The organism is Aquipseudomonas alcaligenes, from assembly GCF_003205495.1.
In the GTDB taxonomy this organism is placed as follows: Bacteria; Pseudomonadota; Gammaproteobacteria; order Pseudomonadales; family Pseudomonadaceae; genus Aquipseudomonas; species Aquipseudomonas alcaligenes_B.
In genome coordinates this window covers 1-112447 of record NZ_QJRX01000009.1, presented here as the reverse complement: position 1 = coordinate 112447, position 112447 = coordinate 1, and the positions used below count along the sequence as shown (strand labels likewise).

The 112447-nt window shown below is 66.4% G+C and carries 105 protein-coding genes, 4 tRNA genes and 2 pseudogenes (1 of these 111 cut by a window edge); 63 read left to right on the top strand and 48 right to left on the bottom strand.

Going from position 1 to position 112447, the window contains the following annotated elements; all coding sequences use genetic code 11:
- Both DMO17_RS16995 and DMO17_RS16990 read left to right on the top strand, forming a co-directional pair.
- Positions 1-771, top strand: the 3' portion of a protein-coding gene (locus DMO17_RS16995) for an FUSC family protein (RefSeq protein ID WP_110683662.1). 288 nt of this gene lie to the left of the window's left edge; 771 of the gene's 1059 nt are visible here — the last part of the coding sequence; the start codon falls outside the window, past its left edge; it ends in the stop codon at positions 769-771.
- A gap of 78 nt (positions 772-849) precedes the next feature.
- Complete coding sequence (locus DMO17_RS16990; protein WP_110683661.1) at positions 850-3807, top strand: HD domain-containing phosphohydrolase; 2958 nt, start codon at positions 850-852, stop codon at positions 3805-3807.
- 40 nt (positions 3808-3847) lie between these two features.
- Here DMO17_RS16990 and DMO17_RS16985 read toward each other — a convergent pair whose 3' ends face one another.
- The gene (locus DMO17_RS16985; protein WP_110683660.1) at positions 3848-4450 is read right to left on the bottom strand and encodes a glutathione S-transferase family protein; all 603 of its coding nucleotides are present in this window, start codon (positions 4448-4450) and stop codon (positions 3848-3850) included.
- A complete protein-coding gene (locus DMO17_RS16980; RefSeq protein WP_110683659.1) occupies positions 4450-5616 on the bottom strand; it encodes an aminotransferase-like domain-containing protein in 1167 nt (388 codons plus the stop codon). The genes DMO17_RS16985 and DMO17_RS16980 overlap by 1 nt, the downstream gene beginning before the upstream one ends.
- Before the next feature lie 82 nt (positions 5617-5698).
- Between DMO17_RS16980 and DMO17_RS16975 the strand changes: the two genes are divergently transcribed.
- The gene (locus DMO17_RS16975; RefSeq protein WP_110683658.1) at positions 5699-6151 is read left to right on the top strand and encodes a MarR family winged helix-turn-helix transcriptional regulator; all 453 of its coding nucleotides are present in this window, start codon (positions 5699-5701) and stop codon (positions 6149-6151) included.
- A gap of 3 nt (positions 6152-6154) precedes the next feature.
- On the opposite strand, the gene DMO17_RS16970 is transcribed toward DMO17_RS16975, so the two are convergent.
- The gene (locus tag DMO17_RS16970; RefSeq protein WP_110683657.1) at positions 6155-6796 is read right to left on the bottom strand and encodes a hypothetical protein; all 642 of its coding nucleotides are present in this window, start codon (positions 6794-6796) and stop codon (positions 6155-6157) included.
- A gap of 138 nt (positions 6797-6934) precedes the next feature.
- Between DMO17_RS16970 and DMO17_RS16965 the strand changes: the two genes are divergently transcribed.
- Together DMO17_RS16965 and DMO17_RS16960 are read left to right on the top strand one after the other, a co-directional pair.
- The gene (locus DMO17_RS16965; RefSeq protein WP_110683656.1) at positions 6935-7549 is read left to right on the top strand and encodes a LysE family translocator; all 615 of its coding nucleotides are present in this window, start codon (positions 6935-6937) and stop codon (positions 7547-7549) included.
- Positions 7549-8748, top strand: a complete 1200-nt coding sequence (locus DMO17_RS16960; RefSeq protein ID WP_375538026.1) for a benzoate/H(+) symporter BenE family transporter — start codon at positions 7549-7551, stop codon at positions 8746-8748. Before DMO17_RS16965 ends, DMO17_RS16960 begins: the two co-directional genes overlap by 1 nt.
- A 57-nt stretch (positions 8749-8805) precedes the next feature.
- Here DMO17_RS16960 and DMO17_RS16955 read toward each other — a convergent pair whose 3' ends face one another.
- The 4 genes from DMO17_RS16955 to DMO17_RS16940 form a co-directional block, all read right to left on the bottom strand.
- Positions 8806-9702: a bile acid:sodium symporter family protein gene (locus tag DMO17_RS16955; RefSeq protein WP_110683655.1), complete on the bottom strand. Its 897-nt coding sequence runs from the start codon at positions 9700-9702 to the stop codon at positions 8806-8808.
- Between the two features lie 283 nt (positions 9703-9985).
- Positions 9986-10747 carry an SDR family oxidoreductase gene (locus tag DMO17_RS16950; RefSeq protein ID WP_110683654.1) on the bottom strand — a complete coding sequence of 254 codons (762 nt, stop codon included), beginning with the start codon at positions 10745-10747 and terminating at the stop codon, positions 9986-9988.
- Between the two features lie 142 nt (positions 10748-10889).
- On the bottom strand, positions 10890-11579 hold the full coding sequence (gene pyrF, locus DMO17_RS16945) for an orotidine-5'-phosphate decarboxylase (protein WP_110683653.1): 690 nt from the start codon (positions 11577-11579) through the stop codon (positions 10890-10892).
- A gap of 58 nt (positions 11580-11637) precedes the next feature.
- The gene (locus tag DMO17_RS16940; protein WP_110683652.1) at positions 11638-12381 is read right to left on the bottom strand and encodes a ZIP family metal transporter; all 744 of its coding nucleotides are present in this window, start codon (positions 12379-12381) and stop codon (positions 11638-11640) included.
- A 120-nt stretch (positions 12382-12501) separates the two neighbouring features.
- Here DMO17_RS16940 and DMO17_RS16935 point away from each other — a divergent pair, with 120 nt between their 5' ends.
- The 7 genes and pseudogenes from DMO17_RS16935 (at position 12502) to cobA (ending at position 21989) form a co-directional block, all read left to right on the top strand.
- On the top strand, positions 12502-12888 hold the full coding sequence (locus tag DMO17_RS16935) for a thioesterase family protein (protein WP_258371569.1): 387 nt from the start codon (positions 12502-12504) through the stop codon (positions 12886-12888).
- A gap of 77 nt (positions 12889-12965) precedes the next feature.
- Positions 12966-13439, top strand: coding sequence for a cytochrome C (locus DMO17_RS16930; protein ID WP_110683651.1), 474 nt, complete (start codon positions 12966-12968; stop codon positions 13437-13439).
- A gap of 416 nt (positions 13440-13855) precedes the next feature.
- On the top strand, positions 13856-15067 hold the full coding sequence (locus DMO17_RS16925; protein WP_110683650.1) for a NarK family nitrate/nitrite MFS transporter: 1212 nt from the start codon (positions 13856-13858) through the stop codon (positions 15065-15067).
- Between the two features lie 200 nt (positions 15068-15267).
- Positions 15268-16941, top strand: coding sequence for a bifunctional protein-serine/threonine kinase/phosphatase (locus DMO17_RS16920; RefSeq protein WP_110683649.1), 1674 nt, complete (start codon positions 15268-15270; stop codon positions 16939-16941).
- Between the two features lie 332 nt (positions 16942-17273).
- Positions 17274-18515, top strand: a pseudogene (locus DMO17_RS16915) (NAD(P)/FAD-dependent oxidoreductase); the annotation flags it as partial.
- 1 nt (position 18516) lies between these two features.
- Positions 18517-21240, top strand: a complete 2724-nt coding sequence (locus DMO17_RS16910) for a nitrate reductase (protein ID WP_258371568.1) — start codon at positions 18517-18519, stop codon at positions 21238-21240.
- Positions 21241-21251: 11 nt separating this feature from the next.
- Entirely contained in the window at positions 21252-21989 is a 738-nt protein-coding gene (gene cobA / locus DMO17_RS16905) for a uroporphyrinogen-III C-methyltransferase (RefSeq protein WP_110683647.1), read from the top strand.
- Between the two features lie 69 nt (positions 21990-22058).
- Here cobA and DMO17_RS16900 read toward each other — a convergent pair whose 3' ends face one another.
- The 5 genes from DMO17_RS16900 to DMO17_RS16880 all read right to left on the bottom strand — a co-directional run bounded on the left by DMO17_RS16900 (position 22059) and on the right by DMO17_RS16880 (position 26396).
- On the bottom strand, positions 22059-22661 hold the full coding sequence (locus DMO17_RS16900; protein WP_110683646.1) for a class I SAM-dependent methyltransferase: 603 nt from the start codon (positions 22659-22661) through the stop codon (positions 22059-22061).
- Positions 22662-22766: 105 nt separating this feature from the next.
- Positions 22767-24431 (bottom strand): AMP-binding protein, encoded by a 1665-nt coding sequence (locus tag DMO17_RS16895; RefSeq protein ID WP_110683645.1) that lies wholly within the window; start codon positions 24429-24431, stop codon positions 22767-22769.
- 129 nt (positions 24432-24560) lie between these two features.
- Complete coding sequence (sixA, locus tag DMO17_RS16890) at positions 24561-25016, bottom strand: phosphohistidine phosphatase SixA (RefSeq protein ID WP_110683644.1); 456 nt, start codon at positions 25014-25016, stop codon at positions 24561-24563.
- The gene (locus DMO17_RS16885; protein ID WP_110683643.1) at positions 25013-25360 is read right to left on the bottom strand and encodes a DUF4389 domain-containing protein; all 348 of its coding nucleotides are present in this window, start codon (positions 25358-25360) and stop codon (positions 25013-25015) included. Before DMO17_RS16885 ends, sixA begins: the two co-directional genes overlap by 4 nt.
- Positions 25361-25373: 13 nt before the next feature.
- Complete coding sequence (locus DMO17_RS16880; protein ID WP_110683642.1) at positions 25374-26396, bottom strand: NAD(P)H-dependent glycerol-3-phosphate dehydrogenase; 1023 nt, start codon at positions 26394-26396, stop codon at positions 25374-25376.
- 257 nt (positions 26397-26653) lie between these two features.
- On the opposite strand from DMO17_RS16880, the gene DMO17_RS16875 reads away from it, so the two are divergent.
- The 3 genes from DMO17_RS16875 (at position 26654) to fabB (ending at position 30438) form a co-directional block, all read left to right on the top strand.
- Positions 26654-28546: an ATP-binding protein gene (locus tag DMO17_RS16875; protein ID WP_110683641.1), complete on the top strand. Its 1893-nt coding sequence runs from the start codon at positions 26654-26656 to the stop codon at positions 28544-28546.
- 148 nt (positions 28547-28694) lie between these two features.
- Positions 28695-29210, top strand: coding sequence for a 3-hydroxyacyl-[acyl-carrier-protein] dehydratase FabA (gene fabA / locus DMO17_RS16870; RefSeq protein WP_110683640.1), 516 nt, complete (start codon positions 28695-28697; stop codon positions 29208-29210).
- Between the two features lie 13 nt (positions 29211-29223).
- Entirely contained in the window at positions 29224-30438 is a 1215-nt protein-coding gene (fabB, locus tag DMO17_RS16865; RefSeq protein WP_110683639.1) for a beta-ketoacyl-ACP synthase I, read from the top strand.
- A gap of 55 nt (positions 30439-30493) precedes the next feature.
- On the opposite strand, the gene DMO17_RS16860 is transcribed toward fabB, so the two are convergent.
- The 3 genes from DMO17_RS16860 to DMO17_RS16850 all read right to left on the bottom strand — a co-directional run bounded on the left by DMO17_RS16860 (position 30494) and on the right by DMO17_RS16850 (position 33864).
- Positions 30494-32119 (bottom strand): methyl-accepting chemotaxis protein, encoded by a 1626-nt coding sequence (locus DMO17_RS16860; RefSeq protein WP_110683638.1) that lies wholly within the window; start codon positions 32117-32119, stop codon positions 30494-30496.
- Positions 32120-32315: 196 nt separating this feature from the next.
- Positions 32316-32777, bottom strand: coding sequence for a DUF3859 domain-containing protein (locus tag DMO17_RS16855; protein WP_110683637.1), 462 nt, complete (start codon positions 32775-32777; stop codon positions 32316-32318).
- Between the two features lie 64 nt (positions 32778-32841).
- Positions 32842-33864: an amidohydrolase family protein gene (locus DMO17_RS16850; RefSeq protein ID WP_110683636.1), complete on the bottom strand. Its 1023-nt coding sequence runs from the start codon at positions 33862-33864 to the stop codon at positions 32842-32844.
- A gap of 117 nt (positions 33865-33981) precedes the next feature.
- Between DMO17_RS16850 and DMO17_RS16845 the strand changes: the two genes are divergently transcribed.
- The 4 genes from DMO17_RS16845 to DMO17_RS16830 all read left to right on the top strand — a co-directional run bounded on the left by DMO17_RS16845 (position 33982) and on the right by DMO17_RS16830 (position 37671).
- Positions 33982-34839, top strand: a complete 858-nt coding sequence (locus tag DMO17_RS16845) for a substrate-binding periplasmic protein (protein WP_110683635.1) — start codon at positions 33982-33984, stop codon at positions 34837-34839.
- Between the two features lie 127 nt (positions 34840-34966).
- The gene (locus DMO17_RS20250) at positions 34967-36361 is read left to right on the top strand and encodes a methyl-accepting chemotaxis protein (RefSeq protein WP_110683634.1); all 1395 of its coding nucleotides are present in this window, start codon (positions 34967-34969) and stop codon (positions 36359-36361) included.
- Between the two features lie 52 nt (positions 36362-36413).
- Positions 36414-36809, top strand: coding sequence for an OsmC family protein (locus tag DMO17_RS16835; RefSeq protein ID WP_110683633.1), 396 nt, complete (start codon positions 36414-36416; stop codon positions 36807-36809).
- A 1-nt stretch (position 36810) separates the two neighbouring features.
- Complete coding sequence (locus tag DMO17_RS16830) at positions 36811-37671, top strand: pirin family protein (RefSeq protein ID WP_110683632.1); 861 nt, start codon at positions 36811-36813, stop codon at positions 37669-37671.
- 17 nt (positions 37672-37688) lie between these two features.
- Here the strand turns inward: DMO17_RS16830 and DMO17_RS16825 are convergent, their stop codons facing one another.
- The 7 genes from DMO17_RS16825 to DMO17_RS16795 form a co-directional block, all read right to left on the bottom strand.
- Positions 37689-38174, bottom strand: coding sequence for a hypothetical protein (locus tag DMO17_RS16825; RefSeq protein ID WP_110683631.1), 486 nt, complete (start codon positions 38172-38174; stop codon positions 37689-37691).
- A gap of 35 nt (positions 38175-38209) precedes the next feature.
- Entirely contained in the window at positions 38210-39208 is a 999-nt protein-coding gene (locus DMO17_RS16820) for an HD-GYP domain-containing protein (protein ID WP_110683630.1), read from the bottom strand.
- The gene (locus DMO17_RS16815) at positions 39205-42879 is read right to left on the bottom strand and encodes a PAS domain S-box protein (protein ID WP_110683629.1); all 3675 of its coding nucleotides are present in this window, start codon (positions 42877-42879) and stop codon (positions 39205-39207) included. Before DMO17_RS16815 ends, DMO17_RS16820 begins: the two co-directional genes overlap by 4 nt.
- Positions 42880-43051: 172 nt before the next feature.
- Complete coding sequence (gene htpG / locus DMO17_RS16810) at positions 43052-44956, bottom strand: molecular chaperone HtpG (protein ID WP_110683762.1); 1905 nt, start codon at positions 44954-44956, stop codon at positions 43052-43054.
- 95 nt (positions 44957-45051) lie between these two features.
- Positions 45052-46305, bottom strand: a complete 1254-nt coding sequence (locus DMO17_RS16805; RefSeq protein WP_110683628.1) for an MFS transporter — start codon at positions 46303-46305, stop codon at positions 45052-45054.
- Between the two features lie 44 nt (positions 46306-46349).
- On the bottom strand, positions 46350-46796 hold the full coding sequence (locus tag DMO17_RS16800; RefSeq protein ID WP_110683627.1) for a PaaI family thioesterase: 447 nt from the start codon (positions 46794-46796) through the stop codon (positions 46350-46352).
- Positions 46796-47269 (bottom strand): PaaI family thioesterase, encoded by a 474-nt coding sequence (locus tag DMO17_RS16795; RefSeq protein ID WP_110683626.1) that lies wholly within the window; start codon positions 47267-47269, stop codon positions 46796-46798. Before DMO17_RS16795 ends, DMO17_RS16800 begins: the two co-directional genes overlap by 1 nt.
- Before the next feature lie 178 nt (positions 47270-47447).
- Between DMO17_RS16795 and DMO17_RS16790 the strand changes: the two genes are divergently transcribed.
- Complete coding sequence (locus DMO17_RS16790) at positions 47448-47738, top strand: hypothetical protein (RefSeq protein ID WP_110683625.1); 291 nt, start codon at positions 47448-47450, stop codon at positions 47736-47738.
- Positions 47739-47773: 35 nt separating this feature from the next.
- Here DMO17_RS16790 and DMO17_RS16785 read toward each other — a convergent pair whose 3' ends face one another.
- The 9 genes from DMO17_RS16785 to DMO17_RS16745 form a co-directional block, all read right to left on the bottom strand.
- Positions 47774-48169, bottom strand: coding sequence for an MAPEG family protein (locus DMO17_RS16785; protein WP_110683624.1), 396 nt, complete (start codon positions 48167-48169; stop codon positions 47774-47776).
- The gene (locus tag DMO17_RS16780) at positions 48166-48897 is read right to left on the bottom strand and encodes a DUF599 domain-containing protein (protein ID WP_110683623.1); all 732 of its coding nucleotides are present in this window, start codon (positions 48895-48897) and stop codon (positions 48166-48168) included. Before DMO17_RS16780 ends, DMO17_RS16785 begins: the two co-directional genes overlap by 4 nt.
- Before the next feature lie 61 nt (positions 48898-48958).
- A tRNA-Leu gene (locus DMO17_RS16775) sits at positions 48959-49045 on the bottom strand.
- 104 nt (positions 49046-49149) lie between these two features.
- Positions 49150-49223: transfer RNA gene (locus DMO17_RS16770), tRNA-Cys, on the bottom strand.
- Between the two features lie 43 nt (positions 49224-49266).
- Positions 49267-49342, bottom strand: a tRNA-Gly gene (locus tag DMO17_RS16765).
- A 66-nt stretch (positions 49343-49408) separates the two neighbouring features.
- Entirely contained in the window at positions 49409-49969 is a 561-nt protein-coding gene (gene pgsA, locus DMO17_RS16760; protein ID WP_110683622.1) for a CDP-diacylglycerol--glycerol-3-phosphate 3-phosphatidyltransferase, read from the bottom strand.
- A 33-nt stretch (positions 49970-50002) separates the two neighbouring features.
- Positions 50003-51829, bottom strand: a complete 1827-nt coding sequence (gene uvrC / locus DMO17_RS16755) for an excinuclease ABC subunit UvrC (protein WP_110683621.1) — start codon at positions 51827-51829, stop codon at positions 50003-50005.
- Positions 51830-51897: 68 nt separating this feature from the next.
- Entirely contained in the window at positions 51898-52542 is a 645-nt protein-coding gene (gacA, locus tag DMO17_RS16750) for a response regulator transcription factor GacA (protein WP_110683620.1), read from the bottom strand.
- A gap of 120 nt (positions 52543-52662) precedes the next feature.
- A tRNA-Ser gene (locus DMO17_RS16745) sits at positions 52663-52750 on the bottom strand.
- Positions 52751-52872: 122 nt separating this feature from the next.
- Between DMO17_RS16745 and DMO17_RS16740 the strand changes: the two genes are divergently transcribed.
- The 6 genes from DMO17_RS16740 to DMO17_RS16715 all read left to right on the top strand — a co-directional run bounded on the left by DMO17_RS16740 (position 52873) and on the right by DMO17_RS16715 (position 55985).
- A complete protein-coding gene (locus tag DMO17_RS16740; protein WP_110683619.1) occupies positions 52873-53541 on the top strand; it encodes a Bax inhibitor-1/YccA family protein in 669 nt (222 codons plus the stop codon).
- A 90-nt stretch (positions 53542-53631) separates the two neighbouring features.
- Positions 53632-54024 carry a sulfurtransferase complex subunit TusD gene (gene tusD, locus DMO17_RS16735; RefSeq protein WP_110683618.1) on the top strand — a complete coding sequence of 131 codons (393 nt, stop codon included), beginning with the start codon at positions 53632-53634 and terminating at the stop codon, positions 54022-54024.
- Entirely contained in the window at positions 54024-54383 is a 360-nt protein-coding gene (tusC, locus tag DMO17_RS16730) for a sulfurtransferase complex subunit TusC (RefSeq protein ID WP_110683617.1), read from the top strand. Before tusD ends, tusC begins: the two co-directional genes overlap by 1 nt.
- Positions 54383-54682 carry a sulfurtransferase complex subunit TusB gene (tusB, locus tag DMO17_RS16725; protein WP_110683616.1) on the top strand — a complete coding sequence of 100 codons (300 nt, stop codon included), beginning with the start codon at positions 54383-54385 and terminating at the stop codon, positions 54680-54682. The genes tusC and tusB overlap by 1 nt, the downstream gene beginning before the upstream one ends.
- The gene (locus DMO17_RS16720; RefSeq protein ID WP_110683615.1) at positions 54679-55014 is read left to right on the top strand and encodes a TusE/DsrC/DsvC family sulfur relay protein; all 336 of its coding nucleotides are present in this window, start codon (positions 54679-54681) and stop codon (positions 55012-55014) included. Before tusB ends, DMO17_RS16720 begins: the two co-directional genes overlap by 4 nt.
- Positions 55011-55985 (top strand): glycosyl transferase family protein, encoded by a 975-nt coding sequence (locus DMO17_RS16715; RefSeq protein WP_110683614.1) that lies wholly within the window; start codon positions 55011-55013, stop codon positions 55983-55985. The genes DMO17_RS16720 and DMO17_RS16715 overlap by 4 nt, the downstream gene beginning before the upstream one ends.
- A gap of 3 nt (positions 55986-55988) precedes the next feature.
- On the opposite strand, the gene cysG is transcribed toward DMO17_RS16715, so the two are convergent.
- The 6 genes from cysG to ftsK form a co-directional block, all read right to left on the bottom strand.
- Complete coding sequence (cysG, locus tag DMO17_RS16710) at positions 55989-57365, bottom strand: siroheme synthase CysG (protein ID WP_110683613.1); 1377 nt, start codon at positions 57363-57365, stop codon at positions 55989-55991.
- A 71-nt stretch (positions 57366-57436) separates the two neighbouring features.
- Positions 57437-58717, bottom strand: a complete 1281-nt coding sequence (gene serS / locus DMO17_RS16705; protein WP_110683612.1) for a serine--tRNA ligase — start codon at positions 58715-58717, stop codon at positions 57437-57439.
- A gap of 151 nt (positions 58718-58868) precedes the next feature.
- Entirely contained in the window at positions 58869-59240 is a 372-nt protein-coding gene (crcB, locus tag DMO17_RS16700; RefSeq protein ID WP_110683611.1) for a fluoride efflux transporter CrcB, read from the bottom strand.
- Entirely contained in the window at positions 59237-60559 is a 1323-nt protein-coding gene (locus DMO17_RS16695; RefSeq protein ID WP_110683610.1) for a replication-associated recombination protein A, read from the bottom strand. Before DMO17_RS16695 ends, crcB begins: the two co-directional genes overlap by 4 nt.
- A gap of 17 nt (positions 60560-60576) precedes the next feature.
- Positions 60577-61203 carry an outer membrane lipoprotein periplasmic chaperone LolA gene (gene lolA, locus DMO17_RS16690; RefSeq protein ID WP_110683609.1) on the bottom strand — a complete coding sequence of 209 codons (627 nt, stop codon included), beginning with the start codon at positions 61201-61203 and terminating at the stop codon, positions 60577-60579.
- A gap of 15 nt (positions 61204-61218) precedes the next feature.
- Positions 61219-63624: a DNA translocase FtsK gene (gene ftsK, locus DMO17_RS16685; RefSeq protein WP_394335640.1), complete on the bottom strand. Its 2406-nt coding sequence runs from the start codon at positions 63622-63624 to the stop codon at positions 61219-61221.
- A gap of 211 nt (positions 63625-63835) precedes the next feature.
- Here ftsK and trxB point away from each other — a divergent pair, with 211 nt between their 5' ends.
- The 4 genes from trxB to infA all read left to right on the top strand — a co-directional run bounded on the left by trxB (position 63836) and on the right by infA (position 66618).
- Positions 63836-64783 (top strand): thioredoxin-disulfide reductase, encoded by a 948-nt coding sequence (gene trxB / locus DMO17_RS16680; protein ID WP_110683607.1) that lies wholly within the window; start codon positions 63836-63838, stop codon positions 64781-64783.
- Positions 64784-64821: 38 nt separating this feature from the next.
- Positions 64822-65502 carry a leucyl/phenylalanyl-tRNA--protein transferase gene (gene aat, locus DMO17_RS16675; protein WP_110683606.1) on the top strand — a complete coding sequence of 227 codons (681 nt, stop codon included), beginning with the start codon at positions 64822-64824 and terminating at the stop codon, positions 65500-65502.
- A 67-nt stretch (positions 65503-65569) separates the two neighbouring features.
- Entirely contained in the window at positions 65570-66277 is a 708-nt protein-coding gene (locus DMO17_RS16670) for an arginyltransferase (protein ID WP_110683605.1), read from the top strand.
- A 122-nt stretch (positions 66278-66399) separates the two neighbouring features.
- A complete protein-coding gene (infA, locus tag DMO17_RS16665; RefSeq protein ID WP_002553999.1) occupies positions 66400-66618 on the top strand; it encodes a translation initiation factor IF-1 in 219 nt (72 codons plus the stop codon).
- Between the two features lie 67 nt (positions 66619-66685).
- Here the strand turns inward: infA and clpA are convergent, their stop codons facing one another.
- Complete coding sequence (clpA, locus tag DMO17_RS16660) at positions 66686-68956, bottom strand: ATP-dependent Clp protease ATP-binding subunit ClpA (RefSeq protein WP_110683604.1); 2271 nt, start codon at positions 68954-68956, stop codon at positions 66686-66688.
- 30 nt (positions 68957-68986) lie between these two features.
- Entirely contained in the window at positions 68987-69349 is a 363-nt protein-coding gene (gene clpS, locus DMO17_RS16655; RefSeq protein ID WP_110683603.1) for an ATP-dependent Clp protease adapter ClpS, read from the bottom strand.
- Between the two features lie 230 nt (positions 69350-69579).
- On the opposite strand from clpS, the gene cspD reads away from it, so the two are divergent.
- A complete protein-coding gene (gene cspD, locus DMO17_RS16650; protein ID WP_110683602.1) occupies positions 69580-69843 on the top strand; it encodes a cold shock domain-containing protein CspD in 264 nt (87 codons plus the stop codon).
- 60 nt (positions 69844-69903) lie between these two features.
- Here cspD and icd read toward each other — a convergent pair whose 3' ends face one another.
- Positions 69904-71160 carry an NADP-dependent isocitrate dehydrogenase gene (icd, locus tag DMO17_RS16645; protein ID WP_110683601.1) on the bottom strand — a complete coding sequence of 419 codons (1257 nt, stop codon included), beginning with the start codon at positions 71158-71160 and terminating at the stop codon, positions 69904-69906.
- Positions 71161-71475: 315 nt separating this feature from the next.
- Between icd and DMO17_RS16640 the strand changes: the two genes are divergently transcribed.
- The 23 genes from DMO17_RS16640 to nuoN all read left to right on the top strand — a co-directional run bounded on the left by DMO17_RS16640 (position 71476) and on the right by nuoN (position 96583).
- Entirely contained in the window at positions 71476-71937 is a 462-nt protein-coding gene (locus tag DMO17_RS16640) for an NUDIX hydrolase (protein WP_110683600.1), read from the top strand.
- A gap of 66 nt (positions 71938-72003) precedes the next feature.
- Complete coding sequence (mnmA, locus tag DMO17_RS16635; RefSeq protein ID WP_110683599.1) at positions 72004-73122, top strand: tRNA 2-thiouridine(34) synthase MnmA; 1119 nt, start codon at positions 72004-72006, stop codon at positions 73120-73122.
- On the top strand, positions 73119-73739 hold the full coding sequence (gene hflD, locus DMO17_RS16630) for a high frequency lysogenization protein HflD (RefSeq protein ID WP_110683598.1): 621 nt from the start codon (positions 73119-73121) through the stop codon (positions 73737-73739). Before mnmA ends, hflD begins: the two co-directional genes overlap by 4 nt.
- A gap of 1 nt (position 73740) precedes the next feature.
- Positions 73741-74610: a DMT family transporter gene (locus DMO17_RS16625; protein ID WP_110683597.1), complete on the top strand. Its 870-nt coding sequence runs from the start codon at positions 73741-73743 to the stop codon at positions 74608-74610.
- Between the two features lie 76 nt (positions 74611-74686).
- Positions 74687-76057 carry an adenylosuccinate lyase gene (gene purB / locus DMO17_RS16620; RefSeq protein ID WP_110683596.1) on the top strand — a complete coding sequence of 457 codons (1371 nt, stop codon included), beginning with the start codon at positions 74687-74689 and terminating at the stop codon, positions 76055-76057.
- Between the two features lie 78 nt (positions 76058-76135).
- Complete coding sequence (locus DMO17_RS16615) at positions 76136-77302, top strand: ribosomal protein uL16 3-hydroxylase (RefSeq protein WP_110683595.1); 1167 nt, start codon at positions 76136-76138, stop codon at positions 77300-77302.
- On the top strand, positions 77295-77720 hold the full coding sequence (locus tag DMO17_RS16610; RefSeq protein ID WP_110683594.1) for a GNAT family N-acetyltransferase: 426 nt from the start codon (positions 77295-77297) through the stop codon (positions 77718-77720). Before DMO17_RS16615 ends, DMO17_RS16610 begins: the two co-directional genes overlap by 8 nt.
- Positions 77721-77729: 9 nt before the next feature.
- Positions 77730-78362, top strand: coding sequence for a DUF7931 domain-containing protein (locus DMO17_RS16605; RefSeq protein WP_110683593.1), 633 nt, complete (start codon positions 77730-77732; stop codon positions 78360-78362).
- On the top strand, positions 78359-79168 hold the full coding sequence (locus DMO17_RS16600; RefSeq protein ID WP_110683592.1) for a secretin N-terminal domain-containing protein: 810 nt from the start codon (positions 78359-78361) through the stop codon (positions 79166-79168). The genes DMO17_RS16605 and DMO17_RS16600 overlap by 4 nt, the downstream gene beginning before the upstream one ends.
- 480 nt (positions 79169-79648) lie before the next feature.
- Positions 79649-81244 (top strand): isocitrate lyase, encoded by a 1596-nt coding sequence (locus tag DMO17_RS16595; protein WP_110683591.1) that lies wholly within the window; start codon positions 79649-79651, stop codon positions 81242-81244.
- Between the two features lie 497 nt (positions 81245-81741).
- Entirely contained in the window at positions 81742-82155 is a 414-nt protein-coding gene (locus DMO17_RS16590) for an NADH-quinone oxidoreductase subunit A (protein WP_110683590.1), read from the top strand.
- Between the two features lie 10 nt (positions 82156-82165).
- Positions 82166-82843, top strand: coding sequence for a NuoB/complex I 20 kDa subunit family protein (locus DMO17_RS16585; protein ID WP_110683589.1), 678 nt, complete (start codon positions 82166-82168; stop codon positions 82841-82843).
- A gap of 55 nt (positions 82844-82898) precedes the next feature.
- Entirely contained in the window at positions 82899-84680 is a 1782-nt protein-coding gene (nuoC, locus tag DMO17_RS16580; protein ID WP_110683588.1) for an NADH-quinone oxidoreductase subunit C/D, read from the top strand.
- Between the two features lie 4 nt (positions 84681-84684).
- Positions 84685-85185, top strand: coding sequence for an NADH-quinone oxidoreductase subunit NuoE (nuoE, locus tag DMO17_RS16575; protein ID WP_110683587.1), 501 nt, complete (start codon positions 84685-84687; stop codon positions 85183-85185).
- Positions 85182-86531, top strand: a complete 1350-nt coding sequence (nuoF, locus tag DMO17_RS16570; RefSeq protein WP_110683586.1) for an NADH-quinone oxidoreductase subunit NuoF — start codon at positions 85182-85184, stop codon at positions 86529-86531. Before nuoE ends, nuoF begins: the two co-directional genes overlap by 4 nt.
- Before the next feature lie 78 nt (positions 86532-86609).
- On the top strand, positions 86610-89333 hold the full coding sequence (gene nuoG / locus DMO17_RS16565; protein ID WP_110683585.1) for an NADH-quinone oxidoreductase subunit NuoG: 2724 nt from the start codon (positions 86610-86612) through the stop codon (positions 89331-89333).
- Complete coding sequence (nuoH, locus tag DMO17_RS16560) at positions 89330-90322, top strand: NADH-quinone oxidoreductase subunit NuoH (RefSeq protein ID WP_110683584.1); 993 nt, start codon at positions 89330-89332, stop codon at positions 90320-90322. The genes nuoG and nuoH overlap by 4 nt, the downstream gene beginning before the upstream one ends.
- A gap of 12 nt (positions 90323-90334) precedes the next feature.
- On the top strand, positions 90335-90883 hold the full coding sequence (gene nuoI / locus DMO17_RS16555; protein ID WP_110683583.1) for an NADH-quinone oxidoreductase subunit NuoI: 549 nt from the start codon (positions 90335-90337) through the stop codon (positions 90881-90883).
- 10 nt (positions 90884-90893) lie between these two features.
- Complete coding sequence (nuoJ, locus tag DMO17_RS16550; RefSeq protein WP_110683582.1) at positions 90894-91403, top strand: NADH-quinone oxidoreductase subunit J; 510 nt, start codon at positions 90894-90896, stop codon at positions 91401-91403.
- The gene (nuoK, locus tag DMO17_RS16545) at positions 91400-91708 is read left to right on the top strand and encodes an NADH-quinone oxidoreductase subunit NuoK (protein ID WP_061904554.1); all 309 of its coding nucleotides are present in this window, start codon (positions 91400-91402) and stop codon (positions 91706-91708) included. The genes nuoJ and nuoK overlap by 4 nt, the downstream gene beginning before the upstream one ends.
- Positions 91705-93552 (top strand): NADH-quinone oxidoreductase subunit L, encoded by a 1848-nt coding sequence (gene nuoL / locus DMO17_RS16540; protein WP_110683581.1) that lies wholly within the window; start codon positions 91705-91707, stop codon positions 93550-93552. Before nuoK ends, nuoL begins: the two co-directional genes overlap by 4 nt.
- Before the next feature lie 13 nt (positions 93553-93565).
- Entirely contained in the window at positions 93566-95095 is a 1530-nt protein-coding gene (nuoM, locus tag DMO17_RS16535; protein WP_110683580.1) for an NADH-quinone oxidoreductase subunit M, read from the top strand.
- Between the two features lie 9 nt (positions 95096-95104).
- Entirely contained in the window at positions 95105-96583 is a 1479-nt protein-coding gene (gene nuoN, locus DMO17_RS16530) for an NADH-quinone oxidoreductase subunit NuoN (protein WP_110683579.1), read from the top strand.
- A gap of 232 nt (positions 96584-96815) precedes the next feature.
- On the opposite strand, the gene DMO17_RS20245 is transcribed toward nuoN, so the two are convergent.
- Both DMO17_RS20245 and DMO17_RS16520 read right to left on the bottom strand, forming a co-directional pair.
- A complete protein-coding gene (locus DMO17_RS20245; RefSeq protein ID WP_110683578.1) occupies positions 96816-98498 on the bottom strand; it encodes a methyl-accepting chemotaxis protein in 1683 nt (560 codons plus the stop codon).
- 125 nt (positions 98499-98623) lie between these two features.
- Positions 98624-99943 (bottom strand): Na+/H+ antiporter family protein, encoded by a 1320-nt coding sequence (locus DMO17_RS16520; protein WP_110683577.1) that lies wholly within the window; start codon positions 99941-99943, stop codon positions 98624-98626.
- A gap of 244 nt (positions 99944-100187) precedes the next feature.
- Here DMO17_RS16520 and DMO17_RS20240 point away from each other — a divergent pair, with 244 nt between their 5' ends.
- The gene (locus tag DMO17_RS20240) at positions 100188-102329 is read left to right on the top strand and encodes a methyl-accepting chemotaxis protein (RefSeq protein WP_110683576.1); all 2142 of its coding nucleotides are present in this window, start codon (positions 100188-100190) and stop codon (positions 102327-102329) included.
- Positions 102330-102445: 116 nt separating this feature from the next.
- Positions 102446-103042: an NADPH-dependent FMN reductase gene (locus DMO17_RS16510; RefSeq protein ID WP_110683575.1), complete on the top strand. Its 597-nt coding sequence runs from the start codon at positions 102446-102448 to the stop codon at positions 103040-103042.
- Here DMO17_RS16510 and DMO17_RS16505 read toward each other — a convergent pair whose 3' ends face one another.
- The 4 genes from DMO17_RS16505 to DMO17_RS16490 are packed head-to-tail and all read right to left on the bottom strand — an operon-like array spanning position 103043 to position 105646.
- Positions 103043-104359: a sensor histidine kinase gene (locus tag DMO17_RS16505; RefSeq protein ID WP_110683574.1), complete on the bottom strand. Its 1317-nt coding sequence runs from the start codon at positions 104357-104359 to the stop codon at positions 103043-103045.
- Complete coding sequence (locus DMO17_RS16500; protein WP_061904563.1) at positions 104356-105024, bottom strand: response regulator transcription factor; 669 nt, start codon at positions 105022-105024, stop codon at positions 104356-104358. Before DMO17_RS16500 ends, DMO17_RS16505 begins: the two co-directional genes overlap by 4 nt.
- Positions 105024-105338 (bottom strand): PepSY domain-containing protein, encoded by a 315-nt coding sequence (locus DMO17_RS16495; RefSeq protein ID WP_021700273.1) that lies wholly within the window; start codon positions 105336-105338, stop codon positions 105024-105026. Before DMO17_RS16495 ends, DMO17_RS16500 begins: the two co-directional genes overlap by 1 nt.
- A complete protein-coding gene (locus tag DMO17_RS16490; protein WP_021700274.1) occupies positions 105338-105646 on the bottom strand; it encodes a PepSY domain-containing protein in 309 nt (102 codons plus the stop codon). Before DMO17_RS16490 ends, DMO17_RS16495 begins: the two co-directional genes overlap by 1 nt.
- A gap of 313 nt (positions 105647-105959) precedes the next feature.
- Here DMO17_RS16490 and DMO17_RS16485 point away from each other — a divergent pair, with 313 nt between their 5' ends.
- The 3 genes from DMO17_RS16485 to DMO17_RS19610 are packed head-to-tail and all read left to right on the top strand — an operon-like array spanning position 105960 to position 107644.
- Entirely contained in the window at positions 105960-106736 is a 777-nt protein-coding gene (locus DMO17_RS16485; RefSeq protein ID WP_146224928.1) for a hypothetical protein, read from the top strand.
- Positions 106737-106754: 18 nt separating this feature from the next.
- Complete coding sequence (locus DMO17_RS16480) at positions 106755-107249, top strand: tyrosine-type recombinase/integrase (protein WP_110683572.1); 495 nt, start codon at positions 106755-106757, stop codon at positions 107247-107249.
- Positions 107246-107644 (top strand): hypothetical protein, encoded by a 399-nt coding sequence (locus DMO17_RS19610; RefSeq protein WP_146224927.1) that lies wholly within the window; start codon positions 107246-107248, stop codon positions 107642-107644. Before DMO17_RS16480 ends, DMO17_RS19610 begins: the two co-directional genes overlap by 4 nt.
- 306 nt (positions 107645-107950) lie before the next feature.
- Here the strand turns inward: DMO17_RS19610 and DMO17_RS16475 are convergent, their stop codons facing one another.
- Together DMO17_RS16475 and DMO17_RS16470 are read right to left on the bottom strand one after the other, a co-directional pair.
- Positions 107951-108376, bottom strand: a complete 426-nt coding sequence (locus DMO17_RS16475) for a hypothetical protein (protein WP_110683571.1) — start codon at positions 108374-108376, stop codon at positions 107951-107953.
- An 83-nt stretch (positions 108377-108459) separates the two neighbouring features.
- The gene (locus DMO17_RS16470; protein ID WP_110683570.1) at positions 108460-109041 is read right to left on the bottom strand and encodes a DUF6630 family protein; all 582 of its coding nucleotides are present in this window, start codon (positions 109039-109041) and stop codon (positions 108460-108462) included.
- A gap of 476 nt (positions 109042-109517) precedes the next feature.
- Between DMO17_RS16470 and DMO17_RS19605 the strand changes: the two genes are divergently transcribed.
- The 4 genes and pseudogenes from DMO17_RS19605 to queD all read left to right on the top strand — a co-directional run bounded on the left by DMO17_RS19605 (position 109518) and on the right by queD (position 112278).
- On the top strand, positions 109518-109952 hold the full coding sequence (locus DMO17_RS19605; protein ID WP_146224926.1) for a hypothetical protein: 435 nt from the start codon (positions 109518-109520) through the stop codon (positions 109950-109952).
- Between the two features lie 447 nt (positions 109953-110399).
- Positions 110400-111479 carry a patatin-like phospholipase domain-containing protein gene (locus DMO17_RS16460; RefSeq protein WP_110683568.1) on the top strand — a complete coding sequence of 360 codons (1080 nt, stop codon included), beginning with the start codon at positions 110400-110402 and terminating at the stop codon, positions 111477-111479.
- A gap of 21 nt (positions 111480-111500) precedes the next feature.
- Positions 111501-111868, top strand: a pseudogene (locus tag DMO17_RS20110) (DUF5329 family protein).
- A 53-nt stretch (positions 111869-111921) separates the two neighbouring features.
- Positions 111922-112278, top strand: coding sequence for a 6-carboxytetrahydropterin synthase QueD (queD, locus tag DMO17_RS16450; RefSeq protein WP_021700277.1), 357 nt, complete (start codon positions 111922-111924; stop codon positions 112276-112278).
- Positions 112279-112447: the final 169 nt, after the last annotated feature.

Below are 112447 nucleotides of genomic sequence, written 5' to 3'. Positions count from 1 at the left end.
GCCTACGGCTTTCTCCTGGCCTGGCTGCAGCGCTTCGGCACCGAGGCCGGCAAGCTCGGCCTCGGCCTGATCGTCTGCCTGTGCCTCGGCCAGGGCCAGTTCGGCATCAGCGGGCTGCACAACCCCGATGCAGTGGCCGCGCTGTTCATTCTCGGCGGCCTCTGGGTCGCCCTGCTCGCCTTCGGCCTGCGCGGCCTGCACGGCCTGCGCATGTGGCCCTACATGCCACGCCTGCTGGCGGTGCTGCGGGTGCTGCGGCGCTATGCCAAGCGTCTGCCCGAACAGCGCTGGCGCCTGCATGCGCTGGCTTGCACCCTGGGCTGCGCGGCGGCCGGGCTGATCGTCCAGCTGGCCAACCTGCAGCGTGGCTACTGGCTGACCCTGGCGCTGATCGCCACCCTGCAGCTGGAGAATCGCGGCAGCCTGGCCCGCGCCCTGCAGGCGAGCATGGTCAGCCTGGGCGTCGCCCTCGCCCTCATCTACCTCGGCCACAGCCTGCAGAGCCCACCGGCGATGGTCGCCACCATACTGCCGCTGATCGTTCTCAGCCGCGCCCTGCAGGCCCAGCACTACGGACTGTTCGTGGTGCAGGTGGGGATCAGCTTCGTGCTGCTGGCCGAGAGCCTGGCACCCGACTGGCACCAGGCCCAGGGGCGCCTGCTGAACAGCCTGATCGGCGTGTTCCTGGCACTGCTGGTGGCACTGCTGAGCCATGCCCTGCAACAGCGGCTGGAGCGCCGCACAGAGGTCCTGCCAGCGACGAAAAATTAAGCCCGGGCGCGCGGCAGACCCGCCACGCGTTCACTATGCTTCTGTCCTGTCCCCCAGCGCAGTCAAGGAAGTGAGACGATGCACGTGAAACTCCGTGGTCAAGAACGCCGTTTCCCGCTCCACGTGCATATCAGCGTACTGTTTTCTCTTCTTCTGCTCGGTAGTGGTGTACTGCTCGGCCTGTTCAACTACTACCAGACCACCAAGGTCATCCTGTCCAGCAGCAGCCAGCTATTCAACCAGTTCCGCGAGGAAGTGGAAGCCGACCTGCGTCACACCTACCAGCCGATCCGCCGCCTGCTCACCCTGCTCGCTCTCAACGAGAACAACCAGAGTGCCGAGGGCCACCAGCGCATGGACCTGCTGCCGATGTTCGCCCAGGCACTGCGCGACAACCCCAAGCTGGCGGCGCTTTACCTGGGCTACGAGGACGGCGACTTCTTCATGGTGCGCTCGCTGCGCGACGAGCGCCTGAAGAAGATCTTCGATGCGCCGGCCAACGCCGCCTTCCAGGTCTGGACCATCGACCGCACCGGCGCGGCACGGCCGATTTCCGAGTCGCAGTACTTCGATGCCGAGCTGAACTGGATCAGCCGCCGGCAGAACCTCAAGGAAACCTACGACCCGCGCACTCGCCCCTGGTACCAGAGCGCCATCGACAATGGCCGGCAGATCACCACCGAGCCCTACGTGTTCTTCTCCAGCGGTGATGTCGGCACCACCCTGGCCCGCATCACCCAGGAGCGTACGGTGATAGGCGCGGACGTGACCCTGGCCGACCTCTCCGCCAGCCTGGCACGGCACAAGATCACCCCCTCCACCGAGGTGGTGCTGTATCGCCCGGATGGTGCCGCCGTGGCCTACCCGGATATCCAGCAGCTGGTGGTGAAGAACGGCACCACCCACCTGGTCCAGGTCGACAAGCTCAGCCCGGCCCTCGGCGAACTGTTCCAGCGTGGCCTGGACAAGGACCGCCAGGGCGCCATGCGCCTGGCCGGCAAGCGCTGGCAGGTGTCCTACAGCCAGTTCGAGGAGGGTGGACCCAATGGCCTGCGCCTGGCCCTGCTGGCCCCCGAGGAGGAGTTGCTGGCCGATGCCTACCGCATCCGCTGGCAGGGCGCGATGCTGACCATCGGCATCCTCCTGCTCTGCCTGCCGCTGGGCTGGCTGATGTCGCGCATCCTGGTCAAGCCGCTGCGTGCCCTGGTCAACGAAGCCGAAGCGATCCGCAGCTTCAACTTCAGCTACCCGGCCAGCGGCCACTCGCCGGTGCTGGAGATCGACCAGCTGGCGGTGGCCATGGGCAAGATGAAAGACACCCTGTCCAGCTTCCTCGACATCACCGCCAGCCTGTCCGCCGAGACCCGCTTCGATGCCCTGCTCAAGCGAGTCCTCAAGGAGACGGTGGGCCTCAGCGAGGCCGGTGCCGGCCTGCTGTTCCTGCGCGACGGCGACAGCGGTCGCCTGGAGCCGCACGGCCTGTTCATCAACGACGAGCAGCACAGCCTGGAGGAGCATCGTATTCCTACCTACCTGCCGGGCGATTCGGACATTCCCGAATGGATCCGTCAACCGGCCGAGGGCGGCGCCACCGCCGTGGCCTCGCTCGGCTTCGACCAGGCCAACGGCCTGCAGAGCCTGCTGCACACCCTCGACAGCCCGCGCGTGCATCTGGTCGGCACCGGCCTGCACAACCGCCAGGGTGATACCCTCGGCGTGCTTCTGCTGCTGCACCGCGACAGCGGCGAGGAAAGCGAACCGGCCATGCTGCGCCCGCAGCGCATCGCCTACGTCGAGGCGGTGTCCGGGGTGGCCGCGCTATGCATCGAGAGCCAGCGTCTGCTGGAGCAACAGAAGAAGCTGCTGGACGCCTTCATCCAGCTGATCGCCGGCGCCATCGACGCCAAGAGCCCCTACACCGGCGGCCACTGCCAGCGGGTGCCGGAGCTGACCCTGATGCTGGCTCAGGCCGCCGCCGCCAGTGACGCCGAACCCTTCCGCGACTACCAGCCCAGCGACGAGGAATGGGAGGCCCTGCACATCGCGGCCTGGCTGCATGACTGCGGCAAGGTCACCACCCCGGAGTACGTGGTGGACAAGGCGACCAAGCTGGAAACCATCTACGACCGCATCCACGAAGTACGCATGCGCTTCGAGGTGCTCAAGCGCGACGCCTGGATCGCCTACTGGGAAGGCCAGGCCAAGGGCGGAGACGAAGCCTCGCTGGCGGCGCTGCGTGACGAGGCCCTGGCCGCGCTGGATGATGAGTTCGCCTTCGTCGCCCGCTGCAACCTGGGCGGTGAGGCCATGGCCGAGGCCGACCTGGAGCGCCTGCGCGGCATCGCCGCACGCACCTGGACACGCACCCTGGACGACCGCCTGGGCGTGTCCTGGGAGGAAAACCAGCGCCAGGCACGCAGCCCGGCGCCCGAGCTGCCGGTGCAGGAGCCGCTGCTGGCGGACAAGCCGGAGCATCTGTTCGAGCGCCCGGAAAGCGAGCTGATCCCGGCCGACAACCCCTGGGGCTTCCGGCTCGAGGTGCCGCAGTACAAACACAACCGCGGCGAGCTGTACAACCTCGGCATCGCCCGCGGCACCCTCACCGCCGAGGAGCGCTACATCATCAACAACCACATCGTGCAGACCATCCGCATGCTCGACCACCTGCCCTTCCCCAAACACCTGGCGAACGTCACGGAGATCGCCGGCGGGCACCACGAGAAGATGGACGGCAGCGGCTACCCGAAGCGCCTGAAGCGCGAGGAGATGAGCCTGCCGGCGCGGATGATGGCGATCGCCGACATCTTCGAGGCGCTGACCGCGGTGGATCGCCCGTACAAGAAGGGCAAGACCCTCAGCGAGGCGCTGGGCATCATGGCCGGCATGTGCCGCGGCGCCCATGTCGACCCCGAGCTGTTCGGGCTGTTCCTCGCGGCCGGCATCCACCAGAGCTATGCCGAGCGCTACCTGAAGCCTGAGCAGATCGACGCGGTGGATGTGCCGGCCATCCTGGCCAAGGCCGGCCTGGCCGGATAGGCGGCAATAAAAAACCGGCCAAGGCCGGTTTTTTATTGCGTCAGTCGAACATGCCCACGTGGCGTGGATGGCTGGCCACCCGCGCCAGCCAGGCCTGAATCGCCGGGTAGGCGGACAGGTCGAAGCCGCCCTCGTGGGCCACGTGGGTATAGGCATACAGGGCGATGTCGGCGATGGTGTACTGCTCGCCCACCAGGTAGGGCGTGCGCTGCAGCTGCTGCTCCATCACCTTGAGCGCCTTGCGCCCGCGCACCTGGCACACCTCGTACTCCTCGCGCCGCGCCTCGGGCAGGCCCAGGTACAGCTGGATGAAGCGCGCCACCGCCACATAGGGCTCGTGGCTGTACTGCTCGAAGAACTGCCACTGCAGCATCTGCGTGCGCAGGCGCGGCTCGCTGGGGATGAACGCGCTGCCATCGGCGAGGAAGTTGAGGATGGCGTTGGACTCCCACAGGCAGGTGCCGTCTTCCAGCTCCAGCACCGGAATCTTGCCGTTGGGGTTCTTGGCCAGGAAGGCCTCGGTCTGGGTCTCACCCTTGAGGATGTCGACCGGCAGCCACTGGTACTCGCGGCCGAGCAGATGCAGCATCAGCTTGACCTTGTAGCAGTTGCCGGAACGGTAGTCGCCATAGACCTTGAGCATCATTGGCCTCCCTGGGCCTGCGCCGCACGGATGACTGCCGCCAGACGGCGCAGGCCTTCGCCGAGCTTCTCCGGCGGTACGTGGCTGAAGTTAAGCCGCAGATGGCCGGGGTTGGCGTCCGGGTCGACGAAGAACGGCTCGCCGGGCATGAAGGCGACGTTCTGCGCCATGGCCGGTTGCAGCAGGGTGCGGGTATCCAGCTTGTCCTTCAGGGTCAGCCAGAAGAACAGGCCGCCCTGCGGCACCTGCCAGCTGGCCAGGTCGCCGAAATGCTCCTCCAGCGCCGCCTGCATGGCGTCGCGGCGCACCCGGTAGAAGTCGCGCAGCTCGGCCAGGTGCGCGCGGTACTTGTCGCTGCCCAGCCACTGCAGGGCCTGCCACTGGCCGATACGGTTGGTGTGCAGGTCGGCCGCCTGCTTCAGGCGCAGCAGATGCGGGAACAGGTCCGCACTGGCGATCAGGAAGCCCACGCGCAGGCCCGGCAGCAGGGTCTTGGATACGGTGCCGGTATAGATCCAGCTGGTGCGCTGGAGGCGGCTGACGATAGGCGTGGCGCTGCCGGCATCGAACACCAGCTCGCGGTACGGCTCGTCCTCGATCAGGGTCACGTTGAACTCGTCGAGCAGCGCCGCCACGGCGTTGCGCTTGGCCTCGCTGTAGCGCACGGCAGACGGGTTCTGGAAGGTCGGGATGAGGTAGGCGAAGGCCGGCTTGTGCTGCTGCAGGCGCTCGCGCAAGGCTTCCAGCTCGGGGCCGTCGGCCTCCTGCGGCACGGTGATGCAGTCGGCACCGAACAGCTGGAAGGACTGCAGCGCGGCCAGGTAGGTCGGCGCCTCAACGAGAATTTCCGTACCCGGATCGATGAACAGCTTGCTGGCCAGGTCCAGGGTCTGCTGCGAGCCGCAGGTGATCAGCACCTGGCTGGCCTCGCAGGGCACGCCCAGCTTGCGCGCCTCGGCGGCCACCGCCTCGCGCAGCGCCGGCTCGCCCTCGCTCATGCCGTACTGGCCGAGCGAGGCCGGCATCTCGCTCCAGTCCACCTGCGGCAACATCGGCTCGGCCGGCAGGCCGCCGGCGAAGGACATCACCTCCGGACGCTGCGCCGCAGCGAGGATTTCGCGGATCAGGGAGCTTTTCAGGCGGGCAACGCGTTCGGAGAAGGCCATGGAGATCACCGGTAGCACAGGCAGGGAAAATTGGGTCAAACTGTTTGACCGAAACTACGACGGCCGGAATGGATACGTCAATATGCTTGACCTGAAAAAAGCCACCGCCCAGCAGACCGCCATGGCGACCTTCTTCTTCGGCTACCAGGCCTTCACCGCCAAGCCCGACGAAATGCTGGCCAGGCGCGGCCTGTCACGCGTGCACCACCGCATCCTGTTCTTCATCGCCCGCCAGCCGGGGCTCAGCGTCAGCCAGCTGCTCGCCTACCTCGGCGTGAGCAAGCAGGCGCTGAACATCCCCCTGCGCCAGCTGCAGGAGATGCGCCTGGTGGAAAGCGTGGCGGCGACCGAGGACAAGCGCAAACGCCAGCTCGGCCTCACCGCCGAGGGCGCGCGCCTGGAGCAGGCCCTGCGCCGCGAGCAGACCCTGCTGCTGCAGCGGGTGCTGGAAGAAGTCGGCGAGCCGGCGCTGCAGGCCTGGCTTGAGGTCAACCAGGCGCTGAGCAAGGCCCGCCAGGGCGGCGCAGAAGCCTGAGGTTCAGGCGTTGCCCTGGCCCTCCAGTTCGCGGGCGCCGCGGAAGAACACCAGGGCCGAGGCGACTGTGCCCGCCAGCAGCGGAATGAAGGCCAGCACTATCAGGATCACGCTGGCGGCCATGATGCCGCCGACCACCTCCAGCCAGGCCATGACCCGCAGCACGGGGTAAGGGTCCCTCACCTTCAGCAACACGATGCCCAGCCAGAGCGTTGCCAGCCCCATCAGCGCGAGCAGGCCAAAGTAGCTCAGGGTCGGCCAGTCGAGACGGGCGAAGATGGCATCGCCCCACACCCAGTGCAGTCCCTCGCTCAGCAGGCTGCTGAGGATAATCAGATAGACCGGGGCGGCAAGCTTCCCGGCGGCAAAGCGCTGCTCGAGAAACGCCTTGAAACGCAGCAGCAGGTAACAGCCCAGCAGGGTCGACAGGGTGCCCAGCCACTCCCCGACCCTGGCGGCGGCAGTGGCCTGCTCGGAGGCCGAGAGAAAAGCCGCGACCAGTGCGGCGCCCGTGGCCAACGCGGTCGCCAGACTGAGCCAGCCGAGCACCCGCAGCTGCCCCGCGCTCCAGCCCGGCAGCTGTGGCGGCACCCGGGCCTCCACCAGCTCCACCTGTGGCGCCGCGTAGGGATTGTGCTGATCCATGGCGATTTCCTTGTGTAATGGGAACAGTCTCGCTCACCCCAACGCCTCTCTGAAACTGTACCGATGATTGTCGGAGCCGCTGTACCGCGACGCCCGGGTGAGCTGCGCATAGGCTGCCAGCATCCACGGAGAACCACCATGACCTCGGAACTGCTGCTCGCCTTCGTCCTCTTCGCCTTCGTCACCTCGGTGACACCGGGCCCCAACAACATGATGCTGCTGGCCTCGGGCGTGAACTTCGGCGTGCGCCGCAGCCTGCCGCACATGCTCGGCATCAGCCTGGGCTTCATGCTGCTGGTGGCCGCCGTGGGCCTGGGCCTCGGCCAGCTGTTCGAGCAGTTCCCGCCGCTGTACACGGCGCTGCGCTACGCCGGCGCCGCCTACCTGCTGTACCTGGCCTGGAAGATCGCCGGCAGCGGCGCGCCGGATGCCGACGGCAAGACCACCGGCAAGCCCTTCACCTTCCTCCAGGCGGCGGCCTTCCAGTGGGTCAATCCCAAGGCCTGGATCATGGCCATCGGCGCCATCACCACCTACACGCCGCAGGAGGGCTTCCTGCTCAACGTGCTGCTGATCGCGGCCCTGTTCGCCCTGGTCAACTGCCCCAGCGTCGGCCTGTGGACGGTGGCCGGCAGCCTGCTGCGGCGCTGGCTGGACCGTCCGCGCGTTCTGCGCGTCTTCAATATCGGCATGGCGCTGCTGCTGGTGGCCTCGCTCTACCCTATCCTGATCGACGTCAAGGGAAGCCTGTGATGACCCTGGAAGCCATGGACACCTCCACCCGCCTGCGCCCGCTGGCCGACTCCGCCCCCTCCGCCGTGGTCGCCGGCTTCGTCGCCGCCCTCACCGGCTATACCAGCTCGCTGGCGCTGATGTTCCAGGCCGGCCAGGCCGCCGGCCTGAGCGCCGCGCAGATCTCCTCCTGGCTGTGGGCACTGTCGATCGGCATGGGCATCTGCACCATCGGCCTGTCGCTGCGCTACCGCGCGCCGGTGGTGGTGGCCTGGTCGACGCCGGGCGCCGCCCTGTTGATCACCAGCATGCCGGGGGTGAGCTACCCGGAGGCGATCGGCGCCTTCGTGGTCTGCGCCCTGCTGCTCAGCCTGCTGGGCCTGTCCGGCGCCTTCGAGCGGGTCATGCGCCACCTGCCCGCCTCGCTAGCGGCGGCGCTGCTGGCCGGCATCCTGTTCCGCATCGGCAGCGAGATCTTCGTCGCCGCGCCGACCAGTACCGTCCTGGTGCTGGCGATGTTCTTCACCTTCCTGTTCGGCAAGCGCCTGGCGCCACGCTATGCGGTGCTCGCCGCGCTGCTGGTGGGCGGAGTGACGGCGGCAGCGCAGGGCCTGCTCGACTTCAGCCAGTTCAAGCTGGAGCTGGCGGTACCGGTGTGGACCACGCCGAGCTTCTCCCTGAACGCGGCGATCAGCATCGGCATCCCGCTGTTCGTGGTGGCCATGGCCTCACAGAACATCCCCGGCCTCGCCGTGCTGCGCGCCGACGGCTACGACGTGCCGCCGTCGCCGCTGATCGCCACCACCGGCATCGCCTCGCTGCTGCTGGCGCCCTTCGGCTCCCACGGTATCAACCTGGCCGCCATCAGCGCCGCCATCTGTACCGGTGCCGAGGCCCATGCGGACAAGCGCAAGCGCTACACCGCGGCGCTGTGGAACGGCGTGTTCTGCGGCCTCGCCGGCATCTTCGCCGCCACCCTGGCCGCCCTGTTCATCGCCCTGCCCAGCGCCCTGGTGCTGTCCATCGCCGCCCTGGCCCTGCTCGGTTCGATCGGCAACGGCCTGGCCCAGGCCATGCAGGCGCCGGCCGAGCGCGACGCCGCGCTGGTCACCTTCATGATCACCGCCTCGGGCATGACCCTGCTGGGCATCGGCTCGGCCTTCTGGGGCCTGGTCGGCGGTGCCGTGACCCTGCTGATCCTCAACTGGCGCCGGCGCTGAGCCGACCGCCCAGAAAAAAGCCCGGGCAGGTCCCGGGCTTTTTGTTGCGCGGCGAACTCAGGCCGCCTCGGCCTCCTCGGCCGCCAGTTCCTTGCCGTGGGCGAAGTTGACCCACCAGCCGAAGGCGGCGGCGGTGAAGAACATGATGAAGCTGTAGATGGCCGCCGGAATCGCCATGGTGGGATTGTTCAGCAGCATCGGGCTGAGCGCCAGGGCAATCGCCAGGGTGCCGTTGTGGATGCCGATCTCCATGCCGATGGCCACCGCCTGGCGGCGCGGCAGATTCATCAGGCGCGGCACGCCGTAGCCCACGGCCAGGCTGATCAGGTTGAACAGCAGCGCGGCCAGGCCCACCACCGGGGCGTAGTCGACCACCGTCTTCCAGTCCTTGATGAAGGCCAGCACCACCACCAGCACCAGGAACAGCGCGGAGATGATCTTCACCGGCTTCTCCATGACATTGGCGAAGCCCGGCGCCAGCTTGCGGATGACCATGCCGATGGCCACCGGGCCGAGGACGATGGCGAATACCTGCAGCACCTTGGCGAACTGCAGGGGGATGGCCTGGTCGCCTTCCATGAAGTAGGCCAGCGACAGGTTGACGATGAACGGCATGGTGAGGATGGCCACCACCGAGTTCACCGCGGTCAGGGTGATGTTCAGCGCCACGTCGCCATGCGCCAGGTGGCTGTAGAGGTTGGCCGAGGTGCCGCCGGGCGAGGCCGCCAGCAGCATCAGGCCGACCGCCAGGGCCGGTGCCAGGCCGAAGCCCTTGGCGATGAAGAAGCACACCAGCGGCAGCAGGAGCAGCTGGCAGCCCAGGCCGATCAGCACCGGCTTGGGAAACTTCACCACCCGGGCGAAGTCCGCCAGGGTCAGCGACAGGCCCAGCCCGAGCATGATGATGCCCAGGGCGATGGGCAGGAACAGGGTATTCAAGGCACTTGCGGTCATTCTTGTTGTTCTCCGGAACAGTCATTGGCCTGTTGCAAAAATCCGTTTGGGCGCCAGGCCGCGCCATGGGTCGTTGCTGCTTCTCGTCGTAGTCCTGCCACGACGGGTCGCAACGGCTCGCCTGACGGGCTCTGACACTCGCGCTCGAATACAGACACCGACCGCCAGGCCGCCGGCCAGCGATTCTTGACGAGCCGGCCAAGCCTTGTAACTGGCTTTTTAAGCCAAAGGAACTACTGGTCGTAACAGAATGCAAAAAGGGCGCCTTGCGGCGCCCTTCCTGTCAGATCGCGGTGGCCCCGCCATCCACCGCCAGCGCGTGGCCGGTGGTGAAGCCGGCCGCGTCACAGCACAGGTAAAGCACCGCGGCGGCGATCTCCTCGACCTTGCCGATACGCCCGACCGGGTGCATGCCGGCGACGAACTCGGCCTTCTTCGGGTCGGCCTCGGCGGCACGGCGCCACATGTCGGTGTCGATCACCGCCGGGCACACAGCGTTGACGCGGATCTTCTTCTTCGCGTACTCGACGGCAGCCGACTTGGTCAGGCCGATCACCGCGTGCTTGGAGGCGGCGTAGATGCTCATCTTCGGCGCGGCGCCGAGACCGGCCACCGAGGCGGTGTTGACGATGGCGCCGCCGCCCTGGGCCAGCAGCAGCGGCAGCTGGTGCTTCATGCACAGCCACAAGCCCTTGACGTTGACACCCATGATGGCGTCGAACTCGGCCTCGCTGCCCTCGGCCAGCTTGCCCTTCTCGATCTCGATGCCGGCGTTGTTGAAGGCGTAGTCGAGGCGCCCATAGGCGGCCACCACCTGCTCCATCAGTGCCTTGACCTCGGCGTCGCGGGTCACGTCGCAGCGCACGAACAGGGCCTCGCCACCGGCGTCGCGGATCAGCTGCACGGTGCCTTCGCCGCCGCTCACGTCGACGTCGGACACCACCACCTGCAGGCCCTCGGCCGCGAAGGCCAGGGCGGTGGCGCGGCCGATGCCGGCGGCACCGCCGGTTACCAGGGCTACTTTGCCGGAGAAGGTCATGCTCATGTCTGCATCCTCGCAGGGAGTTGGAAATGAGCGGAGTCTAGCCAGCGCGCGCGCCGGCGAGCAGCACTATCAGGGTGCCATGTGCCGGGTCATGCAGAGGAGTGATGAGGCACCGGGCGCCCCATCACTCGCCTGGATAGGATCAGGCCAGCTCGGCGACGATCGCGGCCAGCGCCTGGGCCGGGTCGGCGGCCTGGCTGATCGGGCGGCCGATCACCAGGTAATCTGAGCCGGCGGCCAGGGCCTGGGCCGGGGTGAGGATGCGCTTCTGGTCATCGGCGCTGCTGCCGGCCGGGCGGATGCCCGGGGTGACCAGCTGCAGGGCCGGGTGCGCGGCCTTGAGCGCCGGTGCTTCCTGGGCCGAGCAGACCAGGCCGTCCATGCCGGCCTGGGTGGCCAGCGCGGCCAGGCGCAGCACCTGCTCCTGCGGCGCGATGTCCAGGCCGATACCAGCCAGGTCCTGCTGCTCCATGCTGGTCAGCACGGTCACGCCGATCAGCAGCGGCTTGCGGCCGGCCAGCTTGTCCAGCTCCTCGCGGCAGGCCGCCATCATGCGCAGGCCGCCGGAGCAGTGCACATTGACCATCCACACGCCCAGCTCGGCGGCGGCCTTGACCGCCATCGCCGTGGTGTTGGGGATGTCGTGGAATTTCAGGTCGAGGAACACCTCGAAGCCCTTGGCCTGCAGTGCCTCCACCACCGCCGGGCCGCTGCGGGTGAACAGCTCCTTGCCGACCTTGACCCGGCACAGCCGCGGGTCCAGGCGCTCGGCCAGGGCCAGGGCGGCGTCACGGGAGGGGAAGTCGAGGGCAACGATGATCGGGGTGGACATGGCGGGCTCACAGGCAGGTCGAAAACGCCGCGCATTGTACCCCAGGCAACCGCCGTGGTCAGATCAGCTTCTCCAGCGCCAGCGCGGTCATGAAGCCGGACAGGGTGATCAGCCCGGTCATGGCATGGGTTTCGGCGAAGGCCTCGGGGATCATCGCATCGACCAGCATGCACAGCACCGCGCCGGCGGAAAAACCCAGGGCCACCGCCAGCCAGTAAGGTGACAGGCTGGCGAACAGGCCCGGCCCGGCCATCGCCGCCAGGCCCGAGAGCAGCACGATGCCACCCCACAGGCGCAGCACGTAGAACACGCTGCGGCCCTCGCCGCGCAGCCCGGCGGCGCTGGCCAGGCCCTCCGGCAGGTTGGAGAGGAAGATCGCCGCCAGCATCACCAGGCTGACCTGACCGCTGTCGAGCAGGCCCAGACCGAGACCGACCGACTCCGGAATACCGTCGAGAAAGGCCCCGGCGGCGATCAGCAGCCCGGCCATGTGCGCCTGGCCGCCGGCCTCGCGGCCGCGATGGCGCAGTTCCAGGCGCTCCAGCCACTCGTTGGCGGCGACGAAGGCCAGGCCGCCGGCGAGCATGCCCCACAGGGTGGGGGCCAGGCCGCCGAGGCGCTCGGCCTCGGGAATCTGCTCGAAGCAGATCGCGGCGATCAGCACCCCGCTGCCGTAGGCCAGCAAGGCCGCCACCAGGCGCCGCGACAGGCGCAGGAACACGCCGAGCAAGGCCCCCAGCAGCAGGCTGCTGGCCGCCAGCACACCCCACAGGCCGGCCTGCGCCAGCATCCCCCAGTCCATACCCCCTCCTCCAGACTCCACCCGAGCCGCTAGACTGGCAGCCCCGATTCCGCGCAGGCAGCAGTGATGGCCCGTCTCCAGCTCGATTTTTCCCGCCAGTAGTTCCGCTACCAGACCCACATGACGGTGCGCAGTACCGACATCAATGGCGCCAACCACCTCAGCAACGATGCCATGATCTCGATGATCTCCGAGGCCCGCGCACGTTTTCTGTTCGATCACGGCATCCGCGAAACCTCCGACAGCGGTACCGGCATCATAGTCACCGACCTCGCCACCATGTACCGCGCCGAATCCCATGCCCGCGACCAGCTGCTGTTCGAAGTGGGCGTGATGGACTTCAACCGCTATGGCGGCGACATCATCTTCCGCATCAGCCGCCCGGCCGACGCCACCCTGATCGCCCTGGCCAAGTCCGGTTTCGTGTTCTTCGACTACGGCCAGGGCAAGGTGGTCCCCATGGCCGCCGAGTTCAGCGCCAAGTTCCCCGAGGTGAACTGGCTGTAGATTGGCGAACGGTCGGTGAACGCTCTAGGTTTACACGGTTAGCGCCCGCCCAGAGGCGCCCAACCGAGAAGCCTGACATGCGCACACCCCATCGACTCCTGATACTGGCCGCCACCCTCGCCCTGCCCCTGGGCGGCCAGGCCGAACCTTCGGCGGAACGCGGCCGCTACCTGGTGCAGATCGCCGGCTGCAACGACTGCCATACCGCCGGCTACCTGCTGGCCCCGGACCAGGTGCCGGACAGCGCCTGGCTGCTGGGCGACCGCCTGGGCTGGAGCGGCCCCTGGGGCACCACCTACGCCAGCAACCTGCGCCTGGTACTGCCGCGGCTCGACGAGGAGCAGTGGCTGCAGCTGGCGCGCAACGCCAACTACCGCCCGCCCATGCCCAACCATGCCCTGCGCATACTCACGGATGACGACCTGCGCAGCATCCACCGGTTCGTCAGCCAGCTGGGCGAGGCCGGCGAGCCGGCGCCGGCCGCCCTGCCGCCGGGCCAGACCGCCCAGGGCCCGGTCGTGCAGTTCCCGGCGCCGCCCGCCCAGCCCTGAAACCGCCTCAACTCGGTGCGCCACCCGCACGCGGCGCACCGTATTGAACCAGCGCCGCAGCACGCGAGGCTGACACTCCGCTGATTGGCGCGCCCGCGGCGCATTGGCCCGAGTCTTGCTCAAGCCCTGATACAGGCATCCAACGGCGGCTGCCCCCGATACGACAAAGGCGTCGCACCTCCTCCGCTCCGGCGGTCAGTGGTGCGGCGCCTTTTGCGTTTCATCCCCCAAAGCCCGGGGGTGGCTGGCGGCCCGCGATCCGGACGCCGGCCGGTAACTCTCTCAACCTGGCTGTGGCTTCGGCCACGGGGCCGGGCGCCACAAGCGCCGGGCTCTCCCGCCGGCGGCCAGGCGACGTGCCCACGATCACGTCGCCGCGCCGCCGACGGGACTCTAACTCGATGATGAGGTGTTGGATGAATACAAGTTTCTGGAAAGCCGGCCACGCACCGACGCTGTTCGCCGCGTTCCTCTATTTCGACCTGAGCTTCATGGTCTGGTACGTGCTCGGTCCGCTGGGCGTGCAGATCGCCAGCGACCTGGGCCTGACCACCCAGCAACGCGCCATGATGGTCGCCACGCCGATCCTGGCCGGCGCCGTGCTGCGCTTCCTGATGGGCCTGCTGGCCGATCGCACTTCGCCGAAGACCGCCGGCCTGGTCGGCCAGGTAATCGTCATCGCCGCCCTGGCGGTGGCCTGGCAGCACGGCATCCACAGCTACGAGCAGGCGCTGCTGCTCGGCCTGTTCCTCGGCTTCGCCGGTGCCTCCTTCGCCGTGGCCCTGCCGCTGGCCTCGCAGTGGTATCCGCCGCAGCACCAGGGCAAGGCCATGGGCATCGCCGGCGCCGGCAACTCCGGCACCGTGCTCACCGCCCTGTTCGCCCCGGGCCTGGCCGCCGCCTTCGGCTGGGGCAACGTGTTCGGCCTGGCGCTGATCCCGCTGGTGCTGACCCTGATCATCTTCGCCGGCGTCGCCAAAAACGCTCCCGAGCGCCCGGCGCCCAAGGCCATGGCCGACTACCTCAAGGCCCTCGGTGACCGCGACAGCTGGTGGTTCATGTTCTTCTACAGCATCACCTTCGGCGGCTTCCTCGGCCTGGCCAGCACCCTGCCCGGCTACTTCCACGACCAGTACGGCTTCGATCCGGTGAAAGCCGGCTACTACACCGCCGCCTGCGTGTTCGCCGGCAGCCTGATGCGCCCGCTGGGCGGCGCCCTGGCCGACCGCATCGGCGGCATCCGCTCGCTGCTGGTGATGTACACCTGCGCCTCCATCTGCATCGCCGCGGTGGGCTTCAACCTGCCCAGCGCCTACGCCGCCCTGGGCCTGTTCGTGGTCGCCATGCTCAGCCTGGGCGCCGGCAACGGCGCGGTGTTCCAGCTGGTGCCGCAGCGTTTCCGCAAGGAGATCGGCGTGATGACCGGGCTGATCGGCATGGCCGGCGGCATCGGCGGCTTCTGCCTGACCGCAGGGCTCGGCGCGATCAAGCAGTCCACCGGCGACTACCAGCTGGGCCTGTGGCTGTTCGCCAGCCTCGGCGTGCTGGCCTGGTTCGGCCTGCACGGCGTCAAGCTGCGCTGGCGCACCACCTGGGGCAGCGCGGCCGTCACCGCCGCCCGCGTCTGAGCCATCCATGCCGGGCGCCCAGTGCGCCCGGCGTTGCTCACAGGACGGTTGCGACAAAGGCGGGGCTGGGCGAGGCTCCCGCACTGGTCAGGAAAGGTGGAGTGGCGACACTCCTTGGGGCCCCGAGCGGCCCGGCCTTTGTCTCAACCGACTTGATTACCTCGGGCGCCTCTCGGCGCCTTTCGCACGAGAGAGCCCGCATGGCCCTGCAACTGAGCTTCGGCGAAGCCACCGCCACCGGCCCGCGCACGGAAAACCAGGACGCCATCCGCGTGGTCACCCCGGCGCCCGCCCTGGCCGCCAGCAAGGGCTTCCTGTTTGCCCTGGCCGATGGCGTCAGCCAGTGCGCCGACGGCGGCCTGGCCGCACGCGCCACCCTGCAGGCCCTGGCCCTGGACTACTACTCGACCCCCGAGACCTGGGCCGTGGCGCAGTCACTGGAGCGCCTGCTGGTGGCGCACAACCGCTGGCTGCAGGCCGGCAGCGGCGGCCAGCCGCTGCTCACCACCCTTTCCGCGCTGATCCTGCGCGGCCGCCGCTTCACCCTGGCGCACGTCGGCGACTGCCGCGCCTACCGCCTGCACGGCGGCCAGCTGGAGCGCCTCAGCGAGGACCATGTGTGGGAGCAGCCGGGCATGCAGCACGTGCTCAAGCGCGCCCTGGGCCTGGACCAGCACCTGGTGGTGGACTACCTGGAAGGTGAGCTACGCGAGGGCGAGCGCTACCTGCTGGTCAGCGACGGCGTCTGGTCGACCCTGGGCGACGCCGGCATCCGCCGCCTGCTGCTGGACGAGAGCGACCCGGCCGCCGCCTGCCAGGCGCTGGTCGCCGCCGCCCATCTGGCCGGCAGCCAGGACAACGCCAGCGCCGTGCTGGTGCAGGTCGAGGCGCTGCCGGACAACGACCTGGCCGATACCCTGGCGCAGCTGCAGCAGTGGCCGCTGCCGCCCAAGCTGCGCGAGGGCCAGGACTTCGAGGGCTGGCAGGTCGAGCGCCTGCTGGCCGAGTCGCGCCAGTCGCTGGTGTACCGGGTGCGCGACGCCCAGGCCCGGCGCTGGCTGCTCAAGACCCTGCCGGCCAGCCGCCACGACGAGGCCCAGGCCGGGGCCGCCCTGCTGCTGGAGGAATGGTTCCTGCGCCGCGTGGCCGGCCGCCACTTCGCCGAGGCCCATCCGCTGCCGCAGCGCCAGCACCTCTACTACGTGCAGCGCGAGTACGCCGGCCAGACCCTGGCCGAGCACCTGCGCCTGTCCGGTCCGCTGGGCCTGGCCGAATGGCTGGAGCTGGCGCCGCGCCTGCTCAAGGCCCTGGGCCAGCTGCACCGGCGCAACATCCTGCACCGCGACATCAAGCCGGAGAACCTGCTCTGGTGCGACGACGGCGAGCTGCGCCTGCTCGACTTCGGCCTGGCCTACTGCCCCGGCCTGTCGCGCGACGAGCAGCACGCCCTGCCCGGCACGCCCAGCTACATCGCCCCGGAGGCCTTCGCCGGCATCGCCCCGGAGCGCCAGCAGGACCTCTACGCCGCCGGCGTCACCCTCTACCACCTGCTCACCGGCCACTATCCCTACGGCGAGATCGAGGCCTTCCAGCACCCGCGCTTCGGCAGCCCGGCCGCCCCCAGCCGCTACCGCCCGGACATTCCAGCCTGGCTCGACGACTGCCTGCTGCGCGCGGTGGCGGCCAGCCCCGAAGAGCGCTTCGAGACCGCCGAGGAGTGGCTGCTGGCCCTCGAGCAGGGCGAGCGCCAGACCCTCGGCGGGCGCCCGCGGCCACTGCTGGAGCGCGAGCCGCTGAAGGTCTGGCGCGGCGTGGCCCTGGCCTCGCTGCTGGTCAACCTGGTCCTGCTGGTCAGTCTGCTGCGGGGCCAGTGAGGCCAGGCCGCACCACAACGACGCAGCGCCGCTTTAAACGGGTGCGCAAAAGCCCGAGAGATGCACGAAAGAGCGCTGGAAGCCTCGAAAAAGGGGCCTTGCGAAGTTGGCACGGGGCCTGCAAAAGACACCTCGAACACACATAAAGGCACCGCCCTCAATGCGGAAGACGGTGCCCTCCCGCTAGATCGGGACCTGGACAAAGGCGTCCTCGCTAGGCAACTGGCGGGACGCCTTTTTTGTTTCATGGCCTGCCCTTGGCAGCCACTTTCGAGTCGTCGCGGAGCATCGCTCCCGGCCATTTTTCGGGATTTCAGCAGGAGAGGACCGGCATGAACAAACTCAAGCTGGTAATGGTGGGCAACGGCATGGCCGGGGTCAGAACCCTGGAGGAGCTGCTCCGGCTCGCGCCGGACCTGTATGAGATCACCGTGTTCGGCGCCGAGCCGCACCCCAACTACAACCGCATCCTGCTGTCGCCGGTGCTGGCCGGCGAGCAGAGCTTCGCCGACATCGTGCTCAACGGTATCGAGTGGTACCAGCAGCACGGCATCGACCTGCGCCTGGGGCGCAAGGTGGTGGCCATCGACCGCAAGAAGCGCCTGGTCACCGCCGACGATGGCAGCACCGCCCAATACGACCGGCTGATCCTCGCCACCGGCTCCAACCCCTTCATCCTGCCGGTGCCGGGCAACCGCCTGGAGGGGGTGATCGCCTACCGCGACATCGCCGACACCGAGAAGATGATGCAGACCGCGCGCACCCACAGCCACGCCGTGGTCATCGGCGGTGGCCTGCTCGGCCTGGAGGCGGCCAACGGTCTGCGCCAGCGCGGCATGCACGTGACCGTGGTGCACCTGGCCGACTGGCTGCTGGAGCGCCAGCTCGACCAGACTGCGGGCAAGCTCCTGCAGCAGGCGCTGGAGGCCCGTGGCATCCGCTTCCGCCTCAACGAGCAGACCGAGGAGCTGCTCGACTACGGCAGCGGCCGGGTCTGCGCCGTACAGTTCAAGAGCGGCGACACCATTCCCGCCGACCTGGTGGTGATGGCCGCCGGCATCCGTCCCAACACCGAACTGGCGGAAAAAGCCGGCCTGCCCTGCAACCGCGGCATCCTGGTGGACGACTGCCTGCAGACCTTCGACCCGCGCATCTATGCCGTCGGCGAATGCGCCAACCACCGCGGCATCGCCTACGGCCTGGTGGCACCGCTGTTCGAGCAGGCCCAGGTCTGCGCCAACCACCTGGCCATGCTCGGCACCGCCCGCTACCAGGGTTCGGTGATCTCCACCAAGCTCAAGGTCACCGGCATCGATCTGTTCTCCGCCGGCGACTTCATGGGCGGCGACGGCACCGAGACCATCACCCTCTCCGACCCCATCGGCAGCGTGTACAAGAAACTGGTGATCAAGGACGACGTGCTGGTCGGCGGCTGCCTGTACGGCGACACCCTGGACGGCAGCTGGTATTTCCAGCAAATCCGCGAGGGCGTCGACATCGGCCGCATGCGCGATCACCTGATGTTCGGCCGCGCCAGCCTGGAGGCGGCCGGCCTCGCCGAGAAGGATGCCGCCCGTGCCTGAAGCGACCCTGCAAACCACAGCAGCCACCTGCTGCTACTGCGGCGTCGGCTGCGGCGTGCTGATCGAGCACGATGGCGAGAAGATCCTCGGCGTGCAGGGCGACCCCAGCCATCCGGCCAACTTCGGCCGCCTGTGCAGCAAGGGCTCGTCCCTGCACCTGACCGGCGACCTCGACGCCCGCGCCCTCTACCCCGAGCTGCGCCTGGGCAAGAATCTCGCCCGCGCCCGCACCGACTGGGACAGCGCCCTCGACCACGCTGCCAGCGTATTCGCCGAGACCATCCGCGAGCACGGCCCGGACAGCGTCGCCTTCTACATCTCCGGCCAGCTGCTGACCGAGGACTACTACGCCTTCAACAAGCTGGCCCGCGCCCTGGTCGGCACCAACAATATCGACAGCAACTCGCGCCTGTGCATGAGCTCGGCGGTGGTCGGCTACAAGCGCAGCCTGGGCGCCGACGCCCCGCCCTGCAGCTACGAGGACATCGAGCAGGCCGACTGCCTGCTGATCGCCGGCAGCAACATGGCCTATGCCCACCCGATCCTGTTCCGCCGCCTGGAAGCGGCCAAGGCCGCGCGGCCCGAAATGAAGATCATCGTGGTCGACCCGCGCCGCACCGATACCTGCGAGCTGGCCGACCTGCATCTGGCCATCGCCCCGGGCACCGACGTGGCGCTGTTCCACGGCCTGCTGCACCTGCTGCTGGCCAACGGCGACTACGACCCGGCCTATATCGATGCCCACACCGAGGGCTTCGAGGCCCTGCGCGGGCTGGCGGCCGACTACCCGCCGAGCGAAGTGGCGCGCCTGTGCGCCATCGACGAGAGCGAGCTGCGCCGCGCCGCCGAGCTGATCGGCCAGTCGCCGGCCTTCCTCTCGCTGTGGTGCATGGGCCTCAACCAGTCCAGCGCCGGTAGCGCCAAGAACAGCGCCCTGATCAACCTGCACCTGGCCACGGGACAGATAGGCCGGGTCGGCGCCGGCCCCTTCTCCCTCACCGGCCAGCCCAACGCCATGGGCGGCCGCGAGACCGGCAGCCTGTCCAACCTGCTGCCCGGCCACCGCGAGGCCGCCAACCCCGAGCACCGCGCCGAAGTGGCCCGTTACTGGGGCGTGGACAGCCTGCCGGAAACCCCGGGACTCAGCGCCGTGGAACTGTTCGAGGCGGTGCGCGCCGGCAAGATCAAGGCCCTGTGGATCGCCTGCACCAACCCCGCGCAGTCGCTGCCGGACCAGCAGAAGATCCACGAGGCCCTGGCGCTGTGCCCCTTCGTGGTGGTGCAGGAAGCCTTCTTCACCACCGAAACCTGTAAGTACGCCGACCTTCTGCTCCCGGCCGCCAGCTGGGGCGAAAAAGAAGGCAGCGTGACCAACTCCGAGCGGCGCATCAGCCATGTGCGCCGCGCCGTGCCAGCGCCCGCAGAGGCGCGGCCGGACTGGGCGATCGTCTGCGACTTCGCCCGTCGCCTGGAACAACTGCAACGCCCCGGCCTGCCAAGCCTGTTCGCCTTCCTCGACGCGGAAATGCTGTTCGAGGAGTACAAGCACCTGACCCAGGGACGCGACCTGGACCTTTCCGGTCTCAGCTACGCCATCCTGGACGACCAAGGTCCACAACAATGGCCCTTCCCGGCCGGCGCCCGCCAAGGCACCGCGCGTCTGTACGGGAACGGCCTCTTCCCCACCGCCAGCGGCCGCGCACAGTTCGTCGCCGACCCTTACCGGCCGGCCCAGGAACGCCCGGTGGCGGACTTCCCCCTGCTGCTCAACACCGGCCGCCTACGCGACCAGTGGCACGGCATGAGCCGCACCGGCACCGCCGCACGGCTGTTCGGCCACGCGCCAGAAGCGGTGCTCGGCCTGCACCCGGACGAGCTGGCGCGGCGCGGCCTGCAGTCCGGCGAGCTGATCCGGCTGCGCAGCCGGCGCGGCGGCCTGATCCTGCCGGTGCAGGCCGACGACAGCCTGCAAGCGGGCCAGGCCTACCTGCCGATGCACTGGGGCGACCGTTTCCTCAAGGGTCTGGGCACCAACGTGCTGACCCAGCCGGCCTTCGACCCGCTGTCCAAGCAGCCGGAGCTGAAGCTCAGCGCCGTGCAGGTCGAGCGCGCCGAGCTGCCCTGGCAGTTCTTCGCCCTGGTCGAGGGCGACGTGCAGCGCCGCTTCACCGCCCTGCGCCCGCTGTTCGAGCGTTTCGCCTACGCCAGCCTGGCGCCCACCGGCCGCGAACAGCGCCCGGCCCTGCTGCTGAAGGCCGCCGCCACGACGGCGCCGGACGCCGAGCTGCTGGCGCAGATCGACGCCCTGCTCGGCCTCGACCAGGGCCCGGTGATGGCCTACGACGACCCCCGGCGCGGCGTGGGCAAGCGCCTGCGCACCGAGGGCGGGCGCATCGTCACCGTGCGCCTGGCCGGCGAGGTTGCCGCCCGCGACTGGCTCAAGGGCCTGTGGGAACAGGGCAGCAGCGACGCCGAGCTGCGCCGCTGGCTGCTGGCCCCGCTGGCCACCCCGCCCGGCGGCGGCATGCAGGCCAGCAAGGTGCTGTGCAACTGCATGAACGTCAGCCAGGACGCGGTATGCGCCGGCATCGAACGCGGCCTGGACCTGGACGGCCTCAAGCGCGAGCTGAAATGCGGCACCAGCTGCGGCTCGTGCGTGCCGGAAATCAAGCGACTGCTGGCCACCCGCGTGGCGGCCGTAGCCGTGCAAGCCTGAGGAGTAGAAGCATGAGTGCAAAAGTCTGGCTGGTGGGCGCCGGCCCCGGCGACCCGGAACTGCTGACCCTCAAGGCGGTGAGGGCCCTCAACCGGGCCGAGATCGTGATGATCGACGACCTGGTCAACCCGGCCGTGCTGGAACACTGCCCGGCGGCGCGTGTGGTGCCGGTGGGCAAGCGCGGCGGCTGCCGCTCCACGCCGCAGGCCTTCATCCACCGGCTGATGCTGCGCTACGCGCGCCAAGGCAAGTGCGTGGTGCGTCTGAAGGGTGGCGACCCGTGCATCTTCGGCCGTGGCAGCGAGGAAGCCGACTGGCTGGCCGCGCATGGCATCGAGGTGGAGATGGTCAACGGCATCACCGCCGGCCTGGCCGGCGCCACCCAGTGCGGCATCCCCCTGACCCTGCGCGGCGTGGCCCGCGGCGTGACCCTGGTCACCGCCCACACCCAGGACGACAGCAGCCTGAACTGGCAAGCCCTGGCCCAAGGGGGCACCACCCTGGTGGTGTACATGGGCGTGGCGAAACTGGCAGAAGTACGCGACAGCCTGCTGGCCGGCGGCATGCGCGCCGACATGCCGGTGGCGATGATCGAGAACACCTCGCTGCCGCAACAGCGCGAGTGCCGCAGCACCCTGGCCGGCATGCAGCAGGCGGCCGCCGATTTTGCGCTGAAGAGCCCGGCGATCCTGGTGATCGGCGAGGTGGCGGCGCAGCAGCAGATTCAAGCTTTGGCAGAGATTGCCTGATCCCCTTCGCTCCTGCGGAGTAGTGCTTCGCCCGGCCGCATGGCCGGGCTTTTTTTTGCCCCGGGAGCCTCAGCGCTTTTCCGCGACTATCGCGTAACGGCCCTTGTTGCGAGCGCCGTCCGGCAGGTTCATGAACTCACCGATCAGCAGCCGGCAGCCACAATCGCGCAGGATCTGTTCGGTCTCTTCCGGCAGGTTGGAGTCGTAGAAGAATTCCACGCCGAACATGAAGTCGGTGAACGCCGGATGGCTGGAGCCACCCACTGTCAGCATCAGCCGGCCGCCACCAGGCAGCCGCTCGACGACCCGCTGCAGGATCCCGGCATGCTCGCTGCGCGGGAGGTGAAAGATCGAGTCCCAGATGATCGCCGCCTGGAAGTCCCGGTCCGGCACGTAGCGCTCCATCGGCGACAGCAGCCAGCACTGGTCAGGTAGGCGCCGGCGGGCCTGTTCGAGCATCGCCTCGGACTGGTCCACGCCGATCACCCGATGGCCGCTGGCGACCACCTGCTCGGCCATCGGCCGCCCCGTGCCGCAGCCCAGGTCGAGGACGGTGGAACCCGGCGGCAGCGGAGCCAGCAGCGTGTCCAGGTAGTGGCGCTCGTTCTTGAAGAAGCCCGAGCGCGCCTCGCCCCACTGCTGGGCGACCTTGTTGTAGGCATCGCGGTTCATCGTCTCTCCTGTCGGCGGCAGGCGCGGATTCTCGCACCGAAACAGGCGTTGCCCCAAAGCAAAAGGCCCGGTCGCGGGACCGGGCCTTTTCCGGGGCCGCGCGACTCAGCCGGCCTGCTGATGCCAAACCACCCCCTCGCGGCGCTGCCCCCAGGCATCGAAGTGCGGGCCATAGGCGTTCTCCACCGAAGCCCGCTTGATCTTCAGCGTCGGCGTCAGGAAGCCGTTGTCCACCGCCCAGACCTCGGGCACCAGCACCAGGCCGTTGAGCTGCTCGTGCTTGTCCAGGGCCAGGTTGGTTTCCTCCAGCAGGCGCTTGAGGCTGCCCTCCAGCTGCTCGCGCGGCTCCTTGCGCCCGGCCTCGGAGAGCACGCACAGGGCCAGCGGCTGAGGCAGGCCGTCGCCGACCACGCAGACCTGCTCGATATGGCTGTGCACGGCCAGGCGGTTCTCGATCGGCGCCGGGGCCACGTACTTGCCCTTGCTGGTCTTGAAGATTTCCTTGATCCGCCCGGTCAGGCGCAGATTGCCCTCGGCATCCTGCTCGCCCTTGTCGCCGGTGCGCAGGAAGCCATCCTCGGTCAGCGTCTCGGCAGTCTTGCCCGGCTCCTTGTAGTAGCCCTGCATGGTCGAGCCGCTGCGCACCAGCACCTCGCCCACCTCGCTGATGCGCACCTCGACGCCCGGGTTGTTCTGGCCGATCCAGCCCTGCTTGAACTTGCCCGGGCGGCACACGTGGGAATAGCCGCAGTTCTCGGTCATGCCGTAGACCTCCTGCAGCTCCAGGCCCAGGCGGCGATACCAGTTGAGCAGTGCCTCGGGCACCGGCGCGGCGCCGGACAGCGCGTAGCGCACCGCGTCCAGGCCCAGGCCACGCAGCACCTTGCGCCCGATCAGGCGACCGAGCAGCGGAATGGACAACAGGAAGTCCAGTTTCCTGGCCGGCATCTTGGAATAGACGCCCATCTGGAACTTGGTCCAGATCCGCGGCACGCCGAAGAACACCGTGGGACGGGCGCGGCGCAGGTCGTCGAGGAAGGTATCCAGGCTCTCGGCGAAGTACACGGTCAGCCCGCTGTACAACGAATTGAGCTCGACGAACATGCGCTCGGCCACGTGGCACAGCGGCAGGTAGGACAGCACCCGGTCGTCCTCGCGCACGCCGAACAGCTCGGTGGCGTGGCTGGCGGTGAAGCCGAAGTTGCCGAAGTTGTGCATCACACCCTTGGGCATGCCGGTAGTGCCGGAGGTGTAGATGATGGTGGCGAGCTGCTCGGCGCGCGGCCTGGGGGTGTCCTGAATCGGCGCGCAGGCCTGCAGGTCCTGCCAGGTGCGGTCGTAGCGACCGTGCGGGTGCAACGGCAGGGCCACGGTGGTGACCTGCTCCGGCACGCCGGGAGCCATGGCCGGCCAGTCGTCGAGCTTGCCGATGAAGGCCACCCTGGCCTCGGCATGCTCCAGCACCTGGCGCACCGACTCGGCGGTGAGGTTGGGATAGAGCGGCACCGACACGTGCCCGGCCATCCAGATGGCCAGGTCGGCGACTATCCAGTGCGCACAGTTCTTGGAAATGATGGCGATCTTGCTGCCCTGCTCCAGCTCCAGACTGCGCAGCCAACTCGCCGCGCGCCGGGCCTGCTCGCCCACTTCGGCCCAGGTCAGCTGCTCCACCTGTCCGGCGCCGAGGGGCTGGATCAGGTAGGTCTTGTTCGGGTGACGCGACTCGCGCTCGAAAAACACTTCGAGCGGCAAACGGACTGCACTGGCCACGGGGCCTCCTTGTTTATTGTTTTTGTCACAGGGAGCAACCAAGCACTTGCTTGGTTGAATATTCCATGCGTCAGGAGGCATCGCAAGTAGAGAAATGTTACAGAAGCGCCGACAGGCCGCCCTGGCCGACTAGTGGGGGTGATACAGGCTCTTGAGCGTCATCAGGCCGGGCACGCTCGACTCGCCTTCCAGCTCGACCAGGCTGGCGGTGTGCAATGCCAGGGGTTCCTGCAGATAGCCATGCACCAGCAGACCGCCGAGGCTGCCGAGCAGCGGGTTGTGGCTGACCAGCAGGCAGTCGCCCGCGTACTGGTCGAGCTGCAGCACGGCGTTGCGCGGCGAGTCGTCGGGGGTGGCCCAGTCCACCGTGGTCAGCGGCAGGCTCAGGCCGAGCGCCTCGCGCACCAGTTCGGCGCTCTGCTGGGCGCGCCGGTAGGGGCTGACCAGGATATGCGCGAGCGCCTGGCCACGCAGGCGTTCGGCGCTCTTGCGCACTTCCTTGCGGCCACGCTCGGTCAGCGCCCGCTCCGCGTCGCTGCGCGCACGCGGCTCGGCCTCGCCATGGCGCAGCAGCCAGAGTTTCACAGCTTGGGCTCTTCGTCGCGCACCGGGTGCGGCGCCGGCGGGATGCTGTGCGGTTCGTTGTCCTGCGGTACGCGCGGGGTCGGCCAGTCGGCGAAGGGCCAGGGCTTCTCCTCGCTGTTGAAGGTGCCGAAGCGGCCGATCTGCTGCAGGTACTGGCTGAGGCTGTCGCCGAAGCCCTGCAGGCCGGCGTTGGGCGCACCGTAGAACAGGCGGTAGCCCAGCTGCAGCAGCACCACGCCGGCGAGCACGATTTCCGCCAGCTGCCAGACGATGGCGAAGATCACCATCCAGACAATGCGCAGGCCGATGGACTCGCGCTCCAGTTCCTTGCTTTCGTCGCTCATGTCGCTCTCCTTCTCAGAATCCGCTGGGGGAAATGAAGTCCACGTCGGTCTTCGGCTCGCCGCGCATCAGCGCCTGGATCACCTGTTCCAGGGTACGCCCCTCGAACAGGATGGCATGCAAACCGGCGACCAGGGGCATGTAGACCTGCAACTCCTCGGCCTTGTGCTTCAGGACCTTGAGGGTGTTGACGCCCTCGGCCACCTCGCCCAGGCGCGCCACCGCATCCTCCAGACTCAGGCCCTCGCCGAGGGCATGGCCGACCTGGAAGTTGCGGCTCTTGGGCGAGGAGCAGGTGACGATCAGGTCGCCCACGCCGGCCAGGCCGAGGAAGGTCATGGGGTTGGCGCCGAGCTTGACGGCGAAGCGGGTCATCTCGGCCAGGGCACGGGTGATCAGCATGCTCTTGGTGTTCTCGCCCATGCCCAGGGCCACCGCCATGCCGGCGATGATGGCGTAGACGTTCTTCAGCGCGCCGCCCAGTTCCACGCCGAAGCTGTCGCGGCTGGCGTAGACGCGGAAGGTGCGGCCGTGCAGGGCCGACTGCACGCGCTGGCAGAGCTCCTCGTCCTCGCTGGCAATGACGGTGGCGGTCAGCGCATGCTCGGCGATCTCGCGCGCCAGATTGGGTCCGGACAGCACGCCGATGCGCGCCTGCGGCGCCACTTCGGCGAGGATCTGGCTCATCAGCTTGAAGCCCTCGGCCTCGATGCCCTTGGTGGTGCTGACCAGCAGCTTGCCGGCCAGCAGCCCGGCCACCGGTTGCAGCGCCTTGCGCAGCGCCGAGGAAGGAATGGCGACGAACACCAGCTCGCAGGCGGCCAGGGTGGTCGGCAGGTCGGTTACCGGCTCGACCCCGGGCAGCAGCTTGATGCCCTTGAGGTAGCGCGGGTTCTCGCGCTGGGTGCGCATGGCCTCGGCCTGCTCGGGGTCGCGCATCCACTGCAGGACGCGCTGGCCGTTGGCGGCCAGGAGGTTGGCGATGGCGGTGCCGAAGCTGCCGCCACCCAGTACTGCAACGGGTTGTTGCTCGGTCATAGGAATTCCACAACGGGCCATCGGGATGGCGAATGGCGGCATTATCACGAAGCATCGCCCGACCGGCCAGTACCGTGCGTGACTGCCATCGCAGCGCATGCGCTGGCAAAGCCTGCCTTCTCGGTTAACATGCCGCAGTCAGGCAGAGAACAAGGCCGTTCCGTGCACAGTTTCCTTTCCCTCCCCGGCTTGCCCCCGGCCGCTCCCGCGGGCACCCGTCCCGGCATGCCCATCCTCCCCGGCGGGAGAGCGCAGCCATGACCTTCGGCCGCAAGTGGGACATCCACACCCGCACCCAACTGATCAGCGTCGGCCCGGCCCTGCTGCTGACCCTGCTGTTGACCGGCCTGTTCACCCACTCGCGGCTGCAGGACCTGCGCGCGGAAATCGACCAGACCGGCCAGCGGGTGGCCGACCAGCTGGCGCCGGCCGCCGAGCACGGGATCGCCGCCGGCAACCCGCAGGCCCTGGAGACCCTGCTGCGCGCCACCCTGAAGACCCCGCACGTACGCTTCCTGGAAGTGCGCGACAAGGCCGAGAACATCCTGGTCTACGTCGAGCGGCATGGCGAGGACAGCGCGGCACGCGTGGAAGTGTTCCACGCCCCCATCGAGCAGGCAGCGGCGAACGGCGCCGATGAGCAGTACCTGGGCCGGGTGGTGGTCGGCATGTCCGACGAGGCCTTCACCAGCCGCCAGCAGACCATCCTGTTCAAGGCCACGGTGCTGGCCCTGTTCGCCCTGCTGCTGACCTTCCTGCTGGCACGCCAGCTGGCGCGGCGCCTGGCCGGCCCGATCATCGAGATGGGACGGGCGCTGCAGGCGATCAAGGCTGGCGACTACCACACCAGCCTGCCGGAAACCGACACCAGCGAACTGGGCGATCTGGCGCGGCACATCAACAACCTGGCGGCCGAGCTCGCCCAGGCCAGCCGCGAGCAGCACAGCGCCATGCAGCAGCTGATCCAGACCCGCGAGCAGGCCGAACAGGCCAGCCGCGCCAAGTCGGACTTCCTGGCCATGATGAGCCACGAGCTGCGCACCCCGATGAACGGCGTGCTGGGCATGCTGCAGCTGCTGGAAACCACCGAGATGACCGGCGAGCAGGCCGAATACGCGGCCCTGGCCACCGAGTCCACCGAACACCTGCTCAAGGTGATCAACGACATCCTCGACTTCTCGCGCATCGAGCGCGGCGCCCTGGAACTGGAGCGCATCCCCTTCAACCTGCTGGAGCTGCTGCAGGGCTCGATCCAGGTGTTCCAGCACAGCGCGCAGCAGCGCGGCCTCTACCTGCGCCTGGAGAACCAGGCCGGTCTGGAGGACTTCGAGGTGCAGGGCGACCCGACGCGCATCCGCCAGATCCTGGTCAACCTGCTGGGCAACGCGCTGAAGTTCACCGAGGAAGGCGGCATCCGCATCGAAACGCGCTGGCAGCCGCTGGACAACGAGGTACTGTGGTTCACCTGCGCCGTGCACGACAGCGGCATCGGCATCGCCCCGCAGCGCCTGGAGCACATGTTCGACGCCTTCCAGCAGGCCGACACCTCGATCTCCCGGCGCTATGGCGGCACCGGCCTCGGCCTGTCGATCGCCCGCACCCTGGCCGAGCGCATGGGCGGCACCCTGCACGCCAGCAGCCAGGAAGGCGTGGGCTCGGTCTTCACCCTGGAAATCCCCCTGCCCTTCAGCCCGCGCCACAGCGCTGCCATGCCCTCGCCTGAGGACGACAGCCAGTCCGGCGACGGCCAGGAAGTGCTGCTGGTGGAGGACAACCCGGTCAACCAGACGGTGATCGAGGCCATGCTGCGCAGCCTCGGCTACCGGGTGACCCTGGTCGGCGATGGTGCCCAGGCGGTCGGCAGCTTCGACGCACAGCGCTTCGCCGCCGTGCTGATGGACTGCCGCCTGCCGGTGATGGACGGCTACGAGGCCACGCGGCAGATCCGCCGCCTGCACCCGCACGGCGGCACGCCGATCATCGCCCTCACCGCCAACGCCCTGCAGGGTGACCGCGAGGCCTGCCTGCAGGCCGGGATGAACGACTACCTGGCCAAACCCTTCAAGCGCGCCGATCTGGAGCGCATCTTGCTGCGCTGGCTGGGCAAGCGCACCACGGCCGGCGCGGGAATGCTAGAGTCGGGCGAGTGATGATCTGCGACAAGAACAGGCTGTTTACAACTGTTCACACTGCGCTGTGACTTTCACCTAGGCGCAACAGTCTATGACTAGTCTGCCGCTACACAAGAAAACCCGCGGCGCAGCTTAGCCCCGCCGAGGGGACCATTGAGGAGTTCGCATGACCCAGCAAAACGCCTATACCCGGGAAGAATTGCTCGCCTGCAGCCGCGGCGAACTGTTTGGCCCAGGTAATGCGCAGTTGCCCGCCCCCAACATGCTGATGATCGACCGCATCGTGCACATCAGCGAGACCGGCGGCAAATACGGCAAAGGCGAGATCGTCGCCGAACTCGACATCAATCCCGACCTGTGGTTCTTCGCCTGCCACTTCGAGGGCGACCCGGTGATGCCCGGCTGCCTGGGCCTCGACGCCATGTGGCAGCTGGTTGGCTTCTACCTCGGCTGGCAGGGCAACCCCGGCCGCGGCCGCGCCCTCGGCTCGGGCGAGGTGAAGTTCTTCGGCCAGGTCCTGCCGACCGCCAAGAAGATCACCTACAACATCCACATCAAGCGCACCATCAACCGCTCGCTGATCCTCGGCATTGCCGACGGCAGCGTGGCCGTCGATGGCCGCGAGATCTACAGCGCCGAAGGCCTCCGCGTCGGCCTGTTCACCTCTACCGACAGTTTCTGAAGGACATTTCCGCATGCGCCGCGTCGTGATCACCGGTCTGGGCATCGTTTCCTGCCTGGGCAATGACAAAGACACCGTCTCCGCCAACCTGCGCGCCGGCAAGGCAGGCATCCGCTTCAACCCGGAATATGCCGAAATGGGCCTGCGCAGCCAGGTGTCCGGCTCCGTCGACCTCAACCTGGAAGAGCTGATCGACCGCAAGGTCCTGCGCTTCATGGGCGATGCCGCGGCCTACGCCTACCTGTCCATGGAGCAGGCGATCAAGGATGCCGGCCTCAGCCTGGAGGAAATCTCCCACCCGCGCGTCGGCCTGATCGCCGGCTCCGGTGGTGCCTCCACCCTGAACCAGATGGAAGCCATCGACATCCTGCGCGAGAAGGGCGTCAAGCGCATCGGCCCATACCGCGTGCCGCGCACCATGGGCAGCACCGTGTCGGCCTGCCTGGCCACGCCGTTCCAGATCAAGGGTGTGAACTACTCCATCTCCTCCGCCTGCGCCACCAGCGCCCACTGCATCGGCCACGCCATGGAGCAGATCCAGATGGGCAAGCAGGACATGGTGTTCGCCGGCGGCGGCGAAGAGGAACACTGGAGCCAGAGCTGTCTGTTCGACGCCATGGGCGCCCTCTCCACCCAGTACAACGAAACCCCGGAGAAGGCCTCGCGCGCCTACGACGCCAAGCGTGACGGCTTCGTCATCGCCGGCGGTGGCGGCATGGTGGTGGTCGAGGAACTGGAGCACGCGCTCAAGCGCGGCGCCAAGATTTACGCCGAGATCGTCGGCTACGGCGCCACCAGCGACGGCTACGACATGGTCGCGCCTAGCGGCGAAGGCGCCGTGCGCTGCATGCAGCAGGCCCTGGCCACCGTCAGTGCGCCGATCGATTACCTCAACACCCACGGCACCTCCACCCCGGTCGGCGACACCGCCGAGGCCCGTGCGGTGCGCGAAGTGTTCGGCGCCAAGGCACCGGCCATCAGCTCGACCAAGAGCCTGTCCGGCCACTCGCTGGGCGCCGCCGGCGTGCACGAGGCGATCTACTGCCTGCTGATGATGCAGGGCGGCTTCATCGCCGGCTCGGCCAACATCGAGGAGATCGACCCAGAACTGGCCGACCTGCCGATCCAGCGCCAAACCCGCGACGCCCAGCTCAACACCGTGATGAGCAACAGCTTCGGTTTCGGCGGCACCAACGCCACGCTGATCCTGCAGCGTTACCAGGGCTGATTACCCGCCCCATGAAAAACGGCGCCCACGGGCGCCGTTTTTCGTTGTGCGCAACTCAGATGCGGAAGCGTGCCACCAGCCCGTTGAGGTCCACGGCCAGGCGCGAAAGCTCCTGACTGGCGGCGCTGGTCTGGTTGGCCCCGGCCGAGGTCTGCAGCGACAGGTCGCGGATGTTCACCAGGTTGCGGTCCACTTCGCGGGCGACCTGCGCCTGCTCCTCGGATGCGCTGGCGATCACCAGGTTGCGCTCGTTGATCGAGGAAATCGCCTGGGCGATCTCGTCCAGGGCGCGCCCGGCGGCCTGCGCCAGCTCCAGAGTGGAAGTGGCACGCCCGGTGCTCTGCTGCATGGCACCGACAGCACGCTCGGTCCCCTGCTGAATGCCACCGATCATCTGCTCGATTTCCTGGGTCGACTGCTGCGTGCGATGGGCCAGTGCGCGCACCTCGTCGGCCACCACGGCGAAGCCACGGCCGGCGTCACCGGCGCGCGCCGCCTCAATGGCGGCATTGAGGGCCAGCAGGTTGGTCTGTTCGGCGATGGCACGGATCACGTCGAGCACCTGGCTGATGTTGCGTACCTGCTGCGCCAGCTGCTCGACCTCATGGGCGCTATCGGTCACCTCGGTGGCCAGACGGCTGATGGAATCGACGGTCTGGCGCACCTGCTCGCGGCCATGCTGGGCCGTACGGTCGGACTCGCGCGAAGCCTCCGAGGTGCTGACGGCATTGCGCGCCACCTCTTCCACTGCCGAGGTCATCTCGTTCACCGCAGTGGCAGCCTGCTCGATCTCGGCGTTCTGCTGATGCAGGCCACGGGTGGAGTCCTCGGTGACCGCGTGCAGCTCCTCGGAGGCGGATGCCAGCTGGTTGGAGGAGTCGGCGATGCTCTGGATGGTGTTGCGCAGGCTCTGCTGCATGCCACGCAGAGCACTGAGCAACTGCGCAGGTTCATCCTCACCGATGATGTCGAACTTCTGCGTCAGGTCGCCGGAAGCCACCACCTGCGCCACCGCCACCGCCTCGCCCAGGGGGCGCACGATACTGCGGGTCAGCATCAGGGCCAGGAAGATGGTCGCCGCCAGTGCCGCGACTATCAGCAGGATCACCAGCTGCGTCGCATCCGCGTAGACTTCGCTGCTGAGCTGGGCCGCCTCCGCGGCTCCGTTGTTGTTTAGCTCGGTCAGGTCGCGCAGCAGGGCCGCCATGTCCGCGGCATGCTGGTTGAGCTCGCCGCTGGCGACGGCGATCGCCGAGTCGACATCGTCCTGAGCCGAAAAGCTCATGAGCTTTTCCTGCTCGCTGAAATAGGCCGACTGCTTCTGCTGGTAGCGCTCATACAGCCGGCGCTCCTCATCCAGGCTGAGCAGTGCCTCGTAGCGCGCCTGTGCCTGGCCCAGGTCGGACCTGAGCTGGTTGATCAGAGCGGTGTTCTGCGCCAGGGCGGCCGGCTCGCGAATCACGATCAGGCGCAGGGTGGCCGTACGGATACGCAGGATGTTCTGCCCCATGTCGTTGAGCGCCACGATACTGGGCAGCCAGACCTCCTTGACCTCGGCCGCGGCGCCATTCATGCGCTTCATCTGCAGCAGGGAGAAGCCCCCGACCAGCACCACCAGCAGTGCCAGGATGGCGAAGCCCAGGCCGGCTCGTGTGGCGATTTTCATATTTCTCAGAGACATGACGGGTTTCCTGATGGTTGCTGGGCAATCTGAGGATAGTCGCAAGCTGTGGCAGGTCTTGGCGCCGGCCTGGAAAGCGAGAGATCCGTCTCGCCCTCTGCGTATCGGCCGTCACCGCCACGCCTTGAGCCAACTGCCCATAACGCGAAAGGCCCGGGCGCTGCTGCGGCCGGGCCTGGGTACGACATGCCGGGGATCAGCGCACCTGGAAGCGCTGCTCGACCAGCTTGCGGTCGCCCTGAAATACCATGAACTGCCACTCGCCCGGCACCACCTCGTGGTGTTCGGTGAACTCGAAGGCCATCACGTCCTGCGGCGCGCCGACCACCAGTTTCTGCATCAGCTCGATCTTGTCCTGGCGCTTGCCGTCAGGGCCCACCAGGCCGGGAGTGAAGTACATCAGGGTCAGCGGCTGCTCCGTCTCGGTCTTGCCGACCAGGCGGTAGCGCACGCCGAACTTGGTGCCCAGCCGCGCCGGCACCTGGTCGGTCTGCTCGATCGGCTGGTTGGCACGGGTCAGCACGCGCTCGCCCGGCTGCGGATCCTTGAACTGGGTGGCGAATACGCCGTACTCGATCGGCCCCTCGACACGCACTTCGGCCAGGGCCAGGTTGGCGGAAAGGCCCAGGGCCAGGACGGTCAGGCTGAACAGTTTCATCTCGCGCTCCTTGTTGGAAGATCGGGCGCGAGGCTATGACGCCGCGGTTACAGGCTGATGACAGTCAGTCCGCCAACTCGGCCCGGCGCTGGCGTGGCAGCACGGCGAGGAAGTTGCCGCGCGCCACCCGCCGCGCCACATCCTCCGGCAGGGCATCGAGGAAGGGGCGGAACTCGGCGAAGTAGTTGCCCAGGCCATCGAAGCGGCCGACCACGTCCGAGCCGAGCATGAAGCGCGTCGGGTAGCGACGTACCAGCTGCAGCCAGGCCGGGTCGGCCCGCCCCTCGGCATCCAGCAGATAGGGTCGCAGCACGCTCCAGGACAGGTCGATGTACAGGTTGGGGTACTGGGCGAGCAGGCGCTCCAGCGTCGGCAGGAGGAATTCCAGCCGCTCCTGGTGTCGATGGATCTCCAGGCTGGTGCCGGCATGTGCCCAGATGAAGCGCACGTGCGGGTGGTTGCGCAGTGGCTCCTCGAGCTCCGCCAGGTACAGCGGGTTGCGCTCGCGCTTGGAGGTGATGTTGCTGTGCAACAGCACCGGCAGGTCGTACTCGGCGGCCAGGTGGTAGACCCGCGTCATGGCCTCGTTGTTGGCCCGCGGGGTGTCGCCGTAGGTCAGCGCGGTGAGGTCGTCGTGGCGGGTGAAGACTTCGCCGATGCCCTGCCAGAAACCGGGGTCCAGCTCCAGCATGCGGCGGATATGCGCGTCGGCATTCTTGTCGGTGGGGTTGAAGCCGCTGAGGAAGGGATGCAGGCGCCGGCGCTGCTCGGCCGGCAGGCGCTTCACCGCAGCCGCCACCAGCACGTCGGTGGCGCTGTACCAGTAGGCGCCGGCATCGTCGCCGGCGTAATAGCGCGGGCGCTTGGGCTCGTCCTCGTGCCACTTCTTGGCCACCGGGATACCGGTGATCAACGCATGCTCGACCCGCCCGGCGTCCATGGCCCGCAACAGCGGGGCCATGCCCTCGCTCTCCTGGAAGAAATCGACGTAATGCAGGTGGGCGTCGCTGAAGCGGTAGTCGCGGGCGCTGGCCTGCAGCGCGCAGAGCGCGAGCAGGCCGCCGAGCAGCAGTCGATGAACGAACAATGGCGGTCCTCCCTGGCGATCGAGCAAGGGTAGACTGCCAGCTTGCGCCGCCGTTCACTGGCGGCCGGCGCAACCAGGGGCCATCATGCCTCTACGCCACCTCGCCAGTGCCTGCGCATGACCCTGCCCCGCCTCGCCGCCCTGCTCGTCCTGTTCTCGCCCACGCTGGCCGCCGAGACCCTGACCTATCCGCTGCACTCCAACGGCGTCGACCCCGAGGCCTATGTGGTCGAGCTGCTGCAGCAGGCCCTGGCCAGGAGCGGCGGCGACTACCAGCTGCGCCCCTCACCCCGGCCGATGCCGCAGAGCCGCGCCGAGCAGTCGCTGGAGCAGAACGACGGCAGCGTGCAGCTGATGTGGAGCATGACCACCCGCGCCCGCGAGGAGAGCCTGCTGCCGGTGCGCATTCCGATCTACAAGGGCCTGATCGGCTGGCGCATCCCCCTGGTACGGCGCGAAGACAAGAACTGGCTGGCCCAGGTGCAGGGTCTGGATGATCTCAGACCGCTGCGCTTCGGCCAGCGCGCCGACTGGCCCGACACGCGCATCCTGCGCAGCAACGGCCTGCAGGTGATCACCAGCCAGAGCTACGACAGCCTGTTCCGCATGCTCGATGCCGGGCGCTTCGACCTGTTCCCGCGCGAAGTGGTGGTGGTCTGGAACGAACAGGCCCAGGCCGCCCGCGAAGGGCTGGCGCTGGAGGTCGACGAGCACATCGCCATTCACTACCCCACCGCCTTCTACTTCTTCACCTCGCGCGCCCGTGCCGACCTGGCGCAGGCGGTGGAACGCGGGCTGGAGGCGATGATCGCCGACGGCAGTTTTGCTGCGCTGTTCCAGCAGCACCACGGCGCCACCCTGGAACGCGCCAGACTGGACCAGCGCAAGGTGATCGAGCTGGAAAACCCCGACCTGCCGCCACAGACGCCGTTCCAGCGCAAGGTGCTGTGGTACCGGCCCAATGCACCGCAATAGCGCCCGGCGAGCCGAATTGGCGCAAATCTGACGGCGGACCGTCGGCGCCAGCCTTGTGACGCAGCGCACAGTGCATGGTGGCACCCGGCTTGCACTTCTCCCCGCAGAACTCTCAGGGAGATGCACCATGCTGCAGTTGTTGCGCAAACCCTCACGCCGCGAGCGGGACGAAGAAGCCCTCGCCGCCCTCTTCAGCGGCCATGACCTGACCACCCGCCTGCCCGAGCAGCAGCCCTGGATGGGCCGCCTCAACCGCTTCAGCGATGGCCTGCACCAGCGCATCCGCACCAGCCTCGGTGCCGCCGTCGGCATCGCCGCCCACGCCCCGCAGCTGGCCAGCATCGCCAGCGCCAACCAGGCCAGCGGGCAGAGCCTGGCGCAGTCCTCGGAGCTGATCGCCAGCGCCAGCGAGCAGGTCACCACCACCCTGGACGCCGAGCTGGTACCCGGCGCCGCCGAGGTGGCGCGGCTCTCCGGTGAAGTCGCCAGCACCCTGCGCCAGTGCCAGCAGAGCGGCCAGAGCGTACTGCGCCAGGTGGAGGCCATCGGCGCCTGCGAGCAGGAACTGGCCGAGGTGATCGGCAACCTCACCGCGCAGCTGGAAGAGGTCAGCAAGGTCATCGGCGTGATCGCCAGCATTTCCCAGCAGACCAACCTGCTGGCGCTCAACGCGGCCATCGAGGCGGCCCGCGCCGGCGAGCACGGCCGTGGCTTCGCCGTGGTCGCCGAGGAAGTGCGCCGCCTGGCCGGCCACACCACCGAGGCCACCGGCCAGGTCGGGCAGATCATCGAGCGCTTCCGCGACGGCATGGACCAGCTCGGCGGCGCCGGCGAGCGCATGCACCGGGCGGTCGAGGACGGCCGTGCCGGCATGCTGCAGGTCGGCAGCGGCCTGGACAGCACGCGCCAGGCCATGGACCGCCTGGACGAGCGGGTCGGCCATATCGCCACCGGCACCGAGCAGATCGGCGCGGCGGTGCGCTCGATCAACGGCGACGTGCAGCAGATCGCCCAGGTCGCCGGCGACCTGCTCGGCAAGGCCGGCCAGGTACTGCGCCACAGCCAGGCCGTGCGCGAGGACGGCGACCGCCTGCTGCAGGGCCTGGGCGACTTCCGCCTGGAGCTGCACCGGGCGGTGCAACGCAGCGTCGAGCAGCTGGCCGGCGACGCGCGCCTGGCCGGCGAGGTGGCTGGCGCCGAGCGCCTGCTGGCCGACACCCTGCGCCGCGATGCACGCTTCGAGCTGTTCTACCTGGTCGACGCCAGCGGCGTGCAGCTCTCGGAAAACATCTTCGCCGCCGACGTGCCGCACCAGGACGCTCCGAGCTGCCGGGGCCGCGACTGGAGCCAGCGCCCCTGGTTCCGCAGCGTGGCGGATGACCTGCGCAGCCATATCACCCCGGTCTACCGCTCCTCGGCCACCGACGACTTCTGCTTCACCGTCTCGGTACCCATCCTCGGTGGCGATGGCCGTCTGCTGCGCGTGCTGGGCGCCGATGTGCGCCTCTCCGTGCTGGTCTGAGACGCGCCGCCTGGGCTAGGCTGGAGCCATCCAACCTAGCCCGGGAGCCACCATGATCCGCATCAGTACCGAGTCCGGCCTGCGCCACAGCATCGAGATCGGCGAGCATCTGCTGCACACCGACGTACCCGAGTCCTTCGGTGGCACGGCCTCCGGCCCCGAGCCGCACGACCTGTTCGACGCCGCCCTCGGCGCCTGCAAGGCCCTGACCCTGATGCTCTACGCCAGGCAGAAGGGCCTGGCGCTAGATAGCCTGGACGTGCGCGTGGTCCGCGACGACAGCCAGGAGCGCCAGGGCATCTACCGCCTGGCCGTGGAACTGGACCTGCACGGCGCCCTGGACGAGGAGCAGCGCCAGCAGCTGCTGCGCATCGCCGACAAGTGCCCGGTGCACAAGCTGATGACCAGCGCCGAAGTACAGGTGGAAACCCGCCTGGGCGAGGCCTGAGATGAGCGAGCTGCTGCTGATCCGCCCCAGGGCCGAGGACATCGCCGGCCAGCCGATCCTGCGCCCGCTGCCGTCGGCCAAGTGCCGCAGCGTCGGCCCCTTCGTGTTCTTCGACCATATGCTGGAAAAGGTCTATGCCCCCGACAGCGGCATGAACATCGCCCAGCACCCGCATATCGGCCTGTCCACCCTCACCTACCTGTTCGACGGCGAGCTGCAGCACAAGGACAGCCTGGGTTCCGACCAACGGGTGCAACCCGGTGACGTCAGCTGGATGACCGCCGGCCGCGGCGTCGCCCATGTCGAGCGCACGCCCGCTCAGCTGCGGCAGAGGGGTTCACGGCTGCACGGCCTGCAGGTGTGGCTGGCCCTGCCGCAGGAGCTGGAGACGTGCGAACCGGGCTACAGCCACCACCCCGCCGCCAGCCTGCCGCGCCACGAGGCCATGGGCGTCGCCATCACCCTGATCGCCGGCACAGGCTTCTGCCTGCAGTCGCCGGTGCCGGTGCCCTCGCCCACCCTCTACGCCGAACTGAAGCTGGCCGCCGGCGCCAGCCTGCAGATTCCCGCCGAGCACCGCGAGCGCGCGCTGTACCTGATCGAGGGCGAGGCCCAGCTGGAAGGCGACGACCTGCCGCTGCGCGGCCTGGCCGTGCTGCCGGAGGGCGAGGAACTGCTGCTTTCCGCCTGCGGCGAATGCCACCTGGCGCTGATCGGCGGCGAGCCGCTGGGGCCGCGGCGCATGTTCTGGAACTTCGTCGCCAGCGACGCGCAGCAGCTGGAACAGGCCAAGCAACGCTGGGCCGCCGGCGACTGGCCGCAGGTGCCGGGCGAACAGGCACGCATCGAGCTGCCCGGCTAGGCACAGCACCGGCTGGGCTAGCGATCGGCCTGGGCCAGCGCCGCCTCCTCGTCGGCCAGGCGCCGGATATAGGCGGCGAAGTCCGGGTCCTCGCCACGCAGCAGGTGCGGCAGGCGCTCGCGGAAGTCCTCGCGGCGACTCCACTCGCGCATGTAGTCCTCCCAGGAATGCCAGCGCCGGCGCTGCTTGGCGTCCATGTCGTCCTGGTAGGCGAGCAGGTAGGCGCGTTCGAACAGCGAGATCAGCATGTCGAAGATCACCCACATGCGCTCACGCTGCTCGTCGCTGAGATCGGGCGTGGCGTTCTGGCTGCGCAGGCGCAGGTCCGGGTTGGCCAGTACCACTTCGAGGAAGTCGATGTAGGCGTCGGAGATCTGCTGCCAGATGGCCTCCTCCTCGTTCTCGCGCTCCTTGCGCTGCTCGAAGAGAAACACGCCGATGGCGAACGGCAGCGCCACCACCGTGACTATGTAGGACAGCAGCTCCCAGCTGGGCAGGCTCATGAGGGTCTCCAGAGGAACGAGGCGGCCATTGTGCCCTACTCCGTCTCCGCCCAGCGCTCCTTCACTTCCAGGATCGCCGGCAGGATGCCGAGGAACAGCTCGACCAGTTGCGGATCGAAGTGCCGGCCACTCTCGCGACGGAGGAACTCCAGTGCCTCTTCTACCGGCCAGGCCGGCTTGTAGGGGCGCACGCTGGTCAGCGCATCGAACACATCGGCGATGGCGACGATGCGCCCCTCCAGGGGAATGGCCTCGCCGGCCAGGCCGTTGGGGTAGCCGCTGCCATCCCACTTCTCGTGGTGGGTCAGGGCGATGCTGCGGGCCATGCGTAGCAGTCCGGACTCGTGCTCGCCGATGATCTCGGCGCCGATCTGCGCGTGCTGGCGCATCACCTGCCACTCGGCCTCGTCGAGCTTGCCGTTCTTCTGCAGGATGGCGTCGGGGATGCCGATCTTGCCGACGTCGTGCATCGGCGCGGCGTTCAGCAGGTCGTCCGCCTCCACCTCGCCGAGCCCGGCGGCCCTGGCCAGCAGGTGGGTGTAGTGACTCATGCGGATGACGTGCAGGCCGGTCTCGTTGTCCTTGTACTCGGCCGCCAGGCCCAGGCGCTGGACGATCTGCAGACGGGTCTGGCGCAGCTCGTCGACCCGCACCAGCGACAGATGGGTGCGCACCCGCGCGCGCACGATGGCCGGGCTGACCGGCTTGGTGATGTAGTCCACCGCGCCGACCTCGAAGCCCCGCGCCTCGTCCTCGACATCGGCCAGGGCGGTGACGAAGATCACCGGGATGGCCGCCGTGGCCGGCTGCGCCTTGAGCCGGGCGCAGACCTCGTGGCCGGTCATGCCCGGCATCATCACGTCCAGCAGGACCAGCGCCGGCGCCTCGCGCGCGGCCAGTTCCAGGGCCTTGTCGCCGTCCTTGGCGAACAGCAGGCGGTAGTCGTCCTGCAGGATCTGCCGCAGCACCTGCAGGTTGGTCGGTTCGTCGTCCACCAGCAGCAGCGTGGGACGGGTATCGGCGGGTCGGATCATGGGGCTACTCCGGACTGCAGTTCCAGCCAGCCGAGCAGCTCGGCCAGCAGCGCGTCGGCGCGCTCGAAGTCGAAATCGTCGATCGCCTGCTCCAGGCCCCTGGCCTGGGCGGTCGGCAGCGCGGCGATCAGCCGTTGCAGGGCCTGTTCGGCCAGCTCGCCGTGGCCCAGGGCGGCGCGCGCCTGTTCGATCAGCGGCGCCAGCTCGGCCAGTGCCGGTAACGGTGCCGCTTCTTCCGCAGGCGGCGCCTGCTCCTGCGGCAACTCGCCCGGCAACTCGCCCAGGGCGGCCTGCAGGGCCAGCAGCAGCCCGCCGGCCGAGGCGGCCACCTTGCCCTTGAGCGCATGTTCCAGCTGCCCGGCCAGGCGGCTGACGCGCAGCAGCGCGAGGTTGGCGGCGGCGCCGCGCAGGCGGTGCACCAGTTCGATGGCGGCCTGCGGCTCGGCATCCTGCAGCAGGCGCTCGATGTCCACGCAGCTGGCACGATGCTCGTCGAGGAAGCGGCGGATGGCGGCGACCATGGCCGCCTGGCTGCCCCACAGCTGCAGGCCGCGCGGCCAGTCGATGGCGATGTCCGGCGCGGCCTCGGCGGCCGACGGCGGCACCGACGGCGCCGGCGCCAGGCCGATGACGCGGGCCATCTCAGCCAGCAGCTGGTCCATCTCCAGCGGCTTGGAGGCGAAACCGTCCATGCCGGCCTCGCGCGCGGCGAGACGGTCCTGCTCCAGCACGCTGGCGGTCAGGGCGATGATCGGCGTCGGCGCCAGCCCCTGCCGTGCCTCCTCCTGGCGAATCCGCCGGGTCGCCTCCAGGCCGTCCAGGCGCGGCATCTGCACGTCCATCAGCAGCAGGTCGAAACCACCGGCGCAGAAGGCCGCCAGCGCCTCCTCGCCATCGCCTGTGGTCACCACGCGGTGGCCGAGCTGGCCGAGGGTCAGGCTGAGCAGTTCGAGGTTCTGCGGCACATCGTCGGCGGCCAGGATGCGCAGCGGCGGCAGGCCGAGGCTGGCGGCCCGCGGCGCAGCCGCGCTGGCCTGGCCGGCCGGCAGCGGCAGCTCGACGCGGAACAGGCTGCCTTCGCCCAGGCGGCTCTCCACGGTGATGCGTCCGCCCATCAGCTCGGTCAGCTGGCGGGCGATGGTGGTGCCCAGGCCGGTGCCGCCGAAGCGCCGGCTCATCGAGGCATCGGCCTGGGCGAAGGGGTCGAAGATGTGCTGCAGGCGGTCCGCAGCGATGCCGATGCCGCTGTCGCGCACGGCGAGCAGGACCTTGCCCGGCGCGCCGCTGACTTCCAGGCGCACCCAGCCGCTTTCGGTGAACTTCACCGCGTTGCCTACCAGGTTGGTCAGCACCTGCTGGATGCGCAGCGGGTCACCGCGGAAGTGCTCGCCGAGGCCGGCCTGGTAGTCCAGGCTGAGGCTCAGTCCCTTGGCCTCGGCGCTCAGGCGCAGGGCGTCGCAGACCTGGCGACACAGCTCGGGCAGGGAGAAGTCGAGGCTCTCCAGCTCCACCGCGCCACGCTCCAGCTTGGCGGTGTCGAGGATGTCGTTGAGCAGGCCGAGCAGCGAGCGCGCGGCCTGACGCACGGTGCCCAGGTGGCGGCGCTGCAGGTCGTCGAGGCGGGTGCCGAGCAGCAGCTCGGTGAAACCGATGATGGCGTTCATCGGTGTGCGGATCTCGTGGCTCATGTTGGCGAGGAAGGTGGTCTTGGCCTCGGCCGCCTGCTCGGCGCGCTCCTTGGCGTCGCGCAGGGCCTCCTCCATCTCGCGGCGCTGGCTGAGGTCGGTGGCGAACTTGACCACCTTGAACGGCTTGCCGTCGGCATCGAAGATCGGGTTGTAGGAGGCCTGGATCCACACCTCGCGCCCGCCCTTGGCCAGCCGCAGGTACTCGCCGCTGTCCAGCTCGCCGCGCGCCAGGCGCGCCCAGAACTCGTCGTAGGCGCCACTGTCGACGAAGGCCTGCTCGCAGAAGATGCGATGGTGCTGGCCGCGGATCTCCTCCAGGCTGTAGCCCATCAGCTCGAGGTAATTCTGGTTGGCGTTGAGCACGTGCCCCTGCAGGTCGAACTCGGCCATCGCCAGGCCGCGCCCGATGGCGGCCACCGTGCCCTCGAATTCGGCGTTGCGCAGCTTGCTCTCGGTGATGTCCAGCATCACCCCGTCGATCCAGTGCGGCGCCCCCTCCTCGTCGGCTACCGCACCACCGCCCTCCCACACCCAGACCTCGCGGCCGTCGCGGCGCAGCAGGCGGTACTCGACCTCGTAGCTGCGCCCGGCGGCGATCGCCGCATGCACCACCTGGCTGACCCGCTCGCGGTCGTCCGGATGGATCAACCCGTTGAAGCTGCAGCGCCGCTCGATGAACTCCTGCGCCGGCCAGCCGCTCAGGCGCTCCACCGCATCGCTGATGAACAGCATGCTCCAGTCCCGGTCCAGCAGGCAGCGGAAGGCCACCCCGGGGAGATTGCCGATCAGCGAGCGGTACTGCTGCTCGCGCTCGCGCAGGGCGCGCTCCATCGCCTTGCGCTCGCTGATGTCGCTGATGAAGCCGACATACAGGGTCTGCCCCGGCAGGCAGGCCTTGCCGATGGCCAGGCGCATCGGCAGCAGGCTGCCGTCCTTGCGCCGCCCCTCCACCTCGCGGCCGACGCCGATGATGCGGGCCTCGCCGGTGCGCCGGTAGTGCTCCAGGTAACCGTCATGGGCGGAATGGTGCGGCTCGGGCATCAGCATGCTGATGTTGCGCCCGACCAGCTCGTCGGCGCGCCAGCCGAACAGCTGCTCGACCGAGGGGTTGATGTCGCGGATAAGGCCGCGCTCATCGATGGTGATGATGCCGTCCACCGCCGTGTTCAGAGTGGCGCGCAGGCGCATTTCGTTGTCGCGCAGCTGGCCGACCAGCTGGCGATAGCGCAACAGGCCATTGGCGGCGGCGACGAAGATGGCCAGCGAGACGGTGATCAGCGCCACCGCCAGGGCCAGGTACAGGCTGTGCTCGCTGGCGCCGTCGCCTTCGGCCACACCGACGAAGCGCGCCGCGGCCATGCCGGTGTAGTGCATGCCGCTGATCGCCAGGCCCATCACCAGGCCACCGAGGACCACCGCCCAGATGCCCAAGCCGCGACCGCGCAGGCCGAAGCGTACCCACAGGGCGAGGATCGCCAGCACCACCGCCACCCCGATCGACAGGGCGAACCACCAGGGGTCGTAGCGCAGCAGCGGCGCCATCTGCATGGCCGCCATGCCGCTGTAGTGCATGGCACCGATGCCGGCGCCCACCAGCACGCCGCTGCCGACCAGCTGCGCGGCCGTGACCTGGCGCCGCGCCAGCAGCTGCAGGGCGACCCAGGAGGCGCCCAGGCTGGGCAGCATGGACAGCAGGGTCAGCCCCGGTGCGTACTCCACCCGCACGCACAGCTGGAAGGCCAGCATGCCGATGAAGTGCATGGCCCAGACGCCGCCGCCCAGGGCCAGCGAGCCGGTGATGATAGCCACCTGGCGCACCGCCGGGCTCTGGCTGATCCGGGCCATGCCCGCCACCTGCAGGGCCATGGCCGAGGTGAAGGCGGCGATCAGCACCGAGAGCAGCACCAGCCAGGGGTCGTAGCTGCCGAACAGCAGCAGGCTGGGGTCGGCGTCGAGCAGGAACAGGCTGGTCAGGTACGACATAGGGGCAGCGGGCACGGATAGACGATGGCAAGTTAAGCAGGCCCGCACGGGCCGGCGCCAGGCACTGGCACCTGGAAAGAGCCATTAGATAGCCATCATCGAGCAAGCTCCAGCGCTATTTTTCGCGGGCATGAAAAAGCCCGCCGAAGCGGGCTTTTCACGGCACTGCCGGTCAGGCGGACAGCTCGACCAGCAGCTTGTTCAGGCGTCGTACGTAGCTGGCCGGGTCCTTCAGGCTGTCGCCGGCGGCCAGGGCGGCCTGGTCGAAGAGGATGTGCGAGAGGTCGGCGAAACGGTCCTCGTCGGCCTCGGCATCCAGCTTCTCGATCAGCGGGTGGCCCGGGTTGATCTCGAAGATCGGCTTGGACTCCGGCACCTTCTGCCCGCTGGCCTCGAGGATCTGGCGCATCTGCAGGCCGAGGTCCTGCTCGCCGATGGCGAGGATCGCCGGCGAGTCGGTCAGACGATGCGATACCCGCACTTCCTTGACCTGTTCGCCCAGCGCGCCCTTGAGGCGCTCCAGCAGCCCCTCCTTGGCCTTGGCCACCTCTTCCTGGGCCTTCTTGTCCTCTTCCGAGTCGAGCTTGCCCAGGTCCAGGTCGCCACGGGCGACGTCGACGAAGTGCTTGCCGTCGAACTCGGTCAGGTAGCTCATCAGCCACTCGTCGATGCGGTCGGTCAGCAGCAGCACCTCGATGCCCTTCTTGCGGAAGACTTCCAGATGCGGGCTGTTCTTGATCTGCGCATGGGTCTCGCCGGTGAGGTAGTAGACCTTGTCCTGGCCTTCCTTCATGCGGCCGATGTAGTCGGCCAGGGCCACGCTCTGCTCGCCGCTCTCGTCGGCGGTGGAGGCGAAGAGCAGCAGTCCGGCGATCTTCTCCTTGTTGGCGAAGTCTTCCGCCGGGCCTTCCTTGAGCACCTGGCCGAAGGCCTTCCAGAAGGCCTTGTAGTCCTCGGGCTTGTCCTTGGCCAGCTTCTCCAGCATGTCCAGCACGCGCTTGGTCAGCGCCGACTTCATCGAGTCGATCACCGGGCCGGATTGCAGGATCTCGCGGGAGACGTTGAGCGACAGGTCGTTGGAGTCGACCACGCCCTTGATGAAGCGCAGGTACAACGGCAGGAACTGGTCGGCCTGATCCATGATGAACACGCGCTGCACATAGAGCTTCAGGCCCTTCGGTGCCTCGCGGTGGTACAGGTCGAACGGTGCGCGGGCCGGCACGTAGAGCAGCGAGGTGTATTCCAGCTTGCCTTCGACCTTGTTGTGGCTCCAGGACAGCGGGTTCTCGAAGTCGTGGGCGACGTGCTTGTAGAACTCCTGGTATTCCTCGTCCTTGACCTCGGTGCGCGGGCGGGTCCACAGCGCGCTGGCGCGGTTGACGGTTTCCCACTCCGGCTCGGCCGGCTTATCCTTGTCTTCGCCGTAGTGTTCCTTCGGCAGCTCGATGGGCAGGGCGATGTGGTCGGAGTACTTCTTGACGATGTTGCGCAGGCGCCAGCCGTCGGCGAACTCTTCCTCGCCACTCTTCAGGTGCAGGACGATGCGGGTACCGCGCTCGGCCTTGTCGATCGTGGCGACTTCGAACTCGCCCTCGCCGCGGCTCGACCAGTGCACGCCCTCGCTGGCGGCAGCGCCGGCGCGACGGGTGAACACCTCGACCTGGTCGGCGACGATGAAGGCCGAGTAGAAGCCCACGCCGAACTGGCCGATCAGGTGCGAATCCTTCTTCTGGTCGCCAGAGAGGTTCTTCAGGAAGTCGGCGGTGCCGGACTTGGCGATGGTGCCCAGGTGGGCGATGACTTCCTCGCGGCTCATGCCGATGCCGTTGTCCTCGAGGGTGACGGTCTTGGCGTCCTTGTCGAAGGACAGGCGGATCTTGAGCGGATCGCCACCCTCGAGCAGCTCGGGCTTGGCCAGGGCCTCGAAGCGCAGCTTGTCGGCGGCGTCCGAGGCGTTGGAGATCAGCTCACGGAGGAAGATTTCCTTGTTCGAGTACAAGGAATGGATCATCAGGTGCAGCAGCTGCTTCACCTCGGTCTGGAAGCCCAGGGTCTCTTTTTGAGTTTCCACACTCATGGTCATCGAACTCCACATGCAGGACAGAAGGCCGCGAACGCGGCGGATGTCCTGCAGATGGGGACTTCGGGAAGGATTTCAAGACCTTGCCCGAATCAGGGCTGCAACAGCTCGATGCGCTCGATCTCTTCCGGCTTGAAGCTGAAGCTGGCCTGGCCGGCGCCGCTGCCCAGCTGCTGGCTGAGGCGGATGCTGCCATCGCCGTCGAGACCGACGAAGCGCCCCTCCAGGGTGCCGCCGCTGGCCTTGCTCACACGCATCAGCAGTTGCCGGTACTGTTCCGGGTTGCGCTGCAGGCGTGCCAGGGAGAAACGCAGGCGGCGATCCAGGGGTGCCCGGGCGCTGGCCTGCGGGGCTTGTTCCGGCTCCTCGGCCTGGACCACCGTTTCGGCACGCGCCTCCTGGGCCGCCAGCTCGGGGTAGCGATCATCGCGCACCTGCCAGCCACGCGGGCCTTTCTCCAGCACCAGCGCCAGGCTCTGCTCGGCGCCGTTGATCCTGGCCTGCACCTGCAGCGGCAGCTCACTGGCCGGGAAGGTCACGTCCGGCAACTCGGCCAGCTGCACCAGGCGGGTGGCGAAGCGACGCTGCAGGTGGTCGTCGATGACCTTGGCCAGGGTCTCGCGGGAATCGAAGCGGGTATCGAGGCGACCGTCCCGGTAGCGCAGGCGGTCGGCGAACAGCTCCAGGCGCCCACTCAGGCTGGTCTTGAAGGACGGCGGCAGGACCAGGTGGAAGTCGCCCTGCAGCTTGTTCGGCGGCAGGGCCTGCAGGTCCAGGTGCAGGGTATAGCCCTGGCTCAGGCGACGTGCCTCCGGCAGGTCCTGCTCGGGCAGCAGCCAGCTGATCTCCACCTCCGGCAGCGCGCCCTCGTCTTCCGGCAGCACATCCAGCTGCACCGGGGCCTTCTGCGCCTGCGGCAGGCGGATGGTCACCTCGCGGCGGGCGAAGAAATCCTCGCCTTCGCGCAGGCTCAGCACGCCGTCGATCAGCTCGGCATACTGCGGCTTGAACGGTTGGCCGTTGAGCTCGCCATGCAGGCGGATATCCAGCTCGGCCGGGGCCTTGGGCGCCTCCTTGAGCCAACGCAGGCTGAGGATGGCCTCCAGGCGCGCGGCATCCCGGTTGGCCATCAGCACCATGCCCACCACCAGCGGGATGCAGCCCAGGGCCATGAGCACCACGGCCTGGCGCGCCATGCGCCAGTGGCGCAGCACGTAGACCAGGGTGAGCGGCGGTATCAGACTGCCCCAGCCCCACAGCAGGCTGGTGGAGAAGGCCCGCATCACCAGCCAGACCAGGCCGACGAGGATCAGCAGCAGGCCGCCGAGGATCAGCAACGCATCCATTGAGGATTCCTTGTTCTGTTCTTATGCTGCGCCCCGCCACTCACTCAGGGTTCGTCGACCTTGAAGTGGGCGCGTGCCGTGGCGATGGGCTCGCTCTGGCTGGTCTGCCAGGCCGTGATGGCGACGTTGGCCACCCGCCGGCCCTGGCGCCACACCTGGCACTGGGCGTAGGTGTCACGATAATGACCGGCGCGCAGGTAATCTATCGAGAAGTCGATGATTTTCGGCAAATGCGGGATGCCCATGAACATCAGCAGGTGCAGCATGGCCGCATGTTCCATGAAACCGGCGATGACCCCGCCGTGCAGCGCCGGCAGGATCGGGTTGCCGATGTTGTCCTTGCTCGCCGGCAGGCGGAACACCATGTCGTCGCCCAGGCGCAGGCACTCGATGCCGATCAGCTTGGCGTAGGGGATCAGGCTGATCAGCGCGTCGTAGTCGTTCTTCTCATGGGCCTGGCGCACCAGGGTATTGAGGTTGAGCGCGGCCATCAGGCACCTCCCTGGATATTGCGTTTGAGCTCCTTGTCGCCCTGGGCGCCCTTGCCCATGCGCATGAAGGCACCGACCACATGGGCGATCGGCTCGTCCGGGTTGTCCTGATAGGCATAGCCGCGGGTAAAGATGATGTTCTCGGTGACCCGGTAGCATTCGGCGAAGCCGAAGACGTCCTTGTGCGGCTGGGCCGGGCGCATGTAGTCGATGCGCAGGTCGAGGGTCGGGCAGATCTCGAACTCCGGCAGCACGCAGACGGTGGAGATGCCGCAGGTGGTGTCCATCAGGGTGGTGATGGCGCCGCCGTGGATCACCCCGGTTTCCGGATTGCCGATGATCTGGGTGCTGTACGGCAGGCGCAGGGTCAGGCCTGCGGGCTTGGCCTCGTGCACGCTAAGACCCAGCACCTGGCAATGGCGCAGGGCCGAAAGAAAGCGCTCGGCGCGCTCTAGAACAGGGTTATCGCTCATGACTGCAGTTCCCGGCGATGTTGCAAAAGGCGCGCATGATACCCCCTCGGCCGCCGCGCGACACAGCGCACGGGATGTGATGCGACGCACGCTTGGCCGGATGCGGCGGAACTTTGGCCGGTCCGTCGCCCTCCAATTGCCGGATTGAGGATAGTCCCGTCACCAAAGGAGAGACGACATGAGCAAACCCTTTACCTATGCCCTGCTGCTGGCCGCCATGCTGGGTCTGACCGCTTGCGAGCAGTCCTCGGAAGACAAGGTGGAATCGGCCAAGGAGAATGTCTCCGAGGCCATGGAGTCCCTCGGCGAAGCCGCCAAGGACACTGGCGAGGCCATCGAGCAGAAGACCAACGAAGCGCTGGGCAAGGAGCCCACCGTCGGCGAGAAGGTCGAGGAAGCCGCCGACGACGCGGCGGACGCCATCCAGGAAGCCGGCGACGAGGCCAAGGACGCGATCGACGCCCAGTGAGACCAGGAGGCCCGCAGATGCGGGCCTCCTGCCGTTCAGGCCAACGCCGGGCTGAGCATCAGCAGAAGGCTGCAGGCCAGCCCCACCACCCACACCAGGCTGCGCTGCCAGGCCAGATCGACCCAGTACAGCACCACATAGAGCACCCGGGCGAGCACGAACAGCAGCGCCGCCCCGTCCACCAGCGCCCCCTGGCTCTGGGTCACATGCGCCACCAGCACGCCGGCGGCGAACAGCGGGAAGGCCTCGAAACTGTTCTGATGCGCTGCCAGAGCGCGCGCACCAAAGCCCGTCAGGCGTGCCTGCTGGGCCCGCGGGTGGTGGTTGTCGTAGCGCCCGCCGCCCTCCTCGGCCATGGCCTTGGCCACCGGGATCTTGGCCAGAAAGATCAGTATCGCGCTGATGAACAGGCACCACAGTGGCAATGTCATGGGTTTTTCTCCTTGGTCGGCGTGCCGGTGGTCTGGGTATGGACCATCACTTTCAGGACATCGGAATGGAACTCGCGGTGATACAGCACCAGCACCACACCGGCGCTGAGCAGCATGAAGAACCAGGGGTGGATGAACCAGCCCAGGGTCGCCATGCCGAAGTAATAGGAACGCAAGCCCAGGTTGAACTGATTGACCGCCATCGAGATCACTCGCGCAGTGCGCACCGCATAGGCCTCGCGTTGCGGCTCGGACAGGCCGCGCTCGGCCACCAGCGGCGCCGAGCCGATCAGCACCGAGGCGAAGTTGTACTGGCGCATGCACCAGCTGAAGGTGAAGAAGGCATAGACGAACACCATCGCCAGGCAGATCAGCTTGAGCTCGGACAGCTCGCGACTGGCGGCCTGCACCAACGGCAGGTCCTGCAGCAGCGACACCGCTCGATCCGAAGCACCCAGCACGGTAAGCACACCGGCCAGGATGATCAGGGTACTGGAGGCGAAGAACGAGGCATTGCGCTCGAGGTTACCGATCACGCTGGCGTCGGCGATGCGGTTTTCCCGTAGCAGCATGCGGCGCATCCAGTCCTCGCGGTACAGATGCATCACACTGGCCAGGCAGGCCGTGTCGCGCCCCTTCCAGATCGCATAGCGGGCATAGCCCAGCCAGCACCCCAGGAACCACAGCGCCGCCAGCAGGTGCGGCAGGTAAGCCTTGTCGGAAAGCATGCGGACTCCTTGTGCCGTAGGCCCGATTATAGGAGGTCGCAAGGAGGGAAAGCTGTGCAGATGGTGCCCGAAGCCGGACTCGAACCGGCATGCCATTGCTGGCGAGGGATTTTAAGTCCCCTGCGTCTACCGATTTCGCCATTCGGGCGGTAGCGCGGTGAAGCGAGGGCTGGACTATATACAGCCCGCGCCAACCCGGCAAGGTAAAGAAAAAGCCCCGTAGATCAACGATCTACGGGGCTTTACTTGTAGTGGAGGCCGAGGTCGGAATCGAACCGGCGTACACGGATTTGCAATCCGCTGCATGACCACTCTGCCACCCGGCCTCAAACGAAGACGCCGCTTACCGCGGCGTCAACGTCAACAATCTGGAGCGGGAAACGAGACTCGAACTCGCGACCCCGACCTTGGCAAGGTCGTGCTCTACCAACTGAGCTATTCCCGCGTCTTGGTGACGGGCGCCATTCTATAGATTCGAAACGCCTCGTCAACCCCTTGATTCAAAAATACTTTATTTCTTCTCGGCATCGATGCTGAGGTGCGGCCAGGCAGCCAGCAGGTATTGCAGCATGGACCACAGGGTGAGTGCCGCCGCCACGATCAGCAGGACGTAACCGAGGCCGACCCAGACGGTCAGTTGCGGCGGATTACCCAGCAGGATGATCAGCGCCACCATCTGCGCGGCAGTCTTCCACTTGCCCAGATTGGACACGGCCACGTGCGCCCGCGCGCCCAGCTCGGCCATCCACTCGCGCAGCGCGGAAACCACGATCTCACGGCCGATGATGATCACCGCAGGCAGGCTCAGCCACAGGTTGGCGTGCTCCTCCACCAGCAGCACCAGCGCCACGGCCACCATCAGCTTGTCCGCCACCGGGTCGAGGAAGGCGCCGAACGGCGTGCTTTGCTCCCAGCGCCGGGCCAGGTAGCCGTCGAACCAGTCGGTCACTGCCGCCAGGGCGAACACCGCGCTGGCCGCCCAGTAGCTCCAGGCGAACGGCAGATAGAAGAACAGGATGAAGACCGGAATCAGGGCGACGCGCAGTACGGTGAGCAGGTTGGGGATGTTCATCGGGACCACTGGCCAGCGAGTTGAGCGCGCATTCTACTCGCTGTGCAAGGCGGCATAAATCGACTCGGCGAGCTTTTTGCTAATGCCCGGCGCCTTGGCGATCTCCTCGACGCTGGCGCGGTTGAGTTCCTGCAGCCCGCCGAAGTGCTTGAGCAGCTCGCGCCGGCGCTTGGGACCGATGCCGGCGACATCCTCCAGGCTCGAGGTGCGCCGCGCCTTGCCTCGTCGCGCGCGGTGCCCGGTGATGGCGAAGCGGTGCGCCTCGTCGCGGATCTGCTGGATCAGGTGCAGGGCCGGCGAGTCGCCGGGCAGGGTGAATTCGTGATCGGCATCGTTGAGATAGAGGGTTTCCAGGCCTGGCTTGCGGGTCACGCCCTTGGCCACGCCGAGCAGGATCAGCTCCGGCACCGCCAGCTCCTCCAGCACTTCGCATGCCATGGCCAGCTGGCCCTTGCCACCGTCCACCAGCAGCACGTCCGGCAGCTTGCCTTCGCCATCCTTGAGCTTGCCGAAGCGCCGGGTCAGCGCCTGGCGCATCGCCGCGTAGTCGTCGCCGGCGGTGACACCCTCGATGTTGTAGCGGCGGTAGTCGGACTTCAGCGGCCCCTCCGGACCGAACACCACGCAGGAGGCCACGGTGGCCTCGCCACTGGAGTGGCTGATGTCGTAGCACTCCAGGCGTTGCGGCGCCTCGTCCAGGTCCAGCGCCTCGGCCAGGGCCTCGAAGCGAGCGGCCACCTGCTTGCGATCGGCCAGGCGCGCGCCCAGCGCCTGTTCGGCATTGGTCACCGCCAGCTGCTGCCAGCGCGCCCGGGTACCGCGCACGCGGTGGCTGATGGTCAGCTCGCGCCCGCGAAGCTCGGCAATCGCGGCAGCCACCGTCGGCAGGTCCTCGTGAGTGACATTGACGATCAGCTCACCCGGCAGGTCGCGTTCGTGGCTGGACAGGTAGTACTGGGCAAGGAATGCGGACAGCACGGCGCCGCCCTCCTCCTCGATACCCACCTGCGGGAAGAAGTTCTTGCTGCCCAGCACTCGCCCGCCGCGCACGCCTATCAGGTGCACGCAGGCGCCACCCGGATTGACGATGGCGGCCACCACGTCGACGTCGCCGCTGCCGCCTTCCATGCTCTGCTGGTCCTGCACCCGGCGCAGCTGGGCGATCTGGTCGCGCAGCTCGGCGGCACGTTCGAACTCCAGGGCCTGCGCCGCCTTCTCCATCGCCGCGGACAGCTCGTCCGTCAGCGCACTGCTGCGCCCCTCGAGGAACATCACCGAATGGCGCACGTCCTCGGCGTACTCGGCCGGCTCCACCAGGCCGACGCAGGGCGCCTTGCAGCGCTTGATCTGGTACTGCAGGCAGGGCCGGGTGCGGTTCTTGAAGTAACTGTCCTCGCACTGGCGCACCAGGAAGGTCTTCTGCAGCAGCGCCAGGCTCTCGCGGATCGCGCCGGCACTGGGATAGGGGCCGAAGTAGCGCCCCTTCGCCGACTTGGCCCCGCGATGGATGCCCAGGCGCGGGAAGTCGCCATCGGACAGCAGCACGTAGGGGTAGGACTTATCGTCACGCAACAGGATGTTGTAGGGCGGGCGCCACTGCTTGATCAGCGTCTGCTCCAGCAGCAGCGCCTCGGTCTCGTTGGCCACGATCGTGGTCTCAACCTGGGCGATGCGCGCCACCAGGGCGGCGGTCTTGGGTGCCAGGCCGGTCTTGCGAAAGTAGCTGGCCAGGCGCTTCTTCAGGTTGGACGCCTTGCCGACGTAGAGCAGCCTGCCCGTCTCGTCGAGCATGCGGTACACACCGGGTCTGCCGCTGCAGGTGGCGAGGAAGGCGCTCGGATCGAAAGGCGTGGCGGTCATCGAAGTCGCAGACTGAAAAGACGAAGAGGACGCAGTTTACGTCCTCTTCACTGGCTTGCCTAAGACTCTCAGCTGACGGCGTCGACCATGCCGTGGCGCACGGCCAGCAGCGCCAGCTCCACATCGCTGTTGATCGACAGCTTCTCGTAGATGCGGTAGCGGTAGGTGTTCACCGTCTTCGGCGACAGGCACAGCTTGTCGGAGATGGTCTGTACCTTCTGGCAGTTGGCAATCATCAGGGCAATCTGGATCTCGCGCTCGGACAGCAGATCGAAGGGCGAACCGCCACTGTTCGGCTGGAAGGATTTCAGCGCCAGCTGCTGGGCGATCTGCGGGCTCAGGTAACGCTGGCCGGCGAAGGCCATGCGGATGGCCTGGACCATCTCCTCCAGCGCCGCGCCCTTGGTCAGGTAACCGGCGGCGCCGGCCTGCAGCAGGCGGGTGGGGAACAGGTCATCCTCGCAGGCGGTGACGGCGATCACCTTGAGGTCGGGATAGCTGCGCAGCAGCTTGCGGGTGGCTTCGAGACCGCCGATGCCAGGCATCTTGACGTCCATCAGGACCACATCGGGGTGTAGCTCGCGGACTTTCTTGAGGGCTTCCTCGCCGCAATCGGCCTGGCCGATGACCTGCAGGCCATCGATATCGGCCAACATGCGGGTAATGCCCGTTCGAACCAGATCGTGGTCGTCGACCACCAGCACCTTAATCAAGCGACACCTCGCTGCACACAACTGCCGCTACCCTGCAGTCAACGAACCTAGCTTGGCGCAATTCCGTCAGAAAGCAAACGTCAGAAAGCTGTGCTTGGCGGCTTACCAAGGTCGAGAAGATGGCGGAGGCGGTGAGATTCGAACTCACGGATAGTTGCCCATCGGCGGTTTTCAAGACCGCTGCCTTAAACCACTCGGCCACACCTCCGCATTCGCGGGCCGCCATACTACCGGAACGCAACACACTGTCAAACTCTGCCCATTGGCAGCCAGGGTCGCTCTGTTATGATCGGCTTGACCACGGATTTTCACCCCTTCAGGAGGGATGCCATGCACGAACAAGACTACGCACTCGCCCATGCGCAGGCGGACCAGTTGGAAGTCAGCAAGGTTCTGCGCAACACCTATGGCCTGCTGGCCATGACGCTCGTGTTCAGTGCGCTCTGCGCCTTCTTCAGCGCCCAGCTGAATCTGCCGCATCCAGGCTTCATCGTCACCCTGATCGGCTTCTACGGCCTGTTCTTCCTCACCGCCAAGCTGCGCAACAGCGGCTGGGGCCTGCTCAGCACCTTCGCCCTGACCGGCTTCATGGGCTACGTGCTGGGCCCGATCCTCAACCGCTACCTGGGCATGGCCAACGGTAGCGAAGTGATCACCAGCGCCCTGGGCATGACCGCCCTGGTGTTCTTCGGCCTGTCCGCCTACGTGCTGACCACCCGCAAGGACATGAGCTTCCTCGGCGGCTTCATCACCGCCGGCTGCTTCGTCCTGCTGGGCGCCATGCTGGTGGCCTGGCTGTTCGACATCAGCGGCCTGCACCTGGCCATCAGCGCCGGCTTCGTGCTGTTCGCCTCGGCCTGCATCCTCTACGAAACCAGCGCCATCATCCACGGCGGCGAACGCAACTACGTGATGGCCACCATCGGCCTGTACGTGTCGATCTACAACCTGTTCGTCAGCCTGCTGCAGCTGTTCGGCATCATGGGCAGCGACGACTGATTCGCCAAAGCCCTGAACGAGCCCGCTTCGGCGGGCTTTTTCATGCCCCGGCGTTTATCATGGCGCCATCGCAACAACCGCAGATCCACCATGAAGTTCGCCATCGCCCTGTTCGCCCCCGGCCATGCGCCCTCCTCGCGCCGCGCCCTGCGCTTCGCCCAGGCGGCGCTGGACGGCGGCCACGAGATCGTTCGCCTGTTCTTCTATCAGGATGGAGTGCACAGCGCTTCCGGCAATGTGGTGAGCCCGCAGGACGAACTCGACCTGCCAAGTGAATGGCGCGAATTCGTGCAGCAGCATCAGCTGGACGCCGTGGTCTGTATCGCCGCCGCGCTGCGCCGTGGGGTGCTCAATGAAGAGGAGGCACAGCGCTACGGCAAGCCGGCCGCCAACCTCGCTGCCCCCTGGGAGCTGTCCGGCCTCGGCCAACTGCACGAGGCGGCGCAAACCGCAGACCGCCTGCTCTGCTTCGGAGGTCAGTGATGGGCAAGTCGATGCTGATCATCAGCCGCCAGGCGCCCTGGGCCGGCCCCGCCGCCCGCGAGGCACTGGACATCGCTCTGGCCGGCGGCGCCTTCGACCTGCCGCTGGCCATGCTGTTCCTCGACGACGGCGTGTTCCAGCTGGTCGCCGGCCAGCAACCCGCTGCGCTGCAGCAGAAGGACCTGGCCGCCAACCTGCAGGCCCTGCCGCTGTTCGGCGTGGAGGACCTGTATGTCTCCGCCCGCAGCCTGAGCGAACGCGGCCTGGGTGAAGCGCAGCTGGCACTGCCGGCACAGGCGCTGGACGATGCCGCCCTGACCTTGCTGCTCGACCGTTTCGACCATGTGGTAACAATCTGATGGCGACCCTGCACCTGCTCTCCCATTCCCCCTTCAGCGACAGCCGCCTGAGCAGCTGCCTGCGCCTGCTCGGCCCCAACGATGGCCTGCTGCTGAGCGGCGATGCGGTCTACGCCCTGCAACCCGGCACCGCCCAGCTGCAGGCACTGGAGCTGATGCCTGCCGGCATCACCCTGTACGCACTGGAAGAGGACCTGCAGGCCCGCGCCCTGAGCGCCCCTGCCTGCGCCCAGGCCATCGACTACCCGACCTTCGTCGAACTCTGTGGCCGCTACGCCAAGGTCAACAGCTGGCTATGACAGCACTGCGCATCGACGGGCGCGAGATCGCCCTGGACAAGGACGGCTACCTGGTGGAGCTGGCCGACTGGTCGCCCGCCGCCGCCGAAGCCCTGGCTCAGCGGGAGGAGCTGGAACTGACCACCGAGCACTGGGAAATCCTCGAACTGCTGCGTGGCTTCTACGCCGAGTTCCAGCTGTCGCCGGCGACCCGTCCGCTGATCAAGTACGTCGCCCTCAAACTGGGCCCGGACAAGGGCAACAGCCTGCACCTCAACCGCCTGTTCAAGGGTACTCCCGCCAAACTCGCCGCCAAGTTGGCCGGCCTGCCGAAGCCCACGAACTGCCTATGAACCTCGTCACCCCGCCGGAACACCCCTTCGCCCAGTTCGTGCGCATCCTCGGCAAGGGCAAGCGCGGCGCGCGCAGCATGACCCGCGAGGAAGCCCGCGAGGCCATGAGCATGCTGCTCGACGGCAAGGTCGAGGACACCCAGCTGGGCGCCTTCCTCATGCTGCTGCGGCACAAGGAGGAAAGCGCCGAGGAGCTGGCCGGCTTCACCGAAGCGCTCCGCGCGCGCCTGCAGGCGCCGCCGATCGCCGTGGATGTCGACTGGCCCACCTATGCCGGCAAGAAGCGCCACCTGCCCTGGTACCTGCTGGCGATCAAGGCCCTGGCGGCCAGCGGCGTGCGCATCCTGATCCACGGCGGTGGCGCCCATACCGCCGGCCGCCTGTACAGCGAACAGCTGCTGCAGACGCTGGAGATTCCGCTGTGCGGCGACTGGAACGAGGTCGGCGAGGCACTGGATGAGCACCGCCTGGCCTTCATCCCGCTGGGCGCCTGGGCTCCGCAGCTGCAGCGGATGATCGATCTGCGCAACATCCTCGGCCTGCGCTCGCCGATCCACTCGCTGGCGCGTCTCCTCAACCCGCTGGGGGCGCGGGTCGGCCTGCAGAGCATCTTCCATCCCGGCTACCAGGCGGTGCACCGCGAGGCCAGCCGGCTGCTCGGCGATCACGCCATCGTGATCAAGGGCGAAGGCGGCGAGATCGAGGTCAACCCGGACGGTATCTGCCACCTGTACGGCACCGAGAACGGCGCGAACTGGGACGAGGAATGGCCGGCGCTGTCGGCGCAGCGCCACGTCAAGCCGGACAGCCTGGACCCGCAGCACCTGCTCGCCTTCTGGCGCGGCGAGGTGGAGGACAGCTACGGCCGCCTGGCCGTGCTCAGCACCCTGGCCCTGGCCCTGCGCGGCCTGGGCGAGCCGCGCGAAGCGGCGTTCGCCCGCGCCGAAGCGATCTGGCAGGCGCGCCGCTAGCTCTCAGCCCTTGTCGAACCAGGCCAGCTTCTCGCGCAGGGTCACTACCTCGCCGACGATGACCAGGGTCGGCGCATGCACCTCATGCTCGGCCACCAGCTGCGGCAGGTTGGCCAGGGTGCCGGTGAACACACGCTGATTCTGCGTGGTGCCCTGCTGCACCAGTGCCGCCGGGGTGTCGGCAGCCCGCCCGTGGTCGATCAGGGCCTGGCAGATCTGCGGCAGGCCGACCAGGCCCATGTAGAACACCAGGGTCTGCCCGGGCGCGACCAGATCGGTCCAGGGCAAGTCGGTGCTGCCGTCCTTGAGGTGGCCGGTGACGAAACGCACCGACTGGGCATGGTCGCGGTGGGTCAGCGGGATGCCGGCGTAGGCCGCGCAACCGGATGCCGCAGTGATGCCCGGCACCACCTGGAACGGAATGCCCTCGGCGGCCAGCTGCTCGATCTCCTCGCCACCACGACCGAAGATGAAGGGGTCGCCGCCTTTCAGGCGCAGCACGCGCTTGCCCTGCTTAGCCAGGTCGACCAGCAGCTGGTTGATCTCCTCCTGCGGCACCGCATGCTCGGCGCGGCGCTTGCCGACGTAGATGCGCTCGGCATCGCGGCGGCACAGCTCGATGATGGCCGGGGCCACCAGGCGGTCGTAAAGCACCACGTCGGCCTGCTGCATCAGGCGCAAAGCGCGGAAGGTCAGCAGGTCGGGGTCACCCGGGCCGGCGCCGACCAGGTACACCTCGCCCAGCGCACGCGGCGCGGCGCCGGCGATCTTGGCCTCAAGCAGGCGCTCGCCCTCACCCAGCTTGCCGGCGAACACGCTCTCGGCGATCTGCCCCTGGAACACGTCTTCCCAGAACACCCGGCGCTGCTGCACGTCGGGGAACAGCTGCTTGACCCGCTCGCGAAACTTCTTCGCCAGGCTGGCCAGCTGGCCATAGGTAGACGGGATCCAGGTCTCGATCTTGGCGCGGATCAGTCGCGCCAGTACCGGCGCGTCGCCGCCGCTGGTCACCGCAACGATCAGCGGCGAGCGGTCGACGATGGCCGGGAAGATCACGCTGCACAGTGCCGGCGCGTCCACCACATTGACCGGAATGCCCAGCGCCTGTGCCTCGGCCGAGATGCGCGCGTTGAGCGGCTCGTCATCAGTGGCGGCGATCACCAGCGCCACGCCCTGCAGGTCGGCGCTGTCATAGCCGCGCAGATGCACACGGCCTTCGCCGGCCAGCGCGGTGAGCTCGCCTCGCACCTCCGGCGCCACCACACGCAACTGGCCGCCGGCGTCGCTCAGCAGGCGCGCCTTGCGCAGCGCGACCTCGCCGCCGCCGACGACCAGTACGACACGACCTTGCAGTTTGTGGAACAGCGGAAGGAAATCCATGACTCAGCCTCTCCCGAGGTAAAAAAACGGGGTGGCCATCGCCACCCCGCCATTGTGCATGTGCTATCGGCTTAGCCGATCACCTCGATGCCGCCCATGTAGGGCTTGAGCACTTCCGGCACGCGGATGCTGCCGTCGGCCTGCTGGTAGTTTTCCAGCACCGCCACCAGGGTGCGGCCCACCGCCAGGCCGGAGCCGTTGAGGGTGTGCACCAGCTCCGGCTTGCCGGTTTCCGGGTTGCGGTAGCGCGCCTGCATGCGGCGGGCCTGGAAGTCGCCGCAGTTGGAGCAGGAGGAAATCTCGCGGTACTTGTCCTGGCTCGGCACCCAGACTTCCAGGTCGTAGGTCTTCACCGCGGAGAAGCCCATGTCGCCGGTGCACAGGGCCAGCTTGCGGTACGGCAACTCGAGCAGCTGCAACACGCGCTCGGCGTTGGCGGTCATGCCTTCCAGCGCCTCGAAAGACTTGCTCGGCTCGACGATCTGCACCATCTCGACCTTGTCGAACTGGTGCTGGCGGATCATGCCACGGGTGTCACGCCCGGAGGCGCCCGCCTCGCTGCGGAAGCACGGGGTATGTGCGACGAACTTCAGCGGCAGCTGCTTGGCGTCGAGGATTTCGCCGGAGACGATGTTGGTCAGCGACACCTCGGCGGTCGGGATCAGGTAGAAGTCCGCCTCGCCCTCGCGGCTGATCTTGAACAGGTCTTCCTCGAACTTCGGCAGCTGGCCGGTGCCCTGCAGCGCCGGAGCCTGCACCAGGTAGGGGGTGTAGGCTTCTTCATAGCCGTGCTCGCCGGTGTGCAGGTTGATCATGAACTGCGCGAGGGCGCGGTGCAGGCGGGCGATGGGGCCGCGCAGCAGGGCGAAACGCGCACCGGAGAGCTTGGCGGCGGTCTCGAAGTCCAGCCAGCCGTGCTGCTCACCCAGGGCGACGTGATCCTTGATCGCGAAGTCGAAGCTGCGCGGAGTCCCCCAGCGCGCCACCTCGACGTTGCCGTCTTCATCCTCGCCCACCGGCACCGACTCGTGCGGCAGGTTGGGGATGTTCAGCAGCAGGTTGTCCAGCTCGGTCTGGATGGCGTCCAGCTCGCGCTTGCCAGCATCCAGGTCGCTGCCCATCTGGTCGACTTCTGCCAGCAGCGGAGCGATGTCCTCGCCACGCGCCTTGGCCTGGCCGATGGCCTTGGAGCGACTGTTGCGCTCGGCCTGCAGCTGTTCGGTGCGCATCTGCACCGCCTTGCGCTGGGCTTCGAGGGCTTCGAAGCGCGCGACGTCCAGCTGGAAGCCACGAGTGGCGAGGCGCGCCGCGACTTCTTCGAGCTGGCTGCGAACGAGTTTGGAATCGAGCATGGTGTAGGTCCCAACAAGCAGATGAACGCCGACGCTGAGTCGGTCTTGAATGTGGCGAAGTTTACGGACTTCGGCGCGCCAAGCCGAGCCCTTTTGCCCGTAACCGACTCAGTAGCTCACATGCCTGGGCCGACGAAGCGCAGGCGCTAGTTCAGCGCACCAGCAGCATCCCGCCCCAGGCCGCCAGCAAACCACCGAGCAGACTGCTCAGCAGATAGGCGATGGCCACGCCCGGCTGGCCGTTCTCGAACAGCCGCAGCACTTCCAGGCTGAAGCTGGAGAAGGTGGTCAACCCGCCGAGCACGCCCGTGATCAGTCCGGTGCGCAGTGCCAAGGGCAGGTCGGTCCGGGCCAGGAACAGCGCCGAGAGAAGACCAATCAGAAAGCAGCCGACCAGGTTCACCGCCAGGGTCGCCAGGTAGTAATGCCGCGGCCAGTGCGCGACCACCCAGGCGCTGGTGAGGAAACGCAGTACGGAGCCGGCGGCACCGCCGGCGGCCACGGCCAGTACGACCTGCATCATGGGCGACGTCTCCTCGGGCTCTGCCGGTCCAGCTGGGCCAGGCGCTCGAGCTTTTCGCGAATCTTCAGTTCCAGCCCGCGCGGCACCGGTTCGTAGTAGCGCCGCGGCTGCAGTTCCCCGGGGAAATAGTCCTCACCGGCGGCATAGGCGTCCGGCTCGTCGTGGGCGTAGCGGTACTCTTCGCCGTAGCCCAGCTCCTTCATCAGCCTGGTCGGTGCGTTGCGCAGGTGCAGCGGCACTTCCAGCGAACCGTGCTCGGCCGCCTCGCGCATGGCCGCCTTGAAGCCCATGTACACCGCATTGCTCTTCGGCGCACAGGCCAGGTAGACGATGGCCTGTGCCACCGCCAGCTCACCCTCGGGACTGCCGAGGCGCTCCTGCACATCCCAGGCGTTGAGGCAGAGGGTCAGGGCCCGCGGATCGGCGTTGCCGATGTCCTCGCTGGCCATGCGCACCACGCGCCGGGCCAGGTACAGCGGGTCGCAGCCGCCGTCGAGCATGCGCGCATACCAGTACAGGGCGGCGTCCGGGTTGGAGCCGCGCACCGATTTGTGCAGCGCGGAAATCTGGTCGTAGAAGGCCTCGCCACCCTTGTCGAAACGCCGGCGGCTGTCGCCCAGCAGGTTGTGCAGCAGCTCCGGGCCCATCTCGCCGCCGTCTTCGGCCAGGTCGGCGGCATTCTCCAGCAGGTTGAGCAGGCGCCGGCCATCGCCATCGGCGGCGGCCAGGAGAATCTGGAAGCTCTCCTCGGGCAGCGCCAGGTTGCGCTTGCCCAGGCCCTTTTCCTCCCCCAGCGCGCGCGCCACCAGCTTGCGCATGGCCGCCTCGTCCAGGCTCTTCAGCACATACACGCGGGCGCGGGACAGCAGCGCATTGTTCAGCTCGAAGGACGGATTCTCGGTGGTGGCGCCGATGAAGATCAGCGTGCCGTCTTCGACATAAGGCAGGAAGGCGTCCTGCTGGCTCTTGTTGAAGCGGTGCACCTCGTCGACGAAGAGGATGGTGCGCCGGCCGTACTGGGCGGCCTGCTGCTTGGCCACCTCGACTGCCTGGCGGATTTCCTTGACCCCGGACAGCACGGCGGAAATCGTCTCGAAGTGCGCGTCGGACACCTGCGCCAGCAGCCTGGCCAGGGTGGTCTTGCCGACCCCGGGCGGCCCCCAGAAGATCATCGAGTGCAGGGCGCCCTGCTCCAGCGCCTCGCGCAGCGGCTTGCCCTGGCCTAGAACGTGCTCCTGTCCGACATACTCGTCCAGGCTGGTGGCGCGCAGGCGCGCGGCCAGGGGCTGGGCGACGGGGGTGGAGCGGAACAGGTCCACGGCGGTGAGCGGCCTCGTTATTCCTGGATGACGTCGGCGCCCTCGGGCACCTGGAAGTCGAACAGACCGGCATCCAGTTTCTCGTTCATCTTCACGCCGAGGAACAGGATGTTGGTGCGCTGGCCGATGCTGTCGATCAGCTGCATGTCGTTGATCATGCCCTTGCGGAAGGACAGGCGCAGGTTGTCGAACAGGCTGTCCTTGGCCTTGGGCTTGAGGATGAAATCGACCACGTCGCCACCTTCCTTGAAGGTGATGTCGAAGTTCTCGCGGATCTTCGACACATCGCCGGACAGCAGCAGCGCCGGGGTGTGGGTCAGGCGCTGATCGAGGGTCTGCACGGTGACCTGCATCAGGTCCGGATCGTACAGCCAGACCTTCTGCCCGTTGGATACCAGCAGCTGCTCCTGCGGTGCGTCGGTGTGCCAGCGGAACAGGCCCGGGCGCTGCAGCGCCAGCTGGCCGGAAGTCTCCTGCAACTGGGTACCGGAACCGTCCAGGGTCAGCTGGGAGAAGCGCCCGCTCAGGGTCTGGGCCTGATCGAGCAGACCGGTCAGGCGCTTGACCGCGGCCTCGTCGTCGGCATGGGCAAATACGGGGCTGCAGGCCAGTGCGGCCAGCAGCAGCATGCGGATCAGGCGCATGGAAATCCTCTCAATTCAGTCGCGGGACGGCCCCGGCGCTATGACTTCGCGCGAGCCGTTGGTGTTCATCGGGGTCACCACGCCGGCCATTTCCATGGCCTCGATCATGCGCGCGGCGCGGTTGTAGCCAATCTTCAGCTTGCGCTGCACGGCGGAGATGGAGGCGCGGCGGCTCTCCAGGACGAAGGCGACGGCCTCGTCATACAGCGGGTCTTCCTCGCTGCCCTCGCCACCTTCGCCACCGCCGCCGCCCTCGAAGCCGCTGCCGGCCTCTTCGACGCCGGCCAGGATGTCCTCGATGTAGTCCGGCGCGCCGCGCTGCTTCCAGGCCTCGACCACACGGTGTACTTCATCGTCGGAGACGAAAGCACCGTGTACGCGAATCGGCAGGCCGGTGCCGGGCGGCAGGTAGAGCATGTCGCCGTGGCCCAGCAGCTGCTCGGCGCCACCCTGGTCGAGGATGGTGCGCGAGTCGATCTTGCTGGAGACCTGGAACGCCATGCGGGTCGGGATGTTGGCCTTGATCAGGCCGGTGATCACGTCCACCGACGGGCGCTGGGTGGCGAGAATCAGGTGGATGCCGGCTGCACGCGCCTTCTGCGCGATACGGGCGATCAGCTCTTCGACCTTCTTGCCGACGATCATCATCATGTCGGCGAATTCGTCGACGATTACCACGATGGTCGGCAGGGTCTTCAGGTACGGCGGCTCGTCGTCCATCGACTCGCGCTTGTATAGCGGGTCGTGCAGCGGCGTGCCGGCTTCCTCGGCATCCTTCACCTTGCGGTTGAAACCGGCCAGGTTGCGCACGCCCATGGCCGCCATCAGCTTGTAGCGGCGCTCCATCTCGGCCACCGACCAGCGCAGGGCGTTGGCGGCTTCCTTCATGTCGGTCACCACCGGGCACAGCAGGTGCGGGATGCCTTCGTAGATGGACAGTTCGAGCATCTTCGGGTCGATCATGATCATCCGCGCCTCTTCCGGCGTGGACTTGAACAGGATCGACAGGATCATGGCGTTGACCCCCACCGACTTACCGGAACCAGTGGTACCGGCCACCAGCAGGTGCGGCATCTTGGCCAGGTCGGTGATGATCGGCTTGCCGCCGATGTCGTGGCCCAGGGCCAGGGTCACCGGCGACTTGGCGTCGTCGTACTCGCTGGACGACAGCACTTCGGAGAAGCGTACGATCTGCCGGTCCTCGTTGGGAATCTCGATGCCGACGGTGGTCTTGCCCGGGATGACCTCCACCACCCGCACGCTGATCACCGCCAGCGAACGCGCCAGGTCCTTGGCCAGGTTGGAGATGCGGCTGACCTTGACGCCCACGCCCGGCTGGATCTCGAAGCGGGTGATCACCGGCCCCGGATGCACGGACTCCACCACCACCTCGACGCCAAACTCCTTGAGCTTGATTTCCAGCAGGCGCGACATGGCTTCCAGCGACTCGGGCGAGAAGCTCTTCTGCTTCTTCTCGGCCACGTCGAGGATGGAAATCGGCGGCAGGGTGCCGGCCACGGCGGCATCCTCGAACAGCGGCACCTGCTTTTCCTTGAGCACGCGCTTGCTCGGCTCGGCGGCCTTGGGCGGCGGTGGCGGCGCGATCACCGGGGCGACGCGGGTCTCGCGCTCCACCATGTGCTTGCTCAGCGACTCCTCGCGGGCGATCAAGCGCTCCTTGACCTTGGCCTGCTCGCGACGGTCGCTCACCACGGGGGCGGCCACCTCGCTGACGCGCTCGTCGACTTCCCGCAACTGGGCCACCAGTTGCTTGCGCTGCAGGCGGGCCTCCCACCAACGGGTGATCAGGCTGTTCACCAGCTCGATCAGGTCGAGGGTGATCTTGCCGGTCAAGTCCATCACTTTGAACCAGGACAGGTCGGTGAATACGGTCAGGCCGAACAGGAACAGGGCCAGGAACAGCAGGGTGCTGCCCTGCACGTTGAGAGCGTTGATCGCCAGCTGGCCGAGGCTCTCGCCCAGCGCACCACCGGCGGAGGCCGGCATGCCGGCCGCGGAATGAAAATGGATATAGGCCAGGCCGGCGCCGGCCAGGACCAGGAACACCAGGCCGATCAGCCGCCAGGAGAACAGCCAGCCGCTCCACTGCCAGGGCTGGTGGCGGTTGCGGAACACCTGCCAGGTCTTCACCCCGAGCAGCAGCGGGAACAGATAGGCGAAATAGCCCAGGGCCATGAACAGGATGTCGGCGAACCAGGCGCCGGCGCGACCGGCGGCGTTCTGCACCTGCTGGGTACTGCTGGTATGGCTCCAGCCCGGATCGTTCTGGTCGTAGGTCAGCAGGGCCATCCACAGGATCAGGCAGAGCGCGCCGAGCGCGATCAGGGCACCTTCCTTGAGGCGGTAATGCAATTGCTGACGCCAGGCCGGAACCTGGGCTGCTGTACTGGAATTCTTCAAAACGCTGCCGTTCCTGCGCCCTGGGCGCGCCCAACTATCGATAGGACAACTCAAAGAGGCGACTATTGTACAAATTTACAGGTATCACGCCAGGCCAAGGGCCGTTTTGCCGGCCCGTCCCGCTTCGGTGTAGCATACCCGGCTATCCCTTGCGCGCCGCCCAATTGGAGCACGCATTCTCTTTTGTGACAAAGGCTTATGGGGTCTTTTTATGAGCGAAGTCAAGCATTCACGCCTGATCATCCTGGGCTCCGGCCCGGCCGGCTATACCGCCGCCGTCTATGCCGCCCGCGCCAACCTCAAGCCTGTCGTCATCACCGGCATCCAGCCCGGCGGCCAGCTGACCACCACCACCGAAGTCGACAACTGGCCGGGTGATGTCCACGGCCTGACCGGCCCGGCGCTGATGCAGCGCATGCAGGAGCATGCCGAGCGCTTCGACACCGAGATCGTCTACGACCACATCCATACCGCCGAGTTGCAGAGCAAGCCCTTCACCCTCAAGGGCGACAGCGGCACCTACACCTGTGACGCCCTGATCATCGCCACCGGCGCCAGCGCCCAGTACCTCGGTCTGCCGTCCGAGGAGGCCTTCGCCGGCAAGGGCGTGTCCGCCTGCGCCACCTGCGACGGCTTCTTCTACCGCAACCAGGTGGTCTGCGTGGTCGGCGGCGGCAACACCGCCGTCGAGGAAGCCCTGTACCTGTCCAACATTGCCAAGGAAGTGCACCTGATCCACCGCCGCGACAAGCTGCGCTCGGAGAAGATCCTGCAGGACAAGCTGTTCGACAAGGCCGCCAACGGCAACGTGCGCCTGCACTGGAACCACACCCTGGACGAAGTGCTGGGCGACAACACCGGGGTGACCGGCGTGCGGCTGAAGAGCACCGCCGACGGCAGCACCAAGGAGCTGCAGCTGGCCGGCGTATTCATCGCCATCGGCCACAAGCCCAACACCGAGCTGTTCCAGGGCCAGCTGGAAATGCGCGACGGCTACCTGCTCATCCAGGGCGGTAACGAAGGCAATGCCACCGCCACCAGCATCGAGGGCGTGTTCGCCGCTGGCGACGTCGCCGACCACGTCTACCGCCAGGCCATCACCTCGGCCGGTGCCGGCTGCATGGCCGCACTGGACGCCGAGAAGTACCTCGACGCCTGAGCCCAGGGGCGGGCCAATCGCCCGCCCTGCCCTCCTCCATGCTGACCTGGCTGCAGCGCGACTCGCTGGAATTCCCGCCCTTGGAGCGCGCCCTGCGCGAGCCCAATGGCTTGCTGGCGGCTGGCGGCGATCTGTCCGCCGAACGCCTGATCGCCGCCTACCGGCACGGCTGTTTCCCCTGGTTCAGCGAAGGCCAGCCGCTGCTCTGGTGGTCGCCGGACCCGCGCACCGTGCTGCTGCCCGAGGAGTTCCACCTGTCGCGCAGCCTGGCCAAGCTGCTCCGCCAGCAGCGCTTCCGGGTGACCTTCGACCAGGACTTCGCCGCCGTCATCGATGGCTGCGCCGGGCCGCGCGACTATGCCGACGGCACCTGGATCACCAACTCGATGCGCGCCGCCTACCTGGAACTGCACCGTCGCGGCTTCGCCCATTCGGTGGAAGTCTGGGGCGGCGATCAACTGGTCGGCGGCCTCTACGGCCTGGCCATGGGCCGCCTGTTCTTCGGCGAATCCATGTTCAGCCGCACCGACAACGCCTCCAAGGTCGGCTTCGCCACCCTGGTGGGCAAGCTGCGCGAGTGGGGCTTCGCCCTGATCGACTGCCAGATGCCAACCCAGCATCTGCACAGCTTCGGCGCCCGCCCCATCGCCCGCCAGGAATTCGCGGCCTATCTGCAACGTTACCTGGACCAACCCAGCGCCGCCGACTGGCGGCCGTGACTGCGGCATGTGGTAGGCGCCAGTAGGCTGGCATACACTTGCCCCAGGGGTTCCCCGAGGATCGACCATGACCGAGCTGGCTCGCCTCAAGTTCTATGCCACTCAGCCACATCCATGCAGCTATCTGCCCGAGGAACAGGCCACCACCCTGTTCCTCGATCCCAGCCAGCCCATGGATGTGCAGGTCTATGCCGAACTGTCGGAAATGGGCTTTCGCCGCAGCGGCGACCACCTCTACCGCCCACACTGCCAGCGCTGCACCGCCTGCGTGCCGGCACGCATCCCCGCCGACCAGTTCATTCCCACCCGCCAGCAGAAGCGCATTCTCAAGCGCAACGCCGACATCCAGGTCAGGGCCGTGCGTCCGGCGTTCAACGAGGAGTACTACGCCCTCTACGTGCGCTACATCGAACAGCGCCATGCCGACGGCGACATGTACCCACCGAGCCGCGACCAGTTCAGCACCTTCCTGGTCCGCGACCTGCCGTTCGCCCGCTTCTACGAGTTCCGCCTGGCCGGCCGTCTGGTTGCCGTGGCCGTTACCGACGTGCTGCCCAACGGCCTGTCGGCGGTCTACACCTTCTACGACCCGGCCGAGGAGCGTCGCAGCCTGGGGCGCTTCGCCATACTCTGGCAGATCGGCGAGACCGCGCGCCTGGGCCTGCAGGCCGTCTATCTCGGCTACTGGATCAAGAACTGCCGAAAGATGAGCTACAAGACCCAGTACCGTCCCATCGAGCTGTTCGTCAACCAGCGCTGGGTCGTCCTGACCTGAACGCAATACCCGCAGCCACCCAGCCACTTGGCGGCCCTCCCCCTTTTCGGGCACAATGCACGCCGCTTTTGCCTGGGCACCCATGCGCCAGGCCAATCTTTGGATACCGAGGGCTTTACTGCATGTCGAAAGAAGACAGCTTCGAAATGGAAGGTACTGTCGTCGACACCCTGCCCAACACCATGTTCCGTGTGGAGTTGGAAAACGGGCACGTCGTTACCGCGCACATCTCCGGCAAGATGCGCAAGAACTACATCCGCATTCTGACTGGCGACAAGGTCCGCGTCGAACTGACGCCCTACGACCTGAGCAAGGGCCGCATCACCTACCGCGCCCGCTGATCGCACGACGATCCCGAATGCAAAAACGCCCGGCACTGCCGGGCGTTTTCGTTTGCAGTGCCGACCGTCAGGCCGGCTCTGCCGTGGTTTCGAACTCGAAGTGCAGCTCGCCATCGACCAGGTCGATGTGCACCACCCCGCCATGCTCGGCCAGCTCGCCAAACAGGATCTCCTCGGCCAGCGGCCGCTTGATCTTGTCCTGGATCAGCCGTGCCATCGGCCGCGCGCCCATCGCCGCATCGTAACCATGCTCGGCCAGCCAGCCGCGCGCCGCATCCGTGACATCCAGCTGCACCCGCTTGTCCTCCAGCTGCGCCTGCAGCTCGGTGAGGAACTTGTCGACGATGCTCTTGATGGTCTCGTGGCTCAGGCGACCGAACTGGATGATGGTATCCAGGCGGTTGCGGAACTCCGGCGTGAAGCTCTTCTTGATCACTTCCATGGCGTCGGACGAGTGGTCCTGCTGGGTGAAGCCGATCGACGCGCGAGCCGCGGTCTCCGCCCCGGCGTTGGTGGTCATGATCAGGATCACGTTGCGGAAGTCGGCCTTGCGCCCGTTGTTGTCGGTCAGGGTGCCGTGGTCCATCACCTGCAGCAGCAGATTGAACACTTCCGGGTGGGCCTTCTCGATCTCGTCCAGCAGCAGGACGCAGTGCGGCTGCTTGGTGATGGCCTCGGTAAGCAGGCCGCCCTGGTCGAAACCGACATAGCCGGGTGGCGCCCCGATCAGCCGCGACACAGTGTGGCGCTCCATGTACTCGGACATGTCGAAGCGCACCAGCTCGATGCCCATGGCCTTGGCCAGCTGGCGGGCGGCCTCGGTCTTGCCGACACCGGTCGGACCGGCGAAGAGGAAGGAACCAACCGGCTTGTCCGGCGCCTTGAGGCCGGCACGCGACAGCTTGATGGCGGTGGACAGCGAGTCGATCGCCGCGTCCTGGCCGAACACGGTGAGTTTGAGGTCGCGCTCCAGGTTGCGCAGCAGCTCCTTGTCCGAGCTGCTGACATGCTTCGGCGGGATGCGCGCGATCTTCGCGACGATGTCCTCGACCTGGGCCACCTCGATGCGCTTGGCGCGCTTCTCCTCCGGCTGCAGGCGCTGGTAGGCGCCGGCCTCGTCGATGACGTCGATGGCCTTGTCCGGCATGTGGCGGTCGTTGATGTAGCGCGCCGCCAGCTCGGCCGCCGCACGCAGTGCCTCGTCGCTGTATTCGATGTGGTGGTGCTGCTCGAAGCGCGCCTTGAGCCCCTTGAGGATGCCCACGGTGTCCTCGACGGACGGCTCGGTGACGTCGACCTTCTGGAAGCGCCGCGCCAGGGCCCGGTCCTTCTCGAAGATGCCGCGGAACTCCTGGAAGGTGGTGGAGCCGATGCAGCGGATCTCGCCGGACGACAGCAGCGGCTTGAGCAGGTTGGAGGCGTCCATCACCCCGCCCGAGGCCGCACCGGCGCCGATGATGGTGTGGATCTCGTCGATGAACAGGATGGCGTGCGGGCGCTTGCGCAGCTCGTTGAGCAGCGCCTTGAAGCGCTTCTCGAAGTCGCCGCGATACTTGGTGCCGGCCAGCAGCGCGCCGAGGTCGAGGGAATAGACCACGCTCTCGGACAGCAGATCGGGCACCTGGCCGTCGACGATGCGCTTGGCCAGCCCCTCGGCGATGGCGGTCTTGCCGACGCCGGCCTCGCCCACCAGCAGCGGGTTGTTCTTGCGCCGCCGCGCGAGTATCTGCGCCACGCGCTCGACCTCGTGCTCGCGGCCGACCAGCGGATCGATGCGCCCCAGGCGCGACAGCTCGTTGAGGTTGCTGGCGTAGGCATCCAGCGGATTGCCGGAGGTCGAGGACTCGCCGCCCTCGTCGTCCTGCATCTCCTGCTCACTCTCGTGGTGATCGGTATGGCCCGGCACCTTGGAGATGCCATGGGCGATGTAGTTGACCACGTCGATGCGGGCCACGCTCTGCTGCTTGAGCAGGAACACGGCCTGGCTCTCCTGCTCGCTGAAGATGGCGACCAGCACGTTGGCACCGGTCACTTCGCGCTTGCCGGAGCTCTGCACATGGAACACGGCGCGCTGCAACACGCGCTGGAAACCCAGGGTCGGCTGGGTCTCGCGCTCTTCGTCGTGCTGAGGGATCAGCGGCGTGGTGGAGTCAATGAACTCCTGCAGGTCATGCCGGAGCTTGTCCAGATTGGCGCCGCAGGCGCGCAGTACGGTCGCTGCAGCCTCATTGTCCAGCAAGGCAAGCAGCAGGTGCTCGACCGTCATGAACTCATGGCGCTTGGCACGTGCCTCCTTGAAGGCCAGATTGAGGGTGACTTCCAGCTCTCGATTCAACATAGCTTCACCTCTTGCCCAAGCGGGACGGCGTCAACCGTCCTTCTCTATCTCACAGAGTAGCGGATGCTGGCTTTCCCGGGCGTACTGGTTGACCTGCATCGCCTTGGTCTCTGCGATATCGCGGGTGAACACCCCGCAGATTGCCTTGCCTTCCGTATGGACCGTCAGCATGACCTTGGTCGCCAACTCGCGGTTCATGCCGAAGAACAACTCCAGCACTTCGACCACGAAATCCATCGGGGTGTAATCGTCGTTGAACATCAGCACCTTATACATGGGCGGCGCCTGCAACGCCGGCTTCGCCTCCTGCACGGCCAGGCCGGTGGAATCGTCCTCGTGCTCGCCGGGGTGCTGCTGATTGAATGTTAGTCGAATCTGGCTGCGTGAATGCATGCTGAACTGATGGTGTCGCGACCGGTCGGAGAGTGGTGCTAGACGGACTTTGACGGGCTTCTCAGCCGTCCGACCTAGTGCCTTGACTAAAGGCGAAACAGTGTTACAAACAGTGAATACCCTACTCGGGTATCGGGGCTCCGCGGCTAGTGCCAAGATGGCCGAAGTCGGGCGTGGAGCTGAAGTGGATGATACTCCAGTGATGGAGTCCTTTGCAGAGGGATGTCAGCATGCTCAGCGGTAAGGTCAAGTGGTTCAACAACGCCAAGGGCTACGGATTCATCGTGGCCGATGGCCGAGATGAGGACCTGTTCGCCCATTACTCGGCTATCCAGATGGACGGCTACAAGACTCTCAAGGCCGGCCAAGCGGTCAAGTTCGATATCCTGCAAGGCCCCAAGGGCCTGCACGCAGTGAATATCAGCCCGATTCTGGCAACCAGTGACACCCCGGCGACCGCCAGCGCGCCGCAAAGCACTCCGGTAGAAGCCTGAAAAGAGCACCAATGAAAAAGGCCGGTCAGATGACCGGCCTTTTTGTTACCACTCGTCGCCTTACATGTGGGCGATGATGGCATCACCGAACTGCGAGCAGGACAACAGCTTGGCACCTTCCATCAGACGCTCGAAGTCGTAGGTCACGGTCTTCGCGGCGATGGCACCGTTGGTGCCCTTGATGATCAGGTCGGCCGCTTCGGTCCAGCCCATGTGGCGCAGCATCATCTCGGCGGAGAGGATGACCGAGCCCGGGTTGACCTTGTCCAGGCCGGCGTACTTCGGCGCGGTACCGTGGGTGGCCTCGAACATGGCCACGGTGTCGGACAGGTTGGCGCCCGGGGCGATACCGATACCACCCACTTCGGCCGCCAGGGCGTCGGACAGGTAGTCACCGTTCAGGTTCAGGGTGGCGATCACGTCGTACTCGGCCGGGCGCAGCAGGATCTGCTGCAGCATGGCGTCGGCGATGGCATCTTTCACCACGATGGTCTTGCCGGTGTTCGGGTTCTTGAACTGCATCCACGGGCCGCCATCCAGCAGCTCGGCGCCGAACTCGTCACGCGCCACCTCGTAGCCCCACTCCTTGAAGGCACCTTCGGTGAACTTCATGATGTTGCCCTTGTGGACGATGGTCACGGAGCTGCGATCGTTGTCCACGGCGTACTGCAGGGCCTTGCGCACCAGGCGCTTGGTACCTTCCAGGGAAACCGGCTTGATGCCGATACCGCAATTCTCGGTGAAGCGGATCTTCTTGACGCCCATTTCCTCGGTGAGGAACTTGATGACCTTCTCGGCCTCGGGGCTGCCGGCTTTCCACTCGACACCGGCGTAGATGTCTTCCGAGTTCTCGCGGAAGATGCACATGTCCACGTCACCCGGCTTCTTAACCGGGCTCGGCACGCCTTCGAACCAACGTACCGGACGCTGGCAGACATACAGATCCAGCTCCTGGCGCAGGGCCACGTTCAGCGAGCGGATGCCGCCACCGACCGGAGTGGTCAGCGGACCCTTGATGGACACGACGTAGTCGCGCACGGCTTCCAGGGTTTCCTTCGGCAGCCAGGTGTCCTGGTCATAGACCTGGGTGGCTTTCTCGCCGGCGTAGACTTCCATCCAGGCGATCTTGCGCTGGCCGGCATAGGCTTTTTCAACGGCAGCGTCGACGACCTTGATCATCACCGGGCTGATATCGACACCGATGCCATCACCCTCGATGAACGGGATGATCGGGTTGTTCGGTACATTCAAGGTCATGTCGGCGTTGACGGTGATCTTTTCGCCGTTCGCAGGCACCTGGATCTTCTGGTATCCCATGCTGGACTCCGTTTGTTTTCGTGGTCTGACAATCCACCGCACGGGTAATGCGGCGGACGATACTTCTGGGTCTCGGAAAGGTGCTGCATTCTTGTAGTTTTTCTACAGAAAGTCACGCACTTTTCGCCATTTACTGACAGCCCAGCGACAGCCTAGACTGCTTGAATACTGGGTTCGCGCCAAACATGTAGTCAAACTACATCAGCGCTACAAAAAGCCCTCTTGGGGCGACTTCAATCCTAGCAGCTTGGCTCCAGATTGCTTCGATCCAAGCCTCGACCAATAGTTGCCGCAGACTCGCGGAGGTTCATTGCAATGCGTTTCACCCCACACGTCACCGTTGCCACCGTGGTCGAAGACCAGGGCCGTTTCCTTCTGGTCGAGGAGTTGGCCGGCGGCCAGGCGGTATTAAACCAGCCTGCCGGCCACCTGGAAGCCGACGAAAGTCTCATCGCTGCAGCCCTGCGCGAGACGCTAGAGGAAACCGGCTGGGAAGTTGAGCTGACCGCAGTCACCGGCATCTACCTGTACACCGCGCCGAGCAACGGCGTGACCTACCAGCGCGTGTGCTTCTCCGCCAGGCCGCTGCGCCACCTGCCGGAGGCGCCACTGGACGAAGGCATCCTCGGCCCGCGCTGGCTGACCCGCGAGGAACTGGCCGCCCAGCCAGAGCGCTGGCGCAGCGAACTGGTGCTGCGCTGCATCGACGACTACCTGGCCGGCGAGCGCCACCCACTCAGCCTGATCCGCGACCCGGCCGATCGCGGCCCGGCCTGATTCGCCGAGCAGCGCCCGCTCCTGATAGAATCGCCAGCTTTCCGCAGTCACCCTGTCCCGAACCCCATGCGCGAACCAGCCAATACCCGAGTGATAGTCGGCATGTCCGGCGGCGTCGACTCCTCCGTTTCCGCCCTCCTGCTGCTCGAACAGGGCTACCAGGTCGAGGGCCTGTTCATGAAGAACTGGGAAGAGGACGACGGTACCGAATATTGCACCGCCATGACCGACCTGGCCGACGCCCAGGCCGTGTGCGACCGCATCGGCATCAAGCTGCATACCGCCAACTTCGCGGCGGAATACTGGGACAACGTGTTCGAGCACTTCCTCGCCGAATACAAGGCCGGGCGCACGCCGAACCCGGACATCCTGTGCAACCGCGAGATCAAGTTCAAAGCCTTCCTCGACTACGCCCTGTCGCTCGGCGCTGACCTGATCGCCACTGGCCACTACGTGCGCCGCCGCGATGTCGACGGCCGTAGCGAAATGCTCAAGGGCCTCGACCCGAACAAGGACCAGAGCTACTTCCTGCACGCCGTGGGCGGCGAGCAGATCGGCCGCACCCTGTTCCCGGTCGGCGAACTGGAGAAGCCGCAGGTGCGCGCCATCGCCGAGAAGTACCAGCTGGCAACCGCCAAGAAGAAGGACTCGACCGGCATCTGCTTCATCGGCGAGCGCCGCTTCAGCGACTTCCTCAAGCAGTACCTGCCGGCCCAGCCGGGCGACATCGAGACCACCGAGGGCGAGGTGATCGGTCGCCATGTCGGCCTGATGTACCACACCATCGGCCAGCGCCAGGGCCTGGGCATCGGCGGCATGAAGAACGCCGGCGACGAGCCCTGGTATGTGCTGCACAAGGACCTGACCCGCAACGTGCTGATCGTCGGCCAGGGCAACGACCACCCCTGGCTGTTCTCCCGCGCCCTGCTCGCCTCGGACATCTACTGGGTCAACCCGGTCGACCTGTCCAGCCCGCGCCGCCTGAGCGCCAAGGTACGCTACCGCCAGGCCGACCAGGCCTGCACCCTGGAAAAGACCGCGCACGGCTACCGCGCGCTGTTCGACGAGCCGCAGCGCGCCGTCACCCCAGGCCAGTCCGTGGTGTTCTACGACGGCGAGGTGTGTCTCGGCGGTGGCGTGATCGAAGTCGCCGAACCCTGTGCCGAGGGAGCGCCGCACGCATGAGTCCGACCCAGGAACAGCTGCTGGCCCTCTCCGCCGTGTTCCAGGCCGCCAGCCTGGTGGACAAGCTGGCGCGTACCGGCCAGGTCAGTGACGCCCAGGTCGGCTGCCTGCTCGGCAGCCTGCTGGTGCGCGACCCGAAGAGTACCCTGGAGGTCTACGGCGGCGACGACCTCAACCTGCGTGAAGGCTACAAGGCCCTGGTCGGCGCCCTGGAGCGCAATCCGGCCAGTCTGCAACGCGAACCGCTGCGCTACGCCCTGGCCCTGCTCGGCCTGGAGCGCCAGCTGGCCAAGCGCGACGACCTGCTGCAAGTGATCGGCAATCGCCTGGACCAGATCCAGAACCAGGTCGAACACTTCGGCCTGACCCACGACAACGTGGTGTCCGCCTGTGGCGCGCTGTACCAGGACACCATCAGCACCTTCCGCCAGCGCATCCAGGTGCATGGCGACATGCGCTTCCTGCAACAGCCGGCAGTCGCGGCCAAGGTGCGCGCCCTGCTGCTCACCGGCATCCGCTCCGCGCGCCTGTGGCGCCAGCTCGGCGGGCACCGCTGGCAGCTGGTGTTCAGCCGCGGCAAGCTGCTCAAGGAACTCTATCCGCTGCTGCGAGGCTGAGGTGAGCATCCCCAGTCGCAGCGTGAAGCCGGTACAGGGCGCCCTGCTGCTGGCGCTCTCCGCCCTGCTGTTCTCGCTGATGGGCGTGGGCATCCGCGAAGTCTCCAGCGGGGTCAACAACGAGTCGGTGGTGTTCTTCCGCAACCTGGTCGGCGTGCTGTTCTTCCTGCCGCTGCTGCTGCTCAAGGGCGCCGCGCCACTGAAGACCGGCCGCATCAGGTCGCACCTGTGGCGCACCGGCTACGGCCTGGCGGCGATGTACTGCTTCTTCTATGCCATCGCCCACCTGCCGCTGGCCGACGCCATGCTCTTCACCTACTCGGCGCCGGTGTTCACCCCGGTGCTGGCCTGGTGGCTGCTCAAGGAGCCGCTGACCAAGCGCATGCTCATCACCACCGGCATCGGCCTGGTCGGCGTGCTGCTGGTGGCCAAGCCCAGCCAGGCATTGCTCGACAGCCAGGCCCTGGTCGGCCTGGCGGCCAGCATCCTGGCTGCCTTCGCCTTCGTCTCCATCCGCGAGATGAGCGACAGCGAGCCGGCCTTCCGCATCGTCTTCTACTTCTCGCTGTTCAGTGCGCTGATCTCCGCCGTGCCGCTGACCTGGGCCTGGCAGCCGCTGGATTCGCACCAGCTCGGCCTGCTGCTGGTGATCGGCCTGCTCGCCACGGTCAGCCAGATCGTCATGTCCAAGGCTTACAGCCTGGCGCCGCCCGGTCTGATCGGCCCCTTCGCCTACCTGGCCATCGTCTTCGCCGGCGTCATCGCCTGGCTGCGCTGGGGCGAGATGCCGGACCTCAGCTCGCTGATCGGCGCCGCGCTGATCTTCGCCTCCAGCCTGCTGTCCATCGCCCGCCGCCCGGCCGCCCGCTAATCGGGCGGGCCAGCACGGGCGACTTCATGTATGATGTGCGCCCTTTTCGTTGACCGACCTGTCCGAGAACGCCTCCATGCAGCTCTCCTCGCTCACCGCGGTTTCCCCCGTCGATGGCCGCTACGCCGGCAAAACCAGCGCCCTGCGCCCGATCTTCAGCGAATACGGCCTGATCCGCTTCCGCGTGATGGTCGAGGTCCGCTGGCTGCAGCGCCTGGCCGCCCATGAAGGCGTCGCCGAAGTGGCGCCCTTCTCCGCCGAAGCCAACGCCCTGCTCAACGAGCTGGCGGAGAACTTCGCCATCGAGCACGCCGAGCGCGTGAAAGAGATCGAGCGCACCACCAACCACGACGTCAAGGCCGTCGAGTACCTGCTCAAGGAGCAGGCCGCCAAGCTGCCGGAACTGGCCGCGGTCAGCGAATTTATCCACTTCGCTTGTACTTCCGAAGATATCAACAACCTGTCCCACGCCCTGATGCTGCGCGAAGGCCGCGACACCGTGCTGCTGCCGCTGATGAAGCAGATCGCCGCCGCCATCCGCGAGCTGGCCGTCAAGTTCGCCGGCGTGCCGATGCTGTCGCGTACCCACGGCCAACCGGCCTCGCCGACCACCCTGGGCAAGGAACTGGCCAACGTCGTCTACCGCCTAGAGCGGCAGATCACCCAGGTGGCCGCCGTGCCGCTGCTGGGCAAGATCAACGGCGCCGTGGGCAACTACAACGCCCACCTGTCGGCCTACCCGCAGATCGACTGGGAAGCCAACGCCAAGCAGTTCATCGAAGGTGACCTGGGTCTGCAATGGAACCCCTACACCACCCAGATCGAGCCGCACGACTATATCGCCGAACTGTTCGACGCCATCGCCCGCTTCAACACCATCCTTATCGACTTTGATCGTGATGTGTGGGGCTATATCTCCCTCGGCTACTTCAAGCAGAAGACCGTGGCCGGCGAAATCGGCTCCTCGACCATGCCGCACAAGGTCAACCCGATCGACTTCGAGAACTCCGAAGGCAACCTGGGCATCGCCAACGCGATCTTCCAGCACCTGGCCAGCAAGCTGCCGATCTCGCGCTGGCAGCGCGACCTGACCGACTCCACCGTGCTGCGCAACCTCGGCGTCGGCTTCGCCCACAGCGTCATTGCCTACGAGGCCAGCCTCAAGGGCATCGGCAAGCTGGAGCTGAACGAAGCGCGCATCGCCGAAGACCTGGACGCCTGCTGGGAAGTCCTGGCCGAGCCGATCCAGACCGTGATGCGTCGCTACGCTATCGAGAACCCCTACGAGAAGCTCAAGGAACTGACCCGCGGCAAGGGCATCAGCCCCGAGGCGCTGCTCACCTTCATCGATGGCCTGGACATGCCGGCAGCCGCCAAGGAGGAACTCAAAGAGCTCACCCCGGCGCGCTACATCGGCAACGCCGTCGCCCAGGCCAAGCGCATCTGAGCGCCACCAGCCTCTCCAACGCCCGGCTGAGCCGGGCGTTTTTGTTTTAGCCATTTCACTTCTTTCAAGGGCTTAGCCATGAATCCTGATACTCCTCTGCAGCTGCTGGGCGGCCTTACTCCTCGCGAGTTCCTGCGTGACTACTGGCAGCAGAAGCCCCTGCTGGTGCGCCAGGCCATTCCCGGCTTCGAGAGCCCGATCAGCGCCGACGAGCTGGCCGGCCTGGCCCTGGAAGAGGAAGTCGAGTCGCGCCTGGTGCTGGAGCACGGAGCACACCCCTGGGAGCTGCGCCGCGGCCCCTTCGCCGAAGACACCTTCAGCCAGCTGCCGGAGCGCGACTGGACCCTGCTGGTGCAGGCCGTCGACCAGTTCGTCCCGGAAGTGGCCGAAGTGCTCAAGGACTTCGGTTTCCTGCCCAGCTGGCGTATCGACGACCTGATGATCAGCTTCGCCGCGCCGGGCGGCAGCGTCGGCCCGCATTTCGACAACTACGACGTATTCCTGCTGCAGGCCGAAGGCCAGCGCCGCTGGAAGATCGGCCAGATGTGCGATGCCGACAGCAAACTGCTGGCGCACGCCGACCTGCGCATCCTCGCCGACTTCGAGCAGACCGACGAATGGGTACTGGAGCCCGGCGACATGCTCTACCTGCCGCCGCGCCTGGCCCACTACGGCATCGCCGAGGATGACTGCATGACCTACTCGGTGGGTTTCCGCGCCCCCAGCGCCGCCGAGGTACTGACCCACTTCACCGACTTCCTCGCCCAGTTCCTGCCTGACGAGGAGCGCTACAGCGACGCCGGCATGGCGCCGACCAGCGACCCGCATCAGATCCAGCAGGATGCCCTCGACCGCCTCAAAGCGCTGCTGACCGAGCACATGAGCGACGAGCGCCTGCTGCTGACCTGGTTCGGCCAGTTCATGACCGAGCCGCGCTACCCGGAGCTGGTCAACGGCCCGGAAATCGAGGAGCAGGACTTCCTCGCCGCCCTCGAAGACGGCGCCGTGCTGGTACGCAACCCCAGCGCGCGCCTGGCCTGGAGCGAAGTGGACGTCGGCCTGGTGCTGTTCGCCAGCGGCCAGAGCCGCCTGCTGCCGGCCCACCTCAAGGAGCTGCTGCGCCTGATCTGCGCTGCCGATGCCCTGCACGCCGACAACCTGGCGCCTTGGTTGGCGGACGAGGACGGGCGTACACTGGTGCGCGAACTGGTCCAGCAAGGAAGTTTGGAGTTTGCTGATGAGTGAGATCCACGTCCGCCTCGCCCACTGGCAGAAGGACAACGCCGACCTGCGGCGCATCCGCGAAGCGGTCTTCATCGCCGAGCAGGCCGTGCCGGCGGAACTGGAATGGGATGACGAGGACAGCGAGGCCGTGCACTTCCTCGCCCTCGAAGGCGATTACCCGATCGGCACCGCGCGCCTGCTGGCCGACGGGCAGATCGGCCGGGTTTCGGTGCTCAAGGACTGGCGCGGTCTGAAGGTCGGCGATGCCCTGATGCAGGCCGCCATCGCCGCCGCCGAACAGCGCGGCCAGCGGGTGCAGAAGCTCAGCGCCCAGGTCCACGCCGCCGCCTTCTATGAGCGCCTGGGCTTTCTCATCGAAGGCGACGAGTACCTCGAAGCGGGTATTCCCCACGTACTGATGGTGCGCCATAGCGACTAGGACCACAGCATGAGCGAAGAAAACGCCCCGATCGACGCGAACGAACCGGAACTGCCGGCCATCGATTTCCAGTCGCCGGGGCGTTTTGCCGTGCACAACCCGGACAACCAGCCCGGTATCACCGCGGAATCCCGCGAGCCGGCGCCCTTCGTGCTTGGCAGCCACGTCGACCTGGAGCGCTTCAGCAGACCGGAACAGGCCCAGGCGCACGCCCTGGCCCTGCTGCTGCAAGCCCGGCAGAACCTGTGCCTGTACAGCCCGGACCTGGAAGCCTGGCTGTACAGCCACAGCAGCGTGCAGCAGGCCTGCACCCAGTTCCTCCTGGCCAGCCCGAAGAATCGCCTGCGCATCCTGGTGCGCGATGTCGGCAAGCCGGTACGCCAGGGCCACCGCCTGCTCAACCTGGCCCGGCGCATCACCAGCAACCTGCATATCCGCCGGATCAACCCGGACCATCCGGCCGACGAATGTGCCTACCTGCTGGCCGACGACCGTGGCCTGCTGCTGCGCGAGCAGCCCGAGCAGTACGCCGGCTATGCCCTGTACAACGATCCCGGCCGCGTGCGCCAGCGCCAGGCGCAGTTCGACCAGGCCTGGGATCTCAGCCTTCTCGACCCCGACCTGCGGAGTTTTCTGCTATGAGCCTGCGCCACTGCCTGCTCGTCCTGTTGCTTGGCCTCAGCCTGCCCCTGCTGGCCGCCACCGAGCTGATTCAGCTGAACTACCGCAGCGCCGACGAGGTCCTGCCACTGGTACAGGCCGCCCTCGATGGCCAGGGCAAGGCCAGTAGCTATGGCAACCAGCTGCTGATCAATGCCGCGCCGGAGAAGATCGCCGAGATCCGCGACCTGCTCGGCCAACTGGACAAGGCCCCGCGCCGCCTGTTGATCAGCGTGGATACCAGCGAGCAGAGCCTGGAGGACCGCGACGGCTATCGCGTCGATGGCAGTGCCAGCGCCGGCGACGTCGAAGTGATCGCCGGGCGTGGCGAAGTCCAGGGCCGCGACCAGGTGCGCATCATTCGCCGCTCGACCAGCAGCAACAGCGGCGGCACCCAGCAGGTGCAGGCCACCGAGGGCTACCCGGCACTGATCCAGGTGGGCCAGAGCGTGCCCCTGACCAGCACCAGCGTCGGCCCCTACGGCCAGGTATACCAGAACACCGAGTATCGCAACGTCACCCAGGGCTTCTACGTCACAGCCACCCTGAGCGGCGACAGGGTCCACCTGAACATCAGCGCCAACAACGACAGGGTGAACCCCTATCAGCCGGGCGTGATCGATGTACAGAGCACCGACACCCGAGTCAGCGGTCGCCTGGGCGAATGGATCCCCCTCGGCGGCGTCAGCCAGCAGAGCCAGGGCGATGACTCCGGCTTCCTGCGCCGCCACTCCACCCGCGGCAGCAACGACATGAGCATGCGCATCAGGGTCGAGGCACTCGACTAAAGTCGCCCCGCCACTCATGTAGTTGCTCAAAAAAAGCACTACAAAATGATTGACGAACGCCCGTTTGAAAGCGCATCATGGCCTCGCTCCCGCTAGCCAGGGGCTCTCTTGCAGAGCCTCCAGATCGATCCCGTACCACCATTCGGGGCGGTCCGTGTTCTAACAGCCCACAAGGCGTTTCAACGAGGTTGCGACTGGAACGAAAGTTGTCCTGAGGGACGGGGAAGCCTAAGCGTTATCAGCCAGACCGCCTGACCAGAGAAACTGCACCGCCCAACGGCATCCACGAGCCGGTAAGCCGCAGTCACTGTTCGCCCGGACTGTCTTGTTTCGTCCTCTCCTCCCCCTCCGCTGCACACTCGTCCCCGTCAATATCTCGAAGTTCCGCCCTGTGTCGCCCGCAACACTGCAGCTTTTTTGCACGTTGGTTTTGGGTGGGAAGTCGGTGCTCAACCAAACTCATACTTTGAAGGATTGACCATGTCAGCTTATCAAAACGACATCAAAGCCGTTGCCGCTCTGAAAGAAGCCGCAGGCAGCAGCTGGAGCGCGATCAACCCTGAGTCCGTCGCTCGCATGCGCGCTCAGAACCGCTTCAAGACCGGTCTGGAAATCGCCCAGTACACCGCTGACATCATGCGCAAAGACATGGCCGAGTACGACGCCGACTCGTCCAAGTACACCCAGTCCCTGGGTTGCTGGCACGGCTTCATCGGTCAGCAGAAGCTGATCGCCATCAAGAAGCACCTGGGCACCACCAACAAGCGCTACCTGTACCTGTCCGGCTGGATGGTCGCCGCCCTGCGCTCCGACTTCGGCCCGCTGCCGGACCAGTCCATGCACGAGAAGACTGCCGTCTCCGACCTGATCGAAGAGCTGTACACCTTCCTGCGCCAGGCTGACAGCCGCGAACTGGACCTGCTGTTCACCGCCCTGGACGCTGCTCGCGCTGCCGGCGACAACGCCAAGGCCGCCGAGATCCAGAACCAGATCGACAACTACGAGACCCACATCGTCCCGATCATCGCCGACATCGACGCTGGCTTCGGTAACCCGGAAGCCACCTACCTGCTGGCCAAGCGCATGATCGAAGCCGGCGCCTGCTGCATCCAGATCGAGAACCAGGTTTCCGACGAGAAGCAGTGCGGCCACCAGGACGGCAAAGTGACCGTTCCGCACGCCGACTTCCTCGCCAAGATCGCTGCCGTTCGCTACGCCTTCCTGGAACTGGGTATCGACAACGGCGTGATCGTTGCTCGTACCGACTCCCTGGGTGCCGGCCTGACCAAGCAGATCGCCGTAACCAAAGAGCCGGGCGACCTGGGCGACCAGTACAACTCCTTCCTGGACTGCGAAGAAGTGTCCGCTGCCGAACTGAAGAACGGCGACGTCGTAATCAACCGCGGCGGCAAACTGCTGCGTCCGAAGCGCCTGCCGTCCAACCTGTTCCAGTTCCGCGCTGGCACCGGCGAAGACCGCTGCGTCCTGGACTGCATCACCAGCCTGCAGAACGGCGCCGACCTGCTGTGGATCGAAACCGAGAAGCCGCACGTTGGCCAGATCAAGGGCATGGTTGACCGCATCCGCCAGGTCATCCCGAACGCCAAGCTGGTTTACAACAACAGCCCGTCCTTCAACTGGACCCTGAACTTCCGCCAGCAGGTATTCGATGCCATGGTTGCCGAAGGCAAGGACGTCTCCGCCTACGACCGCGCCAAGCTGATGAGCGTCGAGTACGACGAGACCGAACTGGCTCAGATCGCTGACGAGAAGATCCGTACCTTCCAGCGTGACGGCTCCGCCCACGCCGGCATCTTCCACCACCTGATCACCCTGCCGACCTACCACACCGCCGCACTGTCGACCGACAACCTGGCCAAGGGCTACTTCGCCGACCAGGGCATGCTGGCCTACGTGAAAGGCGTGCAGCGTCAGGAACTGCGCCAGGGTATCGCCTGCGTCAAGCACCAGAACATGGCTGGCTCCGACATCGGCGACAACCACAAGGAGTACTTCGCTGGCGAAGCTGCTCTGAAGGCCAGCGGTAAAGACAACACCATGAACCAGTTCCACTAATAGGAACCGGCTCTGCGGCCCAAGCCGCAGGTGTTATCAGACGAAGCCCCGGCAGCGATGCCGGGGCTTCGTCGCATTCACGACTACAGAAAGCCCCACCTCAGCCGCACCTGCTCCATCGCCAGCGATACGCCATGCACTCCTTCGCTTATACCTTTCAGCGGAAACAGCATCTGCTGGACAATTAAGCGCCCGTAATAAAACACTGCGATCCGCTCAGGCATCAATTAATAGGGCGACTGTAAACAATTACCGACAGACTCTTTCAGAAAAGCGTCATGCCCGCCTAAGACCAAAGCCGCAGGACCGCCTGCAGCCCGCACCAGACGGCCATCTGCGGCGTCAGATGGCGGCAAGGCGTTCATTTTTTTATTCGGAAAAATTTACTTACCTCGCGCAGCCGGCATAAAATTGCCGACACACTACTTCGCGGAGCCGCTTTCATTGGCGGCTGCGATCATTAAAAGAAGCCGTCCCTTTACCCAAGGAGTACCGGCATGCCTGATGCGGTATCGACCATGTCCCATAACTGGGCCTTCGCTGTATTCCTGCTCGGAGTCTTCGGACTCATCGCCTTCATGCTCGGCCTGTCCAGCCTGCTCGGCAGCAAGGCCTGGGGGCGCAGCAAGAACGACCCGTTCGAATCCGGCATGCTCCCGGTCGGCAGCGCGCGCCTGCGCCTCTCGGCAAAGTTCTATCTGGTCGCGATGCTCTTCGTGATCTTCGACGTTGAAGCCCTCTTTCTCTTCGCTTGGGCGGTCTCGGTGCGCGAAAGCGGCTGGGCCGGCCTGATCGAAGCTACAGTTTTCATAGCAATTCTGTTGGCTGGTCTTGTCTATCTTTGGCGTATCGGTGCGCTCGACTGGGCACCCGAAGGCCGTCGCAATCGGCAGGCGAAGCTAAAACAATGAGGCTTTGGCGATGCAATACAAACTTACTCGGATCGATCCGGATGCGCCTAACGAGCAGTATCCGATCGGCTCGCGGGAGACCGTAGCCGACCCGCTGCTGGAAGATCAGGTCCACAAGAACATCTTCATGGGCAAGCTCGAAGATGTGCTCAACGGTGCGGTGAACTGGGGGCGCAAGAACTCCCTGTGGCCGTACAACTTCGGTTTGTCCTGCTGCTACGTGGAAATGACCACGGCCTTCACCGCGCCGCACGACATTGCTCGTTTCGGCGCCGAAGTCATTCGTGCGTCACCGCGCCAAGCCGACTTCATGGTTATCGCCGGTACCTGCTTCATCAAGATGGCGCCGATCATCCAGCGTCTCTACGAGCAGATGCTGGAACCCAAGTGGGTCATCTCCATGGGTTCGTGCGCCAACTCCGGCGGCATGTACGACATCTATTCTGTGGTCCAGGGGGTCGACAAGTTCCTCCCGGTGGACGTCTATATTCCCGGCTGCCCGCCCCGTCCGGAAGCATTCCTGCAAGGCCTGATGCTGCTGCAGGAGTCCATCGGCCAGGAGCGCCGACCGCTGTCCTGGGTCGTCGGCGACCAAGGTATCTACCGTGCCGAAATGCCGTCGCAGAAGGAGCAGCGTCGCGCCGAGCGCATCGCCGTGACCAATCTGCGCAGCCCCGACGAAGTGTGAGCCGGCGCCCGCGCCCGCTCACTGATGCCGTATACCGCCGATAGCGACCGAGACCATGACTGCAGACAGCATTCTGTCCGTTCCACCCTACAAGGCCGATGACCAGGACGTGGTCGTCGAACTGAACTCCCGTTTCGGTGCCGAGACCTTCACCGTCCAGAGCACCCGTACCGGCATGCCGGTGCTGTGGGTCGCCCGTGATCGCCTGATCAACGTGCTGACCTTCCTGCGCAACCTGCCGCGCCCCTACGTCATGCTGTATGACCTGCACGGCGTCGACGAGCGCCTGCGCACCCAGCGCCGCGGCCTGCCGGGCGCCGACTTCAGCGTGTTCTACCACCTGATGTCGATCGAGCGTAACAGCGACATCATGATCAAGGTGGCGCTCAAGGAAGGCGATCTCAACGTCCCCACCGTCACCGGCATCTGGCCCAACGCCAACTGGTACGAACGCGAGGTCTGGGACCTCTACGGCATCACCTTCCAGGGCCACCCGCACCTGTCGCGCATCATGATGCCGCCGACCTGGGAAGGTCACCCGCTGCGCAAGGACTACCCGGCGCGCGCCACCGAGTTCGATCCGTTCAGCCTGACCCTGGCCAAGCAGCAGCTGGAAGAGGAAGCCGCGCGCTTCAAGCCGGAAGACTGGGGCATGCGCCGCCACGGCGAGCACGAGGACTACATGTTCCTCAACCTCGGCCCCAACCACCCGTCCGCCCACGGCGCCTTCCGCATCATCCTGCAGCTGGACGGCGAAGAGATCATCGACTGCGTGCCGGACATCGGCTACCACCACCGTGGCGCCGAGAAGATGGCCGAGCGCCAGTCCTGGCACAGTTTCATCCCCTACACCGACCGCATCGACTACCTCGGCGGGGTGATGAACAACCTGCCCTACGTGCTGGCCGTGGAGAAATTGGCCGGCATCAAGGTGCCGGACCGCGTCGACTTCATCCGCGTGATGCTCGCCGAGTTCTTCCGCATCACCAGCCACCTGCTGTTCCTGGGTACCTATATCCAGGACGTCGGCGCCATGACTCCGGTGTTCTTCACCTTCACCGACCGTCAGCGCGCCTACAAGGTGATCGAGGCCATCACCGGCTTCCGCCTGCACCCGGCCTGGTACCGCATCGGTGGCGTCGCCCACGACCTGCCGCGCGGCTGGGACAAGCTGGTCAAGGAATTCGTCGACTGGCTGCCCAAGCGCCTCGACGAGTACACCAAGGCCGCGCTGAAGAACAGCATCCTCATCGGCCGTACCAAGGGCGTGGCCCAGTACAACACCAAGGAAGCGCTGGAATGGGGCGTCACCGGCGCCGGCCTGCGCTCCACCGGCCTGGACTTCGACCTGCGCAAGGCACGCCCCTACTCCGGCTACCAGAACTTCGAGTTCGAAGTACCGCTGGCCCACAACGGCGACGCCTACGACCGCTGCATGGTCCGCGTCGAGGAGATGCGCCAGAGCATCCGCATCATCGACCAGTGCCTGCGCAACATGCCGGAAGGCCCGTACAAGGCGGACCACCCGCTGACCACGCCGCCGCCGAAAGAGCGCACCCTGCAGCACATCGAGACCCTGATTACCCACTTCCTGCAAGTCTCCTGGGGCCCGGTCATGCCGGCCAACGAGAGCTTCCAGATGATCGAGGCGACCAAGGGCATCAACAGCTACTACCTGACCAGCGACGGCAGCACCATGAGCTACCGCACGCGCATCCGGACGCCCAGCTTCGCCCATCTGCAGCAGATCCCCTCGGTGATCCGCGGCAGCATGATCGCGGACCTGATCGCCTACCTGGGTAGCATCGATTTCGTTATGGCCGACGTGGACCGCTAATCACATGAGCCAGACCAACCTGATCCAGACCGACCGCTTCGAACTCAGCCAGGCCGAGTACGACGCCATCGAACACGAAATGCACCACTACGAGGATCCGCGCGCGGCGTCCATCGAAGCCCTGAAGATCGTGCAGAAGCAGCGTGGCTGGGTGCCGGACGGCGCCATCTACGCCATTGCCGACATCCTCGGCATCCCCGCCAGCGACGTCGAGGGCGTGGCCACCTTCTACAGCCAGATCTTCCGCGTCCCGGTGGGCCGCCACATCATCCGCGTGTGCGACAGCATGACCTGCTTCATCGGCGGTCACGAGAACCTGCTCGGCAGCCTCAAGGACAAGCTCGGCATCGTCCCCGGCCAGACCACCGCCGACGGCCGCTTCACCCTGCTGCCGGTGTGCTGCCTGGGCAACTGCGACAAGGCCCCGGCCGTGATGATCGACGACGACACCTACGGCAACCTCGATGCCGACGGCATCGCCCAGCTGCTGGAGTCCTACGCATGAAGACGCTGACCTCCGTGGGCCCGATCAACCGCATCGCCCGCAGCGAAGAGACCCATCCGCTGACCTGGCGCCTGCGCGACGACGCCCAGCCGGTATGGCTGGAGGAGTACCAGGCGAAGAACGGCTACGCCGCCGCACGCAAGGCCCTGGCCGAAATGGCCCAGGCCGACATCGTGCAGACGGTCAAGGACTCCGGCCTCAAGGGCCGCGGCGGTGCGGGTTTCCCCACCGGCGTGAAGTGGGGCCTGATGCCGGCCGACGAATCCATGAACATCCGCTACCTGCTGTGCAACGCGGATGAAATGGAGCCGAACACCTGGAAGGACCGCCTGCTCATGGAGCAGCTGCCTCACCTGCTGGTGGAAGGCATGCTGATTTCCGCGCGCGCGCTCAAGGCCTACCGCGGCTACATCTTCCTGCGCGGCGAGTACGTCGACGCGGCGGCCAACCTCAATCGCGCCATCGCCGAGGCCAAGGCCGCCGGCCTGCTGGGCAAGAACATCCTCGGCAGCGGCTTCGACTTCGAGCTGTTCGTCCACACCGGTGCAGGGCGTTATATCTGCGGTGAAGAAACCGCGCTGATCAACTCCCTGGAAGGTCGCCGCGCCAACCCGCGCTCCAAGCCGCCCTTCCCCGCCGCCGTCGGCGTCTGGGGCAAGCCGACCTGCGTCAACAACGTCGAGACCCTGTGCAACGTGCCGGCGATCGTCGCCAACGGCGTGGACTGGTACAAGACCCTGGCCCGCCCGGGCAGCGAAGACATGGGCACCAAGCTGATGGGCTTCTCCGGCAAGGTGAAGAACCCCGGCCTGTGGGAACTGCCGTTCGGCATCCCGGCCCGCGAGCTGTTCGAGGACTACGCCGGCGGCATGCGCGACGGCTACAAGCTGAAGTGCTGGCAGCCCGGTGGCGCCGGTACCGGCTTCCTGCTGCCCGAGCACCTGGATGCGCCGATGTTCGCCGGCGGCATCGCCAAGGTCGGCACCCGCATGGGCACCGGCCTGGCGCTGGCGGTGGACGACTCGGTCAACATGGTCTCGCTGCTGCGCAACATGGAAGAGTTCTTCGCCCGCGAGTCCTGCGGCTGGTGCACCCCGTGCCGCGACGGCCTGCCGTGGAGCGTGAAGATCCTCCGCGCGCTGGAGCGTGGCCAGGGCACCCAGCAGGACATCGACACCCTGCTGCAGCTGGTGAACTTCCTCGGCCCCGGCAAGACCTTCTGCGCCCATGCACCGGGTGCCGTCGAGCCGCTGGGCAGTGCGATCAAGTATTTCCGTCCGGAGTTCGAGGCTGGCGTGTCCAGCAGCGCCGCTCCGGCCGCCGCGGCGCAGTTCGCCCCGGCCTGAAGAATTCGCGCGGGGCAGCCCGCGCACCGTGATTCCATTAGCCAAGCCCGTTTCGACGGGTAAGAAGAAACCTGAACCATGGCCACTATCCACGTAGACGGCAAAGATTTCGAAGTCGATGGTGCGGACAACCTGCTGCAGGCCTGTCTGTCCCTCGGTCTCGACATCCCCTACTTCTGCTGGCACCCGGCGCTGGGCAGCGTCGGCGCCTGCCGCCAGTGCGCGGTGAAGCAGTACACCGACGAGAACGACAAGCGCGGCCGCCTGGTCATGTCCTGCATGACGCCGGCGACCGACAACACCTGGATCAGCATCGACGACGAGGAGGCCAAGCAGTTCCGCGCCAGCGTCGTCGAGTGGCTGATGACCAACCACCCGCACGACTGCCCGGTGTGCGAGGAAGGCGGTCACTGCCACCTGCAGGACATGACGGTGATGACCGGCCACAACCAGCGCCGGTACCGCTTCACCAAGCGCACTCACCAGAACCAGCAGCTCGGCCCGTTCATCTCCCACGAGATGAACCGCTGCATCGCCTGCTACCGCTGCGTGCGCTACTACAAGGACTACGCTGGCGGCACCGACCTGGGCGTCTACGGCGCGCACGACAACGTGTACTTCGGCCGCGTCGAGGACGGCGTGCTGGAGAGCGAGTTCTCCGGCAACCTCACCGAGGTCTGCCCGACCGGCGTGTTCACCGACAAGACCCACTCCGAGCGCTACAACCGCAAGTGGGACATGCAATTCGCCCCGAGCATCTGCCATGGCTGCTCGTCCGGCTGCAACATCAGCCCCGGTGAGCGCTACGGCGAGATCCGCCGCATCGAGAACCGCTTCAACGGCTCGGTGAACCACTACTTCCTGTGCGACCGCGGCCGCTTCGGCTACGGCTACACCAACCGTGACGACCGCCCGCGCCAGCCCCTCTTCGGCGAGACCAAGCTGGGCATCGACGCTGCGCTGGACAAGGCCGCCGAGCTGCTCAAGGGCAAGCGCGTGATCGGCATCGGTTCGCCGCGCGCCAGCCTGGAAGGCAACTACGCCCTGCGCGAGCTGGTCGGCGAAGCCAACTTCTACAGCGGCATCGGCGCCGTCGAACTGGACAATATCCGCCTGATCCGCGATGTGCTGCAGAACGGCCCGCTGCCGGTGCCGTCGATCCGCGAGATCGAGGACCACGACGCCGTGTTCGTCCTCGGCGAGGACCTGACCCAGACCGCCGCGCGCATCGCCCTGGCCCTGCGCCAGTCGGTCAAGGGCAAGGCCACCGAAATCGCCGCCTCGATGAAGATCCAGGATTGGCACATGGCCGCGGTACAGAACGTCGCGCAAGATGCTCTCAATCCACTGTTTATCGCCAGCGTCGACGCCACCCGCCTCGACGACGTGGCCGAAGCCTGCGTCCATGCCGCGCCGGCCGACCTGGCGCGCATCGGCTTCGCCGTGGCCCACGCCATCGACCCGAGCGCCCCGGCCGTGACCGGCCTGGACGCCGAGGCCGCCGAGCTGGCGCAGCTGATCGCCGAAGCCCTGCTGGCCGGCAAGCGCCCGCTGATCGTCAGCGGCGCCTCGCTGGGCGAGAAGAGCATCATCGAGGCCGCGGCCAACATCGCCCAGGCCCTGAAGAACCGCGATAAGAACGCCTCCATCAGCCTGGTGGTACCGGAAGCCAACAGCATGGGCCTGGCCCTGCTGGGTGGTGAGTCGGTCGACGCCGCACTGGAAGCCCTGACCGCAGGCAAAGCCGATGCCGTGATCGTGCTGGAAAACGACCTGTACCGTCGCGCCGACGCCGCCAAGGTCGATGCTGCCCTGGCCGCCGCCAAGGCAGTGATAGTCGCCGACCACCAGCAGACCGCGACCGTGGCCCGCGCCCACCTGGTGCTGTCCGCCGCCAGCTTCGCCGAAGGCGATGGCACCCTGGTCAGCCAGGAAGGCCGCGCCCAGCGCTTCTTCCAGGTGTTCGAGCCGAGCTACTACGACAGCAACATCCTGGTGCGCGAGGGCTGGCGCTGGATGCACGCGCTGCACAGCACCCTGCAGGGCAAGGCCGTGGACTGGACCCAGCTGGATCAGGTCACCGAAGCCGTCGCTGCCAGCAGCTCCGTGCTGGCAGCGATCAAGGACGCCGCGCCGAGCGCCTCGTTCCGCATCAAGGGCCTCAAGCTGGCGCGCGAGCCGCACCGCTACAGCGGCCGTACCGCCATGCGCGCCAATATCAGCGTGCACGAGCCGCGCCAGCCGCAGGACCAGGACAGCGCCTTCGCCTTCTCCATGGAAGGCTACGCCGGCAGTGTCGAGCCGCGTCAGCAGGTACCGTTCGCCTGGTCGCCGGGCTGGAACTCGCCGCAGGCCTGGAACAAGTTCCAGGACGAGGTCGGTGGCCATCTGCGCGCCGGTGATCCGGGCGTGCGCCTGATCGAGTCCCGTGGCAAGACCCTGGCCTGGTTCGCCGTGCCGGGCGCCTTCGCCCCGGCCCAGGGCACCTGGCAGGTGGTGCCGATGCACCACCTGTTCGGCAGCGAGGAAAACTCCTCCCGCGCAGCTCCCGTGCAGGAGCGCATCCAGCCCGCCTACGTCGCCCTGGCCAAGGCCGAGGCCGAGCGCCTGGGCGCGGGCGACGGCGCGCTGCTCAGCCTGACCGTCGCCGGCCAGGCCCTGCGCCTGCCGGTGAAGGTCAGCGAAGACCTGGCCCTGGGCCTGGTCGGCCTGCCGGCCGGCTTCGCCGGCATCCCGGCGGCCCTCGCCGGCGCCACTGCCACCGCTCTCGGTCTTGTAGGAACCCAGGAGGCCGCGCAATGAGCTGGCTGACGCCCGAACTGATCGACGTGCTGGTCGCCGTCCTCAAGGCCATCGTCATCCTGCTGGTGGTGGTGGTCTGCGGCGCCCTGCTGAGCTTCGTCGAACGTCGCCTGCTCGGCTGGTGGCAGGACCGCTACGGTCCCAACCGCGTCGGCCCGTTCGGCATGTTCCAGATCGCCGCCGACATGATCAAGATGTTCTTCAAGGAGGACTGGACGCCGCCGTTCGCCGACAAGTTCATCTTCATGATCGCGCCGATGATCGCCTTCGCCGCCATGCTGATGGCCTTCGCGATCATCCCGGTCACCCCGACCTGGGGCGTGGCGGACCTGAACATCGGCATCCTGTTCTTCTTCGCCATGGCCGGCCTGTCGGTCTACGCCGTACTGTTCGCCGGCTGGTCCAGCGCCAACAAGTACGCCCTGCTCGGCAGCCTGCGTGCCTCGGCGCAGACCATCTCCTACGAGGTGTTTCTGGCCCTGGCGCTGATGGGAGTGGTGGCGCAGGTCGGCTCGTTCAACCTGCGCGACATCGTCGACTACCAGGCCGAGAACCTGTGGTTCATCATTCCGCAGTTCTTCGGCTTCTGTACCTTCTTCATCGCCGGCGTGGCCGTGACTCACCGTCACCCGTTCGACCAGCCGGAAGCGGAGCAGGAGCTGGCCGACGGTTACCACATCGAATATGCCGGAATGAAATGGGGCATGTTCTTCGTCGGCGAGTACATCGGCATCGTGACCATCTCGGCGCTGCTGGTGACCCTGTTCTTCGGCGGCTGGCACGGCCCGTTCGGCATCCTGCCGCAGATCCCGTTCTTCTGGTTCGCCCTGAAGACCTGCTTCTTCATCATGATCTTCATCCTGCTGCGCGCCTCGATCCCGCGCCCGCGGTATGACCAGGTCATGGCGTTCAGCTGGAAGTTCTGCCTGCCGCTGACCCTGATCAACCTGCTGGTGACCGGCGCGCTCGTGCTGGCCGCGGCCCAGTAAGGAGAAACACACATGTTCAAGTACATCTGGGACGTGGTGCACGGCACCTGGACCCAACTGCGCAGCCTGGTGATGATCTTCGGCCACGGCTTCCGCAAGCGCGACACCCTGCAATACCCGGAAGAGCCGGTGTACCTGCCGCCGCGCTACCGCGGCCGCATCGTGCTGACCCGCGACCCCGACGGCGAAGAGCGCTGCGTGGCGTGCAACCTGTGCGCCGTGGCCTGCCCGGTCGGCTGCATCTCGCTGCAGAAGGCCGAGACCGAGGACGGTCGCTGGTACCCGGAGTTCTTCCGCATCAACTTCTCGCGCTGCATCTTCTGCGGCCTGTGCGAGGAAGCCTGCCCGACCACCGCGATCCAGCTCACACCGGATTTCGAGATGGGCGAGTTCAAGCGCCAGGACCTGGTCTACGAGAAGGAAGACCTGCTGATCAGCGGGCCGGGCAAGAACCCGGACTACAACTTCTACCGGGTGTCCGGCATGGCCATCGCCGGCAAGCCGAAAGGCGCCGCGCAGAGCGAAGCCGAACCGATCAACGTCAAAGGCCTGCTGCCCTGAGGAGAGGATGATGGAGTTTGCTTTCTACCTCGCCGCGGGTGTCGCCGTGGCCTCTACTGTGATGGTCATTACCGGGACCAACCCGGTACATGCCCTACTCAACCTGATCGTTTCCCTGCTGGCCGTGGCCTGCACGTTCTTCGCCCTGGGTGCGCCGTTTGCCGGCGCCCTGGAAATCATCGTCTACGCCGGCGCCATCATGGTGCTGTTCGTCTTCGTGGTGATGATGCTCAACCTCGGCCAGGAAGCCGTAGAGCAGGAGAAGAGGTGGCTCAAGCCCGGCATCTGGACTGGTCCGGCCATCCTCTCTGCCCTGTTGCTGGCGCAGCTGCTGTACGCCCTGTTCGCCACCCCGAGCGGTGCCGCCATCGGCCTTGAAACCGTCGATGCCAAGGCCGTCGGCATCAGCCTGTTCGGCCCCTACCTGCTGGTGGTCGAGCTGGCCTCCATGCTGCTGCTCGCCGCCCTGGTCGCCGCCTACCACCTGGGCCGCCACGAAGCCAAGGAGCCCACCGCATGAATGCCATTCCCCTGGAACACGGCCTGGCCCTGGCCGCCGTGCTGTTCAGCCTGGGCCTGATCGGCCTGATGGTGCGCCGCAACATCCTCTTCGTGCTGATGAGCCTGGAAGTGATGATGAACGCCACCGCCCTCGCCTTCGTCGTCGCCGGCAGCCGCTGGGTGCAGCCTGACGGCCAGGTGATGTTCATTCTGGTGATCACCCTGGCAGCCGCCGAGGCCAGCATTGGCCTGGCGATCCTGCTGCAGCTGTATCGCCGCTTTCACACCCTCGATGTCGACGCTGCCAGCGAGATGCGCGGATGAACCTTCTATTCCTTACCCTGCTCTTCCCGCTGCTCGGCTGGTTCCTGCTGGCCTTCTCCCGCGGGCGACTCTCGGAAAACACCGCCGCCCTGATCGGCGTCGGCTCGGTCGGCCTGGCCGCCCTGAGTGCGGCCTGGGTCATCCTGCAATTCCTCAGCCTGCCGGCGGGTGGCCTCTACACCCAGACGCTGTGGCAGTGGATGAACGTCGGCAACCTGGCGCCGAGCTTCACTCTGCACCTGGACGGCCTGTCGGCCACCATGCTCGGCGTGGTCACCGGCGTCGGCTTCCTGATCCACCTGTTCGCCAGCTGGTACATGCGCGGTGAAGAGGGCTACTCGCGCTTCTTCGCCTACACCAACCTGTTCATATTCAGCATGTTGCTGCTGGTACTCGGCGACAACCTGCTGGTGCTGTTCTTCGGCTGGGAAGGCGTGGGCCTGTGCTCGTACCTGCTGATCGGCTTCTATTACAAGCACGTACCCAACGGTAACGCGGCGCTCAAGGCGTTCATCGTCACCCGCATCGGCGACGTGTTCCTGATGATCGGCCTGTTCCTGCTGTTCCTCAACCTCGGCACCCTGAATATCCAGGAGCTGATGGTGCTGGCGCCGCAGAAGTACGTGGCCGGTGATACCTGGCTGTGGGTCGCCACCCTGATGCTCCTCGGCGGTGCGGTGGGCAAATCCGCCCAGCTGCCGCTGCAGACCTGGCTGGCCGACGCGATGGCCGGTCCGACCCCGGTCTCTGCGCTGATCCACGCCGCCACCATGGTGACCGCGGGCGTGTACCTGATCGCCCGTACCCACGGCCTGTTCCTGCTGACCCCCGAGATTCTCGAGCTGGTCGGCATAGTCGGTGGCGTGACCCTGGTGCTGGCCGGTTTCGCCGCCCTGGTACAGACCGACATCAAGCGCATCCTCGCCTACTCGACCATGAGCCAGATCGGCTACATGTTCCTCGCCCTCGGCGTGCAGGCCTGGGATGCGGCGATCTTCCACCTGATGACCCACGCCTTCTTCAAGGCCCTGCTGTTCCTCGCCTCCGGTGCGGTGATCCATGCCTGCCACCACGAGCAGAACATCTTCAAGATGGGCGGCCTGTGGAAGAAGCTGCCGCTGGCCTACGCCAGCTTCGTCGTCGGTGGCGCCGCCCTGGCCGCGCTACCGCTGGTCACCGCCGGCTTCTACTCGAAGGACGAGATCCTCTGGGAAGCCTTCGCCAGCGGTCATAGCGAGCTGCTCTACGCGGGCTTGGCCGGTGCCTTCCTGACCTCGATCTACACCTTCCGCCTGATCTTCATCGCCTTCCACGGCGAGCAGAAGACCGAGGCCCATGCCGGTCACGGCCTGGCCCACAACCTGCCGCTGGCCACCCTGATCGTGCTCTCGACCTTCGTCGGCGCGCTGATCACCCCGCCGCTGGCCGGCGTGCTGCCGCAGAGCATCGGCCACGCCGGTGGCGAGGCCAAGCACGGCCTGGAGATCGCCTCGGGCGCCATTGCCCTGGCCGGTATCCTCCTGGCCGCGCTGCTGTTCCTCGGCAAGCGCACCTTCGCCACGACCGTTGCACAGAGCGCCCCGGGCCGCCTGCTGTCGGCCTGGTGGTTCGCCGCCTGGGGCTTCGACTGGCTCTACGACAAGCTGTTCGTCCAGCCCTACCTGCTGATCTGCCGCCTGCTCGGCCGCGACCCGATCGACCTGAGCATCGGTCTGGTACCGCGCCTGGCCCGTGGCGGCAACGCCGTGCTGGCCCGCGCCCAGACCGGCCAGGTGCGCTGGTACGCCACTTCGATCGCCGGGGGTGCCGTGCTGGTACTCGCCGCCCTCCTCTTTCTGAGTTAAGGAAAACAGCCTGATGATTCTCCCCTGGCTAATCCTGATTCCCTTCATCGGTGGCCTGCTGTGCTGGCAGACCGAGCGCTTCGGCAACACCCTGCCGCGCTGGATCGCCCTGCTGACCATGGGTCTGCTGTTCGGCCTCGGCCTGTGGCTGTGGGCCAGCGCTGACTTCAGCCTGGCCCCGGCCCCCGGTGCCGAGCTGGCCTGGGCCGCCGAGTTCCAGGTGCAGTGGATCGAGCGCCTGGGCATCAGCATCCACCTCGGCCTCGACGGCCTGTCGGTGCTGATGATCGTCCTCACCGGCCTGCTCGGCGTGCTGTCGGTGCTGTGCTCGTGGAACGAAATCCAGAACCGCGTCGGATTCTTCCACCTCAACCTGATGTGGATCCTCGGCGGCGTGGTCGGCGTGTTCCTCGCCATCGACCTGTTCCTGTTCTTCTTCTTCTGGGAAATGATGCTGGTGCCGATGTACTTCCTCATCGCGCTCTGGGGTCATAGCGGCAGCAAGGGTCACTCGCGGATCAACGCCGCCACCAAGTTCTTCATCTTTACCCAGGCCAGCGGCCTGATCATGCTGGTGGCGATCCTCGCCCTGGTGCTGATCAACTACAGCGTCACCGGCGTGCTGACCTTCAACTACGAAGACCTGCTGAAGACCCAGCTGCCGGCCGGTACCGAGTACCTGCTGATGCTCGGCTTCTTCGCCGCCTTCGCCGTGAAGTTCCCGGTGGTGCCGGTGCACTCCTGGCTGCCGGACGCCCACGCCCAGGCGCCGACTGCCGGCTCCGTGGACCTCGCCGGCATCCTGCTGAAAACCGCCGCCTACGGCCTGATGCGCTTCGCCCTGCCACTGTTCCCCAACGCCTCGGCCGAGTTCGCGCCGATCGCCATGTGGCTGGGCGTATTCGCCATCGCCTACGGTGCCTTCCTGTCGTTCGCGCAGACCGACATCAAGCGCCTGGTGGCCTATTCCAGCGTCTCGCACATGGGCTTCGTGCTGATCGCCATCTACTCCGGCAGCCACATCGCCCTGCAGGGCGCGGTGGTGCAGATGATGGCGCACGGCCTGTCCGCCGCCGCGCTGTTCATCCTCTGCGGCCAGCTCTACGAGCGCCTGCACACCCGTGACATGCGCGAGATGGGCGGTATCTGGGCCCGTCTGCCCTGGCTGCCGGCGGTGAGCCTGTTCTTCGCCGCCGCGGCGCTGGGACTGCCGGGTACCGGTAACTTCGTCGGCGAATTCCTGATCCTGATCGGCAGCTTCCCGGCCGCACCCTGGGTCGTGGTCCTGGCCGCCTGCGGACTGGTGCTGGGCTCGGTCTACTCGCTGGCGATGATCCACCGCGCCTACTTCGGCCCGGCCAAGTCCGATGCCCCGCTGCAGGCCCTGAAGGCTCGCGAGCTGTACATGGTGCTGGGCCTGGCGGTGCTGCTGATCCTGCTCGGCGTCTACCCGCAGCCGGTGCTCGACACCTCCGCCGCCAGCATGCACGGCGTGCAGCAATGGTTCAGCGGCGCCCTCACTCAACTCGCTTCGGTCCGGTAATCACGCGCTATGGAACTGACGACTCAACACTTCATCGCGCTGCTGCCGCTGCTGGTCACCAGCGCCACCATCATCGTAGTGATGCTGGCCATCGCCTGGAAACGCAACCACGCCATGGCCTTCATCCTCTCGGTGCTGGGCCTCAATCTGGCCCTGCTGTCGCTGATCCCGGCCGTGGAGGTGACGCCGCTGCAGGTCACCCCGCTGCTGCTGGTGGACAAGTTCGCCTGCTACTACATGGCCCTGGTGCTGGCCGCCACCCTGGCCTGCACCACCCTGGTCCACGCCTACCTGGGCGGCGAATCGGGCAAGCAGGGCTACCCGGGCAACCGCGAAGAGCTGTACCTGCTGATTCTGCTGTCCGGCCTGGGCGGCCTGGTACTGGTCAGCGCGCAGCACCTGGCCGGCCTGTTCATCGGCCTGGAACTGCTGTCGGTGCCGACCTACGGCATGATCGCCTACGCCTTCTTCAACAAGCGCTCGCTGGAGGCCGGCATCAAGTACATGGTGCTGTCCGCCGCTGGTAGCGCCTTCCTGCTGTTCGGCATGGCCCTGCTGTATGCCGAGTCGGGCAGCCTGAGCTTCGCCGGTATCGGCGCCAAACTCGCTACGGACGGCCTGCCCAGCCTGATCGCCCAGATCGGCATCGGCATGATGCTGATCGGCCTGGCCTTCAAGCTGTCGCTGGTACCCTTCCACCTGTGGACCCCGGACGTCTACGAAGGCGCACCGGCACCGGTCGCCGCCTTCCTGGCCACCGCCAGCAAGGTCGCCGTGTTCGCCGTGCTGCTGCGCCTGTACCAGGTGTCGCCGGTCACCACCGGCGGCTGGCTGAACGACCTGCTGAGCCTGCTGGCCATCGCCTCGATCCTGTTCGGTAACCTGCTGGCGCTGCTGCAAAACAACCTCAAGCGCCTGCTCGGCTACTCGTCGATCGCCCACTTCGGCTACCTGCTGATCGCCCTGATCGCCAGCAAGGGCCTGGCCGTGGAGGCCATCGGCGTGTACCTGGCCACCTACGTACTGACCACGCTGGGCGCCTTCGGCGTGATCACCCTGATGTCCACGCCCTACAGCGGCCGCGATGCCGATGCCCTGTACGAGTACCGCGGCCTGTTCTGGCGCCGCCCGTACCTGACCGCCGTGCTCACCGTGATGATGCTGTCGCTGGCCGGCATCCCGCTCACCGCCGGCTTCATCGGCAAGTTCTACGTGGTCGCCGCCGGTGTCGAGTCGCAACAGTGGCTGCTGCTGGGCACCCTGATCCTGGGTAGCGCCATCGGCGTGTTCTACTACCTGCGGGTCATGGTCACCCTGTTCCTGCAGGAGCCCAACCTCAAGCGCCACGACGCGCCGTTCAACTGGGGCCAGCGCGCCGGTGGCATCATGCTGCTGTTCGTCGCCCTGCTCGCCTTCTTCCTCGGTGTCTACCCGCAGCCGCTGCTGGAACTGGTGCAGCAGGCCGGACTGGTGGCAGTCGTCCACTGAGCGCCGCCAGCACACAAAGAACCCGGCCCCGGCCGGGTTCTTTCTGCCCCCTCGTTTTATTGAGCGTGGCTGGACCAGATGCGAGCCCTACCCGTGAAGCAACCTTGGCCCGGATGAAATCCGGGTAGATGTGCCCCGGATTTCATCCGGGCTACTGGACCGAGTCAGCGGTGCAGACCGCAACAGAATGAACAAGGGCGCCCATGGGCGCCCTAGTTCATTGCGCAGGTACTCAGATACGGAACTGCCGCACCAGCGCCCCCAGGCGCTCGCCCAGGCCGGCCAGGCTGCGCGAGGTCTCGGCGCCGTGACGGGTTTCGTCCGCCACGCTTTCCACCGCCACGGCGATCTGGTGCACACTGCGGTTGATCTCCTCGGCCACCGCGGTCTGCTCCTCGGCGGCGCTGGCGATCTGCGCGTTCATCGCATTGATGGTACCGATCAGCTGGGCGATGGCGTCCAGCGAGGCGCCGGCCTGGTTGGCCTGCTCGCTGGTGATCTCGCCGGCATCGCTGGAGCGGCGCATGGCGGTGACGGCGTCACGGGTGCCCCCCTGCAGGCGGTCGATCATGCCCTGGATTTCCTGGGTGCTCTGCTGGGTGCGGCTGGCCAGCGCGCGCACCTCGTCGGCAACCACGGCGAAGCCACGCCCGGCCTCGCCGGCGCGGGCCGCCTCGATGGCGGCGTTGAGCGCCAGCAGGTTGGTCTGCTCGGCGATGGAGCGGATCACGTCGAGCACGCTGACGATGGACTGCACGTCCTGCTGCAGGTTGTCCAGCGACACGCCGCTCTCGCGGATGTCCTCGACCAGGGCGTGAATGCGCTCGATGCTGCCATCGACCACCTTCTTCGCCGCCTGGCCCTCGTTGTCGGTCTGCTGCGCCGCCTCGGCCGCGCCCTGGGCGCTGCGCGCCACCTCGTGGGCGGCGGCGGACATCTCGTTGATCGCCGTGGCCACCTGGTCGGTCTCGTGGCGCTGGCGCTCCATGGCCTGCTCGGAACGCTGCGCCTGCGCGGCTACCTCGCCGACCAGACCGGTCAGCTGGGTGGTCATCTCGGCGATCTGTCGCACCAGGCCGTGGATTTTCTCGACGAAGCGGTTGAAGGAACCCGCCAGTTCACCCAGCTCGTCCTGGCTGGTCACCGGCAGGCGGCGGGTCAGATCACCCTCGCCGGCGGCGATGTCGTCCAGGTTGGCCTTGATCTGCTGCAGCGGGCGCAGGAAGGCGTTGCTCAGCGCCAGGCCGAGGATTCCGAACACCACCAGCATGATCATGGCGATCACCAGGATGCTGGTGAGGATGGTGCTGACGCGCTCCTCGATGGCTGCCTCGACCTCGGCGACCTGGGCCTCGACGCCGTCCAGGTTGACCGCCGTGCCCAGGGCCAGGTCCCACTTGGGCAGGTAGTAGCTGTAGGCCAGCTTGGGTACCAGCACATTCTCGTTGTTCGGCAGCGGCGAGCTGTACTGCACATAGTTGCTACCGTCCTTGGCCACGCGAACGAGCTCATCGTTGACGCGTACGCCGTTGGGGTCCTGGCGGCCGGTAAAGCTCTTGCCCACATCCACCGGGCTGTCGCCGCGGAACAGGCGGATCACCTGGGAGTCGTAGCCGAAGAAGTAGCCATCCTTGCCGTACTTGATCTTGGCGAGGATGGCGATGGCCTGCTCGCGGCTGGCCATGTCGCCCTGGCTCGCGCCGTCATACAGCGCCTGCACCGAGCCCATGGCGATCTGCATGTAGTGCTGCAGCTCGCGGCGACTCTCCTGCAGCAGGCGCTCGCGCGTCTCCTTGACCTCGTCCTCGGCCAGATCAAGCAGAATCTTGGCCGCCGCGCCACTGAGCACGATGGCGAACAGGATCACCGGCAGCAGGGCCAGCAGGAGCATTTTGCTTTTCAGTGTGAGGCGCATTGTCCTTTCCTCTGGAGGGCGTCTATTCGAAAGCGAAACGGGGCTGCCGGTTTATCGGCAGCCCCGTCAATTGCATAAGCGACCGAGCGGTCACTTAGGTTTAGCTCAGGGTGTCGGCTTGCGCCCTAGAGCAGCATGGCGGCGGCCCAGCCGAACACCAGCAACGGCAGGTTGTAGTGCAGGAAGGTCGGCACCACGGTGTCCCAGATGTGGTTGTGCTGACCGTCGATGTTCAGCCCCGAAGTCGGGCCTAGCGTCGAGTCGGAGGCTGGCGAGCCGGCATCGCCCAGAGCGCCGGCGGTACCGACGATGCAGACGATCGCCAGCGGGCTGAAGCCCAGTTGCACACCCAGCGGCACGAAGATCGCGGCGATGATCGGCACGGTGGAGAAGGACGAACCGATGCCCATGGTCACCAGCAACCCGACCAGGAGCATCAGCAGCGCGCCCAGCGCCTTGCTGTTGCCGATCCAGGCAGCCGAAGCATCCACCAGCGCCTGCACGTCACCGGTGGCATTCATCACCTCGGCAAAGCCCTGCGCGGCGATCATGATGAAGCCGATCATGGCCATCATCTTCATGCCTTCGGTGAACAGGTCGTCGGCCTCCTTCCAGCGCACCACGCCGGACACCGAGAACACCACGAAGCCCGCCAGCGCGCCGACTATCATCGAGTCCAGCCACAGCTGCACGACAAACGCCACGGCCACCGCCACGCCGGCCACCAGCAGGCTTAGCGGGCTGTAGCGCGTCTCGACCCGCTCGGCCTGGGCAATCGGCTGCAGGGCGTACTCGCGCTTGCCGCGGTAGCTGAAGAACACCGCCAGCAGCAGGCCGAACAGCATGCCGACGGCCGGGATCAGCATGGCCTCGGTGACATTCACCCCGCTGACGTCCACCCCGGCCTTGGCCACGTTGGCCAGCAGGATCTCGTTGAGGAAGATGTTGCCGAAGCCCACCGGCAGGAACATGTAGGGGGTGATCAGGCCGAAGGTGATGACGCAGGCGACCAGCCGGCGATCGATCTGCAGCTTGCTCAGCACATACAGCAGCGGCGGAACCAGCAGCGGGATGAAGGCAATGTGGATCGGCAGGATGTTCTGCGAGGACACCGATACCGCCAGCAGCAGGCCGACCAGCAGCCACTTCAGCGCGCCACCGCCCTGCTCCTGCTGGCTCCCCACCAGCGCCAGGGCGCGGTCGGCCAGGGCATGGGCCAGGCCCGACTTGGCGATGGCCACGGCGAAGGCGCCGAGCAGCGCATAGGACAGCGCCACCGTGGCGCCGCCGCCCAGGCCTTTATTGAAGGCTGCCAGCGAGCCCTCCAGCCCCAGGCCGCCGAGCAAACCGCCGGCCAGGGCGCCGACGATCAGCGCCACCACCACGTGCACCCGGCACAGACTGAGGACCAGCATGATGCCGACTGCGGCTACCACTGCGTTCATTGCGAGACTCCAATTGCCGACTTGCACAGACCGCGCGCGGCGGGAAAAAAGCGCAAGACTCTGCCTGATCGGTCAGCTTCTGTCAAAGAATCCGGCGTGCGAAATTCTGGGCAATGCGTGCATAATTCCTGTCAGCTCACCCAGCGGTTTTCCGCCGTAGCTCAAGTCGGCCATGAAATCGGTCAAGCTTCCGTCGCCCTTACCGATACATGACTCAGTAGTCTGAACTCACAAGGACCCGCCCATGCTGTCCCGCCTGTCTATCCAGTGGAAAATCACCCTGCTCGCCGGCCTCTGTCTGCTGGCCATAGTGACCTTGCTGGTAGGCGCCTCGTTGTACCAGGCCACGCGCAGCGCGCAGCTGGTACGCACGGCCAGTTCGGGCATGCTGGAAGAGTCCGCGCGGCTGCGCATGGCCGCCCGCGGCGAGCTGCAGGCGATCCGCATCCAGCGCTACTTCATGGACGCCTACCAATACGGCAAGGGCTTCTCGCGCCAGGTGCTGTTCCTCAAGGATCAGGCCGAGAAACGCTTTCTCGATGCCTTCGACCTGCGCGAGGACATGACCCGCCAGGTGCGCTCGGCCCTGGAGGCCAACCCCAACCTGCTCGGCCTGTATCTGGTGTTCGAGGCCAACGGTCTGGATGGCAAGGACGACCTGTTCGCCGGCCAGGCCGAACTGGGCAGCAACGACAAGGGCCGCTTCTCCCTCTACTGGTCGCAGAGCACGCCGGGCACGCTGGAGTCGGAGTCGATGGACGAAGCGCAGCTGCAGGACACCACCGCCGGCCCCAGCGGTACGCCCTACAACGCCTGGTATACCTGCCCGCGCGACAGCCGCAAGACCTGCGTGCTCGACCCCTATTTCGACGAGGTCAACGGCCAGCAGGTGCTGATGACCAGCATCGCCTTCCCGCTGGAACAGAATGGCAAGGTCATAGGCGTGATGGGCGTGGACATCAGCCTGGAGAGCCTGCAGCAAATCGCCCAGAAGGCCAGCAGCGAGCTCTACGACGGCCAGGCCCATGTCAGCATCCTCAGCCCTGCCGGCCTGCTGGCCGGCCACAGCCGTGAAGCCGGCAAGCTGGGCAAACCGCTGGAGGATGCCTTCAGCGATCACCAGAGCGAGATCAAGGCCCTGCTCGGCAGTGGCCGCGCCGAGTTCCTCGAACACGACAGCGTACTGCGCGTGTTCGAGCCGCTGCTGCCGATTCCCGAGGCCCAGCCCTGGGGCGTGCTGCTGGAGGTTCCGCAGCAGACCCTGCTCGGCCCGGCCAGGCAGCTCGAACAGCGCCTGGAGGAGCGCCGCACCGGCGACTCGCTGTTCTCCCTGGCGGTCGGCCTGCTCGCCATCCTGGTCGGCCTGGCCCTGATGTGGCTGACCGCGCGTGGCGTGACCCGCCCCATCCTCGGCGTGGCCGGCATGCTGCGCGACATCGCCAGTGGCGAAGGCGACCTGACCCGCCGCCTGGACTACGCCAAGCAGGACGAGCTGGGCGAGCTGGCCGGCTGGTTCAACCGCTTCCTCGACAAGCTGCAGCCGATCATCGCCGACGTGAAACGCTCGGTGCAGGACGCCCGCAGCACCGCCGACCAGTCCGCCGCCATCGCCAGCCAGACCAGCGCCGGCATGCAGCAGCAGTTCCGCGAAGTGGACCAGGTGGCCACCGCCTCCCAGGAAATGAGCGCCACCGCCCACGACGTGGCCAACAACGCCGCCCAGGCCGCCGATGCCGCGCGCAGTGCCGACGCCGCAGCCCGCGAAGGGCTGACAGTGATCGACCGAACCACCCTGTCCATCGAGCAGTTGGCCAGCGAACTCAGCTCCGCCATGAGCGAGGTCGAAGCCCTGGCCAGCAGCAGCGAACAGATCGGCTCGGTACTTGAAGTGATCCGCGCCATCGCCGAGCAGACCAACCTGCTGGCGCTCAACGCGGCCATCGAGGCGGCCCGTGCCGGCGAGGCCGGCCGCGGCTTCGCCGTGGTCGCCGACGAGGTGCGCAACCTGGCCAAGCGCACCCAGGACTCGGTGGAGGAAATCCGCCAGGTGATCGAGAACCTGCAGAGCGGCACCCGCGACGTGGTCGGTTCCATGCACAGCAGCCACAAGCAGGCCCAGGGCAGTGTCGAGCTGGTCGAGCAGGCGGTGACCGCGCTGCGCCGCATCGGCGACGCGGTCACCGTGATCAACGACATGAACCTGCAGATCGCTTCGGCCGCCGAGGAGCAGAGTGCGGTGGCCGAAGAGGTCAACCGCAACGTGGCGAGCATTCGCGATGTCACCGAGGCCTTGTCCAGCCAGGCCGAAGAGTCGGCCCGGGTCAGCCAGAACCTGAACAGCCTGGCCAACCACCAGCAGGGGCTGATGGACCAGTTCCGCGTCTGACCCGGCACCGTGCGGGGGTGCTGGCGTCATTCGCCCGCGCCCCTGGCGCCTCGCCACTTGCCCCGTCCCAGAGCGGCCGGTAGCCTGCGCACACTTTTCCGCAGGAGACTTCGCCCATGCTCAATATCGCCCTGATCGCCGGTTCCAGCCGCAGCGGCAGCCAGTCCGCCAAGGTCGCCCGCTATCTCCGCCAACGCCTGATCGACCTGGGGTTGACCAGCGCCGGACAATGCAACCTGATCGACCTCGGCGAACGCGGCTTGCCGCTGTGGCCGGCCGACGACAAGGGCCCCTGGGCCGAGTATCAGCAGCAGCTGGCCGCCGCGGATGCGCTGGTGGTGATCGCCCCGGAATGGAACGGCATGGCCTGCCCGGCCGTGAAGAACTTCTTCCTCTACGCCAGCAAGGCCGAGCTGGCGCACAAGCCAGCGTTGCTGGTGGGGGTTTCCTCGGGTATCGGTGGTGCCTACCCGATCAGCGAACTGCGTGCCTCGGGCTACAAGAACTGTCGGATTGCCTATCTGCCGGAGCACCTGATCGTGCGTCAGGTGGAGGCGGTGATGAATGAAGGGCCGGCAGCCGGCGAGGACGATCTGCGCATCCGCGCCCGCGCCGACTACGCGCTGGACATCCTCGGCAAGTACGCCGAAGCGCTGAAGCCGGTACGCGCGGCCATCGACCTGAGCAATCCGGCCTTCACCAACGGCATGTGATCAGCGCCGCCCGGGCAGGCTGATCGCGACCCGCAGCCCGCCCAGAGGGCTGTCCTCGAGGCTCAGGCTGCCGCCCCAGGCCTCGACCATGTCACGCACGATGCCCAGGCCCAGGCCGTGGCCGGCGACCTGCTCATCCAGGCGGGTGCCGCGCCCCATTACCGCCTCGCGACGCTCGGGGGCGATGCCGGGACCATCGTCGTCGACCCACAGCCGGTAGTCCTCGCCTTCCAGCGCCAGGCTCAGGCGTACCTCGGCATCGGCCCATTTGCAGGCGTTGTCCAGCAAATTGCCGAGCAGCTCGAGCAGGTCTTCCCGGTCCCATGGCAGGCACAGCCCGGGCTCGGCCTGCCACTCCAGCTTCAGGCCGTGGCTGTGGATCATGCCCAGGGTGCTGAACAGCCCAGGCAGCTCCGCCGCACAGTCGAAATGCGCCCCCGGTAGTGCCTCGCCAGCCAGGCGCGCGCGCCCCAGCTCACGCTCCAGGCGCTGGCGGATCTGCCCCAGCTGCTCACGCAGGGTGACCTGCAGCTCGGGCTGATCGCGCAACTCCTCACGTTCACTGAGGCTGACCAGCACCGCCAGCGGCGTCTTCAAAGCATGCCCGAGATTGCCCAGCGCATTGCGCGAACGCTTAAGGGTGTCTTCGGTATGGCTCAGCAGGTGATTGACCTGCGCCACCAGCGGCACCAGCTCCTGCGGCACCTGGCTGTCCAGCTCGGTGCGCCGGCCCTGCTGCAGCTGGGCAATCTGCTCGCGCACCCGTTCCAGCGGGCGCAGCGCCGAACGCACCGTGTAGCGCTGGGCCAGCAGGATCAGCAGCAGCGCTGCAGCGCCGAGCCCCAGTCCCAGCCATTGCAGACGGCGAAAGCTCTCCAGAATAGGCGTGTAGTCCTGCGCCACGCTGATGGAAAAACGCTGACCAAAACGCTGATAGTCGCCACGATAAACCAGCAGCAACTGGCCCCGCGGACCGTCACCCAGGCCGTCCTGCAGGCCCGCGTGGGCAGGCTTGGGCAGGTCGCGATCCCACAGGGAACGCGAGCGCCAGGTCTCGTCGGCAAAATCGATACGGAAGTAGTGGCCGGAGAACGGCCGCTGGAACGTCGGATCCAGGCGCCGCTCGTCCAGCTGCACGCCATTCTGGCCGCGCACCAGGGCGACCAGCAGGGTCTGCGTCTCGTCCTTGAGGTCTTCCTGCAGGTAGCGGCGCAGGCTGTGGTCGAACAGCCACAGGCTGCTCTGCGCCAGGATCAGGCCCACCACGATCAGCACACTGGCCAGGCCCAGGCTGAGGCGACGCTGGATCGACTTCAAGTGTCGACCCCGGCGTAACGGTAACCCTGGCCACGGCGGGTCTCTATCACCTCGCGCCCGAGCTTGCCGCGCAGGCGATTGACATGCACTTCCAGGACATTGGAGTCGCGCTCGCTCTCGCCATCATAGAGATGGTCGGCCAGCTGGCTCTTGGACAAGATCTGCCCGGGATGCAGCATGAAGTAGCGCAGCAGGCGGAACTCGGCGGACGTCAGCTCGATCTGCTCACTGCCACGCGTCACGCACTGGCGGCTTTCGTCCAGCTGCAGCCCGGCAGCCTCCAGCTGTGGCTGGTTGGCCAGGCCGTGAGCGCGGCGCAACAGCGCCTGGATACGCAGGGCCAGCTCTTCGGGATGGAAGGGTTTGGTCAGGTAGTCGTCGGCGCCGGCCTTGAGACCATCGATGCGCTCGGCCCAGGAACCGCGCGCCGTCAGAATCAGCACGGGCGTGCTCAGGCCGCCGGCGCGCCACTCACGCAGCACCTCGAGCCCCGGCTTGCCCGGCAAGCCGAGGTCGAGAATGATCAGGTCATAAGGCTCGGTTGCCCCCTGATAGGCGGCATCACGGCCATCGGCCAGCCAGTCCACCGCATAGCCCTGCCCTTTGAGGCTGACCAGCAGTTCATCGGCCAGGGGCACATGGTCTTCCACCAGCAACAGGCGCATCAGTCCTCCACTTCGTCCTTGAGGATACGACCGTCACGGGCATCCAGCTCCAACTCGCGAACGGTGCCGTCGGCGGTCAGCAGCTCCACCTCGTAGACCAGCACGTCATCCTCCTCTTCCAGTTCCGCCTCCAGCAACTCGGCCCCGGGGTAACGCCCCAGGGCCGGTGCCATCAGATCTTCCAGGGGGCGGATGACACCCTCCTGGCGCAGGCGCAGAGCCTCATCCTGGTCGAGGTCGCGGGCCTGGGCATCGAGGGCCAGTACCGCGACGATCAGGGCGAGGATGCCGCTATAGCGAAACACGAATTTCATCAGTCATCCCGGTGCTCTTGCAGGATCTGGCCATTGGTGGCGTCCAGCTCCACGTCCCACTGCACGCCCTGGGCGTCACGCAGCTCGACCTGATAGACATAGCGGCCATGCTCCTGCTCCAGTTCGGTGTCCTCGATCTTGCCGCCCGGGTACTTGGCCAGCGCAGCCGCGTTGAGCTTCTGGAAATCCTGGATGGTGCCTGCATCGCGTAGCTTCAGCGCCTCGTCCGGGCCCAGGTCACGAGCCTGGGCAATACCGGCGGTGGTAGCGAGGGCTGCGATGGCAAAAAGACTGGTCAGCTTGTTCATGGTGTTCTCCTTGGGGGTGTCTGTTGTCTACGGTGCCCAAGATAGCGATGCCGACTTAATTCAAGCTGAATCTTGAAGAGCGACACGGAGGCCCAGCAACCACAAGGGCTCCGCTATTATGACCGCTCACCCGACCGCCTCGATTGGCACGAATTGGCACGAATTCAGTGCCACCATACCAGCTACCCAGCTCGCCAAGCCGTGGCTCTTCAGGCGACATGGACGCTACTATCTGCGCCTTCGCCCCCGCAACCAGCGCCTCGGGGTCTACAGCGTAGCCCTGCGCACCTCCAGTCGTTCCGTAGCCGTATCCGTGACCAAAGCCATCACCCAAGCACTCGACCACTTCCGCCTCAATAACCCCGAAGCCACTTGGCCTGAGCTACGCGCCCGCCTCATCGTTATCGCTGAGGACTGCCTTGCAGTATCCCACGGTGACGATGGGATGGACTGGGCGGCCAGTGAGTCCTACCGGGGCATGTACTTAGCCCTCCGCCAGATCGGCAAGCGGGGCGACCTAAGCGCGGACCAATACCGAGCAGTAGGAGTAGGCCAAAAGATCATGGTGGCCGCCAATGCCCGAGCTGAAGGGAACCATGGTGAGCTGGTCAGGTTGATTGACCAACTGACGAATGAGCCAGTGGCGGACAGTTGCGGCCCAGCGTCCCTGTCCCCATCTGTAAGCCCACCCAAGGAACCCTTGAGCTGGTCCACGCTGTCTGAGCTGTACATGGCCGAACACAGCGTCAACTTGAAGGGCTCCAGTAGGACGACAGCCATATCGACTCACAAGGTCCTTAAGCGCGCCTTCGAGGCAGTCGGGGTCACTGACCTACGGTCCCACACTCGGGAGGACCTGACAGCGCTCAGGGGCTGGCTATTGGAGGACCGGAAGGCGTCCACCGTCAACACGTTGCTGGGCCAGTTGATTGCTGTCCTGGGATGGGCCGAGATCACCGACAAATTACCCAAGCACTACGCGGTCAAGCTCAAGCTCACCAGGGGGACTGACAGCGAGCGCGTAGCGTTCACTCGGGAACAGGTAGTCACCATCATGGCTTACGCCAATGCCCTCCCTGCGACCTCCTAGGAGCGCTGGGCGCTATCCCTGGGGATTATCACTGGGGCTCGAATCGGTGAACTATGCGGCCTGACCGAGGCGGACATCCGGCAGGTAGATGGTCTGTGGTGCATCGACATCAACGAAGACGATGAAGGCAAGTCCATTAAGAAAAAGCACAGCAAACGCCTTGTGCCGCTCGTGGATGGTGCGCTGGACTTCGACCTCGGGACATTCCTTCAGGCACCCGATAACGGTGCTCTTCCATCACAAAACGGGGTGAACTCTGGGAAAGCCAGCAAAGTCCTCGGCAAGTTGATCAGGCAGGCTCTCGGGGAAGACCAGGGCGAGCACCAGACCCTCCACTCCCTACGGCACCACATGGCGGCCTCTATGAAAACTGCGGGTGTTGAGCTTCAGTATGCACAGGCCGTAACAGGCCACGCTTCGCGGACAGTCACCTACGACACCTACGGAGGTGGCATCCCGGTCCAGAAGAAGCACGAGGCTATCCGCAAGGCTCTGGGCGAGATGACCGCATGAGCGCCCTGGAGAATCTGAGCGTTTTCGCTTACAGCGCCAGCCTGGAAGCACAGGACCTGCACCAAGCCTACGACGATGAAGGACTGTCCAACCCCATCGGGGTCTTCACTTGCCCTTGCTGTGGTCAGGTGGCGGACGTTGAGTACGGCTGTGGAGGCCCTGAGTCCCCCAGTGAGAACATCGGGCGTTTTGGTCCAGATGGTGCCCTGGATGCCGCAAGGTGCTTCCAGTGCAGCGGCGTGTCCTACTGGCGCACTGTGGACTTCGATAAGCACAACAATGGCGGAAACAATGGCGGACGGGACTGGAAGGATTTCCCTCGGGTGCTTGTGTATGCGCCCAAGGCCACTAAAACCCATGCGACCCTTTCAGAGCCAAAGGGAGCGACCGTATGAGCCTCTTCTTGACCTGTCTTCAGTGGCTGTGTGGTGCCCTTGCGGTTTACTGGGCTATCCGCGCTGGGCTGCACTTTGTGGCGTTAGTCCTCAGCGTCCGCAAGTCAGCAGAGCAAGAGGGCTCAGGCATCGAGAAGCCCAATCCATGGGTGGCCCCATGAGTATCTGGCAGTTCCTGGGCGTCCTCGCCCTGGCCATCGTGATCTTCGCGTGCATGCTGGACACCGACTGGAAGCGCAAGCTCCTTCGGCACCACGGGGAAAAGAACCCGTAGTCACCGCACTACGTCACCTAAGGGCTGATCCCTTAGGGGTCTGCCCTTTTGACGCCGCTATTTCCAGACCGCCCAAAAGGCTGCGAGAACTTCTTGGACTGTTCTGGCTCGACCAGCTCAATGCCGTCTGGTGCCACTGGGCTATTGCGATAGTAAGCCAGCTCGGTACATCGGATAGTCTCGATCCCTTGGGCCTCGTTCACCTCAAGGCCTGAGACCAGCCGTCCGAACAAGCACATGGAAGCTGTGCCATAGAAAATTCGGCCTCCAACACTGCAAATCATCCGGTTGCGAGCCCGGCGTTCACTCTTGCGATTCGCGTAGTAGGCCAGATCGAAGGCCGACGCCGTATCGCGCATGTAGAGGAGATCAATCAAGTCCTCGACGAACTCATGGGAGCGTTTCGCGCTCAGGATCGCAACGACTGCACGATTAGAGCCCTCTTGGGTATGAGCCATGCGTTCATGAGCATGCCCCCACTCTGATTGAGTACTACTCGTCTAAGCGTAGTTCAGGTCACTGCTCGCCCTTTGCTGGGCCTTCAGAAGCTCTCATGGCTGACGCGCAGGCCAGCGTCCTCTGCCAGTCGAGTAATCTCCTGAACCCTGTTGGCATCAACGATGAAGCCTTCGTAGCTATCGCTTCCAGAATCGACCTGAAGGTATCGCAGCCCATGCTCAGCAAGCCATGCATCAAAGCGCCTTAGCACCTCAGACATCGGCAGGTTATCGGTGTGTCGGTATGCGAAGGCTTCTGTGATCCCACTTGCTTTCACTGCAATAGGTGCCATGTACTCGAAGCCGTCGAATCCGCGCCAATCGACACTGAGCATCGCCAGATACTGGAGCTTCTGCCCTCTTGTTCTGTCCAGTAGTCCGCTGGAGATGGCCTTATAGGCAGCATCTTGCGCGGTAAATAGACGGTCGATACGACGAACCAGTCTTTGAGACTCATCTTCCGGCATTCTGGCCAGCAAGTGCCCAAGTAGGCCCTTCATGGCTTTACGCTGATCAGGTGACGGACGCGGGTGAAGCTCTCGGAGAATTTCAGCGTCGCTAATATCTGTTTCATCGGGAGGTGGTGCCGTAAAGCGGCCACCGAAGAGCCGATCAAAAAGTCCCATGCGCTTGCTCCTTGCGCTGATGAATTTGGCGAAGGCCAGGAGTATACAGCCACCAAACCACTCGACCGCCCCACGGCTCTCCCTCGGTAGAGACCTCTTACCAAATTTATTTCGGCCGCATGTATATCAAGAGCACCTTCAAGCCGGCCCAGTGATGCCCTGCGGGCTGCTTCGCTAAGAAATCGTCATCCGTGGTTCGCAAAAACCCTCACTTGTAGCCCACCCACTGCTACAAGAGAGGAACCCGATGTCCCAGATGCTCACAGCCAACCAGCTTGCAGAGTTGTCCCAGCGGATTGGCACGAATGCAGATCAACTGATCCAGAAGAGGAACCAGAAGACCCGAAACAGGGCAACACGCCGCCCCGGAGCGAAACCCCAGCGAACGAAGAGGCAGACCAGCAGCGCGCATAGTCAACCCGTTCGCGTTTTTGTTCGGGCCCACTACGACTTGGGGGCGGTATCCAGAGTTTGCCATGGACATTATTGAAGGAGTCGCCCGCCTGAACTGGCATGACCGCCAAGAAGGTAGCGCAGAGGCGTCCAGACCGCTGTCAGTGAGAACCCTTATACGGCTCATTGAGTCCGTCGAGGAAATCACGGTAGCCACGGTGGCAGACTCTACCGGCCTTGGTCAGAGACATGCACGACGCTACGTCAAAGCACTTCAACTGATCATACCCCGCCTCCTCGCAGCCAGCCCCCATCATCTCATCGAAGAACTGGATACTCCCGAGGAGCCGAACGATGGTCAGTTCAGTTATTTTGGCCGCATGTATATTGAGAGCACCTTCAGGCGAATCGCAAAGGGTGAACCGTTGGATCACGGTGCCTACCTTCTGCTTGCTTCGCGTGGTCGCTGGGCTCCTTCAGCCAAGCAGATAGAGCACCTTGAAGCATCCGACAGCTAACCCTGTGATCCCCCACCGGGTTCACCTCTAAGCAGTCGTAATCCGTGGTCAACTATCACCGGTAACGGGGTTGCCCTGTGCAAAACGGGACAAATTTTCGAGACCCCATTCCATAAAAGAGCCCTGCTTGGATTCCCCCGTGCCGCCCTCGGAAATCCTCTGGTGATCGAAGGAGTCCCTGAGTTGGAACGGGGCTGGTCAAGCCACGATCCTCATTCCTTCGAGGGCAGCGCTGAGCCGTCTGATTGGCACGAATTGGCACGAATCGATTGACGCACACGCCTGGAAGCCCCTATCTTCGGGCCTCCTCTGCGTCACCTCTCTTCAGCGCTTAATTCAAGCTGAATCCGCACAAGACTCACAACTGACGGGGTATTCACCCGCTGAAGCCGCTTGGCCTGAACCGGCACGCCACTATAATCGCTGGCTTGCAATACGGAGCCGAGCATGACCGCCATCCATATCAAGTCCCCAGCCCTCAGCCTGCGCGCCGGCAAGCGCGCCCTGGCGCGTATCCGCGAGCAGGGCCTACAGCCAGCCGATGTCGTTATTCTGCCTGGCGCCGCCGGCGGCCCCAAGGGCCTGGGCATCCAGGGACTCGATCTGGCCCTGTTCGGTGACTGGCTGCCACGGGCACCCCGCGAACGCACCCTGATCGGCGCCTCGATCGGCTCCTGGCGTTTCGCCAGTGCCTGTCTGCCTGATCCCTGCGCCGGTATCCGCCGCCTCGGCGAGCTGTATACCAGCCAGCGCTTCGCCAAGGGCGTGAGCATGGCCGAGGTATCGCGCAGCTGTGTGCAACTGCTCGATGATCTGCTCGAAGGCCAGGACGCGGCGGTGCTGGATAATCCGCTGTACCGCCTGAATATCGTGGTGGTACGCAGCCACGGCCTGCTCCAGCATGACCATCGCGGTAAGCTCGGCTTGGGCCTGTCATCGGTGATCGGTAACAACCTGCTGAGCCGCAGCCGCTTGGGCCGGCATTTCGACCGGATAATCCTCCACGACGCCCGCCAGATGCCGCCACTGGGTGCCTTGAACGACTTCCGCTCGCACTTTCACACCCTCTCCGAGGGCAATCTGCGTCATGCCCTGCTGGCCTCGGGCTCGATCCCCATGGTGATGGAGGCGATCCGCGAGATCCCCGGCCTCGAACCGGGCGCCTACCGCGACGGTGGCCTGCTCGACTATCACCTCGACTTGCCCTACCAGGCCGATGGCGTGGTGCTCTATCCGCACTTCACCGACAAGGTCATCCCCGGCTGGTTCGACAAGGGCCTGTCCTGGCGCCGCGGCGACGCCGAGCGCCTGCAGGACGTGCTTCTGCTGGCGCCGGCGCGCGAGTATCTGGCCAAATTGCCCCATGGCAAGCTACCGGACCGTAGCGACTTCAAGCGCTACCTGGGCGACGATAGCGGACGCGAACGCTACTGGCGCAAGGCAATGACCGAGAGCCAGCGCCTAGGTGATGAGTTCCTCGAACTGGCCGACAGCGCTCGCCTGGGCGAACGCCTGCAACCTCTCTGAACGCACGACCAGAAAGCAATCATGCCGCTAAGCCGAAGTCGGGCGCTTTCTACCCTGATCTTCTGCGGCAACGTGCAGGCCGCTCTGGATGAGCAGGGCTGCAAGGAAGTGAATGAACTGCTCGCCTTCGTCGAGAGCAGCGGCTGCCGGTTCATCCGCAATGGCAGCAAGCATTCTTCAGCCAGCAACTGCAGAGGAAACTCGACTATCTGGAGGAGAAGGGCCTGCTCAACTCGCCCGAGGACTTCATCACCCGCGCAGCGACCGCAAGCAGCATGAGCGATGAGCCGCTCCTAGTGAATTGCCGGGGCAAGTTGCAGCCTTCGCCGGCTGGCTCAATAGCACGTTCGATCGCCTGCGGCAGGCTCGTCAAGCGTCCGAACTGGTAAACTGCCAGGCGAGCTTCACGCCGCTTCGCGGCCTATCCAGCAGAGCGTTTATCTTGGAACTGTTCAAAGAATTCACCTTCGAATCCGCCCATCTCCTGCCGCATGTGCCGGCGGGCCACAAGTGCGGCCGCCTGCATGGCCACTCCTTCCGCGCCGCCATCTATATCGAGGGCGAGGTCGATCCGCACACCGGCTGGATTCGCGACTTCGCCGAGATCAAGGCGATCTTCAAGCCGATCTACGAACGCCTCGACCACAATTACCTGAACGACATCCCCGGTCTGGAAAACCCCACCAGCGAGAATCTGGCCAAGTGGATCTGGCAGGAACTCAAGCCGCTGCTGCCGGAACTGTCACGCATCCGCGTACACGAGACCTGCACCAGTGGCTGTGAGTACCGCGGCGACTGACCTGCCCTAGCGCTGAAGAAACGCAAAAGCCACCGGTGCGGTGGCTTTTTAATGTGCGCGATTCACGCATGCGGCCTGCGCACTTTGCCCTCGGACTGCCGAGAACGCTGTCCTGGAAAGTATTTCGCCCAGAAAGGCCAAACCCCCACCCGCGTGAGCGGATGGGGGT

Excerpts from the sequence above, each read along its gene's own strand:
- DMO17_RS16640 (WP_110683600.1), top strand. The coding sequence starts at position 71,476 with ATGCGTTTCACCCCACACGTCACCGTTGCCACCGTGGTCGAAGACCAG.
- DMO17_RS16965 (WP_110683656.1), top strand. The coding sequence starts at position 6,935 with ATGACCTCGGAACTGCTGCTCGCCTTCGTCCTCTTCGCCTTCGTCACC.
- DMO17_RS16510 (WP_110683575.1), top strand. The coding sequence starts at position 102,446 with ATGCTCAATATCGCCCTGATCGCCGGTTCCAGCCGCAGCGGCAGCCAG.
- fabB (WP_110683639.1), top strand. The coding sequence starts at position 29,224 with ATGCGCCGCGTCGTGATCACCGGTCTGGGCATCGTTTCCTGCCTGGGC.
- DMO17_RS16880 (WP_110683642.1), bottom strand. The coding sequence starts at position 26,396 with ATGACCGAGCAACAACCCGTTGCAGTACTGGGTGGCGGCAGCTTCGGC.
- icd (WP_110683601.1), bottom strand. The coding sequence starts at position 71,160 with ATGGGATACCAGAAGATCCAGGTGCCTGCGAACGGCGAAAAGATCACC.
- DMO17_RS16950 (WP_110683654.1), bottom strand. The coding sequence starts at position 10,747 with ATGAGCATGACCTTCTCCGGCAAAGTAGCCCTGGTAACCGGCGGTGCC.
- trxB (WP_110683607.1), top strand. The coding sequence starts at position 63,836 with ATGAGCGAAGTCAAGCATTCACGCCTGATCATCCTGGGCTCCGGCCCG.
- DMO17_RS16925 (WP_110683650.1), top strand. The coding sequence starts at position 13,856 with ATGAATACAAGTTTCTGGAAAGCCGGCCACGCACCGACGCTGTTCGCC.
- DMO17_RS16955 (WP_110683655.1), bottom strand. The coding sequence starts at position 9,702 with ATGACCGCAAGTGCCTTGAATACCCTGTTCCTGCCCATCGCCCTGGGC.
- DMO17_RS16800 (WP_110683627.1), bottom strand. The coding sequence starts at position 46,796 with ATGGCCGCGCTCAACCTCAATACCCTGGTGCGCCAGGCCCATGAGAAG.
- DMO17_RS16615 (WP_110683595.1), top strand. The coding sequence starts at position 76,136 with ATGAATCCTGATACTCCTCTGCAGCTGCTGGGCGGCCTTACTCCTCGC.
- lolA (WP_110683609.1), bottom strand. The coding sequence starts at position 61,203 with ATGCGCCTGATCCGCATGCTGCTGCTGGCCGCACTGGCCTGCAGCCCC.
- DMO17_RS16875 (WP_110683641.1), top strand. The coding sequence starts at position 26,654 with ATGACCTTCGGCCGCAAGTGGGACATCCACACCCGCACCCAACTGATC.
- DMO17_RS19610 (WP_146224927.1), top strand. The coding sequence starts at position 107,246 with ATGAGCGCCCTGGAGAATCTGAGCGTTTTCGCTTACAGCGCCAGCCTG.
- DMO17_RS16490 (WP_021700274.1), bottom strand. The coding sequence starts at position 105,646 with ATGAACAAGCTGACCAGTCTTTTTGCCATCGCAGCCCTCGCTACCACC.
- DMO17_RS16830 (WP_110683632.1), top strand. The coding sequence starts at position 36,811 with ATGAGCGAGCTGCTGCTGATCCGCCCCAGGGCCGAGGACATCGCCGGC.
- nuoE (WP_110683587.1), top strand. The coding sequence starts at position 84,685 with ATGAGCCAGACCAACCTGATCCAGACCGACCGCTTCGAACTCAGCCAG.
- DMO17_RS20240 (WP_110683576.1), top strand. The coding sequence starts at position 100,188 with ATGCTGTCCCGCCTGTCTATCCAGTGGAAAATCACCCTGCTCGCCGGC.
- DMO17_RS16805 (WP_110683628.1), bottom strand. The coding sequence starts at position 46,305 with ATGGATGCGTTGCTGATCCTCGGCGGCCTGCTGCTGATCCTCGTCGGC.
- cobA (WP_110683647.1), top strand. The coding sequence starts at position 21,252 with ATGAGTGCAAAAGTCTGGCTGGTGGGCGCCGGCCCCGGCGACCCGGAA.
- DMO17_RS16470 (WP_110683570.1), bottom strand. The coding sequence starts at position 109,041 with ATGGGACTTTTTGATCGGCTCTTCGGTGGCCGCTTTACGGCACCACCT.
- clpS (WP_110683603.1), bottom strand. The coding sequence starts at position 69,349 with ATGCATTCACGCAGCCAGATTCGACTAACATTCAATCAGCAGCACCCC.
- DMO17_RS16715 (WP_110683614.1), top strand. The coding sequence starts at position 55,011 with ATGAACCTCGTCACCCCGCCGGAACACCCCTTCGCCCAGTTCGTGCGC.
- pyrF (WP_110683653.1), bottom strand. The coding sequence starts at position 11,579 with ATGTCCACCCCGATCATCGTTGCCCTCGACTTCCCCTCCCGTGACGCC.
- DMO17_RS16900 (WP_110683646.1), bottom strand. The coding sequence starts at position 22,661 with ATGAACCGCGATGCCTACAACAAGGTCGCCCAGCAGTGGGGCGAGGCG.
- DMO17_RS16790 (WP_110683625.1), top strand. The coding sequence starts at position 47,448 with ATGAGCAAACCCTTTACCTATGCCCTGCTGCTGGCCGCCATGCTGGGT.
- DMO17_RS16980 (WP_110683659.1), bottom strand. The coding sequence starts at position 5,616 with ATGGCCTTCTCCGAACGCGTTGCCCGCCTGAAAAGCTCCCTGATCCGC.
- nuoJ (WP_110683582.1), top strand. The coding sequence starts at position 90,894 with ATGGAGTTTGCTTTCTACCTCGCCGCGGGTGTCGCCGTGGCCTCTACT.
- uvrC (WP_110683621.1), bottom strand. The coding sequence starts at position 51,829 with ATGACCGCCACGCCTTTCGATCCGAGCGCCTTCCTCGCCACCTGCAGC.
- cspD (WP_110683602.1), top strand. The coding sequence starts at position 69,580 with ATGCTCAGCGGTAAGGTCAAGTGGTTCAACAACGCCAAGGGCTACGGA.
- DMO17_RS16590 (WP_110683590.1), top strand. The coding sequence starts at position 81,742 with ATGCCTGATGCGGTATCGACCATGTCCCATAACTGGGCCTTCGCTGTA.
- DMO17_RS16605 (WP_110683593.1), top strand. The coding sequence starts at position 77,730 with ATGAGCGAAGAAAACGCCCCGATCGACGCGAACGAACCGGAACTGCCG.
- DMO17_RS16960 (WP_375538026.1), top strand. The coding sequence starts at position 7,549 with ATGACCCTGGAAGCCATGGACACCTCCACCCGCCTGCGCCCGCTGGCC.
- DMO17_RS16825 (WP_110683631.1), bottom strand. The coding sequence starts at position 38,174 with ATGAGCCTGCCCAGCTGGGAGCTGCTGTCCTACATAGTCACGGTGGTG.
- purB (WP_110683596.1), top strand. The coding sequence starts at position 74,687 with ATGCAGCTCTCCTCGCTCACCGCGGTTTCCCCCGTCGATGGCCGCTAC.
- DMO17_RS16495 (WP_021700273.1), bottom strand. The coding sequence starts at position 105,338 with ATGAAATTCGTGTTTCGCTATAGCGGCATCCTCGCCCTGATCGTCGCG.
- nuoK (WP_061904554.1), top strand. The coding sequence starts at position 91,400 with ATGAATGCCATTCCCCTGGAACACGGCCTGGCCCTGGCCGCCGTGCTG.
- DMO17_RS16780 (WP_110683623.1), bottom strand. The coding sequence starts at position 48,897 with ATGCTTTCCGACAAGGCTTACCTGCCGCACCTGCTGGCGGCGCTGTGG.
- nuoL (WP_110683581.1), top strand. The coding sequence starts at position 91,705 with ATGAACCTTCTATTCCTTACCCTGCTCTTCCCGCTGCTCGGCTGGTTC.
- DMO17_RS16885 (WP_110683643.1), bottom strand. The coding sequence starts at position 25,360 with ATGAGCGACGAAAGCAAGGAACTGGAGCGCGAGTCCATCGGCCTGCGC.
- DMO17_RS19605 (WP_146224926.1), top strand. The coding sequence starts at position 109,518 with ATGGACATTATTGAAGGAGTCGCCCGCCTGAACTGGCATGACCGCCAA.
- DMO17_RS16475 (WP_110683571.1), bottom strand. The coding sequence starts at position 108,376 with ATGGCTCATACCCAAGAGGGCTCTAATCGTGCAGTCGTTGCGATCCTG.
- cysG (WP_110683613.1), bottom strand. The coding sequence starts at position 57,365 with ATGGATTTCCTTCCGCTGTTCCACAAACTGCAAGGTCGTGTCGTACTG.
- DMO17_RS16985 (WP_110683660.1), bottom strand. The coding sequence starts at position 4,450 with ATGCTCAAGGTCTATGGCGACTACCGTTCCGGCAACTGCTACAAGGTC.
- tusB (WP_110683616.1), top strand. The coding sequence starts at position 54,383 with ATGGCGACCCTGCACCTGCTCTCCCATTCCCCCTTCAGCGACAGCCGC.
- DMO17_RS16860 (WP_110683638.1), bottom strand. The coding sequence starts at position 32,119 with ATGTCTCTGAGAAATATGAAAATCGCCACACGAGCCGGCCTGGGCTTC.
- tusC (WP_110683617.1), top strand. The coding sequence starts at position 54,024 with ATGGGCAAGTCGATGCTGATCATCAGCCGCCAGGCGCCCTGGGCCGGC.
- serS (WP_110683612.1), bottom strand. The coding sequence starts at position 58,717 with ATGCTCGATTCCAAACTCGTTCGCAGCCAGCTCGAAGAAGTCGCGGCG.
- nuoN (WP_110683579.1), top strand. The coding sequence starts at position 95,105 with ATGGAACTGACGACTCAACACTTCATCGCGCTGCTGCCGCTGCTGGTC.
- DMO17_RS16855 (WP_110683637.1), bottom strand. The coding sequence starts at position 32,777 with ATGAAACTGTTCAGCCTGACCGTCCTGGCCCTGGGCCTTTCCGCCAAC.
- hflD (WP_110683598.1), top strand. The coding sequence starts at position 73,119 with ATGAGTCCGACCCAGGAACAGCTGCTGGCCCTCTCCGCCGTGTTCCAG.
- DMO17_RS16845 (WP_110683635.1), top strand. The coding sequence starts at position 33,982 with ATGACCCTGCCCCGCCTCGCCGCCCTGCTCGTCCTGTTCTCGCCCACG.
- DMO17_RS16835 (WP_110683633.1), top strand. The coding sequence starts at position 36,414 with ATGATCCGCATCAGTACCGAGTCCGGCCTGCGCCACAGCATCGAGATC.
- DMO17_RS16930 (WP_110683651.1), top strand. The coding sequence starts at position 12,966 with ATGCGCACACCCCATCGACTCCTGATACTGGCCGCCACCCTCGCCCTG.
- aat (WP_110683606.1), top strand. The coding sequence starts at position 64,822 with ATGCTGACCTGGCTGCAGCGCGACTCGCTGGAATTCCCGCCCTTGGAG.
- DMO17_RS16935 (WP_258371569.1), top strand. The coding sequence starts at position 12,502 with ATGACGGTGCGCAGTACCGACATCAATGGCGCCAACCACCTCAGCAAC.
- DMO17_RS16940 (WP_110683652.1), bottom strand. The coding sequence starts at position 12,381 with ATGGACTGGGGGATGCTGGCGCAGGCCGGCCTGTGGGGTGTGCTGGCG.
- DMO17_RS16795 (WP_110683626.1), bottom strand. The coding sequence starts at position 47,269 with ATGAGCGATAACCCTGTTCTAGAGCGCGCCGAGCGCTTTCTTTCGGCC.
- DMO17_RS16820 (WP_110683630.1), bottom strand. The coding sequence starts at position 39,208 with ATGATCCGACCCGCCGATACCCGTCCCACGCTGCTGCTGGTGGACGAC.
- DMO17_RS16920 (WP_110683649.1), top strand. The coding sequence starts at position 15,268 with ATGGCCCTGCAACTGAGCTTCGGCGAAGCCACCGCCACCGGCCCGCGC.
- DMO17_RS16500 (WP_061904563.1), bottom strand. The coding sequence starts at position 105,024 with ATGCGCCTGTTGCTGGTGGAAGACCATGTGCCCCTGGCCGATGAACTG.
- DMO17_RS16990 (WP_110683661.1), top strand. The coding sequence starts at position 850 with ATGCACGTGAAACTCCGTGGTCAAGAACGCCGTTTCCCGCTCCACGTG.
- DMO17_RS16740 (WP_110683619.1), top strand. The coding sequence starts at position 52,873 with ATGCACGAACAAGACTACGCACTCGCCCATGCGCAGGCGGACCAGTTG.
- htpG (WP_110683762.1), bottom strand. The coding sequence starts at position 44,956 with ATGAGTGTGGAAACTCAAAAAGAGACCCTGGGCTTCCAGACCGAGGTG.
- DMO17_RS16815 (WP_110683629.1), bottom strand. The coding sequence starts at position 42,879 with ATGTCGTACCTGACCAGCCTGTTCCTGCTCGACGCCGACCCCAGCCTG.
- DMO17_RS16975 (WP_110683658.1), top strand. The coding sequence starts at position 5,699 with ATGCTTGACCTGAAAAAAGCCACCGCCCAGCAGACCGCCATGGCGACC.
- DMO17_RS16460 (WP_110683568.1), top strand. The coding sequence starts at position 110,400 with ATGACCGCCATCCATATCAAGTCCCCAGCCCTCAGCCTGCGCGCCGGC.
- DMO17_RS16600 (WP_110683592.1), top strand. The coding sequence starts at position 78,359 with ATGAGCCTGCGCCACTGCCTGCTCGTCCTGTTGCTTGGCCTCAGCCTG.
- fabA (WP_110683640.1), top strand. The coding sequence starts at position 28,695 with ATGACCCAGCAAAACGCCTATACCCGGGAAGAATTGCTCGCCTGCAGC.
- nuoG (WP_110683585.1), top strand. The coding sequence starts at position 86,610 with ATGGCCACTATCCACGTAGACGGCAAAGATTTCGAAGTCGATGGTGCG.
- DMO17_RS16970 (WP_110683657.1), bottom strand. The coding sequence starts at position 6,796 with ATGGATCAGCACAATCCCTACGCGGCGCCACAGGTGGAGCTGGTGGAG.
- nuoM (WP_110683580.1), top strand. The coding sequence starts at position 93,566 with ATGATTCTCCCCTGGCTAATCCTGATTCCCTTCATCGGTGGCCTGCTG.
- DMO17_RS16670 (WP_110683605.1), top strand. The coding sequence starts at position 65,570 with ATGACCGAGCTGGCTCGCCTCAAGTTCTATGCCACTCAGCCACATCCA.
- mnmA (WP_110683599.1), top strand. The coding sequence starts at position 72,004 with ATGCGCGAACCAGCCAATACCCGAGTGATAGTCGGCATGTCCGGCGGC.
- pgsA (WP_110683622.1), bottom strand. The coding sequence starts at position 49,969 with ATGAACATCCCCAACCTGCTCACCGTACTGCGCGTCGCCCTGATTCCG.
- DMO17_RS16520 (WP_110683577.1), bottom strand. The coding sequence starts at position 99,943 with ATGAACGCAGTGGTAGCCGCAGTCGGCATCATGCTGGTCCTCAGTCTG.
- nuoC (WP_110683588.1), top strand. The coding sequence starts at position 82,899 with ATGACTGCAGACAGCATTCTGTCCGTTCCACCCTACAAGGCCGATGAC.
- nuoH (WP_110683584.1), top strand. The coding sequence starts at position 89,330 with ATGAGCTGGCTGACGCCCGAACTGATCGACGTGCTGGTCGCCGTCCTC.
- DMO17_RS20245 (WP_110683578.1), bottom strand. The coding sequence starts at position 98,498 with ATGCGCCTCACACTGAAAAGCAAAATGCTCCTGCTGGCCCTGCTGCCG.
- DMO17_RS20250 (WP_110683634.1), top strand. The coding sequence starts at position 34,967 with ATGCTGCAGTTGTTGCGCAAACCCTCACGCCGCGAGCGGGACGAAGAA.
- nuoI (WP_110683583.1), top strand. The coding sequence starts at position 90,335 with ATGTTCAAGTACATCTGGGACGTGGTGCACGGCACCTGGACCCAACTG.
- DMO17_RS16585 (WP_110683589.1), top strand. The coding sequence starts at position 82,166 with ATGCAATACAAACTTACTCGGATCGATCCGGATGCGCCTAACGAGCAG.
- clpA (WP_110683604.1), bottom strand. The coding sequence starts at position 68,956 with ATGTTGAATCGAGAGCTGGAAGTCACCCTCAATCTGGCCTTCAAGGAG.
- DMO17_RS16720 (WP_110683615.1), top strand. The coding sequence starts at position 54,679 with ATGACAGCACTGCGCATCGACGGGCGCGAGATCGCCCTGGACAAGGAC.
- DMO17_RS16595 (WP_110683591.1), top strand. The coding sequence starts at position 79,649 with ATGTCAGCTTATCAAAACGACATCAAAGCCGTTGCCGCTCTGAAAGAA.
- tusD (WP_110683618.1), top strand. The coding sequence starts at position 53,632 with ATGAAGTTCGCCATCGCCCTGTTCGCCCCCGGCCATGCGCCCTCCTCG.
- crcB (WP_110683611.1), bottom strand. The coding sequence starts at position 59,240 with ATGATGCAGGTCGTACTGGCCGTGGCCGCCGGCGGTGCCGCCGGCTCC.
- infA (WP_002553999.1), top strand. The coding sequence starts at position 66,400 with ATGTCGAAAGAAGACAGCTTCGAAATGGAAGGTACTGTCGTCGACACC.
- nuoF (WP_110683586.1), top strand. The coding sequence starts at position 85,182 with ATGAAGACGCTGACCTCCGTGGGCCCGATCAACCGCATCGCCCGCAGC.
- DMO17_RS16610 (WP_110683594.1), top strand. The coding sequence starts at position 77,295 with ATGAGTGAGATCCACGTCCGCCTCGCCCACTGGCAGAAGGACAACGCC.
- DMO17_RS16785 (WP_110683624.1), bottom strand. The coding sequence starts at position 48,169 with ATGACATTGCCACTGTGGTGCCTGTTCATCAGCGCGATACTGATCTTT.